The organism is Microbacterium sp. AC026 (assembly GCF_979258475.1).
Map to the genome: position 1 here is coordinate 3,109,516 of NZ_OZ409857.1, position 113,510 is coordinate 3,223,025.

Annotated in this window: 94 protein-coding genes, 4 tRNA genes, 1 other RNA gene and 13 pseudogenes (1 of these 112 running past the window's edge); 84 read left to right on the forward strand and 28 right to left on the reverse strand. The window is 68.8% G+C overall.

Going from position 1 to position 113,510, the window contains the following annotated elements; all coding sequences use genetic code 11:
- The 5 genes from rpmJ to rplQ all read left to right on the forward strand — a co-directional run.
- Positions 1-68, forward strand: partial view of a 50S ribosomal protein L36 gene (gene rpmJ / locus ACZZ93_RS15745; protein ID WP_033106073.1) — the 3' portion only. Its footprint begins 49 nt before the window's first position; the window shows 68 of its 117 coding nt (coding positions 50-117); the start codon falls outside the window, past its left edge; the stop codon is at positions 66-68.
- 154 nt (positions 69-222) lie between these two features.
- On the forward strand, positions 223-597 hold the full coding sequence (gene rpsM, locus ACZZ93_RS15750) for a 30S ribosomal protein S13 (RefSeq protein ID WP_047524098.1): 375 nt from the start codon (positions 223-225) through the stop codon (positions 595-597).
- 31 nt (positions 598-628) lie between these two features.
- Positions 629-1,027: a 30S ribosomal protein S11 gene (gene rpsK, locus ACZZ93_RS15755; protein ID WP_045253826.1), complete on the forward strand. Its 399-nt coding sequence runs from the start codon at positions 629-631 to the stop codon at positions 1,025-1,027.
- 135 nt (positions 1,028-1,162) lie between these two features.
- Positions 1,163-2,152 carry a DNA-directed RNA polymerase subunit alpha gene (locus tag ACZZ93_RS15760; protein WP_042538798.1) on the forward strand — a complete coding sequence of 330 codons (990 nt, stop codon included), beginning with the start codon at positions 1,163-1,165 and terminating at the stop codon, positions 2,150-2,152.
- 33 nt (positions 2,153-2,185) lie between these two features.
- Positions 2,186-2,743 (forward strand): 50S ribosomal protein L17, encoded by a 558-nt coding sequence (gene rplQ / locus ACZZ93_RS15765; RefSeq protein WP_053097470.1) that lies wholly within the window; start codon positions 2,186-2,188, stop codon positions 2,741-2,743.
- A gap of 74 nt (positions 2,744-2,817) precedes the next feature.
- Here rplQ and ACZZ93_RS15770 read toward each other — a convergent pair whose 3' ends face one another.
- Positions 2,818-4,389, reverse strand: coding sequence for an AMP-binding protein (locus ACZZ93_RS15770; RefSeq protein WP_463511539.1), 1,572 nt, complete (start codon positions 4,387-4,389; stop codon positions 2,818-2,820).
- A gap of 133 nt (positions 4,390-4,522) precedes the next feature.
- On the opposite strand from ACZZ93_RS15770, the gene ACZZ93_RS15775 reads away from it, so the two are divergent.
- From ACZZ93_RS15775 to ACZZ93_RS15795, 5 genes are all read left to right on the forward strand, one after another.
- On the forward strand, positions 4,523-5,323 hold the full coding sequence (locus ACZZ93_RS15775) for a sulfite exporter TauE/SafE family protein (protein ID WP_463511540.1): 801 nt from the start codon (positions 4,523-4,525) through the stop codon (positions 5,321-5,323).
- A 60-nt stretch (positions 5,324-5,383) separates the two neighbouring features.
- Positions 5,384-5,839 (forward strand): FAS1-like dehydratase domain-containing protein, encoded by a 456-nt coding sequence (locus ACZZ93_RS15780; RefSeq protein WP_056279753.1) that lies wholly within the window; start codon positions 5,384-5,386, stop codon positions 5,837-5,839.
- Positions 5,839-6,237, forward strand: a complete 399-nt coding sequence (locus ACZZ93_RS15785) for a MaoC/PaaZ C-terminal domain-containing protein (protein ID WP_056279756.1) — start codon at positions 5,839-5,841, stop codon at positions 6,235-6,237. The genes ACZZ93_RS15780 and ACZZ93_RS15785 overlap by 1 nt, the downstream gene beginning before the upstream one ends.
- Complete coding sequence (locus tag ACZZ93_RS15790) at positions 6,237-7,379, forward strand: UDP-N-acetylmuramate dehydrogenase (RefSeq protein WP_463511541.1); 1,143 nt, start codon at positions 6,237-6,239, stop codon at positions 7,377-7,379. The genes ACZZ93_RS15785 and ACZZ93_RS15790 overlap by 1 nt, the downstream gene beginning before the upstream one ends.
- Before the next feature lie 62 nt (positions 7,380-7,441).
- Positions 7,442-7,843 (forward strand): VOC family protein, encoded by a 402-nt coding sequence (locus ACZZ93_RS15795; protein WP_463511542.1) that lies wholly within the window; start codon positions 7,442-7,444, stop codon positions 7,841-7,843.
- A gap of 18 nt (positions 7,844-7,861) precedes the next feature.
- Here the strand turns inward: ACZZ93_RS15795 and ACZZ93_RS15800 are convergent, their stop codons facing one another.
- Complete coding sequence (locus tag ACZZ93_RS15800) at positions 7,862-9,061, reverse strand: pyridoxal phosphate-dependent aminotransferase (RefSeq protein WP_463511543.1); 1,200 nt, start codon at positions 9,059-9,061, stop codon at positions 7,862-7,864.
- Between the two features lie 86 nt (positions 9,062-9,147).
- A pseudogene (gene ald, locus ACZZ93_RS15805) lies at positions 9,148-10,241 on the reverse strand (alanine dehydrogenase).
- A gap of 115 nt (positions 10,242-10,356) precedes the next feature.
- On the opposite strand from ald, the gene ACZZ93_RS15810 reads away from it, so the two are divergent.
- Positions 10,357-10,866, forward strand: coding sequence for an Lrp/AsnC family transcriptional regulator (locus ACZZ93_RS15810; protein ID WP_053097462.1), 510 nt, complete (start codon positions 10,357-10,359; stop codon positions 10,864-10,866).
- 145 nt (positions 10,867-11,011) lie between these two features.
- Positions 11,012-12,082: a helix-turn-helix domain-containing protein gene (locus ACZZ93_RS15815; RefSeq protein WP_463499581.1), complete on the forward strand. Its 1,071-nt coding sequence runs from the start codon at positions 11,012-11,014 to the stop codon at positions 12,080-12,082.
- Between the two features lie 453 nt (positions 12,083-12,535).
- Here ACZZ93_RS15815 and ACZZ93_RS15820 read toward each other — a convergent pair whose 3' ends face one another.
- The 3 genes from ACZZ93_RS15820 to aceA all read right to left on the reverse strand — a co-directional run bounded on the left by ACZZ93_RS15820 (position 12,536) and on the right by aceA (position 16,099).
- Positions 12,536-12,970: a hypothetical protein gene (locus ACZZ93_RS15820; RefSeq protein ID WP_463511544.1), complete on the reverse strand. Its 435-nt coding sequence runs from the start codon at positions 12,968-12,970 to the stop codon at positions 12,536-12,538.
- A gap of 111 nt (positions 12,971-13,081) precedes the next feature.
- Positions 13,082-14,749 (reverse strand): malate synthase A, encoded by a 1,668-nt coding sequence (gene aceB, locus ACZZ93_RS15825; protein WP_463511545.1) that lies wholly within the window; start codon positions 14,747-14,749, stop codon positions 13,082-13,084.
- Positions 14,750-14,773: 24 nt separating this feature from the next.
- The gene (gene aceA, locus ACZZ93_RS15830; protein WP_056279769.1) at positions 14,774-16,099 is read right to left on the reverse strand and encodes an isocitrate lyase; all 1,326 of its coding nucleotides are present in this window, start codon (positions 16,097-16,099) and stop codon (positions 14,774-14,776) included.
- Positions 16,100-16,235: 136 nt separating this feature from the next.
- Here aceA and ACZZ93_RS15835 point away from each other — a divergent pair.
- From ACZZ93_RS15835 to ACZZ93_RS15845, 3 genes and pseudogenes are all read left to right on the forward strand, one after another.
- A pseudogene (locus tag ACZZ93_RS15835) lies at positions 16,236-17,686 on the forward strand (helix-turn-helix domain-containing protein).
- A gap of 155 nt (positions 17,687-17,841) precedes the next feature.
- Positions 17,842-19,395, forward strand: coding sequence for a glucoamylase family protein (locus tag ACZZ93_RS15840; RefSeq protein ID WP_056279770.1), 1,554 nt, complete (start codon positions 17,842-17,844; stop codon positions 19,393-19,395).
- 36 nt (positions 19,396-19,431) lie between these two features.
- Positions 19,432-20,058, forward strand: a complete 627-nt coding sequence (locus ACZZ93_RS15845; protein WP_056279772.1) for a TetR/AcrR family transcriptional regulator — start codon at positions 19,432-19,434, stop codon at positions 20,056-20,058.
- Positions 20,059-20,138: 80 nt separating this feature from the next.
- Here ACZZ93_RS15845 and ACZZ93_RS15850 read toward each other — a convergent pair whose 3' ends face one another.
- The 3 genes and pseudogenes from ACZZ93_RS15850 to ACZZ93_RS15860 all read right to left on the reverse strand — a co-directional run.
- Entirely contained in the window at positions 20,139-20,918 is a 780-nt protein-coding gene (locus ACZZ93_RS15850; RefSeq protein WP_463511546.1) for a PucR family transcriptional regulator, read from the reverse strand.
- A gap of 131 nt (positions 20,919-21,049) precedes the next feature.
- Positions 21,050-21,331 carry a hypothetical protein gene (locus ACZZ93_RS15855; protein WP_463511547.1) on the reverse strand — a complete coding sequence of 94 codons (282 nt, stop codon included), beginning with the start codon at positions 21,329-21,331 and terminating at the stop codon, positions 21,050-21,052.
- A 38-nt stretch (positions 21,332-21,369) separates the two neighbouring features.
- A pseudogene (locus ACZZ93_RS15860) lies at positions 21,370-21,666 on the reverse strand (PucR family transcriptional regulator ligand-binding domain-containing protein); the annotation flags it as partial.
- Between the two features lie 95 nt (positions 21,667-21,761).
- Between ACZZ93_RS15860 and gabT the strand changes: the two are divergent.
- The 7 genes and pseudogenes from gabT (at position 21,762) to poxB (ending at position 31,810) form a co-directional block, all read left to right on the forward strand.
- Positions 21,762-23,128 (forward strand): annotated as a pseudogene (gene gabT / locus ACZZ93_RS15865) (4-aminobutyrate--2-oxoglutarate transaminase).
- Between the two features lie 111 nt (positions 23,129-23,239).
- Positions 23,240-24,622, forward strand: coding sequence for a flavin monoamine oxidase family protein (locus ACZZ93_RS15870; RefSeq protein WP_463511548.1), 1,383 nt, complete (start codon positions 23,240-23,242; stop codon positions 24,620-24,622).
- Positions 24,622-25,506, forward strand: a complete 885-nt coding sequence (locus tag ACZZ93_RS15875; protein WP_053097452.1) for a universal stress protein — start codon at positions 24,622-24,624, stop codon at positions 25,504-25,506. The genes ACZZ93_RS15870 and ACZZ93_RS15875 overlap by 1 nt, the downstream gene beginning before the upstream one ends.
- On the forward strand, positions 25,506-27,050 hold the full coding sequence (locus ACZZ93_RS15880; RefSeq protein WP_056279777.1) for an APC family permease: 1,545 nt from the start codon (positions 25,506-25,508) through the stop codon (positions 27,048-27,050). Before ACZZ93_RS15875 ends, ACZZ93_RS15880 begins: the two co-directional genes overlap by 1 nt.
- Positions 27,051-27,099: 49 nt before the next feature.
- A pseudogene (locus tag ACZZ93_RS15885) lies at positions 27,100-28,565 on the forward strand (NAD-dependent succinate-semialdehyde dehydrogenase).
- A 25-nt stretch (positions 28,566-28,590) separates the two neighbouring features.
- A complete protein-coding gene (locus tag ACZZ93_RS15890; protein WP_463511549.1) occupies positions 28,591-29,955 on the forward strand; it encodes an NAD-dependent succinate-semialdehyde dehydrogenase in 1,365 nt (454 codons plus the stop codon).
- Between the two features lie 130 nt (positions 29,956-30,085).
- Positions 30,086-31,810, forward strand: coding sequence for a ubiquinone-dependent pyruvate dehydrogenase (gene poxB / locus ACZZ93_RS15895; protein WP_295100817.1), 1,725 nt, complete (start codon positions 30,086-30,088; stop codon positions 31,808-31,810).
- An 18-nt stretch (positions 31,811-31,828) separates the two neighbouring features.
- Here poxB and ACZZ93_RS15900 read toward each other — a convergent pair whose 3' ends face one another.
- Both ACZZ93_RS15900 and ACZZ93_RS15905 read right to left on the reverse strand, forming a co-directional pair.
- Complete coding sequence (locus tag ACZZ93_RS15900) at positions 31,829-34,627, reverse strand: hypothetical protein (RefSeq protein ID WP_463511550.1); 2,799 nt, start codon at positions 34,625-34,627, stop codon at positions 31,829-31,831.
- 51 nt (positions 34,628-34,678) lie between these two features.
- Positions 34,679-36,502 (reverse strand): HSP90 family protein, encoded by a 1,824-nt coding sequence (locus tag ACZZ93_RS15905; RefSeq protein ID WP_463511551.1) that lies wholly within the window; start codon positions 36,500-36,502, stop codon positions 34,679-34,681.
- 192 nt (positions 36,503-36,694) lie between these two features.
- On the opposite strand from ACZZ93_RS15905, the gene ACZZ93_RS15910 reads away from it, so the two are divergent.
- From ACZZ93_RS15910 to ACZZ93_RS15945, 8 genes are all read left to right on the forward strand, one after another.
- Positions 36,695-36,767 (forward strand) — tRNA-Trp (locus tag ACZZ93_RS15910).
- Between the two features lie 39 nt (positions 36,768-36,806).
- Positions 36,807-37,079, forward strand: coding sequence for a preprotein translocase subunit SecE (gene secE, locus ACZZ93_RS15915; protein WP_053097445.1), 273 nt, complete (start codon positions 36,807-36,809; stop codon positions 37,077-37,079).
- A gap of 41 nt (positions 37,080-37,120) precedes the next feature.
- Positions 37,121-38,176, forward strand: a complete 1,056-nt coding sequence (gene nusG / locus ACZZ93_RS15920) for a transcription termination/antitermination protein NusG (RefSeq protein WP_056279788.1) — start codon at positions 37,121-37,123, stop codon at positions 38,174-38,176.
- Positions 38,177-38,367: 191 nt separating this feature from the next.
- The gene (gene rplK, locus ACZZ93_RS15925) at positions 38,368-38,799 is read left to right on the forward strand and encodes a 50S ribosomal protein L11 (RefSeq protein WP_053097443.1); all 432 of its coding nucleotides are present in this window, start codon (positions 38,368-38,370) and stop codon (positions 38,797-38,799) included.
- A gap of 11 nt (positions 38,800-38,810) precedes the next feature.
- Complete coding sequence (gene rplA / locus ACZZ93_RS15930) at positions 38,811-39,500, forward strand: 50S ribosomal protein L1 (protein WP_053097442.1); 690 nt, start codon at positions 38,811-38,813, stop codon at positions 39,498-39,500.
- A gap of 158 nt (positions 39,501-39,658) precedes the next feature.
- Positions 39,659-40,471 (forward strand): amino acid ABC transporter substrate-binding protein, encoded by an 813-nt coding sequence (locus tag ACZZ93_RS15935; protein ID WP_463511552.1) that lies wholly within the window; start codon positions 39,659-39,661, stop codon positions 40,469-40,471.
- Between the two features lie 3 nt (positions 40,472-40,474).
- Positions 40,475-41,140 (forward strand): amino acid ABC transporter permease, encoded by a 666-nt coding sequence (locus tag ACZZ93_RS15940; RefSeq protein WP_053097440.1) that lies wholly within the window; start codon positions 40,475-40,477, stop codon positions 41,138-41,140.
- Complete coding sequence (locus ACZZ93_RS15945; RefSeq protein WP_285364042.1) at positions 41,127-41,948, forward strand: amino acid ABC transporter ATP-binding protein; 822 nt, start codon at positions 41,127-41,129, stop codon at positions 41,946-41,948. Before ACZZ93_RS15940 ends, ACZZ93_RS15945 begins: the two co-directional genes overlap by 14 nt.
- A gap of 30 nt (positions 41,949-41,978) precedes the next feature.
- On the opposite strand, the gene lysE is transcribed toward ACZZ93_RS15945, so the two are convergent.
- Positions 41,979-42,638 carry an L-lysine exporter gene (gene lysE, locus ACZZ93_RS15950; protein ID WP_187250349.1) on the reverse strand — a complete coding sequence of 220 codons (660 nt, stop codon included), beginning with the start codon at positions 42,636-42,638 and terminating at the stop codon, positions 41,979-41,981.
- Between the two features lie 71 nt (positions 42,639-42,709).
- Here lysE and ACZZ93_RS15955 point away from each other — a divergent pair, with 71 nt between their 5' ends.
- The 6 genes from ACZZ93_RS15955 to ACZZ93_RS15980 all read left to right on the forward strand — a co-directional run bounded on the left by ACZZ93_RS15955 (position 42,710) and on the right by ACZZ93_RS15980 (position 46,847).
- A complete protein-coding gene (locus ACZZ93_RS15955) occupies positions 42,710-43,585 on the forward strand; it encodes a LysR family transcriptional regulator ArgP (RefSeq protein WP_372983951.1) in 876 nt (291 codons plus the stop codon).
- A gap of 223 nt (positions 43,586-43,808) precedes the next feature.
- Positions 43,809-44,432 carry a SipW-dependent-type signal peptide-containing protein gene (locus ACZZ93_RS15960; RefSeq protein WP_463511553.1) on the forward strand — a complete coding sequence of 208 codons (624 nt, stop codon included), beginning with the start codon at positions 43,809-43,811 and terminating at the stop codon, positions 44,430-44,432.
- Between the two features lie 2 nt (positions 44,433-44,434).
- The gene (locus ACZZ93_RS15965) at positions 44,435-45,052 is read left to right on the forward strand and encodes a SipW-dependent-type signal peptide-containing protein (RefSeq protein WP_056279798.1); all 618 of its coding nucleotides are present in this window, start codon (positions 44,435-44,437) and stop codon (positions 45,050-45,052) included.
- A gap of 37 nt (positions 45,053-45,089) precedes the next feature.
- Positions 45,090-45,707, forward strand: coding sequence for a signal peptidase I (locus ACZZ93_RS15970; protein WP_463511554.1), 618 nt, complete (start codon positions 45,090-45,092; stop codon positions 45,705-45,707).
- A gap of 70 nt (positions 45,708-45,777) precedes the next feature.
- A complete protein-coding gene (locus ACZZ93_RS15975) occupies positions 45,778-46,344 on the forward strand; it encodes a hypothetical protein (protein WP_463511555.1) in 567 nt (188 codons plus the stop codon).
- Entirely contained in the window at positions 46,341-46,847 is a 507-nt protein-coding gene (locus ACZZ93_RS15980) for a hypothetical protein (RefSeq protein ID WP_056279802.1), read from the forward strand. The genes ACZZ93_RS15975 and ACZZ93_RS15980 overlap by 4 nt, the downstream gene beginning before the upstream one ends.
- Positions 46,848-46,868: 21 nt before the next feature.
- Here the strand turns inward: ACZZ93_RS15980 and ACZZ93_RS15985 are convergent.
- Positions 46,869-47,560, reverse strand: a pseudogene (locus tag ACZZ93_RS15985) (YqaJ viral recombinase family protein).
- Between the two features lie 85 nt (positions 47,561-47,645).
- Entirely contained in the window at positions 47,646-49,010 is a 1,365-nt protein-coding gene (locus ACZZ93_RS15990) for a glucose-6-phosphate dehydrogenase (protein WP_285364051.1), read from the reverse strand.
- A 51-nt stretch (positions 49,011-49,061) separates the two neighbouring features.
- Between ACZZ93_RS15990 and ACZZ93_RS15995 the strand changes: the two genes are divergently transcribed.
- The 3 genes from ACZZ93_RS15995 to rplL all read left to right on the forward strand — a co-directional run bounded on the left by ACZZ93_RS15995 (position 49,062) and on the right by rplL (position 52,000).
- On the forward strand, positions 49,062-50,855 hold the full coding sequence (locus tag ACZZ93_RS15995) for a glycoside hydrolase family 15 protein (RefSeq protein WP_463511556.1): 1,794 nt from the start codon (positions 49,062-49,064) through the stop codon (positions 50,853-50,855).
- 230 nt (positions 50,856-51,085) lie between these two features.
- Positions 51,086-51,574, forward strand: a complete 489-nt coding sequence (rplJ, locus tag ACZZ93_RS16000; protein WP_053097428.1) for a 50S ribosomal protein L10 — start codon at positions 51,086-51,088, stop codon at positions 51,572-51,574.
- Positions 51,575-51,622: 48 nt separating this feature from the next.
- The gene (rplL, locus tag ACZZ93_RS16005) at positions 51,623-52,000 is read left to right on the forward strand and encodes a 50S ribosomal protein L7/L12 (protein WP_042539579.1); all 378 of its coding nucleotides are present in this window, start codon (positions 51,623-51,625) and stop codon (positions 51,998-52,000) included.
- 115 nt (positions 52,001-52,115) lie between these two features.
- Here rplL and ACZZ93_RS16010 read toward each other — a convergent pair whose 3' ends face one another.
- The gene (locus ACZZ93_RS16010) at positions 52,116-53,120 is read right to left on the reverse strand and encodes a LacI family DNA-binding transcriptional regulator (protein ID WP_053097427.1); all 1,005 of its coding nucleotides are present in this window, start codon (positions 53,118-53,120) and stop codon (positions 52,116-52,118) included.
- A 282-nt stretch (positions 53,121-53,402) separates the two neighbouring features.
- Between ACZZ93_RS16010 and ACZZ93_RS16015 the strand changes: the two genes are divergently transcribed.
- The 8 genes from ACZZ93_RS16015 to ACZZ93_RS16050 all read left to right on the forward strand — a co-directional run bounded on the left by ACZZ93_RS16015 (position 53,403) and on the right by ACZZ93_RS16050 (position 62,432).
- A complete protein-coding gene (locus ACZZ93_RS16015; RefSeq protein WP_053097426.1) occupies positions 53,403-54,719 on the forward strand; it encodes an ABC transporter substrate-binding protein in 1,317 nt (438 codons plus the stop codon).
- A 103-nt stretch (positions 54,720-54,822) separates the two neighbouring features.
- Positions 54,823-55,962 (forward strand): carbohydrate ABC transporter permease, encoded by a 1,140-nt coding sequence (locus ACZZ93_RS16020; RefSeq protein WP_053097425.1) that lies wholly within the window; start codon positions 54,823-54,825, stop codon positions 55,960-55,962.
- The gene (locus ACZZ93_RS16025) at positions 55,959-56,918 is read left to right on the forward strand and encodes a carbohydrate ABC transporter permease (protein ID WP_053097424.1); all 960 of its coding nucleotides are present in this window, start codon (positions 55,959-55,961) and stop codon (positions 56,916-56,918) included. Before ACZZ93_RS16020 ends, ACZZ93_RS16025 begins: the two co-directional genes overlap by 4 nt.
- An 89-nt stretch (positions 56,919-57,007) precedes the next feature.
- Positions 57,008-58,384, forward strand: a complete 1,377-nt coding sequence (locus ACZZ93_RS16030) for a cystathionine beta-synthase (RefSeq protein ID WP_056279809.1) — start codon at positions 57,008-57,010, stop codon at positions 58,382-58,384.
- Between the two features lie 73 nt (positions 58,385-58,457).
- Positions 58,458-59,609 (forward strand): cystathionine gamma-synthase, encoded by a 1,152-nt coding sequence (locus ACZZ93_RS16035; RefSeq protein WP_053097421.1) that lies wholly within the window; start codon positions 58,458-58,460, stop codon positions 59,607-59,609.
- Between the two features lie 160 nt (positions 59,610-59,769).
- Positions 59,770-61,134 carry a multidrug effflux MFS transporter gene (locus tag ACZZ93_RS16040; protein WP_394194683.1) on the forward strand — a complete coding sequence of 455 codons (1,365 nt, stop codon included), beginning with the start codon at positions 59,770-59,772 and terminating at the stop codon, positions 61,132-61,134.
- A 30-nt stretch (positions 61,135-61,164) separates the two neighbouring features.
- Positions 61,165-61,803 carry a phosphatase PAP2 family protein gene (locus ACZZ93_RS16045; RefSeq protein ID WP_072591647.1) on the forward strand — a complete coding sequence of 213 codons (639 nt, stop codon included), beginning with the start codon at positions 61,165-61,167 and terminating at the stop codon, positions 61,801-61,803.
- Between the two features lie 29 nt (positions 61,804-61,832).
- Entirely contained in the window at positions 61,833-62,432 is a 600-nt protein-coding gene (locus ACZZ93_RS16050) for a GNAT family N-acetyltransferase (protein WP_053097419.1), read from the forward strand.
- Positions 62,433-62,547: 115 nt separating this feature from the next.
- Here ACZZ93_RS16050 and ACZZ93_RS16055 read toward each other — a convergent pair.
- A tRNA-Ser gene (locus ACZZ93_RS16055) sits at positions 62,548-62,635 on the reverse strand.
- Positions 62,636-62,879: 244 nt separating this feature from the next.
- On the opposite strand from ACZZ93_RS16055, the gene ACZZ93_RS16060 reads away from it, so the two are divergent.
- Together ACZZ93_RS16060 and trhO are read left to right on the forward strand one after the other, a co-directional pair.
- Positions 62,880-63,758 carry an aminoglycoside phosphotransferase gene (locus ACZZ93_RS16060; RefSeq protein ID WP_157538284.1) on the forward strand — a complete coding sequence of 293 codons (879 nt, stop codon included), beginning with the start codon at positions 62,880-62,882 and terminating at the stop codon, positions 63,756-63,758.
- A 9-nt stretch (positions 63,759-63,767) separates the two neighbouring features.
- A complete protein-coding gene (gene trhO, locus ACZZ93_RS16065; RefSeq protein WP_072591645.1) occupies positions 63,768-64,658 on the forward strand; it encodes an oxygen-dependent tRNA uridine(34) hydroxylase TrhO in 891 nt (296 codons plus the stop codon).
- Between the two features lie 36 nt (positions 64,659-64,694).
- Here the strand turns inward: trhO and ACZZ93_RS16070 are convergent, their stop codons facing one another.
- The 5 genes from ACZZ93_RS16070 to ACZZ93_RS16090 all read right to left on the reverse strand — a co-directional run bounded on the left by ACZZ93_RS16070 (position 64,695) and on the right by ACZZ93_RS16090 (position 72,147).
- Complete coding sequence (locus ACZZ93_RS16070; RefSeq protein ID WP_463511557.1) at positions 64,695-66,950, reverse strand: transglutaminase TgpA family protein; 2,256 nt, start codon at positions 66,948-66,950, stop codon at positions 64,695-64,697.
- Positions 66,937-68,148: a DUF58 domain-containing protein gene (locus ACZZ93_RS16075; RefSeq protein WP_463511558.1), complete on the reverse strand. Its 1,212-nt coding sequence runs from the start codon at positions 68,146-68,148 to the stop codon at positions 66,937-66,939. The genes ACZZ93_RS16070 and ACZZ93_RS16075 overlap by 14 nt, the downstream gene beginning before the upstream one ends.
- Before the next feature lie 13 nt (positions 68,149-68,161).
- Positions 68,162-69,151, reverse strand: a complete 990-nt coding sequence (locus ACZZ93_RS16080) for an AAA family ATPase (RefSeq protein WP_056279820.1) — start codon at positions 69,149-69,151, stop codon at positions 68,162-68,164.
- A gap of 87 nt (positions 69,152-69,238) precedes the next feature.
- Positions 69,239-69,424, reverse strand: coding sequence for a hypothetical protein (locus ACZZ93_RS16085; protein WP_463511559.1), 186 nt, complete (start codon positions 69,422-69,424; stop codon positions 69,239-69,241).
- The gene (locus ACZZ93_RS16090) at positions 69,412-72,147 is read right to left on the reverse strand and encodes a hypothetical protein (RefSeq protein WP_463511560.1); all 2,736 of its coding nucleotides are present in this window, start codon (positions 72,145-72,147) and stop codon (positions 69,412-69,414) included. The genes ACZZ93_RS16085 and ACZZ93_RS16090 overlap by 13 nt, the downstream gene beginning before the upstream one ends.
- Before the next feature lie 50 nt (positions 72,148-72,197).
- Here ACZZ93_RS16090 and ffs point away from each other — a divergent pair.
- The 19 genes and pseudogenes from ffs to ACZZ93_RS16185 all read left to right on the forward strand — a co-directional run bounded on the left by ffs (position 72,198) and on the right by ACZZ93_RS16185 (position 92,681).
- Positions 72,198-72,294: signal recognition particle sRNA small type (ffs, locus tag ACZZ93_RS16095), an RNA gene on the forward strand.
- A gap of 42 nt (positions 72,295-72,336) precedes the next feature.
- Complete coding sequence (locus ACZZ93_RS16100; RefSeq protein WP_232224462.1) at positions 72,337-72,954, forward strand: rhomboid family intramembrane serine protease; 618 nt, start codon at positions 72,337-72,339, stop codon at positions 72,952-72,954.
- Positions 72,951-73,685: a hypothetical protein gene (locus ACZZ93_RS16105; RefSeq protein WP_463511561.1), complete on the forward strand. Its 735-nt coding sequence runs from the start codon at positions 72,951-72,953 to the stop codon at positions 73,683-73,685. The genes ACZZ93_RS16100 and ACZZ93_RS16105 overlap by 4 nt, the downstream gene beginning before the upstream one ends.
- 60 nt (positions 73,686-73,745) lie before the next feature.
- A pseudogene (gene pta, locus ACZZ93_RS16110) lies at positions 73,746-75,868 on the forward strand (phosphate acetyltransferase).
- Positions 75,865-77,084: pseudogene (locus ACZZ93_RS16115) on the forward strand (acetate/propionate family kinase). Before pta ends, ACZZ93_RS16115 begins: the two co-directional pseudogenes overlap by 4 nt.
- Before the next feature lie 54 nt (positions 77,085-77,138).
- Entirely contained in the window at positions 77,139-77,987 is an 849-nt protein-coding gene (locus ACZZ93_RS16120) for an HAD-IA family hydrolase (RefSeq protein WP_400341846.1), read from the forward strand.
- A complete protein-coding gene (locus ACZZ93_RS16125) occupies positions 77,984-80,488 on the forward strand; it encodes a glycoside hydrolase family 65 protein (RefSeq protein WP_463511562.1) in 2,505 nt (834 codons plus the stop codon). Before ACZZ93_RS16120 ends, ACZZ93_RS16125 begins: the two co-directional genes overlap by 4 nt.
- Before the next feature lies 1 nt (position 80,489).
- A complete protein-coding gene (locus tag ACZZ93_RS16130; RefSeq protein WP_463511563.1) occupies positions 80,490-80,648 on the forward strand; it encodes a hypothetical protein in 159 nt (52 codons plus the stop codon).
- Entirely contained in the window at positions 80,624-81,568 is a 945-nt protein-coding gene (locus ACZZ93_RS16135; protein WP_463511564.1) for a DUF2207 family protein, read from the forward strand. Before ACZZ93_RS16130 ends, ACZZ93_RS16135 begins: the two co-directional genes overlap by 25 nt.
- 152 nt (positions 81,569-81,720) lie before the next feature.
- Positions 81,721-84,027 (forward strand): annotated as a pseudogene (gene dnaX, locus ACZZ93_RS16140) (DNA polymerase III subunit gamma/tau).
- 67 nt (positions 84,028-84,094) lie between these two features.
- Positions 84,095-84,688: a recombination mediator RecR gene (gene recR / locus ACZZ93_RS16145; RefSeq protein ID WP_053097391.1), complete on the forward strand. Its 594-nt coding sequence runs from the start codon at positions 84,095-84,097 to the stop codon at positions 84,686-84,688.
- Positions 84,685-85,149, forward strand: a complete 465-nt coding sequence (locus ACZZ93_RS16150; RefSeq protein ID WP_463511565.1) for an EamA family transporter — start codon at positions 84,685-84,687, stop codon at positions 85,147-85,149. The genes recR and ACZZ93_RS16150 overlap by 4 nt, the downstream gene beginning before the upstream one ends.
- Complete coding sequence (locus ACZZ93_RS16155) at positions 85,083-85,622, forward strand: DMT family transporter (protein ID WP_463511566.1); 540 nt, start codon at positions 85,083-85,085, stop codon at positions 85,620-85,622. Before ACZZ93_RS16150 ends, ACZZ93_RS16155 begins: the two co-directional genes overlap by 67 nt.
- Before the next feature lie 95 nt (positions 85,623-85,717).
- Positions 85,718-87,000, forward strand: a pseudogene (locus ACZZ93_RS16160) (aspartate kinase).
- Between the two features lie 262 nt (positions 87,001-87,262).
- Positions 87,263-88,333 (forward strand): aspartate-semialdehyde dehydrogenase, encoded by a 1,071-nt coding sequence (locus ACZZ93_RS16165; protein ID WP_463511567.1) that lies wholly within the window; start codon positions 87,263-87,265, stop codon positions 88,331-88,333.
- A gap of 83 nt (positions 88,334-88,416) precedes the next feature.
- A complete protein-coding gene (locus ACZZ93_RS16170; protein WP_463511568.1) occupies positions 88,417-89,889 on the forward strand; it encodes a malate:quinone oxidoreductase in 1,473 nt (490 codons plus the stop codon).
- A gap of 7 nt (positions 89,890-89,896) precedes the next feature.
- Complete coding sequence (locus ACZZ93_RS16175; protein WP_056279839.1) at positions 89,897-90,550, forward strand: thymidine kinase; 654 nt, start codon at positions 89,897-89,899, stop codon at positions 90,548-90,550.
- Positions 90,551-90,688: 138 nt separating this feature from the next.
- Positions 90,689-91,411 (forward strand): FadR/GntR family transcriptional regulator, encoded by a 723-nt coding sequence (locus tag ACZZ93_RS16180; protein ID WP_056279841.1) that lies wholly within the window; start codon positions 90,689-90,691, stop codon positions 91,409-91,411.
- A 10-nt stretch (positions 91,412-91,421) separates the two neighbouring features.
- On the forward strand, positions 91,422-92,681 hold the full coding sequence (locus ACZZ93_RS16185; protein WP_463511569.1) for an alpha-hydroxy acid oxidase: 1,260 nt from the start codon (positions 91,422-91,424) through the stop codon (positions 92,679-92,681).
- 34 nt (positions 92,682-92,715) lie between these two features.
- On the opposite strand, the gene ACZZ93_RS16190 is transcribed toward ACZZ93_RS16185, so the two are convergent.
- From ACZZ93_RS16190 to ACZZ93_RS16210, 5 genes are all read right to left on the reverse strand, one after another.
- On the reverse strand, positions 92,716-93,471 hold the full coding sequence (locus ACZZ93_RS16190) for an HAD-IIB family hydrolase (protein ID WP_072591630.1): 756 nt from the start codon (positions 93,469-93,471) through the stop codon (positions 92,716-92,718).
- The gene (locus ACZZ93_RS16195; RefSeq protein ID WP_463511570.1) at positions 93,468-93,824 is read right to left on the reverse strand and encodes a VanZ family protein; all 357 of its coding nucleotides are present in this window, start codon (positions 93,822-93,824) and stop codon (positions 93,468-93,470) included. The genes ACZZ93_RS16190 and ACZZ93_RS16195 overlap by 4 nt, the downstream gene beginning before the upstream one ends.
- Before the next feature lie 188 nt (positions 93,825-94,012).
- Positions 94,013-94,086 (reverse strand) — tRNA-Pro (locus ACZZ93_RS16200).
- 53 nt (positions 94,087-94,139) lie between these two features.
- Positions 94,140-95,075 (reverse strand): metallophosphoesterase, encoded by a 936-nt coding sequence (locus ACZZ93_RS16205; RefSeq protein ID WP_463511571.1) that lies wholly within the window; start codon positions 95,073-95,075, stop codon positions 94,140-94,142.
- Positions 95,072-97,639, reverse strand: a complete 2,568-nt coding sequence (locus tag ACZZ93_RS16210) for a transglycosylase domain-containing protein (RefSeq protein WP_463511572.1) — start codon at positions 97,637-97,639, stop codon at positions 95,072-95,074. Before ACZZ93_RS16210 ends, ACZZ93_RS16205 begins: the two co-directional genes overlap by 4 nt.
- A 99-nt stretch (positions 97,640-97,738) precedes the next feature.
- On the opposite strand from ACZZ93_RS16210, the gene ACZZ93_RS16215 reads away from it, so the two are divergent.
- Both ACZZ93_RS16215 and ACZZ93_RS16220 read left to right on the forward strand, forming a co-directional pair.
- Positions 97,739-97,972, forward strand: coding sequence for a DUF4177 domain-containing protein (locus ACZZ93_RS16215; RefSeq protein ID WP_463507701.1), 234 nt, complete (start codon positions 97,739-97,741; stop codon positions 97,970-97,972).
- Positions 97,959-98,416: pseudogene (locus ACZZ93_RS16220) on the forward strand (RidA family protein). Before ACZZ93_RS16215 ends, ACZZ93_RS16220 begins: the two are co-directional and overlap by 14 nt.
- Before the next feature lie 79 nt (positions 98,417-98,495).
- Here the strand turns inward: ACZZ93_RS16220 and acs are convergent.
- Positions 98,496-100,463 (reverse strand): acetate--CoA ligase, encoded by a 1,968-nt coding sequence (gene acs / locus ACZZ93_RS16225; RefSeq protein ID WP_372983931.1) that lies wholly within the window; start codon positions 100,461-100,463, stop codon positions 98,496-98,498.
- A 413-nt stretch (positions 100,464-100,876) separates the two neighbouring features.
- Here acs and ACZZ93_RS16230 point away from each other — a divergent pair, with 413 nt between their 5' ends.
- The 14 genes and pseudogenes from ACZZ93_RS16230 (at position 100,877) to ACZZ93_RS16295 (ending at position 112,847) form a co-directional block, all read left to right on the forward strand.
- On the forward strand, positions 100,877-101,890 hold the full coding sequence (locus tag ACZZ93_RS16230; protein WP_463511573.1) for a TadA family conjugal transfer-associated ATPase: 1,014 nt from the start codon (positions 100,877-100,879) through the stop codon (positions 101,888-101,890).
- Complete coding sequence (locus tag ACZZ93_RS16235; protein ID WP_463511574.1) at positions 101,884-102,780, forward strand: type II secretion system F family protein; 897 nt, start codon at positions 101,884-101,886, stop codon at positions 102,778-102,780. The genes ACZZ93_RS16230 and ACZZ93_RS16235 overlap by 7 nt, the downstream gene beginning before the upstream one ends.
- A gap of 54 nt (positions 102,781-102,834) precedes the next feature.
- Positions 102,835-103,032 carry a DUF4244 domain-containing protein gene (locus ACZZ93_RS16240; protein WP_053097366.1) on the forward strand — a complete coding sequence of 66 codons (198 nt, stop codon included), beginning with the start codon at positions 102,835-102,837 and terminating at the stop codon, positions 103,030-103,032.
- The gene (locus ACZZ93_RS16245) at positions 103,032-103,376 is read left to right on the forward strand and encodes a TadE family type IV pilus minor pilin (RefSeq protein WP_053097363.1); all 345 of its coding nucleotides are present in this window, start codon (positions 103,032-103,034) and stop codon (positions 103,374-103,376) included. Before ACZZ93_RS16240 ends, ACZZ93_RS16245 begins: the two co-directional genes overlap by 1 nt.
- Positions 103,377-103,404: 28 nt before the next feature.
- The gene (locus ACZZ93_RS16250; RefSeq protein ID WP_056279855.1) at positions 103,405-103,734 is read left to right on the forward strand and encodes an Rv3654c family TadE-like protein; all 330 of its coding nucleotides are present in this window, start codon (positions 103,405-103,407) and stop codon (positions 103,732-103,734) included.
- Positions 103,735-103,832: 98 nt separating this feature from the next.
- Entirely contained in the window at positions 103,833-106,691 is a 2,859-nt protein-coding gene (gene topA, locus ACZZ93_RS16255; protein ID WP_463511575.1) for a type I DNA topoisomerase, read from the forward strand.
- A complete protein-coding gene (tmk, locus tag ACZZ93_RS16260) occupies positions 106,688-107,317 on the forward strand; it encodes a dTMP kinase (protein WP_463511576.1) in 630 nt (209 codons plus the stop codon). The genes topA and tmk overlap by 4 nt, the downstream gene beginning before the upstream one ends.
- A gap of 111 nt (positions 107,318-107,428) precedes the next feature.
- Positions 107,429-108,586: a DNA polymerase III subunit delta' gene (locus tag ACZZ93_RS16265; RefSeq protein ID WP_053097355.1), complete on the forward strand. Its 1,158-nt coding sequence runs from the start codon at positions 107,429-107,431 to the stop codon at positions 108,584-108,586.
- A pseudogene (locus tag ACZZ93_RS16270) lies at positions 108,583-110,137 on the forward strand (alpha/beta hydrolase). Before ACZZ93_RS16265 ends, ACZZ93_RS16270 begins: the two are co-directional and overlap by 4 nt.
- Positions 110,138-110,188: 51 nt before the next feature.
- Positions 110,189-110,264: transfer RNA gene (locus ACZZ93_RS16275), tRNA-Thr, on the forward strand.
- A gap of 86 nt (positions 110,265-110,350) precedes the next feature.
- A pseudogene (locus ACZZ93_RS16280) lies at positions 110,351-110,931 on the forward strand (isochorismatase family protein).
- A complete protein-coding gene (locus ACZZ93_RS16285; protein WP_463511577.1) occupies positions 110,928-111,455 on the forward strand; it encodes a DUF1697 domain-containing protein in 528 nt (175 codons plus the stop codon). The pseudogene ACZZ93_RS16280 and the gene ACZZ93_RS16285 overlap by 4 nt, the downstream one beginning before the upstream one ends.
- Positions 111,452-112,084: a M23 family metallopeptidase gene (locus ACZZ93_RS16290; protein WP_463511578.1), complete on the forward strand. Its 633-nt coding sequence runs from the start codon at positions 111,452-111,454 to the stop codon at positions 112,082-112,084. Before ACZZ93_RS16285 ends, ACZZ93_RS16290 begins: the two co-directional genes overlap by 4 nt.
- Positions 112,085-112,325: 241 nt before the next feature.
- On the forward strand, positions 112,326-112,847 hold the full coding sequence (locus ACZZ93_RS16295; protein WP_463507711.1) for a CGNR zinc finger domain-containing protein: 522 nt from the start codon (positions 112,326-112,328) through the stop codon (positions 112,845-112,847).
- Between the two features lie 23 nt (positions 112,848-112,870).
- On the opposite strand, the gene ACZZ93_RS16300 is transcribed toward ACZZ93_RS16295, so the two are convergent.
- Positions 112,871-113,419, reverse strand: coding sequence for a type 1 glutamine amidotransferase domain-containing protein (locus ACZZ93_RS16300; RefSeq protein WP_463511579.1), 549 nt, complete (start codon positions 113,417-113,419; stop codon positions 112,871-112,873).
- Positions 113,420-113,510: the final 91 nt, after the last annotated feature.

Below are 113,510 nucleotides of genomic sequence, written 5' to 3' on the forward strand. Positions count from 1 at the left end.
TCCGCCGTCACGGCCGCGTCATGGTCATCTGCAAGAGCAACCCGCGCCACAAGCAGCGCCAGGGCTGAGCGCCCGTCGGCGATGCCGACGGACTCTTCGGATCTGACTCACAACTCAATACACACAACGGCAGGATCAGATCCCACGCGAGTGGGGACACCTCGGGGCGGAGGCCCGAGCACCGATCCTGCTCCACACCTCCACAACACTCAGGAGAACCGCATGGCACGTCTTGCCGGCGTTGACATCCCGCGCGATAAGCGCGTGGTGATCGCCCTTACCTACATCTACGGCGTCGGCCGTACCCGCTCGGTCGAGATCCTCAAGGCTACGGAGATCGACGAGAGCATCCGCGTGAAGGACCTCAGCGATGACCAGCTGATCGCCCTCCGCGACTACATCGAAGGCAACTACAAGGTGGAGGGTGACCTGCGCCGCGAGGTCGCCGCAGACATCCGCCGCAAGGTCGAGATCGGCTCCTACGAGGGCATCCGCCACCGTCGTGGCCTCCCGGTCCGTGGTCAGCGCACCAAGACCAACGCCCGTACCCGCAAGGGCCCGAAGCGCACCGTCGCAGGCAAGAAGAAGGCCCGCTAAGCGCGGCCCCAGGGACTAGGAGAACACTTTCATGGCTGCACCCAAGGCCGCCGCGCGCAAGCCGCGCCGCAAGGAAAAGAAGAACATCGCGCTGGGCCACGCCCACATCAAGTCGACGTTCAACAACACGATCGTCTCGATCACCGACCCGTCCGGCGCTGTCATCAGCTGGGCATCGTCGGGTGGCGTGGGCTTCAAGGGCTCGCGCAAGTCGACGCCCTACGCCGCTGGAATGGCTGCCGAGTCGGCCGCCCGCCAGGCGCAGGAGCACGGCGTCAAGAAGGTCGACGTCTTCGTCAAGGGACCGGGCTCGGGTCGCGAGACCGCGATCCGCTCGCTGACGGCCGCCGGCCTCGAGGTCGGCTCGATCCAGGACGTCACGCCGCAGGCGCACAACGGCTGCCGCCCGCCGAAGCGCCGCCGCGTCTGATCCGGCTTGTTGAGCCGCTCGGTCCTTCGGGTCCGAGCGGCTCGACGCCCGCCAGCGCGGGCATCGACTCCCAAAACTCAAGACCTCACCCCACCACATGTCATATAGCGGGCATGTGATCGAAAGGAACACAGAGTGCTTATTGCACAGCGTCCCACACTGACCGAGGAAAAGATCGTCGAGAACCGTAGCCGGTTCATCATCGAGCCTCTGGAGCCCGGCTTCGGATACACGATCGGCAACGCGCTTCGTCGCAGCCTGCTGTCGTCGATCCCCGGCGCCGCGGTCACCAGCGTTCGCATCGACGGCGTGCTGCACGAGTTCAGCACCATCCCCGGCGTGAAGGAGGATGTCACCGAGATCATCCTCAACATCAAGCAGCTCGTGGTCTCGTCGGAGCGCGACGAGCCCATCACCGCTTACCTGCGCAAGACCGGTTCGGGCGAAGTGACCGCCGCTGACATCTCGGCTCCGGCCGGTGTCGAGGTCCAGAACCCCGAGCTCGTCATCGCGACGCTCAACGAGACGGCGAAGTTCGAGCTCGAGCTCACGATCGAGCGTGGCCGCGGCTACGTCTCGGCGACGCAGAACCGCAACGAGTACGCCGAGGCCGGTCAGATCCCGATCGACTCGATCTACTCGCCGGTGCTCAAGGTCAGCTACCGCGTCGACGCCACCCGTGCGGGTGAGCGCACCGACTTCGACAAGCTCGTCCTCGACGTCGAGACCAAGTCCGCCATCAGCCCCCGCGACGCCGTCGCTTCGGCTGCGAAGACGCTCACCGAGCTGTTCGGTCTCGCCCGCGAGCTGAACGTCGAGGCTGAGGGCATCGAGATCGGCCCGGCACCGGTGGAGGCAGTGAACTCCAGCGAGCTGTCGATGCCGATCGAGGACCTCGACCTCTCCGTCCGCTCGTACAACTGCCTGAAGCGTGAGGGCATCAACACTGTTTCCGAGCTCGTCGCCCTGTCGGAGACGCAGCTCATGAACATCCGCAATTTCGGCCAGAAGTCGGTCGACGAGGTGCGCGACAAGCTCATCTCGCTCGGTCTGTCGCTCAAGGATTCGGTGCCCGGTTTCGACGGCGCCCACTTCTACGGCGGCAGCGAAGACGAGTCCTTCTGATACCCGACCTTTCTGACCAGGAGTTAGACGATTATGCCCAAGCCCACTAAGGGTCCCCGCCTCGGAGGCGGCCCCGCACACGAGCGCCTGCTGCTTGCCAACCTCGCGGCGGCTCTGTACACCCACAAGTCGATCAAGACGACCGAGACCAAGGCCAAGCGCCTGCGTCCGCTCGCCGAGCGCCTGATCACCTTCGCCAAGCGCGGAGACCTGCACGCTCGTCGTCGCGTTCTCTCGGTCATCGGCGACAAGAGCGTCGTGCACACGCTCTTCGCCGAGATCGCCCCGCTGGTCGCAGACCGTGAGGGTGGCTACACCCGCATCACGAAGGTCGGCAACCGCAAGGGTGACAACGCCCCCATGGCAGTGATCGAGCTCGTTCTCGAGCCCGTCACCCCCAAGGCGAAGTCCACCAAGAAGGCTGCCAAGGCTGAGAAGCCGGCCGAGGTCGTCGAGGAGGCTCCCGCTGAGGAGGCTCCCGTCGAGGAGGCTCCGGCAGACGAGACCGTCGAGGCCGGCGCCGAGTCGCAGGCCGAGGGCGAAGCAGCCGAGGCTGCCGCCGAGGACGCTGTCGAGAAGAAGTCCGAGTAAGCACCTCGCTCACTCGAAGAAGCCCGCCGCCCCGTGAGGGACGGCGGGCTTCTTCGTGTATCCGGCGCCTGGACTCAGCGTGCGCGCAGATCCTTGCGCAGGATCTTGCCGGATGCCGACTTGGGAATGGCGTCGATGAACTCGACCTGCCTCACCTTCTCATGAGGCGCGACATGGGCGGCGACGTGCGCCATCACCGCATCCGCGTCGAGGTCTGTTCCCTGCTGCGCGACCACGAACGCCTTGGGCACCTCCTGCCCATCCGCGTCGGGCACGCCGATCACGGCCGCATCGGCGATGGCCGGATGCTCGAGCAGGACCGCCTCGAGCACGGCCGGCGCGACCTGGTAGCCCTTGTACTTGATGAGCTCCTTGAGACGGTCGACGATCCGGAAGATGCCGTCGTGCGTCACCGTCGCCACGTCGCCGGTGTGAAGCCAGCCGTCGCTGTCGAGCATCTCGGCCGTCGCATCCGGCCGGTTGAGGTATCCGGCCATCACCTGGGGACCGCGGATCAGGAGCTCGCCGGGGTCGCTTGCGCCCTCGGCCGGCGCAGTGACATCGGAGCCGTCCTCCGCGACGAGACGCGCCTCCGTGTTCGCGAGCAGCATCCCCACGGACGAGCGGTCGATGTCAGGGCGGTCGTACGGGATCGCGTGCGTGACAGGGCTCGTCTCCGTCATTCCGTAACCCTGACAGACCGTGCACCCCAGCCGATCGGCCACCGCGGATGCGAGAGCGCCGTCGAGCGGAGCAGCCCCCGAGAAGATGACCTTGATCGCGGAGGTGTCGTACTGATCGATGAGCGGATGCTTCGCGAGCGCGACGGCGATCGGCGGCGCGATGAAGACCCAGCTCGTCCGGTGCTCCTGCACGACCCGGAGGAACTCCGTCAGATCGAACTTCGGCATCGTGACCAGAGCCGCGCGCTGGCGCAGCGCGAAGTTCAGCAGCACCGTCATCCCGTAGATGTGGAAGAACGGCAGGACGGCGAGTACTCGGTCGTCGTGACGGAGAGAGATCGTCGATCGGCACTGGCTGACGTTCGCGATCAGGTTGCGGTGGGTCAGCATGACGCCCTTGGGCCGCCCGGTCGTGCCCGAGGAGTAGGGGAGTACGGCGAGATGCGTCGCCGGGTCGAAGCTCACTTCGGGAGCGGGGCGACCCTCGCCGAGCAGGGCAGGCAGCGACGGATGCCCCTCGGCGCCGTCGAGGACGATCACATGGTCGTCGGCGAGTCCGACGGCGTCCGCGGCGGCCTTCGCGCCCGGCAGCAGCGGCGAGACGGTGATCAGCCACGTCGCCTCGGCATCGGTCAGCTGGTTCGCGATCTCCTCGGCCGTGTACAGGGAGTTGATCGTGGTCGCCGTCGCTCCTGCCCGCAGGATGCCGTGAAAGACCGTCGCGAAGGCGGGGATGTTGGGACAGAGGACCCCGACCTTCGTCCCGACGTCCACCCCTCGCGCTGCGAGCGCGCCCGCGAAGAGGTCGATCTGGGCGATCAGCTGACGGTAGGTCGTGGTGGCGCCGCTGACTCCGTCGACGAGGGCGACCGCGTCGAGACGGTCTTCCTCGACGTCTCCGAAGAGGAACTGGTGGATCGAGACCGCGGGGATCTCGACATCGGGATAGGAACTGCGCACCATGAGATCTCCTTCGATCCGGGTCATCGACAACGCCGTCTGATGCGATCCAGTGTCGCACAGGAGGAGACCGGGTCCCAGGGGCATGGAGGACACATGACCGAGGTGCCGGTGCGGCGGAGAGTAGGCTGATCCGGTGAGCGATGCAGAGACCCTGACCAGAGGGCCTCGCGCCTATACGGCATTCATCGGAATCGGCCTGATCGCAGGCCTCCTCTCCGGCCTCTTCGGTGTCGGCGGCGGCACGGTGATCGTTCCGCTGCTCGTGCTTTTCCTGCATTTCAATCAGCGTCTCGGCGCCGGCACGTCGCTCGCCGCGATCGTCCCGACGGCGACGGTGGGCGTGATCTCCTACGCGATCAACGGATCGGTGGCGTGGATCCCCGCTCTCATCCTGGCGGCAGGCGCCGTGGTGGGTGCGCAGATCGGCACGCGGCTGCTGCCGAAGATCTCGCAGACGGTGCTGCGCTGGTTCTTCGTCGGCTTCCTGGTGATCGTGATCGTGAGCCTGTTCCTGGTGGTCCCTTCGCGCGACGCCGAGTTCGAGCTGGAGCTGCTCAACGGGCTCGCGCTGCTCGCGGTCGGAGTCGGCACCGGAGTCCTCGCCGGTCTGATCGGTGTGGGCGGGGGCGTGATCGTGGTGCCCGTGCTGATGCTCGCATTCGGTACGAGCGACCTCGTGGCCAAGGGCACGTCGCTGCTCATGATGATCCCGACCGCGATCTCGGGCACCATCGGCAACCTGCGCAATCACAACGTCGATCTCGTTGCCGCGGCGATCGTCGGGGTCTCCGCCTGCACGACCACCGCGCTCGGAGCCTGGCTGGCGACCCTGATCGACCCCACGGTGGGCAACATGCTGTTCGCGGCATACCTCGTGGTGATCGCGGTGCAGATGGCGATGAAGGCGATCCAGGGGCGCAAGAAGAAGGACTGAACGCCCTTAGTTCCGGCTTACGGGCACCGTGCCCCATGACCGAGAAAGTAGGATCGAGGGGTGGCAGTCAACCAAGATCTGGTCGGCCGGGAGTTCCCGCCGACGTCCCCCTACCTCGTCGGCCGTGAGAAGGTGCGTGAGTTCGCGCGTGCCGTCTTCGCCGATGCACCGCAGCACACCGACGTCGAGGCGGCTCGCGCAGCCGGTTTCGCCGACGTCGTCGCGCCCCCGACGTTCGCGATGGTCATCCAGGACCACACTCTCCAGCAGCTCCTCGCTGAACCGGACTCCGGCATCGTCCTGGCGCGCACGATCCACGCCGAGCAGAAGTTCGCGTACTCGCGCCCCATCGTCGCAGGTGACGAGCTCACAGGTCGACTGCGCGTGACCGGCATCCGCATGATGGGCGGCAACGCCATGATCACCAGCGCGGCCGAGATCACGGATGCCGACGGCGAGCACGTCGTCACCGCCACCAGCGTGCTGCTGGTCGGCGCGGAAGAAGGAGCCGAGTGATGCCGTTCGCTGTCGGAGACGTCGTCGCGGAGCGCACCGTCCATCTCACCCGCGAATCGCTCGTGCGGTACGCAGGAGCATCGGGTGACTTCAATCCGATCCACTACCGGGACGACATCGCCGCCGAGGTGGGTCTGCCGGGAGTGCTCGCGCACGGCATGCTCACGATGGGCATCGCGTCGTCGGTGGTCGTCGCGGCTCTCGAACCGGGAACGCGGATTCTCGACTACGGCGTGCGCTTCACCAAGCCGGTCGTGGTGCACCCGACCGAGGGAGCGGACCTCCACGTCATCGCGACCGTCGGTGCCGTCGACGACGAGTCGACTCGGATCGATCTCAAGGTCACGTTCGCTGAGACGACGGTCCTCGTCAAGGCGCAGCTGCGCGTCGCCTCCTGATGGGTGGCGCTGTGCACGAGGTCGAGCCGCTGAGGCTCGCGACTCTCACGACCCTGCGCACGGGAGGCGCCCCGGAGCGCATGCTCGAGGCATCGACCACGGCGGAGCTGATCGACGCGCTCACCGATGTCTGGTCACGCGGCGACGAGTGGTTCGTGCTGGGCGGAGGATCCAACCTGTTCATCGGCGACGAGTCGTTCGAGGGGACGGTCATCCGCGTCCTCACCCGCGGCATCGAGGAGCTGCCCTCGCCGCACGCGGGACGCATCAGGCTGCGTGTGCAGGCGGGGCATGGCTGGGACGATCTCGTCGCCTATGCGGTCGAGCACGGTTACGCCGGTCTCGAGGCGATGAGCGGCATCCCGGGCACCGTCGGCGCCTCACCCGTGCAGAACATCGGGGCGTACGGGCAGGAGATCCAGGAGACCCTGGTCGAGGTCGAGCTGATCGACGAGGCCACCGGCGAGGTGTCGGTGGTGCCGGCATCCGAACTGGGGCTCGGTTTCCGCACCTCCGTGCTCAAGCATCACTACGGCAGCGTGCCGCAGCGTCGGGCCGTCATCCTGTCGGTCACGGTCGACCTTCTCGTCGCTGACGAGCGCGTGGTGCGCGGCGAGCAGCTCAGGAGGGCGCTGGGTCTGGACTCCGACGCCCCGGTGCCGCTGACCTGGGTGCGCGAGCGGATCCTCGCCACCCGCGCCTCGAAGGGGATGCTGCTCGACGAGAACGATCCGGACACCCATGGCGTCGGCTCGTTCTTCCAGAATGCGATCGTGCCGGAGGTCGTGGCCCGTGCTCTGCCGCCCGAGTGCCCGCGGTGGCCGGTGACCCCGGATCTGGATGCCGTCACGGTGATCCCGCTCGCCTCGTACGACGGGTATGTCCCTCCCGCCAAGCCGGAGGCCCCCGACGTCAAGGTGAGCGCAGCGTGGCTGATCGAGCAGGCCGGAATCCGCAAGGGGTTCAAGCTGCCGCGCTCGCGCGCCTCGGTCTCGACGAAGCACGCGCTCGCCCTCACCAACCGGGGCGGGGCGACAGCGGCCGAGGTCTCCGAGCTCGCACGATTCATCCAGAGCCGCGTCCATTCGGAGTTCGGTCTCGTGCTGCAGCCGGAGCCCGTGCTGCTCGGCGTCGAGCTCTGAGTCGCGACGCAGCGAGCCCGCGCCCGCCTGACAACGTCGCCCGTTCGCCGTACACTCGCGGCATGAGCGGACTGATCCCGTACCTGCTGTTTCCCGGAAACGCGGCCGAAGCGCTGGAGCACTACCGTGACGTCTTCGGAGGAGAGCTTCAGCTCGTCGACTATGCCAGTGCGGGTCGTGCAGACGGTCCGGCCGATGCGGTCGCCCACGGGCAGCTCTCAGGACCGGTCGAACTGGCGGGAGCGGATGCCGGCGCGGACGACGATGCCGTGCAGATGAGCGGGATGTTCCTCTCTCTGCTCGGCACCGCCGAGGCGTCGACGCTGACGAGCTGGTTCGACCGGCTGTCAGAGCACGGCCGAGTGACCGACGCCCTGCAGAAGCGCGTGTGGGGCGACTACGACGGCACCGTCACCGACCGCTACGGCATCCGCTGGCTGATCGGCTTCCACGACGAGGAGTGATCTCGTCGCAGACCGGCCTCAGGCGAACAGACGCTGCAGTCGCTGCACACCCTCGAGGAGCTGGTCGTCGCCGAGCGCGTACGACATGCGGATGTACCCGGAGGGACCGAATGCCTCGCCCGGGACGACGGCCACCTCGGCCTGCTCGAGGATGAGGTCGGCGAGCTCGAGCGAGGTCGTCGGCGTCTTGCCGCCCCACGTGCGTCCGAGCAGACCCTGCACGTCGGGGTAGACGTAGAAGGCGCCCAGCGGGTTCGGCACCACGAGTCCGTCGATCTTCGACAGTTCGGACACGATGAGGCGGCGGCGGCGGTCGAACGCCTCGCGGAACTGCTCGGCTTCGGTCTGGGGCCCGTTGAGGGCAGCGATCGCCGCCTTCTGTGCGACGTTGTTGACGTTGCTCGACAGGTGGGACTGCAGGTTCGCGGCGACCTTGATGGCATCCGCCGGTCCGACCATCCAGCCCACGCGCCAGCCGGTCATGGCGTAGGTCTTCGCGACGCCGTTGACGAGGATCGTCTGCCCCGCCACCGCGGGCACGGCCTCGACGATGGAGGTCGCCTTGACGCCCTCATAGGTGAGGTTCTGGTAGATCTCGTCGGAGATGACCCAGATGCCGTGCTCGAGTGCCCACTCGCCGATCGCCGCCGTCTCCTCGGCCGTGTACACGGACCCGGTGGGGTTGGAGGGCGACACGAACACGAGCGCGGTCGTGCGCTCGGTGCGAACAGCCTCGAGCTGGTCGACGGTGACCTTGTAGTCCTGATCGGCGCCCGCGAAGACCTCGACCGGCGTGCCGTCCGCAAGACGGATCGCCTCGGGGTAGGTCGTCCAGTACGGCGCAGGCAGAAGCACTTCGTCTCCCGGGTTCACCACGGCCTGGAACGCCTGGTAGACCGACTGCTTGCCGCCGTTGGTCACGATGACCTGGCTCGGCGAGACCTCGAGGCCGGAGTCACGCAGCGTCTTCGCGGCGATCGCCTCGCGCAGCGCGGGCAGGCCCGGAGCCGGGGTGTACCGGTAGCTGGCGGGATCGGCGAGCGCCTCGGCGGCCGCGTCGACGATGAACTGCGGGGTCGCGAAATCGGGCTCGCCGGCGGCGTACGAGATGATCGGCTTGCCTTCGGCCTTGAGCGCCTTGGCCTTGGCGTCGACCTTGAGGGTCGCGGATTCGGCGATGGCGGAGAGCTTGCGGGAGAGAGGAGCGCGTTCGGTCACGACTACGAGCGTACCCGGGTCGACCTCGCCGATGACGAGTGAATGGTCGTCAAGAATCACGGTTCTTTCGTGCTGATGCTCTCCGCTCAGGCGGTGTGCATGCCGTGCGCGCGCGCAACGGCATCCAGGGTGATGCGGCCGCCCTGGACGTTGAGGCCCCGGGCCAGTGCGGCGTCGTCGGCTGCTGCACGCTCCCACCCCTTGCCGGCGATCGCCGAGACATAGGGGAGCGTGGCGTTGGTCAGTGCGCGCGTGGCCGTCTCGGGCACTGCGCCCGGCATGTTCGCGACGCAGTAGTAGATGGAGTCGTGCACTGCGAACGTCGGGTCGTCGTGCGTCGTGGGGCGCGAGCCTTCGAAGCATCCGCCCTGGTCGATGGCGATGTCGACCAGCACGGATCCGGGCTTCATGGTCGCGACCATGTCGTCGGTCACGAGCTTCGGCGCCGCAGCCCCGGGGATGAGCACGGATCCGATGACCAGGTCGGCCGTCGCGAGCTCTTCGGCGATGTCGTACCGGCTCGACGCGCGAGTCTGCAGAGCACCGCCGTAGCGGTGCTCGAGCTCGCGGAGTCGCGGCAGCGAGATGTCGATGACGGTCACCTGTGATCCGAGCCCGAGCGCGTTCGCGGCCGCGTGCTCACCGGCGACACCGCCGCCGATCACGACGGTCTTGGCGCGCGGTGCGCCCGCGATGCCTCCCATGAGCACGCCCCGTCCTCCTGCGGATCGCATGAGGGAGTATGACCCCATCGTCACGGACAGGCGCCCCGCGATCTCGCTCATCGGCACGAGCAGAGGGAGGCTGCGGTCGGGCAGCTGCACCGTCTCGTAGGCGACGGCGGTGGTGCCCGCGTCGACGAGCGCCGTGGTCAGCGCCCGGTCGGCGGCGAGATGCAGGTAGGTGAAGAGGGTGAGATCCGAGCGCAGGAACCCGTACTCCTGGGCGATCGGCTCCTTGACCTTGATGAGCAGCTCCGCCTCGCCCCAGGTCTCCTCGGCGGTGTCGACGATCTCGGCACCGGCTATCCGGTAGGCCTCATCGGAGATGCCTGAACCGACGCCCGCTCCGGACTGTACGAGCACGCGGTGGCCCTCGTGCACCAGACGGTCTGCGCCTGCGGGGTGAGCGCGGTGCGGTTCTCGTTGTTCTTGACCTCGGTCGGCACGCCGATCTTCATTGATCCTCCAAGTGACGGTTGCGTGAGTGCATTTCAGAATCGCAGAAACTTCGATCATTCGACAGAATGCCTGAAGAAGATTCGCGCTTCGGCTGATTCCTGCATAATCGTTCGTATGGAGACGTCACCCGAAACCCCTCAGCCGAATACCCTTCGGGCGCCGGCGCTCGACGCGATCGATGCGAGGATCGTACAGCTGCTGAGCGCGGACGGTCGGATGACGAACGCCGAGCTCGCGGGTCACCTCGGAGTCGCGCCGTCGACCGCGCACGCGCGTCTGCGCGCACTCGTCGAACGCGGAGTCATCAGCGGCTTCCATGCCAGCGTCGACGAGCGGAAGCTGGGCGCCGGCCTGCAGGCCATCATCGGAGTGAGCCTTCGACCGAGCGCTCGGCGCGAGAGCATCGTCGAGTTCGCCGACCGTGTGCGCGCCCTGCCGCAGGTGATCCAGGTCTTCTTCCTCGGCGGGGACGACGACTTCCTCCTGCACATCGCGGTGGCCGACTCATCGGAGATGCGCGAGTTCGTGCTCGAGCATCTCTCGGCCCAGAGCAGCGTCGCCTCGACCAGGACCAGCATCGTGTTCGACTACCACCGCAACTCGGTGGCTGCGTCGTTCCGCTGACCCGCAAAACGGCTGGCGGCGCGCCGCTGTCGCGGGCGCACGCAACGTATATTGCATGGCTCCTGGCGCGAACCTAGGGTGAGGGCGGGGACGGAGCAGCCGATGCGCACGCGGCGGGCTTCCGCTGGGGGTTGCGATGGGGCGAATGATCGACGACGCGGAGTTGGCCGGCTGGCTCGCCCGGCTTTCGGGCGGACTGTGGTCGTCATCGATCGGAGGCGCCGAGACGCTCGCGTTTCCCTCGTGGTTCTCCGAGCAGGTCATTCGCCTCGACGGTCGAATCGGCATGCTGCAGCTGTCGAACTTCGGCGCGATGAAGGCCGACGACCCGGATGCGTTCGAGGCGGCGCTGCTTCGCAGGTCCATCGGCTCGACCATGCTCTACAGCACCCTCGAGACGGCGCACACCGTGAGCTACGAGCGAGCGATCGCCGAGGACGAGGACATCATCATCGTCGGGATGGTGCAGCAGGGCGGGCAGCGCCTGAACACCGCGGCGGGGGTGCAGGCGATGGGCGTCGGCCGCGTCGGCTTCATGTCGAGCCTGGGCCCATCGGCCGTCGAGCAGTTCGGGGTCACCAACTCGACCGGGGTCGTCGTTCCCGTGGCGGCCCTCCCCGGCTATCGGCACGTCCTCGCTCGAGGGGCCGACATGTTCCCGGACACCCCACTCACCCGGGCAGCGGGAGCCTCGCTCGCGCGGATGCTGTTCGAGTGGGCGCAGGATCCGGATCAGGGTCAGGGGGCGCTCGCCGGCACCGAGGCGGCGCTGATCGCGCTCGTGCGAGGGCTCTTCCGACAGTTCCCCGGCGACGGCGAGACCAGCCGGACGAGTGAGTTCCGCGCGGAGGCGGGGCGCATCATCGAGCGGCGGCATCGTGATCCGGCATTCGGCATCGCAGAGCTCGCCGCCGACCTGCACGTCAGCCGTCGCCAGCTGTTCCGCCTGTATGAAGGTGCCGACGAGAGCCCCGCGAACCGCTTGCTGCGTCGGCGTCTCGTGACGGCGCGCGAAGAGCTGCTGTCGACGCCCCCGCAGGACCTTGCGGCGGTCGCAGCCCGCTCCGGTTTCGCCGACGCGTCCGCGCTTCGGGCCCAGTTCTCCCGGCACGTGGGGCACAGTCCCAGTGCCTTCCGCCTCGCGGCCCGCACGCAGCCGCCGCGTCTCGCCGAGGCGATGCTGCTCAGCGACGAGCAGTCCGCCCCGACCGCCTGACCGAGGCCGGCCCATCGGGCCGACCCGGTCGGGGCTGTCCGTCGCGGACCGACGCGCGCGCCCGCGCGGGCCTGCCGTGTGCTGTCCGGCTGCTTCGCCGACCCCGACAGAGAGTGACACATGATCGCGAATCTGGTGCCAACGCGGGTTCTGCGTGCCGGGCCGAGCGCACCGGGTGACGCAACGTCCTGCGGCGCTTCCGGATCGTCGGAGCCGCTCCTAACCTGAACCTGCCCGTGTCCCCAGGCGGGCCATGACGGCAGATCGCGACGGAGCTCCGCTCCTGGCGCATCGGCCGTCACGGCTTCCGGACGCGGCGGGATCGCCCGTCCGGAAGTTCGGGGGACAGGCGCGAAAGCGTCGGGCATGACGGACCACCTGCGCGAGGGCGCGGGTGGACGTGCGGGTGCTTCGGTCAGGGGAGACCGGGGCACCCGCGAATCCCCCTCGGTGTCACGCGCCGAACGAGGAAGGCAGCGCGCAGTAGTCGGCGAAACGCCGCGTCGGAGCCGCCGGGTCCGTCACGTCGACGATCGCGCCGGCGATCGAGTGCGGGGACTCATCACCGGCGAGCTGCCACACGATGAAGTTCCAGAGGCCCCTCGCCGTCGGGCTGAGCAGCGCTGCCGGGCCCGAGACGATCAGGACCGTCGCCGGATCGGAGCCGGCGCGGAATGGAGCGATCACGTCGCCGCGCAACGCCGCTTCATCGGCATCCGCGCTGTGCGCACGCTCGACGTGCTGCCCGGCGGCGGTCAGCGCCGTCGCGAGGTCGTCCGCCGCTCGACGCGAGCGCTCGGCATCCGCTCCGGCGACCGCGATCAGTCGGCGCCCTCGCGGGTAGAGGTGAAGGAACTCGGACGAGATGTCGGACCACACGTCGCTCATGTTCTCAGGCTACGCCCGCCGGCGACGGCGGGCTCCGGCGGTCCTCCGCATCACGCACGAGGAGCCCCTCGGCTGCCGATGGCGGCATCCGAGGGGCTCCTCGTCAGAGTCTCAGGCCTCCTCGACGAGGAACCTGCTGTAGGCGCCGAGCGTGAGGAACGCCGGGAACTCCTCCTGCAGGGCGACGTCGCGGAACACCGAGGCGGCATCGTCGAACCTGTCGCCGTCGTGCCGGTCGACCTCGCCGAGGATCTCCGCGATCAGGCTCTCGACGTAGTCGGCGGTGATCGCGGTGCCGTCCTCGGTGGAGCGGTCCTGGTGGATCCACTGCCACACCTGCGAACGGCTGATCTCCGCCGTCGCGGCATCCTCCATCAGGTTGTCGATCGCCACGGCGCCGAGCCCTCGCAGCCATGCCTCGAGGTAGCGGATCGCCACCGACACGTTGTCGCGCACGCCCTGCGCGGTGATCGGCCGCCCGATGTGCAGGTCGAGCAGCTGCGACGCGGTCACCATGACCTCGGGGCGCTGGCGGCCGACCTGGTTCGGGTGGTCGCCGAGCACGGCGTCGAACTCCGCCAGCGCTGTGGGGATCAGATCGGGGTGCGCGACCCACGTGCCGTCGAAGCCGTCGCCGGCCTCGCGCTTCTTGTCGGCGGAGACCTTCTCGATCGCCCGCTCGGTCACCTCGGGGTCGCGGCGGTTCGGGATGAAGGCGCTCATGCCGCCGATCGCGTAGGCGCCCCGCTTGTGGCAGGTCTGCACGAGCAGCTCGGTGTACGCCCGCATGAACGGCACCGTCATCGTGACCTCACTGCGGTCGGGGAGCACGAAACGCGCGCCGCGGCCGCGGTAGTTCTTGATGATCGAGAAGATGTAGTCCCAGCGCCCGGCGTTGAGACCCGCGCAGTGGTCGCGCAGCTCGTAGAGGATCTCGTCCATCTCGAAGGCCGCGGGCAGGGTCTCGATCAGCACGGTCGCGCGGACGGTGCCGTGCGGGATGCCGATGTACTCCTCGCTGAAGGAGAACACGTCGTCCCACAGCTTCGCCTCCTCGCTCGACTCGATCTTCGCGATGTAGAAGTAGGGGCCCCGACCGTTCGCGATGAGCTCCTGCGCGTTGTGGAAGAAGTACAGGCCGAAGTCGACGAGCGAGCCGGATGCCGCCGTGCGGCGCCCCGCGCGGTCGGTGAACTGCAGGTGCTTCTCCGGCAGATGCCAGCCACGCGGACGCATCACGATCGTCGGTGTGCGCTCGGCGGTGACGTGGTACTCCTTGCCTTCGGGGGAGCGGAAGGACAGCTCGCCGCGGATCGCGTCGCGCAGCGACAGCTGCCCCTCGACGACGTTCTTCCAGGTCGGACTCGTGGCATCCTCCTGGTCGGCGAGCCACACGCGAGCACCCGAGTTCAGTGCGTTGATCGTCATCTTCGGGTCGGTCGGACCCGTGATCTCGACGCGGCGGTCCTCGAGACCCGGCCCCGCGCCTGCGACCCGCCAGTCGGCATCCGCGCGGATGTGCGCGGTGTCGTCGCGGAAGCGCGGGTCGTGGCCGTTGCCGATCTCGAACCGACGGCGCATCCGATCGGCGAGCCGATCGTGGCGGCGCGAGGCGAACCGGTGGTGCAGCTCGGTGAGGAACGCGATCGCCTCGGGGGTGAGGATCTCGTCGTAGCGGTCGCGGAGCGGACCGGTGACCGCGATCGCCGGACCCTGCTGCGTGGTCTGGATCGGAGCCGTGTTCGGGCTGGTGGTCGGGGGAGCGGTGGGAGTGGTCATGATCGTGTGTCCTTCACAAGTGGCTCAGTGGAACTGCGCGGCTTCGGTGGAGCCGGCGAGTGCGAGGGTCGCGCTGTCGGGGTTGAGCGCGGTCGAGATGACGTCGAAGTAGCCGGTGCCCGCCTCGCGCTGGTGCTTGGTGGCGGTGTAGCCGTTCGCCTCCGCGGCGAACTCGGCCTCCTGCAGCTCGACGTACGCGCTCATGGCGCGTTCGGCGTAGCCACGGGCGAGGTCGAACATCGAGTGGTTCAGGGCGTGGAAGCCGGCGAGTGTGATGAACTGGAACTTGTAGCCCAGGTCAGCCAGCTCCTGCTGGAACGTCGCGATCTCGGCGTCCGACAGGTGGCGCTTCCAGTTGAAGCTCGGTGAGCAGTTGTAGGCGAGCAGCTTGCCCGGGAACTCGGCATGGATCGCGGCGGCGAACTCACGTGCCAGCTCGATGTCGGGTTCTCCCGTCTCGACCCACAGCAGATCGGCGTACGGCGCGAAGGCGAGGCCTCGGCTGATGACCGACTCGATGCCGGGGCGGATGCGGTAGAAGCCCTCGGTCGTGCGCTCGCCGGTGGTGAACTGCTGGTCGCGCTCGTCGACATCGCTGGTGAGCAGGTCGGCCGCGAGAGCATCCGTCCTGGCGATGATCACCGTCGGGACTCCGGCCACGTCGGCGGCGAGACGCGCGGCGTTCAGGGTGCGGATGTGCTGCTGCGTCGGCACGAGCACCTTTCCGCCGAGGTGGCCGCACTTCTTCTCGCTCGCGAGCTGGTCCTCCCAGTGGATGGCTGCGGCACCGGCCTGGATCAGCGACTGCGCGAGCTCGTAGGCGTTGAGCGGTCCTCCGAAGCCCGCCTCGGCGTCGGCGACGATCGGCGCGAGCCAGTCCTGCGTGACGTCGCCCTCGGCGTGCTCGAGCTGGTCCTGACGGATCAGCGCGTTGTTGATGCGACGCACGACCGCGGGCACCGAGTTGGCGGGGTACAGCGACTGGTCGGGGTAGGTCTGACCGGCGAGGTTGCCGTCGGCCGCGACCTGCCAGCCCGAGAGGTAGATGGCCTTGAGGCCCGCCCGCACCTGCTGCACCGCCTGCCCGCCTGTGTAGGCGCCCAGTGCCCGGACGTAGTCCTCGGTGTGCAGCAGGTTCCACAGGTTCTCGGCTCCGCGGTGCGCGAGCGTCGCGTCCTCGCGGACCGAGCCGCGGACGCGGATGACGTCCTCTGCCGTGTACGTGCGCTCGACGCCGTCCCAGCGGGGATCCGTCTCCCAGATCTCCCGGAGCTCGGCGGCCGTCTGAACCTGGTCCCCGGCGCGCAGCCCTGCGGGGCGAGGGGTGTGGTTCTGGGCGGTGTTCGTCATGGTGTCTCCTCCGTTGGATGCCCGGATCGTGAAGCCGGGTGGCGTGTTTCCACTGTGTGTGAAGTTCGCACCCTTCGATGGCCGATTGGGGAGTGAAGATCAGCCGAAATTCTGTTTCTGTGACAGAATCGGCCGCATGAGCACTCCAGCGGTCGAAGAAGACGCCGACGCCCTCACGATCGGACGCCGCATCCGTCAGCTGCGCACGGCGCGCGGGATGACCCTCGACGACCTCGCGGCGGCGGTCGATCGAGCGCCCAGCCAGATGTCGATGATCGAGACGGGCAAGCGCGAGCCCAAGCTCACGCAGCTGCAGTCGATCGCGCGCGCTCTCGGCGTCACGATCGACGCGCTGCTCGAGGGCGAGCCGCTCGATGAACGCAGTGCGATCGAGATCGCCCTCGAACGGGCCATGAAGGGGCAGACCTTCCAGGCTCTCGGCATCGAGCCCTTCCGGATCGCGAAGAGCATGCCGACGGACGCGCTCAAGGCCCTGCTCGCACTGCACGGCGAGATCGACCGGCTCAAGGATGAGCGCGCGGCCACTCCCGAGGAGGCCAGGCGCGCGAACGTCGAGCTCCGCCACCTCATGCGGCGGCAGGACAACCACTTCGCCGATCTCGAGACGAAGGCGGCGGAGATCCTCGCGGCGGTCGGGCACCCTGGCGGACCCTCACCCAGCGGACTGCCTCCGAGATCGCCGCGTACCTCGGATTCACCCTGCACTACGCCCCGGACCTGCCGCAGACCACCCGCAGCGTCGCCGACCTCGCGAACGGACGTCTGTACCTCTCGAGCAGCGTCCCGGCCAAGGGCGACGCACGGACCGCGGTGCTGCAGGCGCTGTCCAGCCGCATCCTCGGTCACTCCGAGCCGCGCAGCTATGCCGAGTTCCTGCGCCAGCGCGTCGAGACGAACTACCTCACCGGGGCGCTGCTGGTGCCGGAGGCCCACGTCGTGCCGGCGCTGAAGGATGCGAAGACGCGCAGGGCGATCTCGATCGAGGATCTGCGCGACGCGTACTCGGTGTCGTACGAGACCGCTGCGCACCGATTCACGAACCTCGCGACGCGCCACCTCGACATCCCCGTGCACTTCCTCAAGGTGCACGAGTCGGGCACGATCACGAAGGCGTACGAGAACGATGACGTGAACTTCCCGACCGATCGCCTCGGATCGATCGAGGGGCAGATGTGCTGCCGCCGATGGACCAGCCGCGTGGTGTTCGACGAGGACGACCGCTTCAACCCGTACTACCAGTACACGGACACGGGCAACGGCACCTACTGGTGCACGGCCCGCGTCGAGGCGTCGAGTGAGGGACTGCACTCGGTCAGCGTCGGCGTGCGATTCGACGACACGAAGTGGTTCGTCGGGCGCGACACCCCGCATCGCGGAGTCTCGAAGCACTCGGTCGAGGTGTGCTGCCGGCGGGCGCCCGCCGACCTCGAAGGGCGGTGGCGTGAGAACTCCTGGCCGAACGTCAGGACCCCGCGCACTCTGCTCGCCACACTGCCGACCGGGGCCTTCCCGGGCGTCGACACGACGGATGTGTACGAATTCCTCGAGGCGCACGCGCCGCGCTGAGCGCCCGTACGCGCCGCGCTGAGCGCCCGCACGCGCCGTCGATTCCGGTCGCCTTCCTGTCACGAGGAGGGGGTTGAGCGAACAACGAACACGTGTTAGGTTTTCGCAGGTCGGAGCGCCGCGCTCGGCGGCGCCGTTCTCGATGAGGAGACACGATGAAGCGATGGATGAGCACGCTGGCGACGATCGGACTCGTGACTGCGGGCCTGACGGTCGCCGGGCCCGCGACGGCCGGCGGTGGACGCCCCGGCACCGGTGACCTGAACCGCTGGGCGGTGGACACCTGGCACTCCCTCGACGCGATGACCGATGAGGAGACCGGCCTTCCCGCCGACAACGTGAGCGGCGACCTCGAGACGCCGAGCGCCTACACCTCGCCGACGAACATCGGCGGATACCTGTGGTCGACGGTCACGGCTCGCGACCTCGGAGTCATCAGCGACGAGGAGGCGCGCGATCGCATGTCGACGACGCTGGAGACGCTCGGAACCCTCGAGCGCAACGACGCCAGCGGCATGTTCTACAACTGGTACTCGCCGACGACCGGCGAGAAGCTCACGACATGGCCCGACTCGGGAGACCCGGTGCACCCGTTCCTCAGCACGGTCGACAACGGGTGGCTCGCCGCCGCACTGCGCATCGTCCGCGAAGCGGAGCCCGACCTCGCGCAGCAGGCGGACGCGCTGTACGACTCCATGGACTTCGCGGCGTTCTTCGACCCCGAAGGCGCGGCAGGACTCCCTGCAGGCACGAACCGCGGGGGCTTCTGGGATGCGGCTCCGCCGGACTGCAGCGTCGAGGCGCCGATGTACAACGGCTCGGGGGACACCGCGTTCTACACGTGCCACCACTACGACACGACCGTGAGCGAGAGCCGCATCGCGACCTACCTCGGCATCGCGAACGGTCAGATCCCGGCCACGGCCCTGTACGGCACGCATCGCACGATGCCTCCCGGGTGCGACTGGGCGTGGCAGGAGCAGCTCCCTCAGGGCGAGTACCGCACCTATGACGGCGTCGAGGTGTGGGAGGGCGCCTACGCATATGACGGGATGTCGTTCGTGCCGAGCTGGGGCGGCAGCATGTTCGAGTCGCTGATGCCCGACCTGCTCGTGCCGGAGACCACGTGGGGTCCGCGTTCGTGGAAGCTCAACCACCCGATCACCGTCGCCGTGCAGAAGCAGCACGGGCTGGACGAGGCCGGATACGGCTATTGGGGCTTCTCGCCCGCGAGCGACCCGTTCGGCGGGTACGCGGAGTACGGGGTCGACGTAGCCGGGATGCGGGCGGACGGGTACACCTCGGACGCGGAGAAGACCGACGTCGACATCGACAGGCCCGGATGCACCACGGGGACCGATCCCGCTCCGGAGTTCGGTGACGGGGTCGTGACGCCGCACGCCGCGTTCCTGGCGCTTCCGTACGATCGCACGGGCGCGCTCGACAACCTGCGCGGCATCGAGACGGACCTCGGCGCCTACGGCCCCGGCGGGTTCTTCGACGCGGTGGCGGTGAAGAGCGGCACGATCGCCGAGCGCTACCTGTCGCTCGACCAGTCGATGATCATGGCCGCGATCGGCAACGAGCTCACGAAAGATACACTCAAGGACTACTTCGTGGATCGCGACATGGAGCAGCGCCTGCGGCCCGCCATGCGGCAGCAGGTGTTCGGCTCGTCGTGGGGAACGGGGAACGGCCACCACGGCTGAGGTCCGCGCTTTCGCGCCGAGAGACAGGACGGGCGCATGAGCACGGATGAGCAGCCGATGGCGGCGCGACGGCCCCGCGGTCCCTACGCCACCGGCCAGGCGCGCAGGCAGGCGATCGTCGACGAAGCGCTCGCGGTGTTCTCCCGCACGGGATTCCACGGTGGATCCCTGCGGGAGATCGCGAAGCGCGTCGGCGTGACGCCGACCGGCCTGCTGCACCATTTCGCGGGCAAGGAGGAGCTCTTCGCCGAGGTGCTCCACCAACGTGACGAGAAGGTGCGAGAGGCGGCGGGCGACCCTGCCGAGCACACCCTGATCGAACAGGCCACGCGCGTCGTCGCGCACAACCAGACCTCGCGGGGTCTCACCGCCCTCTACGCGATCGTCTCGGCGGAGGCCACAGACCCCGGCCACCCGTCGCACGCCGACTTCGCCGCCCGATACCGCGAGCGCGCCGTGGCCGCAGAAGAGATCCTGCGGCGAGGTCAGGCCGACGGAGAGGTGCGCGAGGACATCGACCCCGCTCGGGCGGCCCGGCTGATCAGCGCGGTCATGGACGGCATCCAGCTCCAGTGGCTCCTCGACGATTCCGTCGACATGGTCCCGCTCTTCGAGGAGTTCGTCGGCCGCTACCTTCACCCCGCTGAACGACGGCCCGACTGAAGGGCGCGCGGATGGCGGAGGCCCGGCATCCGCCACCCCGCCGGGCGGGGACCGCCGGCCGTTCGGTCGAGGACCCCGGTTCAGTCCCGTGCGGTCTGCAGCAGCGTCCACAGCTCGGCGCGGGCGGGGAACGACGAGAGGTCGCTTCCCAGGAGCGCTCCGGCCTGGGCGATCCGCGACCGCAGCGTGTGGCGGTGCACACCGAGTGCCGCCGCCGCAGGATCCGCCTTCGCATCGTGCTCGAGCCAGGTGCGCAGCGACCGTTCGAGGTCGCCGCCGGATCGCGCGTCGTGGTCGCGGATCGGCGCGAGCCGCGATTCGGCGACCAGCCGGGCCTCATCCGTGGCCAGTGCGCTGAGGATGCTGGATCCGGCGGCATCGGCGAAGTGGAACACCCCGGCGCCGGACTGCTGGCGCAGCGCCGCGAGCGCCTGTGCGTGGGCTCGGGAGAACGCGTCGTACGACTCGGAACCGGACGCGCCGATGCGGATGCCGAACCGGGTGGCGACCTCGTCGAGCAGTGCGTCATCGGCCATGGACAGGCAGAGCACCACGCCCTCGGATGATTCGGCGAGGAAGCTGGCGGTGCCGTGCTCGGCCCTGCGCCGATCCCACCAGTCGGCGAACGGGCCGGTCGGAGCATCCGCGGCGATCGCGACCACCACGGGTGCAGAGGGCATCGAGCCGAGGACCTTCCGCGCGAGGGACGGATCGTCGTCGAGCAGCGAGCTCAGCAGCTGCGAGTTCAGCCGACGCTTGCTGCGGGCGAGCTGGTCGCTCTGCTCGAGCGCGAGTCCGGCCATCGCGATCACCGACGTCACGACCGTGCGCGCCTCGGCGTCGAGCGCATCGACAGCCAACGCGATCACCCCCCGCAGGTGTCCGCCGCGCCCCACCGTGAAGAGCGTGAACGTCTGATCGTCGATCGTGAGCGACTGCCCGGCCTCGAGCCCACGGGTGAGGATCTCGGTGACCCGTTCGCCGAGCTCGGTCAGTCGTCCTGCAGTGACGGCCGATCGGGGTGCGACAGCTGCAGGGCGCCGGACGCGTCGTACATTCCGGCCCAGACATCCAGACGGCGGCCGAGCTCTGCGACGGTCGCGTCGAGTCCGCGGGGGCGCAGCGCGGCCAGTGCGAGTGCGCGCTGGGTGTCGAGCGCCCACGACCTGCGGGCGTAGGCCTGCGCCGCGATCGCTTCGGAGTGCGCGCGGGCGACGGCGATGAAGGGCGTGCGATAGGGGACTTCGAAGAGGGGATCCCGCGGCGTGCGCACTCGAGGATCAGCTCGTCGGGGATCGCGGCACGGTGCACGTCCGTGCCGAATCCGAGGCCGAGCACCCCGCGATCCGCCAGCCGCCCGACGTAGACGTCGAAATCGGTGCCGACGTCGAACTGGGTGCCCGTCGTCAGCAGTGCGAGGTCCTCGGCGAGGAACGGCGTCGGGTCGGCGAGGTCGGAGCTGTGCACCCACCGCAGGGGGCGATCGAGGGCGCCGTCCGGAAGGCCGTGCGCGTCCGAGATCAGCACGAGCCCGAGATCGCGGCGCCGGAAGAGAGCGCGCAGCGTGGGCTGTTCGGCGTCGTCCATGCGCTGCGGTCCTCTCGGCATCCGGATCAGCGCTTATACGGTCGGGCGATGATCTCTCCCAGATTGTACAGCCGGGCGAATGCGCCGACGTCGGATGCGGTCGTACGCTCACGGACATGGCTCTCCTCGACACCGCAGCTGTTGCAGTCCCGCTCGGCGGACCCGACCTCCCCCAGGAGCGTCGTCTCGTCACCGACCTTCCCGGCCCCCGCTCGGCCGAGATCCTCGCCCGCAAGGCCGATGCCGTCGCCGCCGGCGTCGGGCACACAGTTCCCGTCGCGGCCGTCGCCGCCGGCGGGGAGTGGTCGTGGATGCCGACGGCAACTCGCTGATCGACCTCGGCTCCGGCATCGCCGTGACGACCGTCGGCAACGCGCACCCCAAGATCGCCGCAGCCGTGGCCGCGCAGGCCGCGCAGTTCACGCACACCTGCTTCATGATCTCGCCGTACGAGTCGTACATCGGTGTCGCCGAAGCGCTCAACCGCCTCACTCCCGGCGACTTCGCCAAGAAGAGCGCCCTGTTCAACTCCGGCGCCGAGGCCGTCGAGAACGCGATCAAGATCGCCCGCAAGCACACCGGTCGCCAGGCCGTCGTCGCCTTCGACCACGGCTACCACGGCCGCACCAACCTCACCATGGCGCTGACCGCGAAGTCGATGCCGTACAAGAGCGGCTTCGGCCCGTTCGCCCCCGAGGTGTACCGTGCGCCGATGTCGTACCCGTTCCGCGACGGTCTCGACGGCGCAGAGGCCGCCGCCCGCGTGATCCTGCAGCTCGAGAAGCAGATCGGCGCCGACAACCTCGCCGCCGTCATCATCGAGCCGATCCAGGGAGAGGGCGGCTTCATCGTCCCGGCGGAGGGCTTCCTCCCGGCGATCGCCTCGTGGTGCCGCGCGAACGGCGTCGTGTTCATCGCCGACGAGGTGCAGACCGGCTTCGCCCGCACCGGCCACATGTTCGCGAGCGAGATCTTCGGCATCGAGCCCGACCTCATCACGACCGCCAAGGGCATCGCGGGCGGTCTGCCGCTCGCCGCCGTCACGGGGCGCTCCGAGATCATGGACGCCTCGCACGCAGGCGGCCTCGGCGGCACCTACGGCGGAAACCCCATCGCCTGCGCCGCGGCGCTCGCCGCGATCGATGTGTTCGAGAACGACGGCGTGATCGAGCGCGCTCGCGAGATCGGCGAGATCCTCACGGCACGCCTCGGAGCCATGCAGGAGAAGGACGCCCGCATCGGAGACATTCGCGGCCACGGCGCCATGATCGCCGCCGAGTTCGTCGACCCCGAGACCAACGCGCCCGACGCCGCCCTCACCTCCGCGGTCGCCAAGGCCTGCGTCGCGCAGGGCGTCATCGTCCTGACGTGCGGCACCTACGGCAACGTCATCCGGTTCCTCCCGCCGCTCTCGATCGGCGACGACCTCCTGAACGAGGGCCTCGACGTCGTCGCGGCCGCGCTCGCCGCCACCGCGGGCTGACAGACCAGCAGTCGCGGTTCGTCCGCGACTGCCACCACACGTCCGGCCGCGACGAGGATCGGGGGATTTCGAGTCGCGGCCGGCACAACCTTTCCAATGAAGGAGAAGCAGATGGCTGAGATCACTCGCGACGTGCTGATCGTCGGAGCCGGAGCCGCAGGGCTCACGGCGGCGAACGACCTGCGCAAGGCCGGCCTGTCGGTCGCCGTACTCGAGGCGCGTGACCGCGTCGGCGGACGACTGTGGACCGACGTCATCGACGGCGCCATGCTCGAGATCGGCGGCCAGTGGGTCTCGCCCGACCAGGACGCCCTGAAGGACACGATCGAGGAGCTGGGGCTCGAGACCTACAGCCGCTACCGCAAGGGCGACAGCGTCTACGTCGGTCCGGACGGGCAGACGCATCGCTTCACCGGCGAGATGTTCCCGGTGTCCGCTGAGACCGAGGCCGTCATCGCCGAGATCACCGAGCGCCTCGACGCCATGGTCGCCGAGATCGACCCCGACCGTCCGTGGGAGCACCCGCTCGCGAAGGAATGGGACTCGATCACCTGGGACGCCTGGCTGCGTGTGCAGACCGACGACGACGAGGCCGTGCGCAATCTCGCCTTCGCCACCGGCTCCGCGATGCTCACCAAGCCGACGCACTCGTTCTCGCTGCTGCAGTCGCTGCTCATGGCGGCATCCGCCGGGTCGTACTCCAACCTCGTCGACGCCGACTTCATCCTCGACAAGCGGGTGGTGGGCGGTCTGCAGAAGGTGCCGCTGCTGCTCGCCGAGCGCCTGGGCGACGACGTCATCCTCAACCAGCCGGTGCGCTCGCTCGAATGGGGCGTCGACGGTGTGACCGCCACGACCGACGACACCACCGTGCGCGCCCGCTTCGCGATCCTCGCGCATGCTCCGGTGCTCTACAGCCGTATCGCCTTCGTCCCGCCGCTTCCCCGGCGCCAGCACCAGATGCACCAGCACATCTCGATGGGCTTCGTCATCAAGGTGCACGCCGTCTACGACCGCCCGTTCTGGCGCGAGCAGGGCCTCAGCGGCACCGCGTTCAGCCCGTACGAGCTCGCGCACGAGGCGTACGACAACACGAACCACGGCGACGAGCGCGGCACCCTGGTCGGCTTCGTCAGCGACCAGAACGCCGACGACCTGTTCACGCTGTCGGCCGAGGAGCGCAAGGAGCGCATCCTCGAGTCCCTCTCGCACTACTACGGCGACGAGGCGAAGAACCCGGTCGTCTACTACGAGAGCGACTGGGGCACCGAGGAGTGGACCCGCGGAGCGTACGCGGCCAGCTTCGACATGGGCGGACTCCATCGCTACGGCGCCGACCTCCGCTCGGCCGTCGGCCCCATCCACTTCGCGTGCAGCGACATGGCGGGCGCCGGATATCAGCACGTCGACGGCGCGATCCGCATGGGGCACCTCGTCGCCTCGAACATCGTCGAAGCGACGCGCGCCGCCGGCGACACCGCCGAGGTCGGCTGATGACCGGGGCGGTCGTCGTCGGCTACACCGCGACGGATGCGGGAGCGGATGCCGCAGCGCTCGGCGCGCGGCTCGCCCGCAGCCTCGGCGCGGTGCTGCACCTCGTGATCGTGCTGCCGTCGGAGGGCACCCGCAGCGCGGCCGTTCCCCCCGAGCGGGCGTATGAGGACCACATCCGCCGCCAGGCGAAGGAATGGCTCGAGGATGCGGTCGTCCGACTGCCGCAGGAGCTCACCCGCACGGGCCACGTGCGGTTCGGCGAGTCCTTCGCCGAAGGGCTGATCGCCGCCGGCGAGGAGTTCGGCGCCAGGCTGATCGTCATCGGCACGGCCGGCGGCAGCATCTTCGGCCGCCACCGCCTCGGCAGCGTCGCGTCGGAGCTGCTGCACTCGTCGACCATCCCCGTCGCGCTCGCCCCCGCGGGCACCGCGGACCAGGACGATCACGTGCTTCCTCGCGTGACGGCCGCGGTCGGCAACCGGGCGGGTGCCGACAACCTCCTCGACGAGGCCGCCGCGATCGCGACCGAGTCCCGTGTCGGCCTGCGCCTCGTCTCGCTCGTGCCGTTCGACGTGCCGCCCGGCCTCGACACCGGCGCGATCCGCGTGGTCGGCGACGCGCACGCGAACGACGTGCTCGAGGTCGCCAAGAGCCTGCTGCCCGACGAGTTGAAGGCCGAGGTCGAAGAGGCCCCCGGCGACACCGTCGAAGATGCCGTCGCGAACCTCTCGTGGCTCCCCGGCGAGGTCGTCCTCGTCGGCTCCAGCCGCCTGGCGCAGCCGCGCCGCCTGTTCCTGGGCTCGACCGCAGCGAAGATGCTGCACGAACTGCCCGTTCCCATGATCGTCGTCCCGCGCACCCGCGCCGAAGCAGGAGTCCGCTGATGAGCAGCACGAACCGGGCGACGGAGCCCGCATCCGGTGTGACGACCGGTATCTCGCAGAAGGGGCTGAGCGCGGGTGCCGTCGGAGTGCTCGGAGCGGTCGTCATCGGCGTCTCGACCATCGCGCCGGCCTACACGCTCACCGCATCGCTCGGCCCGACGGTCGCCGTCGTCGGCACCCAGGTGCCCGCGATCATGCTCGTCGGCTTCATCCCGATGCTCCTGACCGCCTTCGGCTACCGCGAGCTCAACCGCATGATGCCGGACTCCGGCACCTCGTTCACGTGGGGAGTGCGGGCGTTCGGGCCGTGGATCGGCTGGATGACGGGCTGGGGCCTGATCGCCGCCACCGTCATCGTGCTGTCGAACCTCGCCGGCATCGCGGTCGAGTTCCTCTTCCTGCTGATCGCCCAGCTCAGCGGCAACCCCGAGATCGCCGACCTGGCGTTCAACCCGATCATCAACGTCGTCGTGTGCCTGCTCTTCATGCTCGGCGCGACGCTCGTGTCGTACCGCGACATGCAGACGACGCAGAAGTTCCAGTACATCCTCGTCGGCTTCCAGGTGCTCGTGCTCGTGGTCTTCGCCACCGTCGCGATCGTCAAGGCCGTCTCCGGAGACGCTCCCGAGCCGACCCCCTTCTCGTGGTCGTGGTTCAACCCGTTCGAGGTTCCGTCCTTCAGCGCCTTCGCCGCAGGGCTCTCGCTGTCGATCTTCATCTTCTGGGGCTGGGACGTCGTCCTCACCATGAACGAGGAGACGAAGGACCCGGCCAAGACGCCGGGGCGCGCCGCGATGGTCACGGTCGTCGTCGTCGTCGCCCTCTACCTGCTGCTGGCCATCGGCCTCATCATGTTCGCCGGCGTCGGCACGGGCGACTACGGGCTCGCGAACGAGGACATCTCGGCGAACGTGTTCTTCGCGCTCTCGGATCCGATCCTCGGACCGCTGGCGTTCCTGGTCTCGCTCGCGGTGCTGTCGAGTTCGGCGGCCTCGCTGCAGTCGACCGCAGTCGGACCCGCTCGCACGCTGCTGGCGATGGGGCACTACGGCGCCCTGCCCAAGAAGTTCGCACGGGTCAGCCCGCGGTTCTTCACGCCGGGCTACTCGACGATCGTGTCGGCCGTCGTCGCATCCGTCTTCTACGCCGTGATGCGCCTCGTCAGCGAGAACGTCCTCACCGACACCATCCTGTCGCTCGGCATGATGATCTGCTTCTACTACGGCCTCACCGCGTTCGCGTGCGTCTGGTACTTCCGCAAGCAGTGGTTCGACTCCGCCAGGAGCTTCTTCTTCACGTTCCTGTTCCCGCTCGTCGGCGGTGCGATCCTCGCCGTCCTGTTCGTCACGACGCTCATCGACTCGATGGACCCCGCGTACGGCAGCGGATCGAACATCGGGGGCCTCGGACTCGTGTTCGTCCTCGGCGTCGGCATCATCGTGATCGGCATCGTCATCATGATCTGGCAGTCCATCAAGCGCCCGGCGTTCTTCCGCGGCGAGACCCTCAGCATGGATGCTCCCGCGAGCAACCGCCGGCGCTGACGGAATCCCGCGGCACCGGCATCCCATCCTCCCCACAGAAAGAGATTCCATGAGCACTCAGACTGAGCAGGCGCTGCTCGACAGCATCCCCACCGGCCTCTTCATCGGGGGAGAGTGGATCGACGGCGAGACCGGGGGCACGTTCGACGTGAAGGACCCCGCGACCGGTGCGGTCATCCGCACGATCGCCGACGCGACCCCGGGTGACGGCATCCGCGCGCTGGATGCGGCAGTCGCCGCGCAGGACGCATGGGCCGCGACCGCTCCTCGCACCCGCAGCGACATCCTGCGCCGGGCATTCGACCTCGTGCAGGAGCACAAGGAGGATCTCGCGCTGCTGATGACCCTCGAGATGGGCAAGCCGCTCGCCGAGGCGCGCGGCGAGGTCGGCTACGGCGGCGAGTTCCTCCGCTGGTTCAGCGAGGAGGCCGTGCGCATCAGCGGTCGCTACGGCATCAACCCGGAGGGCACCGGCCACATGGTCGTCTCGCAGCGGCCCGTCGGCCCCTCGTTCTTCGTGACGCCGTGGAACTTCCCGTTCGCGATGGCCACCCGCAAGATCGCGCCGGCGCTCGCCGCCGGCTGCACCGTGGTGATCAAGCCCCCGGCACTCACGCCGCTGACGACGATGTTCTTCACGTCGCTGCTCGAGAAGGCCGGCCTCCCCGCCGGTGTCGTGAACGTGGTGCAGACATCCAAGTCGTCGGCGCTCTCGGCCCCGATCATCGCCGACCCGCGCCTGCGCAAGCTGTCGTTCACCGGTTCGACGGAGGTGGGCCGCAAGCTCATCGCCCAGGCCGCTGAGGGCGTGCTGCGCGTGTCGATGGAGCTCGGCGGCAACGCGCCGTTCGTCGTCTTCGACGACGCCGACCTCGACAAGGCCGTCGACGGCGCACTGGCCGCGAAGTTCCGCAACATCGGCCAGGCGTGCACCGCTGCCAACCGCTTCATCGTGCACAAGGACGTCGCCGAGGAATTCGGCCGCAAGGTCACCGAGCGCGTCAACGCGATGAAGATCGGCCGCGGCACCGAAGAGGGCGTGGCCATCGGCCCGCTGATCGACGAGGATGCCGTCGCGAAGGCCGGCGAGCTCGTCGACGACGCCGTCGAGCGCGGCGCGACCCTGCTCGCGGGTGGCAAGGCCGTCGAGGGCACGGGCACCTTCTACGAGCCGACCGTGCTCACCGACGTGGTGGCGGGCTCGGCGATCCTCCGCGAGGAGATCTTCGGCCCGGTGCTCGCGATCGCGACCTTCGAGGACGAGGACGAGGCCGTCCGTCTCGCCAACGACACCGAGTACGGACTGGTCTCGTACGTGTTCACCGAGAACCTGCAGCGCGGGCAGCGGATGATCGACAGGCTCGAGACCGGCATGATGGGTCTCAACGTGGGCGTGGTGTCGAACGCCGCAGCCCCTTCGGCGGCGTCAAGCAGTCCGGCGTCGGCCGCGAGGGCGGTCTCGAGGGCATTCACGAGTACCTGTCCACCAAGTACACGCTGATCCCGGTCTCCTGACCGGTCGGCCAGAGGAGGAGAGAACATGACCGAGTACGCCGTCATCAACCCCGCCACCGGAGAGACGCTGGCGTCCTTCGACACGTTCACGGATGCGCAGATCGAGGCGGCTGTCGCGGCCGCCGACGAGGCGCACCGCGAATGGTCCCGGTCCTCGACCGTGGCTGAGCGCGCAGCGCTCCTCCGTCGCGCGGCCGAGCTGCACCGCGAGCGCCGCGAGGAGCTCGCCGACGTCTTCGTGCGCGAGATGGGCAAGCCCCGCGAGGCCGCCCTCGGAGAGGTCGACTTCGCCGCCGACATCGCCGAGTACTACGCCGACCAGGCCGAGGCCATCATGGCCGACCAGCCGATCGCGATCCTCGGCGAGGGCTCGGCGATCGTGCGCCGGTCGTCGCTCGGACCGCTCGTCGGCATCATGCCGTGGAACTTCCCGGCCTATCAGATCGTCCGTTTCGCTGCGCCGAACCTGATCGTCGGCAACACGATCCTGCTGAAGCCTGCTCCGCAGTGCCCGGAGTCGTCGACCGCGATCGAGGCGATCTACCACGACGCCGGATTCCCGACGGGCGCGTACCAGAACGTCCTCGCGACCAACGAGCAGATCGCCGACATGATCGCCGACCCGCGCGTGCAGGGCGTCTCGCTCACCGGCTCGGAGCGCGCAGGCGCAGCGGTCGCCGAGATCGCCGGACGCAACCTCAAGAAGGTCGCGCTCGAGCTCGGCGGGTCCGACCCGTTCATCGTGCTCTCGACCGACGACCTCGACGCCACCGTGCAGGCGGGCGTCGACGCGCGTCTCGACAACAACGGCCAGGCGTGCAACGGCGCGAAGCGTTTCATCATCGTCGACGACCTGTACGACTCGTTCGTCGAGAAGTTCACGGCCGCGATGGCATCGGTGCAGGCGACCGACCCGACGCTCGACGACACCGTGCTCGGCCCGGTCTCGTCGGAGACGGCGGCGGAGACCCTGCAGAAGCAGATCGACCAGGCCGTCGAGCAGGGAGCGACACTGCTGACCGGCGGCACCCGCGACGGGGCGTTCTTCGCCCCGACTGTGCTCGCCGACGTGACGCCCGACATGAACGTCTACCGCGAGGAGCTCTTCGGCCCCGCGGCCGTCGTCTACCGGGTCGCCGATGAGGATGCCGCTGTCGCCCTCGCGAACGACACGACCTTCGGGCTCGGCTCGTACGTCTTCACGACCGATGCCGAGCAGGCCGAGCGTGTCGCCGACAACATCGAGGCGGGCATGGTCTACGTCAACCTGGTGCTGGCCGACAGCCCCGAGCTGCCGTTCGGCGGCATCAAGCGCAGCGGCACGTCGCGTGAACTGGGTCACCTCGCCGCCGACGAGTTCGTCAACAAGAAGCTGATCCGCATCGGCTGAGCGACTCTCCCTGATGGGGGCGGATGCCACGGCATCCGCCCCCATCATCGTCTCCGCAGTGCGGCATCCGGAGAGCGGATGTTCGACGGATGCCGGATCCCTCCGCGGCACCCGGGCGTAGGTTGGAAGCATGGCAACCGTCGCAGCGAACATCGTCAAGACCCTCCGCGCCAACGGGATCGACCGTGTCTACGGCCTCCCGGGCGACTCCCTCAACGGGTTCACCGACGCCCTCCGGAAGGACGGCGGCATCCGCTGGGTGCACGTGCGGCACGAGGAGTCCGCGGCATTCGCGGCGGCGGCCGATGCGTCGCTCACGGGTGAGCTCGCGGTGGTCGCCGGTTCGTGCGGTCCGGGCAACCTGCACCTGATCAACGGACTCTTCGACGCGAACCGCTCGCGGGTGCCGGTGCTGGCGATCGCCGCGCACATCCCCACCACCGAGATCGGCACCGGGTACTTCCAGGAGACCCACCCGCAGGAGCTCTTCCGCGAGTGCAGCGTCTACGTCGAGTACGTCGCCGACCCCAAGCAGATGCCGCGCCTGCTGGAGATCGCGATGCGCGCCGCCATCGAGCAGCGCGGGGTCGCGGTGCTCGTGATCCCGGGCGACGTCGCGCTCTCGGAGATCGCCGATGACCGAGCCGTGGTCATCGAACGCTCCCACCCCGTGATCGTGCCGAGCGGAGACGAGCTCGCGCGCGCCGCGACGCTGCTCAACGCCTCGAAGAAGACAACGATCCTCGCAGGCGCGGGTGTCGAGGGGGCTCACGACGAGGTCATCGCACTCGCCGACCGACTCGGTGCGCCGATCGTGCACGCGCTCCGGGGCAAGGAGTTCATCGAGTACGACAACCCGTTCGACGTCGGCATGACGGGGCTGCTCGGCTTCGCCTCCGGCTACCGGGCGATGGAAGCCGCCGACACGCTGCTGGTGCTGGGCAGCGACTTCCCCTACGAGCAGTTCTATCCCGAGCACGCCACGACGATCCAGGTCGACATCCGCGGCTCGCAGCTCGGCAAACGGCATCCGCTCGATCTGGGCCTGGTCGGCGACGTCGGCGCGACCGTCACGGCGCTGCTGCCGCGACTCGCCGAGACGAACGACCGCGGTCACCTCGACGACTCCACCGCGCACTATCGCAAGACCAGGGCCAAGCTCGACGACCTCGCGACGCCGACCAAGGCAGGCCGCCCCATCCATCCGCAGTACCTCGCCCGGCTGCTCGATGAGCAGGCCGCCGATGACGCGATCTTCACCGCCGACGTCGGCTCGCCCACCGTGTGGGCCGCCCGCTATCTGTCGATGACCGAGAACCGACGCCTGATCGGCTCGTTCACACACGGGTCGATGGCGAATGCGCTGCTGCACGGCATCGGCGCGCAGGTCTCGCATCCGGATCGTCAGGTCGTCGCGCTCGCCGGCGACGGAGGGCTCGCGATGATGCTGGGCGAACTGCTCACGCTCACGCAGAACAAGCTGCCCGTGAAGACCGTCGTCGTGAACAACTCGTCGCTGAACTTCGTCGAACTCGAGATGAAGGCCGCGGGCTTCGTCAACTACGGCACCGCGCTCGACAACCCGAGCTTCGCGGCCATCGCCGAGGCCATGGGGATCTTCGCCCGTCGGGTCGAGAACAGCGAGGACCTGCCGGATGCCGTCCGCGAGGTGCTCGCGCATGACGGCCCTGCGCTGCTCGACGTCGTGACCGAGCGTCAGGAGCTGTCGATGCCCCCGGCGATCGAGGCCGAGCAGGTCAAGGGCTTCGCTCTGTACGCGATCCGCACGGTGATGTCGGGCAAGGGAGACGAGCTGCTCGACCTCGCGCGGGCCAACTGGCGTCAGTTCCTCTGAGTCAGCAGTTCCTCTGAGTCAGCTGTCGAGGAGTGCCCGCACCTCGGTCGCCTCGCCGTGGCGTCCGAGCGCCTCGAGCACGTTGCCGAGTTCGAGCGCCGAGACCTGCTGCAGCGGCGGGTAGCCGTCGGAGTGCTCGAGGGCACTGCGGTAGATCGGCACGGAGTCCGCGGCCCGGTCGTCGCCGACCAGCAGACGGGCGGCGAACAGCTCGGAGCCGCCGGCCGAGCCCGCATCCCCGATCGCCGCGAATCCGTCGGCCGCGGTGAGCGCAGCGGCGACGGCCTCGTCGGTGCGGCCGAACTGGGCGAGCGCCCGGCCCCGCGAGTCGGTGACGTCGGCGAGCAGCCACGCCGCCTCGTGCTCGTGAGCGAGCGCGGCGACCTCGTCGAAGAGGGCGAAGGCGCGGTCGTCCTGCGTGGCCGCATAAGCCTGTCCGAGGTTGTGCAGCACGTCAGCGAGGGCGCCGACCGCCTCGGGGGCCCGGCGCACGACCTCGGATGCCGATTCGAGTGTCGCGATCGCCTCCGCGTGCTCGTCGAACCGGGCGAGGATCTTGGCGCGCTCGGTCAGCGCCATCGCCTGGTCGGCATGCTCCTCCGCCTCTCCGAACAACTCGCCCGCATACCCGAATGCGCCGACAGCCTGTCCGAACTCGCCGGCCGATCCGAGGGCGCGCGCGAGAAGAGACGCCGTCATCGCTCGGGAGGCGGCGGGCACCTCGGCCTGCTCTTCGCGCTCGAGCACCTGTCCGAACAGCTCGGCCGCCACCTCGGCGTCCCCGGCCGCGAGCATCGCGCGCGCGAGCCGGAAGTCCGCGCCCGCCTGGTCGCCGCCCTCCTGCGCGACGAGTCGCGAGGTGACCCGATAGCGGGTGACGGCCTTCTCGGGGTCGCCCGCGTCCTCCCAGAGCGCCCCCGCGAGCAGATGCGCGGCGGCCAGGGCCGTGGTCGCACCGAGCCCGGCGAGAAGACGGGTCGCCTCGTCGGCATCCGCAGCGCCCTCCACGAACGACTCGCTTCCGCCGCGCACCTTCGCGCGCGTCTGCAGCGCCTGCGCGCGATGACCGATGCTGAGATCGTCCTGGGCCAAGAAGCGATCGAGCAGAGCGGATGCCGCTTCGATGTCGCCCTTCTGCAGCACGGCCGAGATGGCGACGAGCGTCGTCGTGTTCGAGAGCCGCGTGTCCTCGGCCTCGGCGAAGGCGCGAGCCGCGATCTCCGCCATGTCGAGGGCGGCGCCGGGTTCATCCGCGTGCAGGTGCAGCGACGCGCGGCTGATCGCCAGGTCTCCGCGCGACCATGCGGGCAGAGCGTCCGTGTTCGCGAGCTCGTCCTCGAGCGCCGCCGCAGCCTCGGGGGTGTTCAGGCCGAAGGTCGCGAGACCGAGGCGCAGTTCGAGATCGGCCTGTGCGTCGAGGCCTGCGGCGCGCAGGGCATCGATCCGCGCGGGCAGCAGGTCGGCGGCCTCTTCTGCTCGGTCGAGGGCGATCAGGATGCCGAGGCGCATCGACAGGAGCTCGGCGAGCTTCGAAGGGTCCTCGACGCTCAGCGCGTGCGGCAGGGCGCGCAACGTCTCGTGCTCCGCGCCGAACTGGGCGAGGTTCATGACCCGTTCGAACCACGCGTCGGGATCGTCGGGTGTCGCCGCGTCCGGAGCCGTGACGAAGGCATCCGACCGGATGGGCACGTCGTAGTGCTCGTCGGCGAGAGCGCGCAGGCGGGTGAGGCTGCGGGCGTGGCCCTCGGTGCCGTCCCGCAGATCGAAGTCCGAGCCGATGCGCTCGGCGGCAGCCCACGCGGTGGCGGCGAGTTCGGCGGCGCCCCAGGCTCCGTCGTGCTCGCCGAAGAACTCCTCGAGCGCGGGGGAGTCGGCACCGCGCACCGTGGCATCGCCGTGACCCGCCGCGGTCACACGATCGAGGGCGAAGGCGAACGCCGCCAGCGCGGCGAAGTGGGCATCGACGTTGAGTCCGTCGTGAGCGAGCCAGCCGATGTGACGCTCGACCTGCGCGAGCGCGCGTGCCTCGTTGCCGGTGAGGGCGGCGAACACGATGTTGTGGGCGACGATCCGCAGGTTGTCCGGGTTGTCCTTCGCGAGCCGGTAGCTGCGCAGGTGCGCGCTCCTCGCCTCGTCGAAGCGCCCGGCACGAAGGTAGGGCACGAGCACGCGTGACAGTGCGTGCTCGGGCTCCTCGCCGCACGAGAAGCCGCCTTCGAGCATCTCCTCGACGAGTCGGATGGCCTCGGCATCTCGATCGGTCTCGGCGAAGAAGCCGGCGAACTGGCTGCGTCCGCAGGCGTCGCAGTGGCTGTGGTCGTCTCGGGGTGTGGCCTCGAGCTGCGCGCGCAGAGCCTCGGCGTCGTCGAGTCGACCGGCGTCCCAGGCGTCCTCGAATCGGGCCGTGAGCACTCCGCTCATGCCGAGCCCCGCCTTGCGATAGTGCGTCTCCATGTCGTCGAGGACCGCGGTGATCTGCTCGGTCGAGAACGCGGGCGACGAACGCAGAGAAGACGCCATCCATTTGAACTGCCACATCAGATCGGCGCCGCCGTAGTCGAGGTCGGCGGGGAAGCGCTGCGGGTCGGAGTCGTGTCGGGCGAGGCACCACGCGAATGAGTTCAGCATCACATCGGTCGCGCCGTTCATGTTCGCGGAGGCGGTCTGCCTCATCCGCGCCTCGTACTCGAGCCGCTCGTCGCCGAGCTCGACGGCGAGCGAGACGGCATCCGCCACCAGCGCCTGCTCCGCCGGACCCCAGGGCGTGCGGTCGATCTCCTCGATGAGCTGAGAGAAGCGCTTCTTCGGACTGGTCATGGGGGATCCTTCGAACGGAGCGAGCGGTCGGAGCGAGCGGTCGGAGCGAGATCAGGGGGCGTCGTCGAAGGGGATCGAATCCGCTTCGATGCCGGCGGACAGCGAGACGAGGTCCGAGAGCGCGGTCGACATGAGTGCGCGATCGGCGTCGGAGAGCGGATGGTGTCCCGCCAGCAGCGCCTGGATGTAGAGCAGCTGCACGGTGCGGGCGAACACCGCGTCGTCCTGCACGCGGACGAGCGCGCGCACGACGCGGTTCGACCAGTTCAGGCACAGGCGCGCGCTGAGATCGTCGTCGCGGGAGGCCGAGAGGGTCGAGTCGATGCGGTCGAGCACCCCGCCCCACAGCGATCCGGTGATGCCCTTGGTGCGGCCGCGGTCGATCCTGCGCAGCACCTCGGGGTCGGCGACGTACAGCGCTGCGAGTTCGGGCTGGTCGATCGACCGCACGGTGACGGAGCAGCCGGATGCGGTCAGCACGCCGCCGGCGCGGGCCTCGAGGGCCAGCGCGGCGTCGCGGTCGTCCAGCGGCGGAGGGTCGAGACGATCGAGCTCCCCGGCCACGTCGACGAGTTCGATCGTCACGTGCGGGTAGAGCTCCGGCAGCATCCGCACGAGGTCCGCGTCGTACAGGTAGCCGCCGTTGACCAGCACCTCGGACCCGGGGGAGATCCCTGCGACCTGGCGGAACTCGTCGACCGACTGCGCGAATCGCACGTGCGGGTATCGTTCGACGAGGTCGCCGATGCGCATCGTTCCGTGGGTGGTCTCGAGGGTCAGCCAGCGCGTGATGAACTGCGCGAGCTCGTCGTCGTGCCGCACCAGCGATTTCAGACCGACCTCGTGGATCGCCACGAACTGGGCGAGTCTGTGCGGTTCGCGCAGGCCCAGCTCGAGCACCCAGCGGCGGATGCCGGCACCGAGCTGCTCGCGCACACGCTCGAGGGCCGCGTCGTCGACGAGCGATTCGCGGCTCGCCGTCGGGGCGAGGCCGGTCGAATCGACCACGGCGCGCACGAAGAACGCCCATTCGGGCAGCACGTCGTCGACCCGCTCGCCCAGGAGCATCCTGCCGAGATACATGCGCGTCGCCTGGCGGGCGCCCGGCGGGGGAGCGTAGGGCAGGACGTAGGCGAGTCCCCGTGTGCCGGTGGCCGGCTCGCTGAGCTCGATCACGTCGAGCGGGCTCGCACCGAGCAGGTCGCGCCCGTACTGCACGGCGCCGTCGATGTCGTCGGCGGGGTCGAGGAACGGCGCGCGCCGGGTGATGTCGATGTCGCCGCTCGGAGAGTCGAGGATCACCCGCACGGGGAGGAACTCGGCGAAGGCGGTGGCCAGCTCTCGCACGGCCGCGGGGCGCAGCAGCTCGTCGGCGTCGAAACGAGGGCGGAGATGCACACTCGTGCCGATCGGCAGATCGTCGTCGATCTCCACGACGCGGAAGGTCCCGTCCGCGCTGCCCGTCCACTCGACGGCCGGGCCGCCCCGGACGCTGCGCGAGCGGATGACGATCGAATCGGCGACCATGAAGCAGCTCAGCAGGCCGATGCCGAACTGACCGAGGTAGTCGCTGCGCGGGAGGTCGAAGATGTCGCGCTTCGAGCTGCGGCCGACCGTGGCGAGCAGGTCGCCCACCTCGGCGGCGGTCAGGCCGATCCCGTCGTCGCGCAGGACGAACTCGCCCGTGGTGTCCGTCAGCGCGGTGATGCGGACGCTCCCGCCCTGCCCGTCGACCTCGCGCCGTGCGGTGATCGCATCGCGGGCGTTCTGCAGCAGTTCGCGCAGATACACGCGAGGACTCGAGTAGATGTGGCGGCTCAGGAGGTCGACGACACCGCGCAGGTCCACCTGGAACTGCTGCACGTCAGCGCTCACTGCGCCCCCTCCCGTTTCGTCCGCCCGCCGAGCCTAACAACAACGACGAGAGCGGGCCCGGTTCGGCGCTGACCGACGGATGCCGTATGCTTGACGAGCAGTTGTTGTCTGCATTCTTTCGCCGTGCCCCGGTCCTTGCGGTCGGGTAACGATGGCAGGATGGAGATGACACCCCGAGACCTCCCGGTCTCTAGGGCGGTAGCTCAATTGGCAGAGCAGCGGTCTCCAAAACCGCAGGTTGCAGGTTCGATTCCTGTCCGCCCTGCGCGTCAGCACACGCTGACACACGAAAGGTACATTCAGGATGGATCAGGACGAACCGCGCGGCGAGGTCGTCGCGGCCGGCGCCACCCGCGAGAAGAAGCGTGGCATCGTGGGCTTCTTCGGGGGCATCGCTCTGTTCTTCCGTCAGGTCATCGCCGAGCTGCGCAAGGTCGTCACGCCGACCCGCAAGGAACTGGTCAAGTTCACCGCAGTGGTGCTCGTCTTCGTTCTCATCGTCATGGGCATCGTCTACGGACTCGACACCCTGTTCGCCTGGGTCACGCACATCGTCTTCGGGGTCCCGGGCGCCTGACGCCCTCGCGGCCCTGGCCGCAGTGATTGGAAAGAAACAACGTGTCTGAACGATATTCCGACGACGCCGACTGGGCGACTGCTGCTGAGCAGTCCAGCGAAGAGGACGAGGCCCAGGAGGGCAACGTGCTCGCTGCGGAAGAGCAGTCGGTCACCTCGGCCGAACATGTCGCCCTCCACATCGAGGACGTCGACGGAGACGCCGACGCCGATGTGCAGGACGACGACAACGACATCGAAATCGACGACCCGGAGGCGGACGCGATCGTGAACGACGCTCTCAACCTGGACGAAGCGGCCGAGTCTGAGGCTGCCGCTGAGGTCCTGAACGATTCTGTGGCGGAAGAGACCGCCGAGCTCGAGGCCGCTGAGGCCGACGAGGTCACCCCCTACGACGGACCCGACATCAACGGCGACGATGACGCCGTGGCCGAGTCCGACGACGATGAGTCCGAAGAGGGGGACGACGCCGAGGAAGACCCGTATGAGGCGTTCCGCCTCGACCTGCGGATGCTTCCGGGCAAGTGGTACGTCATCCACTCCTACGCCGGATTCGAGCGCAAGGTCAAGGCCAACATCGAGCAGCGCAAGTCGACGCTCGAGGTCGAGGACGAGATCTATCAGATCGAGGTCCCGATGGAAGACGTGGTCGAGATCAAGAACGGCCAGCGCAAGATGGTCACCCGCGTGCGCATCCCCGGCTACGTGCTCGTGCGCATGGAGCTCACCGAGGACACCTGGTCGGTCGTGCGTCACACGCCTGGCGTCACCGGCTTCGTGGGCAACGCCCACAACCCGACGCCGCTGCGCTTCGAAGAGGCCTTCAACATGCTGAAGTCGCTCGTCGAGGTCAAGGACGTCCCGACCGCCAAGAACATCGCGTCGAAGGGCGGCCTCGCCGTCGCTCGTCCGCTTCCGGCCGAGGTCGACTTCGAGGTCGGCGAGACCATCACGATCAAGGAGGGCTCGTTCGCGGGTCTTCCCGGTTCGATCAGCGAGATCAAGCCCGAGAGCGGCAAGCTCACGGTGCTCGTGTCGCTCTTCGAGCGCGAGACCCCGGTCGAGCTGTCGTTCGACCAGGTCACGAAGATGGTCTGACCTACGCTTCTCCGAGAACGGCCGTCCCATTCGGGGCGGCCGTTCTCGCGTTCCCGGGCACGCCCCACATCAGGTAGACTTGTCTGGTTTGTGTGCCGCTTCGGCGTGCGCGCAGACGACCGCAGTCCGGAGATGCCGGGTTCGCGGGAGAGCGGATGCAACCGGCATCCGTTCGATGAAAGGAAGAGGATATGGCACCGAAGAAGAAGGTGACCGGCCTGATCAAGCTTCAGATCAACGCCGGTGCAGCCAACCCGGCGCCGCCGATCGGCCCCGCGCTCGGTCAGCATGGCGTCAACATCATGGAGTTCTGCAAGGCGTACAACGCCGCGACCGAGTCGCAGCGCGGCAACGTCATCCCCGTCGAGATCACTGTCTACGAGGACCGCAGCTTCACGTTCATCCTGAAGACCCCGCCGGCCGCGGAGCTCATCAAGAAGGCCGCCGGCGTGCCCAAGGGCTCGTCGACGCCGCACACGGTCAAGGTGGCGAAGATCACCAAGGACCAGGTCCGTCAGATCGCCGAGACCAAGCAGGCCGACCTGAACGCGAACGACATCGAGGCTGCCTCGAAGATCATCGCCGGCACCGCCCGTTCCATGGGCATCACGGTCGAGGGCTGAGGAGAATAATCATGGCTACGAAGTCCAAGGCTTACAAGGCTGCCGCCGAGAAGATCGAGGCAGACCGTTTCTACACTCCCACCGAGGCAGTCGCCCTCGCCAAGGAGACCGGCTCGTCGAAGTTCGACTCGACCGTCGAGGTCGCGCTGAAGCTCGCCGTCGACCCCCGCAAGGCAGACCAGATGGTGCGCGGCACCGTCATCCTGCCCCACGGCACCGGTAAGACCGCCCGCGTCATCGTCTTCGCCACCGGCCCCGCGGCCGAGGCAGCGATCGCCGCAGGTGCAGATGAGGTCGGCGGCGCCGAGCTCATCGAGAAGGTCGCCGCAGGCTGGACCGCGTTCGACGCGGCCGTCTCGACCCCGGAGCTCATGGGCCAGGTCGGTCGTCTCGGAAAGGTTCTGGGTCCGCGTGGACTCATGCCGAACCCGAAGACCGGCACCGTGACCCCCAACACGGCCAAGGCCGTCGAGGAGATCAAGGGCGGAAAGATCGAGTTCCGCGTCGACAAGCACGCCAACGTGCACTTCGTCGTGGGCAAGTCGTCGTTCTCGGCCGAGCAGCTCGACGAGAACATCGGCGCAGCGCTCGAGGAGATCGTCCGCCTCAAGCCGTCGAGCTCCAAGGGCCGTTACATCCAGAAGGGCGCCGTGTCGACCACGTTCGGCCCCGGCATCCCGCTGGACGTCAACGCCATCTGAGTGTGATTCCGGAAAGGCCCCCGCATTCTGCGGGGGCCTTTCTGCGTGCAGTACGACATCGGACGTCATCGGATGTTGGGATGCCGGTCCGATGCCGCGTACTGTGAATGAGTTCCGCGCCACAGCACTCGCGCCTCACCGCACCCCAGGAGGGTCACATGTCCCGTCGCATCATCGCCGTCACCGCACTGGTCGTCGCCGCAGCAGCACTCACCGCGTGCAGCGGAAGCACCACGCCTGCCGACAGCAGCTCGAGTGAGAGCGGATCCGGCTTCGGCCTCGTCACGGACGGCACGCTGACGGTCGCCACCGAGGGCACGTACCGTCCGTTCAGCTTCCACGATGACGGCGGAACCGGCGACCTGACCGGATTCGACGTCGAGATCATCCAGGCGGTCGCCGACAAGCTCGACCTCGAGGTCGAGTTCCAGGAGACCCAGTGGGATGCGATCTTCGCCGGTCTCGACGCGGGCCGTTTCGACGTGATCGCCAACCAGGTGAGCATCAACGAGGAGCGCCGGGAGAAGTACCTGTTCAGCACCCCGTACACCGTCTCGCCGGGAGTCATCGTCGTCGCCGAGGATGACGACTCGATCTCGTCGTTCGACGACCTCGAGGGCAAGACGACGGCGCAGTCTCTCACCAGCAACTGGTACGAGCTGGCCACCGAGTCCGGTGCCACCGTCGAAGGCGTCGAGGGGTGGGCGCAGGCCGTCGAGCTGCTGCGTCAGGGCCGCGTCGATGCGACCGTCAACGACAAGCTGACCTTCCTCGACTATGAGACCACCAACAGCCCGTCCGGCCTGAAGATCGCCGCCGAGACCGACGAGGCCGGTGAGCAGGCATTCGTCTTCACCAAGGACAAGACGGACCTCGTCGAGGCGATCGACGGCGCTCTGGAAGAGCTGCGTGCCGACGGCACCCTGGCCGAGATCAGCGACAAGTACTTCGGCGAAGACGTGACCCAGTAACCCATGGAGAATCCCTGGCAGCTGTTCTTCGACTCGCTCGGACCGATCGCCCTCGCGGGGGTGACGGTGACGGTTCCGCTCGCGCTGATCTCTTTCGCGCTGGGTCTCGTGCTCGCCATCGGCGCAGCGCTGATGCGGATCTCGGTCAATCCCGTGCTGTCGGGCATCGCCAGGTTCTACATCTCGGTCATCCGCGGCACGCCGATGATCGTGCAGCTGTTCGTGATCTTCTACGGGCTCGGATCGATCGGACTCAAGCTGGATCCCTGGACCAGCGCGATCATCGCACTGTCGCTGAACGTCGGCGGGTACGGAGCCGAAGTGGTGCGCGCCGCCATCCTCTCCGTCCCGAAGGGGCAGTGGGAGGCGGCGTACACGGTCGGCATGAATCGCACGCGCACACTCACGCGGGTGATCCTTCCCCAGGCAGCGCGGGTCTCGGTGCCTCCGCTGTCCAACACGTTCATCTCGCTGGTGAAGGACACGTCGCTGGCCTCGCTGATCCTCGTGACCGAGCTCTTCAAGGTGGCGCAGCAGATCGCGGCGGCGACCCTGGAGTTCATGGTCGTCTACCTGGCTGCCGCGCTCGTGTACTGGGTGATCTGCCTGGTGCTGTCGTTCGGCCAGAGCGCACTCGAGAGGAGACTCGATCGCAATGTCGCTCACTGATCCGGCGCACTCGCCCAGGTCCACAGCCGACGCCCTGCTCACCGCCCGCGGCCTTCACAAGCGCTTCGGCGACAACGAGGTGCTCCGCGGCATCGACCTCACGCTGCACCGCGGAGAGGTCGTCGTGCTCATCGGTCCGAGCGGATCGGGCAAGACGACGGTGCTGCGTGCGCTCAACGGGCTCGAAACGCCGGATGCCGGGACCATCGTCGTGGCCGGGGGCCCCGACATCGACTTCGCCCCGTCGGATCCGGTGTCGAAGCGCACGCGCGCGCAGAAGCGTCTCGCGCTGCGTGATCGGTCGGCGATGGTCTTCCAGCATCACAACCTCTTCCCGCACTTCTCGGTGCTCGAGAACGTGATCGAGGGACCATGGCGGGTGCAGGGCAGACCCAAGGCCGAGGTGGTCGCCGAGGCCCGCGTCCTGCTCGCCCGCGTGGGGCTCGCCGACAAGGCCGATGCTCGACCTCACGAGCTCTCCGGCGGTCAGCAGCAGCGGGTCGGCATCGTCCGCGCTCTCGCGCTGCGTCCCGACCTCCTGCTGTTCGACGAGCCGACGAGCGCACTCGACCCCGAGCTCGTGGGGGAGGTCCTGCTCGTGATCAAAGAGCTCGCCGACGAGGGGTGGAGCATGGTCGTGGTGACGCATGAGCTGAGCTTCGCGCGCGAGGCGGCGGATCATGTGCTCTTCATGGACGCGGGTGTGGTCGTCGAGCAGGGCGCGCCGGCCGATATCTTCGGCGCGCCGCAGCACGAGCGCACCCAGAGGTTCCTCACTCGCATCCTTCGGCCCCTCGACGGCGACTGACGGGCGTCCGCTCACGTCTGCGACGCAGGGTCAGCCGCCGAGCACCGGCAGCACCAGGCTGACAGCCAGGGTGATCATGACGACGGCGATCAGCGCGTCGAGGATGCGCCACGCTCGTTCCGTGCGCAGCCAGCGGCCGAGATAGCGGGCGCCGAACCCCAGCGCGGTGAACCACAGGATGCTGGCGGCGATCGCTCCGGCGGCGAACAGCCAGCGCTCGTCTCCGTGCGTCGCGGCGATCGACCCGAGCATCAGGACGGTGTCGAGGTAGACGTGCGGGTTCAACCAGGTCAGGGCGAGAGCCGTCGCGATCACGGGAGCGAGCGCGGTGCGGGTCGCCGTCGTGGTTCCGCCGCCCGACCCGGGCGCCGAGCCCTCCGCACCGGTCCGGTCGACTCGCAGCTCCTCCCCGCCCCTCCAGGCGCGGCGGGCGGCGAGGATGCCGTAGGCCAGGAGGAACAGGGCCCCCGCCCAGCGCGCGACGACCACGAGCCACGGGGCTGCGGAGATGACGAAGCCGAGTCCCGCGACGCCGGCGGCGATGAGCAGGGCGTCGGACACGGCGCAGATGATGACGACCGGCAGGACGTGCTCTCTGCGGATGCCCTGACGGAGGACGAACACGTTCTGCGCGCCGATGGCGACGATCAGGGAGAGGCCGAGTCCGAGACCCGAGAAGACGGAGAGCATGAGTCCACGGTACGGATGCCACGGACATGAGCACCAGCGATGATTCCTTGTGCGCCATTAGCATGGCTAATGTGAAGATCGATCCGGAGCTTGCCGCCACTGTCGCCGCCGTGGCCGACGAGGGAACCCTCGACGCGGCGTCGCGGGTGCTGCGTGTAACTCCTTCCGCCGTGAGCCAGCGGCTCAAGACGCTCGAGGAGCAGCTCGGACGGGTCCTCGTCGTGCGCACCAAGCCTGCCCGTCTCACCGAGGCGGGCGAGGCTGTCGTGCGGCTCGCACGACAGCTGGCACTCCTCGAGCACGATGCCCTCGCAGAACTCGGCCTCGAGGGCGACGAGGCACCCCGCACCCGCATACCGCTCGCCGTGAACGCGGACTCGATGGCGACGTGGTTCCTGCCTCCGCTCGCACGGCTCTCGGCAGCCCACGACCTCGACTTCGACCTGCACCGCGACGACCAGAACTTCACGGCTCGGCTGCTCGAGTCCGGCACGGTGATGGCGGCGGTCACGAGTGAGGCGGCGCCGGTCGCCGGGTGCTCCGTCGCACCGCTCGGCGTGCTGGAGTATCACGCGATGGCAGAACCGGCGTTCGCTGATCGCTGGTTCTCGTCCGGCGTCACCAGAGAGGCGTTGAGCGTCGCGCCCTTCGTCGACTTCGACAGACGAGACACGCTTCAGCACGAATGGCTCGAGCGGATGGGGGTCGCGCACCACGGGGCTCCTCGGCACTACGTGCCCGCGTCGCACGACTACGCGCTCGCCGTGCGGCTCGGCCTCGGATGGGGGATGCTGCCGCTCCTGCAGAAGGAGCGCGAGCTCGTGCCGCTCGGCGGGCCGCCGCTGCGAGTCAGGCTGTACTGGCAGCAATGGAACCTGCGCTCCGCGCTGCTCGACACCATCGCGGCCGAAGTCTCCGTCGAGGCGCAGCGTGTTCTCGCGAGCTGAGCTGCAGCTCTGGACGAACTGCAACCATCCGATCGGTCGCGGAAACCGATAGACGTTTCTGCGCAATTCGTGAGCCGGAATGCGCAATCGTGACGCGGAAGGCCTTGAACAGGCGCAGGAAGTGGACAAAGCTGTCGGGAACGACACGAGTACCGGATGCAGGCCGCGAAGGGCGACCATCCCCAGCCATCTGCGTCTCGTGAGATTCCTGAGGGGGAATGTCATGGCTGAGAAGGACACGCAACGCAAGGTTCTGGCAGTGCTCGCCGGTGGGCTGGTGCTCGGAGTCGGAATCGGGGTGACGCTCGCGGCATGGAACGACTCCGAGTTCGCGACCGGCACGTTCACCGCAGGCTCGTTCAATCTGGAGGGATCCACGACGAGCGCGACCGACGGGTACGACGATCACAACGTCGATCTGGGGGACACTGCAGCGGCGCTCGTCTTCCAGCTGCCCGCCGTGGCGTCGTCGATGTCTCCGGGCGATGTCGTCTACGCACCGTTCTGGGTGCGTCTCGACAGCACGACCACCAACGGCGCCACGCTGGTGCCGTCGGGGATCACCGCGGGCACGGGGGGCAACGAGGCCAACCTGTCGTACACCGTGACGGCCATCGACGCGGGCGACGTGTGCGACGCCACGGCGGCAGGAACCGTCGTCGCGACGGGCACCACATTGAGCGCTCAGACCGGAGCCACGTCGGTTCCTCTCGCCGAGGGCGCACCGGCAGGGACGGCGGGAACGCCTGTGCAGCTGTGCTTCTCGGTGACCGCGGGCGCCGGTCTCACGCAGGGCGCCGCCGCGACCGCGACCTGGGAGTTCACGGCCACCTCGACTGCGGACTGATCATGGCCGACACCCGCAGAGGCATGCGGGAGGGGAAGCGACTGCTCTCCCGTCGGATACGCGCTGTGCTCGCGGGCGGGCTGGTGTTCGGCGTCGGCGCGACGATGACCCTGGCCGCCTGGAACGATTCCGAATACGGCAATGCGACCTTCACCGCCGGGCGGTTCGACATCGTCGGGGCGACCGACGGTGCCACGTTCTCGAGCCATCCGGTGGGCACGCCGGCGGCGCTGTCGTTCAGCGCACCGTTCTCGGCCATGGCTCCCGGCAACACCACGTACGCGCTGTTCAGCGTGCGGACCGCGAATCCGTCAGTGGCCGGCACGCTGCAGCTCAGCGTGACGTCGACGGCGGGAACAGGGCTCGGCACCTACCTGCGATACGGGGTGAGGGCCATCGCGGGGACGGCCTGCAACAGCACGACCTACACGGCCGGGACGGCTGTCGTTCCCGACAACTCGCTGCTGTCGGTCGGCGGCACCGGCACCCAGGCGGTCGCGGCCAACGGCGGCACGACCGTCAACTACTGCTTCGCAGTGACGTTGCCGGCAGCGACCGACAACGGCGCGCAAGGGCTGACGGCGATCCAGACATGGCAGATCGCCGGAGTGTCGAGCTGACGTGCGGGCAGAGCATCGGATGACGTGAGGAGGAGACATGAGTGCACCGACGAGGCGCAGCCTACGTGAACAGGCGACGGTCGATGATGCGTCCGCGTCGCCGGCATCCGCCGCGGCGTCCTCGCGAGGCACTCTCGGGAGGGCGCTCGCCGATGTCCTCCTCTGGCTCGCCGCCGCCGCAGGGGTCATCTGCATCGTGCTCGTGATCGTCGCCTTCACGGCGAACATCACCCTCATCATGTTCCGCACGGGATCGATGGCGCCGACGATTCCCGCCGGTTCCGTGGCGGTGGTCCAGAGCGTCCCGGCATCCGAGGTGCAGGTCGGCGACGTCGTCACCGTCGATCGAGCAGGCGATCTGCCGGTCACGCACCGCATCACCTCGATCGCTCCCGGTGCGAGTGCGGACGAACGGGTGATCACGATGCGCGGAGACGCGAACGCGGCCGACGATCCGTATCCGTACACCGTGCAGACCGTTCGGATCGTGCTGTTTTCGATCCCCGGCATCGCGACCGTGATCGTCGCGATGGGCGATCCGTACGTGCTGGGCGGACTCACGATCGGCGCGACGGTCCTCGTCGTCTGGGCGTTCTGGCCGCGCTCCCGGAAGGAGAGTCGCGAGCAGGTCGATCCGGCGGGAGTCGACCGATGAACCGGCGGGTGGCGTGCGTCGCGGGTGCCTGTGCGGTCGTCTGCGCAGCGCTCGTCGCGGTGAGTCCCGCGTGGGCGGCCCCTCGACCGAGGTCGTGCAGGGACAGGTGCTGCGGCTGGTCTCCGTCGCCGACTGGGATGCCGCGTCGAGCCTCCTGCCTGGCCAGCCCGTGCAGTGGGATGTGACGGTGAGCGCGGAGGCACCGGACCCCGGGACCGTGGCGGTCGGAGTCAGTGCGAGCGGCGGTGCGGCGCTGGTGATGGACGTGCTCCGCTGTGCGCAGGAGTGGGATGAGAGCGGATGCCGGGGAGGCGCGACCACACTCGAGTCCGGCTGGTCGATACCTCGTGACGGCCTCGAGGTGCCGCTCGTCGAGATGGCCGACACAGAGGTGGCCCACCTCAGGCTCGTCATCGCGTTGGACGGCGCGGATGAGGGCAGCACCCAGGTGCGCGTGCATGCGCGCGGCGCCGGAGAGTCCGCGACGATCGGACCCGACGGCGGGCTGGCGACGACGGGCGGTGCGCCTTTCGCTCCCTGGGCGATCGGCGGGGCGCTGGCCCTGGTGGCCGGTGGTGCCGCGCTGAGTGCGACCCGGCGCCGCCGCAGCACCGGAGCTCACCGAGGCGAGTCATGATCGTGCGGCGGCAGCGCGTCCTGGCTGGAGTCGCCGGTGCGGCGCTGCTCTGCGGAGTGGCGCTCGCGCCGCCGGCGCAGATCACCGACGCGGCATTCACCGACCCGGAGTACGGTCGAGCCACGATCACGGCGTTCCGCGTTCCCCCCGCCACGATCATCGCCTGCACGGTGGCGAACAACGGTCTGGGCGTCTTCCAGAACGTCCGGCTCGTGTGGACGTCGGTGTATCCCGCCAGCGGGGTCAGGCTCACACTCACCCAGGGAGCGACGACAGCAGTGGTCCCGGCGGCGAACATCACCACGACAGGTCCTGCCGGCGGCCTCTACACCCACACCGCCGTCCTCACCCAGAGTCTGCTCGCCAGCCTCATCTCCAACCTCCTCGGCAGCACCACGACATTGACGGTGACCAACCTCCTGGCCGGTACGTCCTGGGTGTCGGCCGGGACGTCGCGCCAGCTGTCGATCGCGCTGCTCGGGCTCAACGCGTCCTGCACGTGAGTTCGTGCGGTGCGGACCGGCTCAGTCGGCGAGTGCGAGAGCGCGGAACGCATCGCGCTCGCGCAGGTGCTCGCGCCGGCTGGCGGCGGCGGCCGCCGCGGCATCCGCGATGCGGGTCGGTACCTGCTGACCGGTGGTGCGCCGGTAGAGCTCGTCGATGAGATCTGTGGCGAGGCCGACGAGCTTCGCGATCTCGCGGTCGTCGCGGTCGATCCAGACGCAGCGGGGTTCGTCATGGATGGGGGAGAAGTCTACGTGCTCCTCCCAGACGAAGAGCGTGCGCTCGGCGCCCAGCACGTGCTGCTGCCACCACACCTGGCGCAGGTAGGTGCGGGGGATGCCGCGGAACGCCTTGTTCGTGGTCTTGATCTCCGCGAGCTTCACGCGACCGTCGGCGTCGACGGCGATACCGTCGGGAGTCGCGAGATGGCGGTGCTCGACCTCGGCGCGGAACAGGGCGGAGGAGGGAGGATGCCGTGCGTCGCCGCCACCCAGGCGGCGATCTCGGGCTCGCGGCGGCGTCCGTGATCGGTGTAGGCGTTGCCTCCGAACCGGGGCCCGCCGCCGAGCTTGGAGTCGGCGGCGCGGGCGATGGACCGCTCGCTCGTGAGTCCGGCGACATCCGTGGCGGTGATCCCACGGGACCGTGCCCGCATCCAGGCGACGCGGTCGCGGGAGTCCGCGACGATGCGAGCTTGGAGTTCGGGGGTCACCTATCGAGGGTAACCCCGGTCGCCGACTCTCCTTCCCGCACACGCCGCCGGGGCGTTCCCTCGGGCGTTCGACCCCGGCAGAGACTCAGCTGTGCGTCGGCCACGCCTCCGGGCCGGCGGATCCGGCGACGTAGTCGTCGAGCGGCACATCGCCCCGCTGCCACGCCTCGAGGATGGGGGCGACGATCCGCCACGACTGCTCGGCGGCGTCTCCCCGCACGGCGAGCATCGGATCCCCGTCGAGGACGCCGGACAGCACCTCGGCGTACGCCTTGAGCGCGCCCTCGCCGAGCTCCGCAGACAGGATCGCGCGTTCCAGCTCGAGCGGGTCCTCGGATGCGTTCAGGTTCAGCTCGAGCGACATCCGGTCGGGACCGAGCGAGAAGCGCAGCACCGCTCCGTCGGACGTGCCGGTGAGCCCGCGGGGCAGATGGCGGACAGGACGGAAGCGCACGACGATCTCTCTGGCGGGCGTTCCGAGGGCCTTGCCGGAGCGGAGCCGGAACGGGATTCCCGCCCAGCGCGCGTTGCGGACCTCGAAGGTCGCCTCGGCGAGCGTCTCGGTCTCCCGACCCGGGTCGACGCCGGGTTCGTCGACGTACGAGGGCTTCGCGATGCCGTCGATCTCTCCCGCGGTGTAGCGGGCGCGGCGAGACGACCCGGCAGCGTCGTCGCCCCACACGGCGGTCGCGCGGAGCACCGCGCCGGTCGCGGCGCGGAAGTCGACCTCATCGAGGGTGGCGGGCTCTTCCATCGCGAGCACGGCGAGCACCTGGAGCAGATGACTCTGGATCATGTCGACCAGTGCGCCGGCCTTGTCGTAGTAACCCGCACGCCCCTCGAGCGCCAGCGCTTCGTCGTAGACGATGTCGATGGACTCGATGCTCTCCGCAGACCAGAGCGGTTCGAGGATGCGGTTCGCGAACCGTGCGCCGAGGAGGTTCAGCGTGGTCGAGCGACCCAGAAAGTGGTCGACGCGGAACACCTGGGTCTCGGGCACGAGGGCGGTGAGGATGCGATTCAGCTCGCGGGCGCTCGACTCGTCGGTGCCGAACGGCTTCTCCATCACGAGCATCGCGCCCGCGGGCAGCATGTCGGGCGTGAGTGCGGCGATGCACGCCGCCGCCACGGCCGGAGGCACTGCGAAGTAGAGGGCCACGCGGCCGGTGAGGCCGCCCAACAGCGCACGCAGATCGTCGGCGCGCGTGATGTCGGTGCGGGCGTAGGTGACGTCGACACGGGCTGCCGCGTCCTCGGCGTCCATCGAGGCGAAGGCCGTGTCGACGACGGCCCGCAGCTCGGCATCCGTCCACTCCTCGCGATCGGCGCCGACGATCCGCACCGAACGCGCGGGTTCTCTCTTTAGCAGCTGGCCCAGAGCGGGCAGGAGGAGCCGAGAGGTGAGGTCGCCACCTGCACCGAGGATCACCAGCGTCGTCGCATCGGTCATGTTCTCACCGTAATCGCTCCGACCCTCGGGTGAACATGCCAGACTCGGTCGATGCCCGCTCCGATCGAGGACTACGCCCTGCTCAGCGACTGCCGCACCGGCGCGCTCGTCTCGCGAGACGGCAGCATCGACTGGCTGTGCCTTCCGCGTTTCGATTCGTCCTCGGTGTTCGGCGCTCTCCTGGGCGACCCCGGTCACGGATGCTGGACGCTGCGCCCGAGTGATGCCGGGGCGACATCGACGCGGTTCTACCTCTCGGACACCTTCATCCTGGTCACCCGGTGGGAGACGGCGGAGGGCGTCGCGGAGGTGCACGAGTTCATGCCGATCCAGCCGACGCGCACCGAGGTCATCCGACGGATCGTCGGCGTCTCGGGCAGCGTCGAGTTCGACACCGAGCTGCGCCTGCACTTCGACTACTCCCGTCGGCTGCCGTGGGTGCGGCAGGTCGGCACTCCGGATCACCCGGCGCTGCATGCGACGGCCGGGCCCGAGTCGGTGATCGTGCGCGGCGTGCGATTCCACGCCGAGGACCATCGGCACCGGGCGACGGTGACGGTCGGCCCCGACGAGATCCGAGACCTCACGCTCAGCTGGTTCCTCTCATATGAGCACGCGCCGAAGCCGCTCGACGTCGAAGAGGCGATCGCCGGGACGCGGGCCTGGTGGCAGGGATGGGCGAGCGGGATCCGCCACGACGGCCCGCATCGCGACGCCGTCGTCCGCTCTCTGCTGGTGCTGCGTGCGCTCACCAACAAGGACACCGGAGGCATCGTCGCCGCGGCCACGACCTCGCTGCCCGAGGACTTCGGCGGCTCGCGCAACTGGGACTACCGCTTCGTCTGGCTGCGGGATGCCGCGCTGACGCTCGAGGCGCTGATCGCTCATGGCTTCCTCGCCGAAGCGCATCAGTGGCGTCGCTGGCTGCTCCGGGCCGTCGCGGGGGAACCGCGGGAGGTGCAGATCATGTACGGGATCGCCGGGGAGCGCGATCTCCTCGAGCGCGAGCTGACCACTCTCCCCGGTTATGACGGTTCAGCGCCGGTGCGCATCGGCAACGGGGCCGTCGACCAATACCAGGGTGATGTGATCGGCGAGGTCCTGGTCGCTCTCGAGGCGGCCAGGATCGCGGGTCTGGAAGAGGGGGACTTCTCCTGGCCCTTGCAGCGCGCGCTCGTCGAGCAGGTGATCGCGTCGATCGATCGCCCCGACAACGGCATCTGGGAGATCCGGGGCGAGCCGCAGTGGTTCACGCACTCGCGGGTCATGATGTGGGCCGCGCTCGACCGGGGAGTCCGTGCCGTGCGGGAGCATGGTCTCGCCGGCGATGCCGAGCGGTGGGAGGGCGTGCGCGATCGCCTGCGTCGCGAGATCGACGACCGCGGTGTCGATGCGGAGGGCGGCCATTTCGTCCAGCACTACGGATTCGGCGACGTCGATGCCTCGCTGCTGCTGCTGCCGCAGGTCGGGTACTGCGCCGCCGACGACCCGCGCATGCTGCGCACCGTCGCCGAGATCGAGAGTCGCCTGCTCGTGAACGGATTCGTGCGGCGCTACCGCACCGAGTCCGGCGTCGACGGACTCGGTGGAGGGGAGCATCCCTTCATCGCCTGCAGCTTCTGGCTCGTCGAGCAGTATGCGGCGAGCGGGCGCACGGGCGACGCGCAGAACCTCATGGCCGGAGTGATGGCGATGGCGAACGATCTCGGCCTGCTCTCGGAGGAGTACGACGTCGGACACCAGCGGCAGGCCGGCAACACTCCGCAGGCGCTCTCGCACCTGAGTCTCATCCGGGCCGCCGACGCACTCGCCGGGCACCGGGGACGCGCGGCGCACCGGGACTGACGTCCGATTTGAGGGTCGGCGGTCGATGAGGTAGCCTGGGAACAACCGAAGACCGCTGGTCATCGTCGTGCGTGAGAACGCGAGGCGATCGAAGCTCTGCTCAGCAGGGGCCCGCGCAGGACACGAACTTTCAGAGCTCCGTGCGCTTGCGCCGGAGCTTTTCTGTTGCATGCGGTCAGGGGTCGGCGCCTCACCTCCGTGAGGCGCCTCGTACACACCAAGGAGTGACCATGGCGCAGAAGGACGCATCGGTTGCCGAGCTCACGAAGTCATTCGAGAACTCGACTGCCGTTCTGCTGACCGAGTACCGCGGTCTGACGGTTGCCCAGCTCAAGGAGCTGCGCAACAGCATCCGTCAGGACGCTGAGTACGCCGTGGTGAAGAACACGCTGACCAAGATCGCCGCCAACAAGGCTGGCATCACCGCGCTGGACGACGACCTCAAGGGTCCGTCGGCTGTCGCGTTCGTGCATGGCGACTTCGTCGCCACTGCCAAGGCTCTTCGTGACTTCGCCAAGGCCAACCCGCTTCTCGTGATCAAGTCCGGCATCTTCGAGGGCAACGCCCTCTCTGCCGACGAGGTCAACAAGTACGCCGCGCTCGAGAGCCGTGAGGTTCTGCTGGCGAAGGCTGCGGGCATGATGAAGGCGACGATGGGCAAGGCTGCTGCCACCATCGATGCTCTTCGCGAAAAGCTGGAGACCGCTGAGGCCGCGTGAGCGACCCACGATCTCGTTCAACAAACCCACCTATCTAGGAGATACATCATGGCTAAGCTCACCACTGAGGAGCTGCTCGAGCAGTTCGCAGGCCTGACCCTCGTCGAGCTCAACGACTTCGTCAAGGCGTTCGAGGAGAAGTTCGAGGTCACCGCTGCTGCCCCCGTCGCCGTTGCAGGCGCAGGCGGCGGCGCTGCTGAAGAGGTTGAGGAGAAGGACTCCTTCGACGTCATCCTCGAGGCTGCCGGCGACAAGAAGATCCAGGTCATCAAGACCGTCCGCGAGCTCACCTCGCTCGGTCTCGGCGAGGCCAAGGCCGTCGTCGACGGTGCTCCCAAGGCCGTGCTCGAGGGCGCGAACAAGGAAGCAGCCGAGAAGGCCAAGGCTGCCCTCGAAGAGGCAGGCGCCACGGTTACCCTCAAGTAATCCGTTCCAGGTCGCGGCGTGATGCCTCGCCCTGGAAGCGTCTGAACGCTTCACGAAAGCCCCGGGTCCGCCCGGGGCTTTCGTGCGTCCGGGGCGCAGATCCGCAGAGGAGCGGTCAGCGTCGTCCGGCGGTGGAGCTCCGGACGACCAGCGAGGATGTCGTCACGGTGCGCTCGCGCGGAGAATCCGGGTGGTCGATCTGCTGCCGCAGCAGGCGCACTGCCTCGTGGCCCTGTTCGCGCGGTGACTGCCTGATGGTCGTGAGCGCGAACATCTCGGCGTGCTGGTGGTCGTCGACTCCGACGATGCTGAGCTCGGTCGGCACGGCGATGCCCAGGCGACGTGCCGCGATCATCGCGCCGATCGCCGCCTCGTCGCAGACGCCGACGATCGCGGTGGGGCGTCCTCTGCGGTCACCGAGGAGCTCGACGGCGGCGGCGTAGCCGCCGGGCATGGTCGGGCGGCTGTCCGCGATCCTCGCGACCGCCTCGAGTCCCGCCGCGGCGAGAGCCTCGAGATATCCCTCCACGCGCTGGGCGTCGCCGAAGCTGAGATGGTCCGGATCCGTGGATCCGCCGACGAACGCGATATCGGTATGGCCGAGTTCGATCAGGTGCTCGGTGGCGATCCGGGCGGCGGCGATGTCGTCGATCGACACGGCGCTGGATCCCTCACTGTACGGACCGACGCTGACGAGCGGTCGCTCGGAGCGGTGCAGACGTTCGAGCTCCTGTGCGCTGGGCTGGATGCCGACGGCGATGATCCCGTCGAACCGGCGCCCTGGCAGCACGACGTCGAACAGGCGCTCGCGGGTCTCGCTGCCTTCGCGGATGCCGTAGAGGGCGAGCTCGTAGTCGAGGGCGAACAGCGATTCCTGGATGCCGGCGAGCAGCTCCGAGAAGAACCAGCGGTCGACCGGCGGCATGATGACTCCGACGGTCTGCGTGCGGCCCGTGGCGAGGCTCGTCGCGGAGGAGTGTGCGACATAGGCGAGTTCTCCGGCAGCATCGGCGACCCGCTTGCGGGTGTCTTCCGAGACGTAACCGCGGCCGCTGAGTGCTCGGCTCGCCGTCGCCTTCGACACGCCAGCGCGCGCCGCGACGTCGGCGATCGTGCTCATCCGGTCCTCCTCGACCATGACTGCGACGCGAGCCCCCACCCCTGCGCCGATGACAGCGTAACGGGTCGCAGGGACGAAAAGGAACCGGTTCCACAGGAATTGTGAGGGAGCGCTCCCATGGTTCGTGCCAGGGCGCTGCGAATGGTTGTCAGTCTGTGATCCTGGCTTATTGTGCCGCGGCGTCGGACCCCGATAGGTTGTCCTGGAATCGGTTCCCGATTCTGTGCCGAGGGGCGGCGCGGAATGTCGTGGGAGCCGGGAAACTCGAAGAGGAGAATTCACATGGGTCTGTCACAGCGTTCCCGGCGTTACGCGCCAATCGCACTGCTGGGAGTCGCGGGCATCGCGCTCGCCGGTTGTGGTGCTCCCGGCGGCACGGACGGCGGGGGAGAAGGCGGCGGCGGAGACAACACCGTCACGATCTACGGCACGATCGTCGAAGGAGAGGCAGAACTTCTCGCAGAGTCCTGGGCGGACTTCGAGAAGGAGAACGACATCACGATCAAGTACGAGGGCAGCCAGGACTTCGAGACTCAGCTCGGCACCCGTGCACAGGGCGGCAACCCGCCCGACATCGCGATCTTCCCGCAGCCGGGTCTGTTCGCGGACTATGCGGCTCGCGACTTCCTGAAGCCGGCCCCTGACGCCGTCGAGGCGAACGCCAAGGAGTACTGGACGCAGGGATGGGTCGACTTCGGCACCTACGAGGACGAGTTCTACGGCGCGCCGCTCATGGCGAGCGTCAAGGGCTGGGTCTGGTACTCGCCGACGAAGTTCGCCGAGTGGGGAGTCCAGGAGCCCACGAGCTGGGACGAGCTGCTCACGCTGACCCAGACCATCCAGGAGAAGAGCGGCAAGGCACCCTGGTGCGCCGGCTTCGAGTCGGGTGTGGCGACCGGCTGGCCCGGCACCGACTGGATCGAGGACCTCGTGCTCCGCAACGCGGGCGCCGACGTCTACGACCAGTGGGTCAAGAACGAGATCCCCTTCACCGACCCGCAGATCAAGGAGGCGTTCGACGCCACCGGTGAGATCCTGCTCAACCCGGCCTACGTCAACGGCGGCTTCGGCGACGTGCGTTCGGTCAACTCCACGGCATTCGGCGACGTGGCCCCTGCGGTCGCGAGCGGCGAGTGCGCACTGACGCACCAGGCGTCGTTCCTGTCGGGCTTCTTCCCCGAGGGCACGAACATCGCCGAGGACGGCGACGTGTGGGCGTTCCTGCTTCCGAGCCAGAGCGAGGACGAGACGTTCATCACCGGTGGTGGCGAGATCGTCGGCGCGTTCAGCGACGACGAGGCGACGCAGAAGGTGCTCGAGTACCTCTCGAGCCCCGAGTGGGCCGACAGCCGTCTGGCGCTCGGTGGCGTGACGTCTGCGAACAAGGGCGTCGACATCGAGGCCGTCGAGAACCCGATCCTGCAGGAGTCGATCAAGCTGCTCCAGGACGACTCGGTCACGTTCCGCTTCGACGGATCCGACCAGATGCCCGGCGCCGTCGGCTCGGGAACCTTCTGGAAGGGCATGGTCGCCTGGATCAACGGCACCTCGACCGACGAGGTCCTGACCCAGATCGAGACCGGCTGGCCCTCCAGCTGATCGGATGAGGTGGGCCGCCCCGTCGGGCGGCCCACCTTCTCCCTCTCGGTCCGCGCATCGCCGCGCGGACCGCTGATCAGCTCCGTCTCATGAAGGGGAATCCATGAACGCGACTGTGTTCTTCCAATGGATCGGGTCTCTGCCCCCGATCGCCCAGGCTCTCGCCGTGGTCATCGCGTTCGCGGTGGTCGTCGTCGTCATCCTGCTTCTCGTCGACATCGCGCCCCGTAAGGGCGCGCTCTACACCGGCATCCGGCTGGCGATGTGCCTGCTCATCCCGTTCGCGGTGATGTGGTTCTTCAACTCCTATTACTGGGCGATGGGAGTAGCGGTCGCCGTCGGCGCCCTGTTCTTCTTCCTCGACTACCGTTCCCGCGACGGAGCCGGGTACCTGATCCAGCTCGTGGCATTCATGGCCCCGGCCATGCTGCTGCTGCTCGCGGGCCTGATCCTGCCGTCCATCCAGACGGTCTACGCGTCGTTCTGGAACTCCACCGGCAGCGACTTCGTCGGCTTCTCGAACTACCTCTGGATCTTCACGCAGTCCGACGGCGTCACCTCGGTCGTGAACACGATCGTCTGGGTGCTCCTGGTCCCGACGCTCTCGACCATCGTCGGTCTGGCCTACGCGGTGTTCATCGACAAGACCCGCGGCGAGAAGATCTACAAGCTCCTCGTCTTCATGCCGATGGCGATCTCGTTCGTCGGCGCGAGCATCATCTGGCGCTTCGTCTACGCCTACCGCGGTCCGGAGTTCGAGCAGATCGGTCTGCTCAACCAGATCCTGGTCTGGTTCGGCGGAGAACCGCAGCAGTTCCTGCTCAACGGACCGTGGAACAACCTCGCCCTCATCGTCGTGCTGATCTGGGTGCAGACCGGTTTCGCGATGGTCGTTTTGTCGGCGTCGATCAAGGGAGTTCCCACAGAGCTCCTCGAAGCGGCCGAGCTCGACGGCGCGAACGCGTGGGAGCGATTCCGTTCGGTGACGATCCCGTCGATCCGCCCCGCGCTGATCGTCGTCCTCACCACCATCTCGATCGCCTCGCTGAAGGTCTTCGACATCGTCCGCACGATGACCGGTGGCAACTACGGCACCTCGGTGCTCGCGAACGAGATGTACACGCAGTTCTCCAAGTTCGAGGCGGGACGCAGCGCTGCGCTCTCCGTCATCCTGTTCATCCTGGTGCTCCCGATCGTGATCTACAACGCGCGCCAGATTAAGAAGCAGCGGGAGATCCGATGACCGACACCGTGAACTCAGACACCGGACAGAGCACGAGGGCGATCACCACCGCCGGACGCTTCGAAGCCTCGGCCGGCCGCGCGCGCAAGCGCCTGAGCCGTCCGTGGGCCACTGTCGCGTCGATCGTGATCGCCGTGGTGTGGACGATTCCGACGCTCGGCCTGTTCATCTCGTCGTTCCGTGAGAGGGACGCGATCGAGACGAGCGGCTGGTGGACGGTCTTCACCAACCCGCAGCTGACGCTCGACAACTATGTCGCCGTGCTGCAGTCCGGAACGACGCAGCTGACGATCCTGGAGTCGTTCTTCAACTCCATCGTGATCACGATCCCCGCCACGCTCATCCCGCTGATGATCGCGGCGATGGCGGCCTACGCGTTCTCCTGGATCGACTTCAAGGGACGCAACGCGCTGTTCATCTTCGTGTTCGCGCTGCAGATCGTGCCGATCCAGATGGCTCTCGTGCCGCTGCTGTCGTCGTTCTCGCGGGGCATCAACCTGTTCGGCGTCCAGGTGACGCAGGGACTGGACGCCTCGGGCGGCTACGCACAGGTGTGGATCGCGCACACGATGTTCGCGCTGCCGCTGGCGATCTACCTGCTGCACAACTTCATGTCGGAGATCCCGGGGGAGATCATCGAGGCGGCTCGCGTCGACGGCGCATCCCGCGGACAGATCTTCTTCCGGATCGTGCTTCCGCTGACGATGCCGGCGATCGCGTCGGTGGCGATCTTCCAGTTCCTGTGGGTGTGGAACGACCTGCTCGTCGCCCTCGTGTTCGCCGACGGCGCCGCCTCGCCGATCACGAAGGTGCTCGCCGAGATCACCGGTCGCGGCGAGGGATGGTACCTGCTCACCGCAGGAGCCTTCGTGTCGATCATCGTCCCGCTGATCGTCTTCTTCTCGCTCCAGCGGTACTTCGTGCGAGGACTCCTGGCGGGGTCCACCAAGGGCTGATCGGCTCTCGGAGACAGGTCGAGCACACGATGCCGCGATCGGGCGCAACACAGCCCCGGTCGCGGCATCGTCGCACGTACGCTGTGAACATGAAGTACGCAGACTCCATCGTCGACCTCGTCGGCGACACGCCCCTCGTGAAGCTCCAGCACGTCACCGAGGGCGTGGAGTGCACGGTTCTCGTGAAGCTCGAGTACCTCAACCCCGGCGGCTCCGCGAAGGACCGCATCGCCTCGCGCATCATCGACGCGGCCGAGGCCTCGGGCGACCTGCGGCCGGGCGGCACGATCGTCGAGCCGACCAGCGGCAACACCGGCGTCGGACTCGCGCTGGTCGCCCAGCAGCGCGGGTACAAGTGCGTCTTCGTGCTGCCGGACAAGGTCGGCGAGGACAAGATCGACGTGCTGCGCGCCTATGGTGCCGAGGTGGTCGTCACGCCGACCTCGGTGGCGGCCGACAGCCCCGAGTCGTACTACAGCGTGAGCGACCGGCTCGCCCGCGAGATCCCCGGGGCGTTCAAGCCCAACCAGTACGAGAATCCCAACGGGCCGCGCAGCCACTACGAGACCACCGGCCCCGAGATCTGGCGAGACACCGACGGCCGCGTCACGCACTTCGTCGCCGGGGTCGGCACCGGGGGCACGATCACCGGAACCGGCCGATATCTGCGGGAGGTGTCGGACGATCGGGTCCGCATCGTCGGAATCGACCCCGAGGGCAGCGTCTACAGCGGCGGCACCGGGCGCCCGTACCTGGTCGAGGGAGTCGGCGAGGACATCTGGCCCGGAGCCTACGACCCGAGCGTGCCGCACGAGATCGTCGCCGTCGACGACGCCGAGTCGTTCGCGATGACCCGGCGGCTCGCGCGAGAAGAGGGCATCCTCGTCGGAGGCTCCAGCGGCATGGCCGTGGTCGGCGCGCTGCGGGTGGCGCGTGACCTTCCGGCGGACGCCGTGATGGTGGTGCTGCTGCCGGATGGCGGGCGCGGGTATCTCGGCAAGATCTTCAACGACGGCTGGATGCGCTCGTACGGGTTCAGCGAGGTGGAGGAGGGCGAGACCGTCGGCGACGTGCTCGCCGCGCGCACGGCCCGCCTGGGGGAGGGCATCCCCGATCTGGTGCACGCGCATCCGACCGACACCGTGCTCGAGGCCATCGGCATGATGACCGAGTACGACGTCTCTCAGCTGGTGGTGCTGAGCGCCGAGCCGCCGGTCATGATGGGCGAGGTGGTCGGCACGGTCGACGAGAAGGGGCTGCTGGACCTGCTGTTCCGAGGCGATGCGAAGCCCGCGGACGCCGTGGGCGATCATGTGGGGGACAGGCTGCCCCTCATCGGCATCCACGCGCCGATCGCGCAGGCACGTGCGGCGCTCGCCGACGTCGACGCGCTGCTCGTCACCCTCGACGGCAAGCCGCACACGGTGCTCACGCGACAGGACCTGCTGTCGTACATCTCCCGCTGATCCCGCACGGACGCCGGACGCCGGACGTAACAGGAGCGGATGCGGTCGCCGGAGCGGACGTAGGCTGAGAGACATGTCCGAGCATGCCTTCGCCACCAGAGCCATCCACGCAGGTCAGGCGCCTGACCCGACCACCGGGTCGATCATCCCGCCGATCTATCAGGCCTCGACGCATGTGCAGGACGGCATCGGCGGGTTCCGAGACGGGTACGAGTACAACCGAGCCGGCAACCCGACACGGTCATCGCTCGAGACGCAGCTCGCCGCACTCGAAGGCGGCGCGAACGCGCTGTCGTTCGCGTCGGGGCTCGCTGCGGAGGATGCGCTGCTGCGCGGCATCCTCCGACCCGGCGATCACATCGTGCTCGGAAACGACGTCTACGGCGGCACCTACCGCCTGCTCACCAAGGTGCTCGCGCCCTGGGGCATCGAGACCACGACGGTCGAGCTGTCGGACGTCGACGAGCTGCGCGCGGCGATCCGGCCCGAGACGAAGATCGTCTGGGTCGAGACGCCCAGCAACCCGCTGCTGAAGATCGTCGACATCGAGCTCATCGCCGAGATCGCCCACGCGGCCGGGGCGATCGCCGTCGTCGACAACACCTTCGCCTCACCGGCACTGCAGCAGCCGCTCTCGCTCGGCGCCGATCTCGTCGTGCACTCCACCACGAAGTACCTCGGCGGGCACTCCGACGTGCTGGGCGGTGCGGTCGTGTTCCGCGACGACCGTTTCTTCGAGCAGGTCAAGTTCCAGCAGTTCGCGGTGGGCGCGGTCTCCGCGCCTCTCGACGCCTGGCTCACGACTCGCGGCATCAAGACGCTCGCGGTGCGGGTGCGCCAGCACTCCGAGAACGCGCAGGCCATCGCCGAATGGGCAGCCGGCCGCCCGGAGTTCGCGACCGTGTACTACCCGGGGCTCGCCTCTCACCCGGGGCACGACGTCGCCACGCGGCAGATGAGCGGGTTCGGCGGGATGCTGTCACTCGGTCTCTCCGCTGGTGCCGATGCAGCCAAGTCGTTCGCGGAATCGACCGAGCTGTTCCAGCTCGCGGAGTCCCTCGGCGGTGTCGAGTCGCTGATCGGATACCCGCCGGACATGACCCACGCCTCGGTGCGGGGCACCGCGCTCGCCGTGCCCGAGAACGTCGTTCGGCTGTCCGTCGGCATCGAGGGCGTCGACGACCTGATCGCCGACCTCGAGCAGGGGCTCGCTCGCCTCGGCTGACCCTTCAGCGCGGATGGCGCATGCAGGTGGGGGCGAGCGGGCTGTAGCATGGAGACTTCGCCCGGATCGAATCGATTCGACTTCCGTCGCGGATTCGGCCGCTCTCGCGACGTGATCCCTCGCGACTCACCTGATCCCCTCCAACTCCGGAAGGACCGTCGTGCCCGACGCTCCACGCACTGACTCCATCCCGACCGCCCCCGCTCCTGAGCGGACCGCCACGGGCAGCATCCGCATCCCGTCGTCGACGGGCGCGATCCGCACGCTCGGCTCGAACCCGGCCACCGCGCCGATCATGCTGCACCCCGGCGACTCGATCTCGAACGGCCGCCGAGCCCTGTACATCGTGCTGCTCGGCGCGCTCACCGCGCTCGGCCCGTTCACGATCGACCTGTATCTGCCTGCCTTCCCGGTGCTGGAGCAGGACTTCGAGACCACGGCGGCAGCGATCCAGCTGACCCTGACGGGCACGATGATCGGCTTCGCGCTCGGCCAGCTCGTCGTGGGGCCGCTCAGTGACAAAGTGGGCCGCCGTATCCCGCTGATCGTCGTGACAGCGCTGCACGTGCTCGCCAGTGCGGCGGCGGCGTACGCGCCCACCCTTCCGCTGCTCAGCGGCGCCCGCGTGTTGATGGGCGTGGGAGCGGCCGCGGGCGGCGTCGTCGCCATGGCCATCGTCCGCGATCTGTTCGGCGGCCGCAGGCTCGTGGTGATGCTGTCGCGGCTCGCCCTCGTGTCGGGCGTCGCCCCGGTGATCGCCCCGCTGATCGGCTCATGGCTGCTCACGCTGATGCCGTGGCGCGGCATCTTCGTCGTGCTGGCCCTGTACGGCGTCGTGATGCTCGTGTCGGCCATCGTCTTCATCCCCGAGACGCTGCCGATCGCACGCCGCCAGGAGAAGGGCGGCGCGACAGTTATGCAGCGCTACCGATCGGTGTTCTCCGATCGCGTCTTCATCGGCGTGCTGATCATCGGGGGCATGACCTTCTCGGGTCTGTTCTCGTACCTGTCGGCCTCGCCGTTCCTGTTCCAGCAGACGCACGGGCTCGACGCGCAGCAGTACGGTCTCCTGTTCGCGGTCAACTCGCTCGGTGTCGTCGCCGGCGTGCAGACGGCCTCGCGACTCGCCGCGCGCTTCGGACCGCAGTGGGTCATGGCCTACTCGACGGCGGTCCTGCTTCTCGCGGGTATCGCCATCATCGTGACCGATCAGCTCGGCCTCGGGCTGTGGGGCACGGTCATCCCGCTGTTCGTCTTCATGACGGCCTGCGGCTTCACCTTCCCGAACGTGCAGGTGCTCGCTCTCGACAGGCACGGCAAGGCGGCGGGCACTGCGGCGTCCGTGATCGGAGCCACGAACTTCGGCGTCGCAGGGCTGATCTCGCCGGTCGTCGGCTGGGTCTCTCAGGGTGCGGGGATCACCGCCACGACCATGGCCTCCGTGATGGTCGGATGCGCGGCCATCGGGGTCCTGTCACTGTGGCTGATCGTGCGTCCACGGACTGTCGGCATGCTGGCTCCCTGACTTTCAGCTTCCGACCGGCAGAATGGTTCGATGAGATCACGAACGCTGCTGTGGTGGGGAATAGGGATGCTCGTCGCGGCGACGCTCCTCGGAGCGGCGATCGTGTTCGGGTACACCGAGCCTCCCGGCTTCGACACCTGGTGGAACGAGACGATCAGCACGTACCGCACCGACGCGATGCTGTCGTTCGCGTTGGTGCTGAACAGCATCGGCGGCGGGTGGATAGCGATCCTGCTCGTTCCGCTGCTGCTGATCACCGCTCTTCTCGTGGCTCGGCGATGGCAGGCCGCCGTGTTCGCCGCTGTGGCGTTCCTCGCGAGCGCCGGCGCCGTGCAGCTGCTGAAGCACCTGTTCGGACGAGCGCGCCCGGAGGACATGATCGTCGTGAGCGACTACGGATCGTTCCCCTCGGGGCACGCCGCCAACGCGGCGACGATCGCGATGGTCCTGTGGCTGGTCTTCCCTCGCGTGTGGACCGCGATCCTCGGCATCCTCTGGGTGGTCGCGATGGCGCTCTCGCGTACTCTCCTGTCGGTGCACTGGGCCACCGACACGCTGGGCGGTGCGCTGGTCGGCGCCGGCGTCGTTCTCGTGCTGGGGGCCTGGCTGCTGCCGTGGGTGCAGTCGACGTCGCAGCGGGACGACCCCGCAGTCGCGCCGGTAGGCTGACACCGTCCACATCGCATCGAGGAGCAGCATTGTCGCGCATCCGTCCGTATCGTCCGTCCGACCGCGCCGCCCTCTACGACGTCTGCGTCAGGACTGCGGATGCCGGAGCCGACGCGACCGGGATCTTCTCGGACGACTCGCTCTGGGGCGATCTCTTCGCCGTGCCGTACGTCGAACGCCACCCCGACCTCGCCTGGGTCGTCGAGACCGACGACGAGCGCGTGATCGGCTACATCGTGGCGACGGACGACACGGATGCCTTCGCGACCTGGTTCCGCGACGAGTGGTGGCCTAGGCGACAGGAGCGGTACCCGAGGGTCGACGAGCCGAGCACCCGTGAGGATCGCATGATCGAATACGGCTATGCGCAGGCCCCGGGCCGGGACGCGAACGCGGAGGAGTACCCCGCGCACCTGCACATCGACCTCCTGCCCGAGACCCAGGGTCAGGGACTCGGGCGCCAGCTGATCGAGACGCTCTTCAGCGAACTGCGCCGCCGCGGAGTGCGGGGGCTGCATCTGGGCATGGACCCGAACAACACGGGCGCCGCCGCCTTCTACAAGCGGCTGGGCATGACACCGCTCCCTGCGGAGCCCGGCGGACAGAGCTTCGGCGTGACGTTCGACTGAGCTCTCTGTCGGGCGCCGCGACTCCGGTGCTCGCTGCGCTCGCGCCTCCCCGAATCCCACGGTGCTCGATAAAAGCATGAAGGGCCCCGCTGGCGCGGAGACCCTTCATGCTTTTTGGCGGTGACGGCGGGATTCGAACCCGCGGTTGCTTGCACAACACACGCTTTCCAAGCGTGCTCCTTCGGCCGCTCGGACACGTCACCAAGGAACAACCTGAACAGTCTATCCGATCGGGTGGGCAGCCCATGACCAGCTCGTGTGAGGAGCATCATCCGGCGGGATGCTGCTCCACCGGTATGCGATCCGTCCGAGCCTTGCGCCCGCAAAGCGATGCTCTCTAGCCTCGAACGTAGACACTTTGCGGTCATATAAGAGCGCACGGCCAGGGTGTGTGAGCCCGGCCGCGCAGCCGACACCGATCGGCGAACTCGTCTCGGAAGGACGTTCATGGCGACAGACCCTCTGCCCACCGTGGCCAGCACTCCTGTGCGCACCGCGTTGCGCCTGGCACACTCCCGCGCTCTCGCAGACCTCGGCCTCGATGCGATCGGCCGTTCCCGCTTCGGATGGCGCGACCGGTCGATCGGCTCAGCCGTCGAACGGGCCGGCTCCTCATACTGGTTGCGAGTCGTCTGGGCTCGAAGCGAGTGGGCGAGGAGCTCGTGGTGGGTCGGCAACCAGGACGCGATGACCATCACCGGGGTCGAGAAGCCCCGACTGATCGACGCGCGGGCGTGGGAGGAAGGACCGCTGGTGTATCGGGCCGACCTCATGAGCCTGCTTCCCGGTCGGGTGTGCGCTCCGACATCCGTGCTCGAGCGGACGCCCGGGCTGGACGAGACGTGGTGGACCGCGCTCGAACGCAACCTCGACGCCGTCGCGGCGACGCCGACGGAGCGCACCGTGCTCGATTCCGAGATCATGCGCCGCAGGATCGGCGTGTTCTTCGGCATCGACCTCGACGTCGACCAGGACGACTGGGTGGCGAGCCACGGCGACCTGCACTGGAACAACCTTCACCGGGAGCCGTTCGCGATCGCCGACTGGGAGTCCTGGGGTCTGGCGCCGCGCGGCTATGACCCGGCGTTCCTGCTCGGACACTCCCTGGCCGTTCCGCACGTGGCAGATCAGATCGCGCGGCGATTCCGTCGGGACCTCGAGACCGAGAGCGGCATCGTCTCTCAGCTGTACGTGATGACGAAGCTGCTCACGCGTGCGGACGCCGGAGAGCACGTCGGACTCGTGCCCGCGGTGCATCGTCACGTCGGGCGGCTTCTCGGCACTCGGGTGCCGCTGCGGCGTCGGGCTCCCGCTCGTGCGACGTAGGATCTCTGGGTGGCAACCCCCAAGATCGTCCTCTTCTACGTCTTCACCCCGCTCGCCGATCCGGATGCGATCCGGGTGTGGCAGCGCGACCTCGGCGAAGCGCTCGGGCTGCGCGGACGGCTCCTCATCTCGAAGGACGGAGTCAACGGCACGTTGGGCGGTGACCTTCTGGCGCTGAAGAAATGGGCGCGGTCATTCCGGTCTTATGCGCCGTTCAAGAACGCCGACATCAAGTGGAGCGAAGGCACCGGCGTCGACGCCGATGGTCGTAGCGTCGACTTTCCGAAGCTCAGCGTCAAGGTGCGCGACGAGATCGTGTCGTTCGGAGCACCGGGCGAATTGCGGGTCGATGAGAACGGCGTCATCGGCGGCGGCACTCGGCTCACACCGGAAGAGCTGCACGAGCTGATGGGGGAGCGAGGCGACGAGGTCGTGTTCTTCGACGGACGCAACGCGCTCGAGGCGCAGATCGGCCGCTTCCGGGGAGCGGTCGTTCCCGACACCGAGACGACTCGCGACTTCGTGCAGCTGCTCGACTCGGGTGCCTACGACGACCTCAAAGGCAAGCCGGTCGTCACCTACTGCACGGGCGGCATCCGCTGCGAGGTGCTCTCGAGCCTGATGACAGCCCGCGGGTTCGGCGAGGTGTACCAACTCGAGGGCGGCATCGTCCGCTATGGCGAGCAGTACGGTGACGACGGCCTCTGGGAGGGGTCGCTCTACGTGTTCGACAAGCGCGGCTCCGTCGACTTCTCCGACCACGCGGCCGTCATCGGCGAGTGCGTCGGCTGCGGTGTGCCGACCAAGCGCACCGCGAACTGCCCGGACCCCGCCTGCCGCACCCAGTTCGTCGTCTGCGAATCCTGCGACTCGGTGCGCTGCGAGCTGCACGCCGCCTGATCCCCTCGCCACCACCTTCGGCAGTCGCGGTACTACTCAGACGAGCAGCGGCACGTCGGTGCGGCGGCTGACGAAGAGCGATCGCGGCAGCAGGAACGCGTGGACCCTCGTCCAGCGATCGACGCTGCGGCGCAGTTGAGCCGTCACATCGATCAGAGCGGCGTCGAGATCTCGGGCCGCGCTCGCCGAGGGGCGCGCATAGCTCGCCTGCTCGACTGCGGCGACGAGCACTCTGATGGCGTCGGCATTCACGCCGCTGTCTCTCACGAGGTCATCGCCGCGCATGCGAGGGGTCTCGGCGTCCGACAGGGGTACGCGCAGATCCTGCATGGTCGCCCGCAGCTCGGCCCACGCGGCTCCGGCGTCACCGTCCCGCGCGCGCCCGCGTCGCGCGAACCGCAGCGCGAGACGAGCGAATGCGGGCATCAGCAGCACCACCAGCACCCCGAGAGTCGTCAGCACGACGGGAGTGGGGTCGAGCTGACGACGCTCCCCGGTCGCGCCGGCGTTGTCGCCGGCATCCTCACGCTCGAGCTCCGGTCCCGAGGTCTGCTCGGTGCTGGGAGCCGCCGTCGGAGCGGGCGTCGCGGCGCCGCCCGTGCCCCCGCCCGTCGTCGCCGCGGCGCTGAAGGCCGTCGGAACCCCGAGAGACGCCGTCGGTTCGAACGGGACCCAGCCGACGCCGGGGAAGAGGACCTCGGGCCATGAGTGCAGCTGGTCGCTCGAGACCGAGTACACCGCCTCATCGCCGCGCGTCGTCTCGGTCAGCGCACCGGGAAGGTAACCGACGACGATGCGCACCTCCATGTCGAGGCTCTCCGCCATGAGCGCGAACGCCCCGGCGAAGTGGATGCAGTATCCCGACCGCACCTCGAGGAACTCGGCGACCGCATCGGCTCCGGTGCCGTCGAAGCCCTCATCGACAGGGGTCTCGAGAGAGTAGGCGAACTGGCTCCGGAACCACGACTGGAGCGCGACCAAGCGGTCGTAGTCGTTCGTGGCGTCCGCCGTGACCTCGGCCGCCGTCTCGCCGATCACGTCCGGCAGGTCGACCGGCTCGGCATCGGGGTCGACGATCGGCGAAGCGGCGGGAAGCGCGCGGATCTGCTCGAGAGTCGGTGAGACCTCGAGCGACCGCACCGTGTAGTCGTTGCCGACGGCATCCCCGTTGCGAGACGCGAGAGTGCGGTTCTCGGGGCTCACCCGCCAGGCGGCGGAAAGTCCCTGCACGCCGGTCGCGGGGTACGGCACGGGGAGCCATGAACTCGACATCCGGATCACGCGGATGGAGGTGTTCTGGTCGGTCGTCTCGATGTCGTCCGCCCACTCGTCGGGGCCGAATCCCTCGCTCTGCGCCTGCAGGTCGCCGCGATCGGGCTCCCACACGCGCCCGTCGAACGACGACAGCGTCGTGAGTCGCAGGTAGGGCGCGGTGTCCGCCGTCGTCGCCAACGTGAGCACCTCGACAGGGTTCGGCTGTCGCAGGTCATCGCCGAGGCGCAGCGACGCATCGACGGTGACCCCCGTACCTGTACCCGTGAGAGTGGCCGAGACCGGCAGCACCGGTGCGACGATCACCGTCGCCGCGAGCGCAGCGACGCCGACGCCGGCGGCGACCGCCACGGATGTCCGCCGCGGCGAATCGGGATTCTGCGCCGCCGTGTACCGCAGCAGCACGAGGATCAGGATGCCGAGCAGCACGAACCAGACGACGTTCACACCCCCGAGAGTGGCGATCATCGGCATGGATCCGACGACGGCGGTGAGGAGGCTGGCGAGGATCGCGCCGCGCTGGGCGACGAGCTGGTCGAGCAGGATGGCGACGACGCCGAACCCCAGGCCCATCACCGCCTGGAGCCCCGGTGATGCGGCGAGCGGGGCCGAACCGAACGCGATCTCCTCCCAGGCAGCGGCTGCGAGAGCCTGGAAGGTGTAGAACGTCGCTTCGGTGGGCACGACGCCGAACACCGCGGTGTCGCCCGCGACGAGCAGGACGACGGTGCCCATCACCACCAGGATCTGGACGGCGATCGTGACGAGGTCGCGTGCCCAGGCCGGACGGCCGCGCATCAGCGTGCGACACGTCATGCCCGTGAGCGCCGTGACGACGATCACGGCGAGGACCGCGAACGACCAGCTGCCGGGTTCGATGACCGAGGTGAACGGCCACATCGCGACGAGCCCGGCCGCCGCAGCCAGCACCGACGGCAGGACGGTGCCGACGGGCAGCTCATGCTCGCGGTGCCACGCCAGGCGGGATCCGCGTTCGGCCTGTCGTTCAGCTCGGGACATCGGTCGCTCCCCGGTGGTCCGCGGTGCCGCCGATGCGGTCGGGCAGCACGTCCTCCCACGCCTCTGCGATGTCGTCGCCGAGTCTCGCGAAGCGCCAGCCGTTCCGCTCGGCCGCCGCGACGACGCCGGTGCCCGGTGCGGTCGCGAACAGCATCGGCGCTGCCGCTCCGGACGGGCGCAGCAGGGCGACATCCTCGTCGTCGATCTCGCCTGTGATGTAGACGAGCGGACCCGGAGGTGTGCCACCGACCAGAGTCGGGAGGTCGCGGGGCTCGCCGCGCGGGCCGACCAGCGCGAGGGCGACGAGAAGGCCGTCCCGATCGTCTTCGTGGCCGCGCAGCGTGCCCAGCAGAGTCCCGCCGCTGTCGATCACATCGACGCCGTATCCCTCCTGCACGAGGTGCACGGCGACGGAGGCGCACATCGACACCGCGGTCTCGAAAGCGGGGTCCTCGGCATCACCCGGGCGCGCCCAGCGTGCGGCGCTGCGGTCGAGGATCACGAGAGCGTCGGGGCTGGACTCCTCCTCTTCCTGCCGCACCATCAGCTGTCCGCGATGCGCGGTCGCCCGCCAATGGATGCGGCGCATCGAGTCGCCCGGGATGTAGCGGCGCGGCGAGAGATTGTCGCTGCCCTGCCCGAGCCGGCTCGAGGACGTGTGCGCGGTCCCGCCGGCGGCCCCGACCTTGACGGTCAGCGGCGCGAGCGTGAACACCTCAGGGACGACGGTGACCGTGCGCGTCTCGCCGAACGCCTGCTCGCGCTGCGCGAGACCGAACGGGTCGACGGTGCGCACCACCAGTGGGCCGATCGGCCACACGCCGCGACGGACGCCGGTGATCAGATAGGTCAGCTGGCCGGTCTCGGACGGGTACTCGCCCGCCGAGTCGCCGCTCACCGCGGGCGGTAGCACGTCGCGCCAGAGGCCGCGGGGAACGCGCAGGGCCCGCAGGGTGAAGCGCAGGGTCACTCGCGAGGTCTCCGACACGGTCAGCAGGTCGGTCGAGACCTGCCGCGTGACGGTGCCCGTGCGCCGCGGCAGTCGCACGACGAGAACCGAGAAGACGGTGAGCACGAGAAGGAGGATGCCGATGTAGAGGAGGATCGGCGCGCCCAGCATGTTCGCCGCGATCAGGCAGCCGAGACCGGAGAGGAGCGCACCCGTTCCCCGCAGGGTGAGGGTTCGACGGCGAGGCATGGCGAGCGGCGGGTCAGGAGCGCGCGGTCACGGGCACCCGCACGCGCTCGACGATCTGCCGCAGAGCCGCCTCGACCGGCTGGGCTCCGGCGCGGTGCGCGCCGCGGGCGGGAAGGAGTCGGTGGGCGAAGACCGGGACGATCAGCGCGGTCACGTCGTCCGGGATCACGAAGTCGCGTCCGTCGAGCGCCGCCCACACCTTCGCGGCGCGGATCAGCTGAAGAGTCGCCCTCGGGCTCGCACCCAGGTGCAGATTGGGGTCGGCTCGGGTGGCCTGCGCCAGAGCGACCGTGTACTCCTCGAGCGCCGGAGCGACATGCACGGAGCGCGCCCAGGCGATCAGTCCCGAGATCGACGCCGCGTCGGCGACCGCTCGCACCGCGGCGAGCGGGTTCACGGTGTCTCGCTGTCGCAGCATGAGCGCCTCGGCCGCCGCATCCGGGTAGCCCATCGAGATGCGCATCATGAAGCGGTCGCGCTGTGCTTCGGGCAGCGCATAGGTCCCCTCCATCTCGAGCGGATTCTGGGTCGCGACGACCAGGAACGGATCGGGCAGCATGTGGGTCGACCCGTCGACCGTCACCTGCCCCTCCTCCATGGCCTCGAGCAGCGCCGACTGCGTCTTGGGCGACGAGCGGTTGATCTCGTCGGCGATCACGATGTGCGCGAACACGGCGCCGCGTTTGAACTCGAACTCGCGATCGACGGGGTTGTAGACGCTCACGCCCGTCACATCGCCGGGGAGGAGGTCGGGAGTGAACTGGATGCGGCGGACGGTCGCGTCCACGCTTGCGGCGAGCGCGCGTGCCAGCATCGTCTTGCCGACGCCTGGCACGTCCTCGATCAGCAGGTGTCCCTCGGCGAGCAGGCACACGAGCGCGCTCCGCACGGCATCCGGCTTGCCGTCGATCACCCGTCCGACGGACTCGACGATGGCAGACGTCTGCGCGGCGAACTGCTCGGCGTCGACGACGGCCGGGATCAGGGGCGGGTTCTCTGGCATGCGTTCCCTCTCGCGTGGGCGCTGCGGTGCGCGTGAACCGATCGTAACCCGGCTGCCTACGGTTGGGGTGAGAACCGGCGTCGGGCATCAGCCCCAGACACGAGCCCGGGGTTCTGCGGGGTCCACCCGGCGGTCGGCGCTGCGCGCGACACGCAGCAGGGCGAGTCCCTGCACCCCGCTCAGCTCGTGCAGTGAGCACGTGCCGATCAGGGCCCGCCAATGGTCGCAGAAGCGCTCGGCGTCTCCGCGCCGCCGGGCGATCAGGCGAGGCACAGCGAGAAGCGTGCGTCCGGGGAGAGGCGGTCGGCGAGGCGTTCGAGCACCCGGACCCGCGGCAGCCCGGCCGCGTCGATGCGCAGCAGGAACCGGGGTGTGCGCACCGGTGCGAAGAGCTCCTCGACGGCATCGGCGATCACGCGTGCGTCCGAGACGGAGCCGCCGAGCTCGATGCGGATGCGGGTGGGGTCGGCGTCGTCCGGCCGCGCAGTGATCGCTGACTCGTCGATCCGCCCGACGCGTCCTGCCTCCTCCAGCGTGCGGGCGACGGCGACCGCCGCGGCTCGGTAGATCTCGGCCGGCCTCGAGCGATCGCGCAGAGAGCGGACGAGCATGCGCACAGCGGATGCCGTCGCAGCGACAGCGCCCCCGATCAGCGCGAGCGCGACCCCGAAGGCAGGGGCGAAGGAGACCCCGAAGAGCGCGAGCACGGTGACGAGCATGCCTATCGTCGCGGCGCCGGCGAGGAAGCCGCCGACCGCTCCCGCCCTCGCCGTCTGCGCGGCGCGAAGCAGTGGGGCGCGGGTCGTCCGACGGATCGACACCGTCTCCCGTTCGTGGGCACGGTACGGCTCGCCGATCCGCCACTCCTCCCTCGTCCGACTCCGAGAGGGCCACTGCGCGCGCACGAGGGCGCCGAGATCCGCGATCGTCGTCGACGGGTCCTTGTCGAGCACACGAGTCCACGCCTCGACGGCGGGTGCGGTGAGTGCATGACCCAGTCCGCTGACGATCCGGCCGTCGCCCTCGGCGCTCAGCCCCCACAGATGCGAATGCCGACGACGGAGTCGCAGGGACTCGGACGCATCGTCGAGGTCGACGTGCGACGGGATCAGGCAGACGACCGACCAGTTGTGCGCGACCTTCTCGGGCCATGCCGGATCGAGCCTCAGGGTGCGCCCCCGCAGCTGCTGGGTGCCGGATGAGGTGGCCACGGTCGTGAGATCGACGAGGGTGTTCACCGACGGGCAGTCCCAGCCTTCGCCGAGCAGCCCCCGGGTGCCGACGAGCAGGCGCACATCGCCTCGGCGGATCAGCTCGGACACGGCCGCGACGACTCGTCCGCTTCCGGCGGCGCGCACCTGCAGGTCGCGCACGGGACCGATGCCCTCCGCGATGCCGACCGGCTCGCCGAGCAGTTCGCCGAGCGCGACCGCGATGTCGGCGGCGTCGTCGGCGCGGACACGCAGGTGCTGCGAGGTCAGCAGCACGGGGCGCAGTCGGGAGGTGACAGCGTCGACGGCGAGGAGGCCGAACGTGCGGAGCGCCCCGGCGGGTGCGTCACCGGCCAGACCGCGGCTGTTGCCGTGCTCGACGAAATCGGTCACGACGACCGCGCGGATCCGATCGCCGTCGGCGCCGGCGAGTTCTCGCTGGAGGATCTCGACGGCCGCGTGGTCCTTGGCGGCGGAGAACGCCAGAGTGGTCTCGATCGGGTTGCGGCCGCGTCGGATACCCCGGTCGGTCAGCGCGTACCCGAAGTCCGCGAGCGAGCGCCGCACGTACTCCCACTGGCGCACGGCAGAGGGATCCGAGAGCAGCCGTGCCTGGGCGAACCGTGACAGGACCGTCAGCAGGTCGTCGGTCGTGCATCGGTCGAGCAGGGCCGGCGGGATGGAGGCGATGAGCGGATGCTGCGGAGAGACCTCGCGCAGCACGAGAGCGCATGACCGGGTGAGGGCGAAGTCCGTCGCGAAGGCCCGGTCGAGGCGGGCGAGCGGAGTCTCGGCGAGAGAGGCGTCCTGCGGCTCTGCGGGTTGGAGGTGATGCTCGAGGTACGACAGCGCGTCGGAGGTCGACAGCACCTGCGTGATCAGGTCGTGCAGTAGCGATTCGTGCCGTCGGATGAACGCGGCCTCTGCGGGCAGGGGCTCGGTGAACATCACGTGATCGCGATACGGAGCCAGGTGGCCCTCCTTGACCACCGCCGGTGTCGGCACCTCGTAGTCGACCTCGCCGAGCAGGTGGCTGTAGTTCTCGTACTCGGTCTCGTCGTCGGGCGACGGCAGGGTCGCGGTGAGGCCGATCAGCGTCGGCTCCGCGCCGCTCTCTCGGATGCGGGCGACCAGATAGGCCACCACGATCGCCCAGTGGTCGAGCAGATGATGGCACTCGTCGAGCACGACCGTGCGCACCCCCGCCTCGACGAGTCGGTCGATGAGCGCGACGGCGTTCGGGTGCAGCACGCGAGCGAGCTCCGAAGGGCGCTGGCGGGTGAAACGCGAACGCAGTCGGCGCGCACGACTGCGGATGCCGGAGCGGTGGCGGGCGGGGTTGTCGACCGCCAGCTCGGCGAGCCACGTCGCGGCATCCGCCTCGCTGCGGCCGCTCGCGACGAGTTCCTCCGTCCAGATCGCCCTGGCGAGGTCGTCGAAGGGTGAGCCGTCTCCCGTCACGCTGAGCAGCTGATAGGTGAGCACCGTCAGGTCGCCGAGACGCTCGGGATCATCCGAGACGCCCGCCGCGTCCGGCGCCAGCTCCGACGCGGTGCGCACCCACTGATGGCGGATGGTCACCGTCGGCGACAGCACGAGAGTGCGGTGACCTTCGCGTGCGGCGAGCAGCAGGCCCAGCAGCGTCTTCCCGGAGCCTGGCGGGGCGACGATGTGCAGCGGGGCTGGGCCTCCCGGAGGGATCCGGTCGAGGACCTCGGCCTGGTAGGTGCGCAGCGTGCCCGGAAAATGCCACGTCGACAGGGGAGGGGCGGCGACGGGATCCATGACCTGCCCAGTCTGTCAAAGAGCAGGGGCAGACATCGGCTAGACTTGTCGACGGCTCTCCGCGTGGCGGCATCCAGGCCAATTCCCCCAGGGCGGAAACGCAGCAAGGGTAACCGGGCTCTGCTGGGTGCGCGGAGGGTCACTTTCTTTTGTCAGGGTCCTCCGGGGCAGTCCTGACAGGATCGTGACGTGACAAGGCCAGATGTGACCCGCACCGCCGACTCCCCGCGCTCCAGCGCTCTCGGCCGTTTCGCGGCGCCTCTGCTGCTCGTCGCCCTGATGTGGCTCGTGCAGCTCGTCGACGCGATCCTCCCCGGGTCCTTCACGGGCTTCGGTCTTCGGTCCTGGGACCTCTCGGGTCTCGGGGGCATCGTGGTCGGGCCTCTCCTGCACGCGGATTGGGCGCACCTGATCGGCAACACCGTGCCGCTTCTCGTGCTCGGCAGCCTCGTCGCTGTCGAAGGCGCCCGCAGGTTCTGGACCGTCACCGCATTCGCCGCCGTGGTCGGCGGCCTCGGCACATGGCTCGTGAACGCGCCAGGAGCATTGACCGTCGGGGCATCAGGACTCGTCTTCGGATACTTCGGATACACCGTGATGCGGGTCTTCGCGCCGGGACGAGTCGCTCATCGCGTGCTCTATGCGATCGTCGCGCTCATCGTGATCGGACTCTACGGCGGCTCGATGCTCGCCGGCGTCGTCGGCGTTCGCGAGGGCATCTCGTGGCAGGCGCATCTGTTCGGTGCGATCGGGGGCGGCCTCGCCGCGTTCGTCGGCAGAGGCGGACGCGAGACCCGCAGCGTATGAGCTCTCGGGGCGCGACCACGAGGAAGACGCCGTCGACGAGGAAGACGGCGGCTCGCAGGAAGGCAGGCGCCCGCAAGGCGACTGACGGCAAGACGGCGAGTCGGCAGCGCGCACGCACGCACCGCGCGTCGCCGCGACGTCGAGCGCAGCGGCGGATGCGGCGGGCGAAGGTGCTGCGACGCGTCGCACTCTCTGCGGCGGCGGTGATCGTGGTCGCGCTCGCCGCGGTGCTGATCCCGCTGGGACTCGCCCACGAGAAGCCGCTGGCGATCTGCATCTCCGATCCGACCACGTTCCCGGAGGCGGGTGTCGCGGGCTGGCAGGGGGAGCAGCTCGAGAACGCCGCGACCATCATGCAGACGGCGACCGCGCTCGGCTTCGGTCGAGACGGGCAGATCCTGGGCGTCATGACGGCGATGGGCGAGAGCAGCCTGAACAACATCGACTACGGCGACTGGGAGACGAGCGGGTTCACGAACCCCGATGGCAGCCGGACGACGAGCATCGGACTCTTCCAACAGCAGCACTGGTGGGGTTCGGCCGAGCAGCGCATGGACCCGGCGACCGCCGCGACGCTGTTCTACGAGCGCCTCGCGAGAGTCCCCGACTGGCAGTCGATGGATCCGTCGCTCGCGATCCACCGGGTGCAGATCAACCTCGACCCCACCTATTACACGCGCTACGCCTCTGACGCCGCAGCCGTGGTCGATGCGCTCTCGCCGCCCTGCTGAGCTGTTTCGCACGGCTGTCAACCCAGCGAGATCATGAGGTCGTGCACCTAGGGTGGGACTGTGGCGCAGAGCATCTACATCACCTCGGCCGAAGGCCATACCGGTAAGTCGACCATCGCCCTCGGCGTGCTCGACGCGCTCATGCGCGTCACCCCGCGGGTCGGCGTCTTCCGCCCGATCGCCCGGTCGGTGACCGAGCGCGACGACGTGCTCGAGCTGCTGCTCGCACACGACGGGGTGCACCTCGACTACGAGGACTGCATCGGCGTGACCTACGACGATGTGCGAGACGACCCCGACCGGGCGCTGTCGACCATCGTCGCCCGGTTCAAGGCGGTCGAAGCCCAGTGCGACGCGGTCGTCATCATCGGCAGCGACTACACCGATGTCGCCAGCCCCGCAGAGCTGGGGTACAACGCCCGGATCGCCGCGAACCTGGCGGCGCCCGTGCTGCTCGTGCTCAGCGGTCGCGATCAGCAGCGGCAGGCCGAGCAGCTGGGCACGACCACCGCCCGCACTCCCGCCGCGGTCGGACAGATCGGGGCGCTCGCGCTCGCCGAACTCGAGGTCGAGCGTGCGGAGCTGTTCGCGATCATCGTGAACCGGGCCGACCCCGATCGGCTCGACGACATCGAACAGGCCGTCGCGGCGGTGCGCCCGCAGAAGACCACGCCGGTGTGGGCGATCCCCGAGGACCGCACCCTGGTGGCACCGTCGATCGACGGCATCCTCGCCGCGGTCGACGGCCGGCTCATCAAGGGTGACCGCGACCGTCTCGCACGCGAGGCGCTGACGATCGTCGTCGCGGGCATGTCGATGGTGAACGTGCTTCCCCGGCTCACGGAGGAGTCGGTCGTGGTGATCCCCGCCGACCGCACCGAGGTGCTGCTCGCGACGCTGCTCGCGGATGCGTCCGGCACGTTCCCCCGAGTCGCCGGCATCATCCTGAACGGCCCCTTCCCGCTTCCCGAGCCGATCGTCCAGCTGCTCGACGGCTTCACCTCGACCGTGCCGATCATCGCGACCGACCTCGGCACCTACGACACCGCGGTGCGCGTGATGGGGGCCCGTGGCCGCATCTCGCCCGAGTCGCGGGGCCGCTACGACCGGGCGCTGGGGCTCTTCCAGACCCACGTCGACATCGCCGAGCTCACCACTCAGCTGGGTCTCGCGGAGTCGCGCGTCGTCACTCCGCTGATGTTCGAGTACGGCCTCATCGAACGAGCACGCTCCGACCGTCGACGCATCGTGCTGCCGGAGGGCGATGACGACCGCATCCTCCGAGCGGCGGCGACCCTGTTGGCCCGGGAGGTCGCGGATCTCACGATCCTCGGCGACGAGTCGGCGGTCAGGGCTCGGGCGGTCGAGCTGGGCGTCGACATATCGGCGGCCCAGGTGATCAGCCCGAACGATCCCGAGATGGTCGAGCGCTTCGCGGCCGAGTACGCGCGGCTGCGGGCGCACAAGGGCATCACGCTGGCCCAGGCCGCCGACACGGTCACCGACGTGTCGTACTTCGGCACGATGATGGTCCACCTGGGCCTCGCGGACGGCATGGTCTCGGGTGCCGCGCACACGACGGCGCACACGATCCGCCCGTCGTTCGAGATCATCAAGACCAAGCCGGGCGTCACCGTCGTGTCGAGCGTCTTCCTCATGGCGCTCGCCGACCGGGTGCTCGTCTACGGCGACTGCGCGGTGATCCCGGATCCGACGAGCGAGCAGCTGGCCGACATCGCGATCTCGTCGGCAGCGACCGCACAGCAGTTCGGCATCGAGCCGCGCATCGCGATGCTGTCGTACTCGACGGGGAGTCCGGCTCGGGTGCCGACGTCGACAAGGTCAGAGCCGCGACCGCACTCGTGCACGAGCGTGCACCCGAGCTGCTCGTCGAAGGCCCGATCCAGTACGACGCCGCGGCCGACGCAGCGGTGGCGAAGGCGAAGCTCCCCGACTCGGCGGTGGCAGGGCGAGCGACCGTCTTCGTCTTCCCCGACCTGAACACCGGTAACAACACGTACAAGGCGGTGCAGCGATCGGCGGGTGCCGTCGCGATCGGCCCCGTGCTGCAGGGTCTCAACAAGCCGATCAACGACCTCTCGCGCGGTGCCCTGGTCGACGACATCGTCAACACCGTCGCGATCACGGCGATCCAGGCGCAGTCCGAAGGAGCGACCGCATGAGCGCGATCCTCGTCATCAACAGCGGTTCCTCGTCACTCAAGTACAGCCTGATCGACATCGAGAACGAGAACGAGCTCGCGACGGGACTCATCGACCGGATCGGACAGGACCTCAGTGCCGTCCGCCACACGGTGCGTCCGGATGCCGGAGGGGATGCCGTCGTCACGATGCTCGACGCCTCGTACGACTCCGAGCAGCCCGTTGCCGATCACGATGCCGCGTTCACGGTGATGCTCGACCAGTTCGCCGAGCACGGTCCGCTGCTCGACGAGCATCCGCCCGTCGCAGTCGGCCACCGGGTGGTGCACGGCGGGGCACGGTTCTACGCACCCACCCTCGTCACACCGAACGTCGAGGAGCAGATCGAGGAGCTCTCGGTGCTCGCCCCCTGCACAACCCCGCGAACCTCGCCGGGATCGTCGCGGCGAGGGCGGTGTTCTCCGGCGTCCCGCACGTCGCCGTGTTCGACACGGCGTTCCATCAGACACTGCCTCCGGCCGCCTACACCTATGCGATCGACGCAGAGCTCGCCGCGAAGCACCGGGTGCGCCGATACGGATTCCACGGCACCAGCCACCAGTTCGTGAGCGAGTCGGCCGCCGCGTTCCTCGGGCGCGACCTGGGCACACTCCGCCAGCTCGTCTTCCATCTCGGCAACGGCGCCTCGGTGACCGCGATCGAGGGTGGCCGATCGGTGGAGACCTCGATGGGGCTCACTCCGCTCGAGGGGCTCGTCATGGGGACCCGGTCCGGCGATCTCGATCCTGCGGCCCTCGTGCACCTCTCGCGTCGAGCCGGGTACTCGATCGACGATCTCGATGCGCTCCTCAACACGCGCAGTGGGCTCAAAGGCCTCGCAGGGCGCAGCGACATGCGCGACATCCTCGCGGGCAGGGAAGCGGGAGATGCGGCGGCGACGCTCGCGTTCGACGTCTACATCCACCGGCTCAGGGCGTATGCGGGGTCGTACATCGCGCAGCTCGGCGGAGTCGACGTGATCTCCTTCACCGCGGGGGTCGGCGAGAACGCAGCGGCCGTGCGCGCGGAAGCGATGGCGACGCTCGGATTCGCCGGCGTGGAGATCGATCACGGGCGCAATGCCGCACGCCAGCGCGGAGTCCGGCGGATCTCGACGGACGCGTCCAGAGTCGCTGTGCTCGTGGTGCCCACGAACGAAGAGCTCGAGATCGCCCGGCAGACGTTCCGTCTGCTCTGACCGATACGCCCTCGGGGGTTACCGCTCGGTGCCGAGCCGCACTACGCTTGCACAGTGGCACGGAGAGGTGCCGGAACCCTCGTCCTTCTCCTGGAGGCTGCTGTGCCCGAAGCCCTGCCCGATCCGCTCCGCGCCGAAGGCGTCCTGTTCGATCTCGACGGCGTGCTGACGCCGACCGCCGAAGTGCACATGCGCGCGTGGAAGGTCGTCTTCGACGACGTGTTCGAGCGCTGGGGCATCACTCCTCCGTATTCGGATGCCGACTACTTCGACTACGTCGACGGCAAGAAGCGCTATGACGGCGTGGCCAGTCTGCTGCGCAGCCGCAACGTCGAGATCCCCTGGGGTGCGGTCGACGACCCGCCCGAGGCCGAGACGATCTGCGGCATCGGCAACCGCAAGAACGCCGCGTTCGCCGAGTCCCTGCGTGGCGAGGGCATCGCCCCGTTCCCCGGATCGCTCGCACTCGTCGAGAAGCTCTCCGCCGCCGGTATCCCGCTCGGTGTCGTCTCGAGCTCCAAGAACGCCGAAGAGGTGCTGGCTGCCGCCGGCATCCGCTCGTTCTTCCGCATCGTGGTCGACGGTGTCGTCGCAGAGCGCGAGAACCTCGCCTCCAAGCCCGCCGCCGACATGTTCAGCGCCGGCGCCGTGGCGCTGGGCGTCGACCCGGCCCGCAGCATCGCCGTCGAGGACGCGACCTCGGGCGCGGCCTCTGCCGCCGCAGCCGGATTCGCGACCGTAGTCGGCGTCGACCGCGGCACCGGGGCCGACGCGCTGCGCGCCGCCGGCGCGACGGTCGTCGTCGACGATCTCGACGTGTTCCTCGACCCCGCGGCCGACGAGTCCGCGCCGTCCGACTCCGCCGCTCAGGCACCCCGCTCCGACAACGAGGAGACCGCATGATCGACCGCGACCGCTTCCCCGTAGACCCCTGGCGCCTCATCGAGACGCGTTACTCCGAAGACGGGGTCGCCGAGACCCTGTTCGCCGTCGGCAACGGCTACCTCGGACTCCGGGGCAACCACATCGAGGGGCGCGGCGCCCACGAGCACGGCACCTTCATCAACGGACTGCACGAGACGTGGCCGATCCGGCACGCCGAGCAGGCCTACGGCTTCGCCGAGGTGGGGCAGACGATCGTCAACGCCCCCGACGCCAAGGTCATGCGCGTCTATGTCGATGACGAGCCGATCTCGTTCGACGAGGCGGACGTGCGCGAGTACCGCCGCACGCTCGACATGCGCACCGGCGTGCTCGAGCGCACCGTGGTGTGGGAGACCCCGTCGGGCAAGCGCGTGCGGATGCGCGACGAGCGCATCGTCAGTTTCGAGGAGCGCCACCTCGCCGTGCTGCGACTCGAGGTCGTCGTCGAGAACGCCGACGCCCCGGTCACCGTCAGCTGCCAGATGATCAACCGCCAGGACGGTGCCGGCGTGTACGCGGGCACCCCGAACCAGGCCAAGGGCGGATTCGATCCGCGCAAGGCCGAGAAGATCGCCGAGCGCGTGCTCGAGCCCGGCGAGTACTGGCAGGACGGACTGCGCTCCGCGCTGTCCTACAGCGTCGCGGCATCAGGCATGACGGTCGCAGTGGTCGCCGACCACATCATCGAGACCGAGAACGACTACACCTCGCGCACTCTCATCGAGGCGGACATCTCGAAGAACGTGTTCCGGGTGCAGGCGAAGGCCGGGGTGCCCATCACGGTCACCAAGCTCGTCAGCTACCACACCTCCCGCGGTGTGCCGGCCCGTGAGCTCGTCGACCGCTGCCGTCGATCCCTCGACCGCGTCGCGGTCGAGGGCGTCCAGGCGCAGTTCGATCGACAGGCCGAGTGGCTCGCTGCCTTCTGGGCTCGCAGCGACGTGCAGATCGGCGGACAGGACGACATCCAGCAGGCGACCCGCTGGTGCCTCCTGCAGCTCGCACAGGCCTCGGCCCGCGCCGACGGAACCGGCGTGCCCGCGAAGGGCGTCTCGGGGTCGGGATACAGCGGACACTACTTCTGGGACACCGAGATCTACGTGCTCCCGTTCCTCACCTACACGTCGCCGCAGTGGGCGCGCAACGCGCTCCGGGCGCGAGTGCTCATGCTTCCGGCGGCTCGCCGACGGGCCGCGCAGCTCAACGAGGCGGGCGCGCTGTTCCCGTGGCGCACGATCAACGGCGAAGAGGCCTCCGCCTATTACGCGGCCGGCACGGCGCAGTACCACATCAACGCCGACGTCAGCTTCGCGCTCGGCAAGTACGTGCGCGCGACGGGCGACGACGACTTCCTGCGGCGTGAGGGCATCGACATCGCGATCGAGACGGCGCGACTGTGGGCGACACTCGGGTTCTGGCGCACCTCGCGCCTCGTCGCCGACACGAAGGACGACGACGGCATCGAGACCTTCCACATCCACGGTGTGACAGGTCCTGACGAGTACACCACCGTCGTCAACGACAACCTCTACACGAACGTCATGGCGCGCTACAACCTGCGCTACGCGGCGAAGGTCGTGCGTGAGGCGCAGGAGGCCAACGGCGAGGAGTTCGCCAGGGTCGTCGAGCGCACCGGACTCGCCGAGGGCGAGGCGGAAGGCTGGGAGCGCGCCGCCGACGCGATGTTCATCCCGTTCAGCGAACGGCTCGGCATCCACCCGCAGGACTCGCTGTTCCTCGAGCGCGAGGTCTGGGATCTGGCGCACACGCCGAAGGAGCAGCGACCGCTGCTGCTGCACTTCCACCCGCTCGTCATCTACCGGTTCCAGGTGCTCAAGCAGGCGGATGTCGTGCTCGCGCTGTTCCTGCAGGGCAACCACTTCACGCCGGAGGAGAAGAAGGCCGACTTCGACTACTACGACCCGCTGACCACGGGCGATTCGACGCTGTCGGCCGTCGTGCAGTCGATCCTCGCCGCCGAGGTGGGCTACCAGGATCTCGCTCTGCAGTACTTCCGGCAGTCGCTGTTCGTCGACCTGCACGACCTGCACCACAACGCGGCGGACGGTGTGCACGTCGCGTCGGCCGGAGGCGTGTGGACCGCTCTCGTCTGCGGTTTCGGCGGTATGCGCGACTATGCCGGCGAGCTCAGCTTCGACCCGCGGCTGCCCGCCGACTGGCCGTCGCTGTCGTACCCGCTGCAGTGGCAGGGGGCCTCTCTGCAGGTCACGCTCACGACGGGTGAGCTGCGCGTGCGAGTGCTCTCCGGAGACCCGGTGCCGTTCACGCTGCGCGATGTGGCATACATCGCCACGACCGAGCAGGAGGTCGTCGTCCCACTCGCGGATCAGGGACCGCTCATCCCCGGTCGCCCGTCGCTGCGGCAGTTCGCCGACGCGCTGCGCGAGGACGGCACGCGGCTGTCCGCATCCGTCCCGGTGATCACGACCGCCATCCCCATCATCGAGCCGATCGACTGAGGTGCTGACCACCGCAGCGCTGTTCGGACTCGCGCCCGCGCTGCTGCTGCTCGTGCTCGCGGTGGTCGAGCGGGCGCGCTCGGTGCAGCGCGTCGCGTCCCCGGTGCGCGGTTCAGCCCGGCCGAGGGTGCGACCGTGCTGCACGACGCGCTACTGCTGAACGCGGATCGGAAGGCCGTAGCCGCCGCGCTGATCGATCTGGCCGTGCAGCGCAAGGTACGGCTGCTGGTCGACGCCGACGCGGCGACGACCGGCAGGTCGCACCGGCGTGCACCCGTCGGCATGGAGGTCGTCGACGGTGCGACGTTCACGTCCGAGGAGCTCAGCGTGCTCGAGGCGCTGTTCGGGCCGGATCACACCCCGGGGCGGGTGCGACGGTTCAGTGCGGATGCCCGGGCTCTGCACCGCCGGGTGCGCGGTGTCCTCGACGAGGCGGAGAAGCGGCTCGCGGCCGCGGGGCTCATCGACCGGAGTCGACGCGGGTGGGCCACGTTCCTGATCCGCGTCGCCGCGGTGCTGGTGGGCGGCATCTGCCTTCTGCTGCTCATCGCCGCCTGGTCGGTGAGCGAGCCGGGTGCGGCTCTCTACGCCGTGCTGGTCGTCGGCCTGATCGCGGCGGTCGCGGCGATCGTGGTCGCTCCGCGGGCGTGGCGCCGGTTCCGCCCTGCGGCGCAGCCGCTGCGCGCGCACCTCGCCGGGATGCGCGAGTACATCGCCCTCGCCGAGGCGGAGCCGCTGCGGTTCTCGCAGTCGACAGACGGGGCGGATCTGCGGGCGGACGTCTCGTCGGCGGCGTCGGCGGAACGACTGCAGAGGTTCCTGCTGAACGAGCGACTGCTGCCCTACGCGGTGCTCTTCGGTCTGGAACGGTCATGGACGGCTGTGCTGCAGACCGAGTCGCAGGCCCTGCGGGTCGCCGAGGGGATCGAGGGCGCGATGGAGGTCGCGGGAGCCGTGGTCGAGGTGATCGAAGCGGTGGGTGGCGTCGTGCATCTGGTGAGCGCGGTCGGCGAGCTGGTCGACGCGACGGGCGGGGTCGTCGAGGTGGTCGGCGGCGTCTTCGAGGCCGCGTCGTCGTGAGCCTTCGCCGAACCTCGGCCGTCTCAGCGGCGCGTCGGGGATCCCGGGCGCGATCGTCGGCGCTCGTCTGCCTGAACGTCCGTGGCACGCCGTAGGCTGTTCTGGTGACCACAGCCCTCTACCGCCGCTACCGCCCCGAGTCGTTCGGCGAGATGATCGGGCAGTCCCAGGTGACCGAACCGCTGATGACTGCGCTCCGCGGCGACCGTGTCGGCCACGCCTACCTCTTTTCCGGACCCCGTGGATGCGGAAAGACGACGTCTGCGCGCATCCTCGCCCGCTGCCTGAACTGCGCGGAGGGCCCGACCGACGTGCCCTGCGGAAAGTGCCCGAGCTGCGTCGAGCTGTCGCGGGCGGGCGGTGGCTCGCTCGACGTCGTCGAGATCGACGCGGCCAGCCACAACGGCGTCGACGACGCACGCGATCTGCGCGAGCGGGCGACGTTCGCCCCCAGCCGCGATCGCTACAAGATCTTCATCCTCGACGAGGCGCACATGGTGACGCCGCAGGGGTTCAATGCGCTCCTCAAGCTCGTCGAAGAGCCGCCCGAGCACGTCAAGTTCATCTTCGCGACGACCGAGCCCGAGAAGGTGCTCGGCACGATCCGCTCGCGCACGCACCACTACCCGTTCCGACTGGTGCCCCCGGCGGCGATGCTCGAGTACGTCGAGAAGCTGTGCGGCGAAGAGGGCGTGGTCGCCGAGCGCGGTGTCCTTCCTCTGGTGGTCCGCGCCGGGGAGGCTCGCCGCGAGACACCCTGTCTCTTCTCGACCAGCTGATCGCCGGTTCCGACTCGCCCGCAGGTTCCGAGACCGTGACCGTCGCCTACGAGCGCGCCGTGGCGCTCCTCGGCTACACGCACGCCGCGCTGCTCGACGAGATCGTCGATGCGCTCGCCGGCGCCGACGCCGCAGCGGCGTTCCCGGCGATCGACCGCGTGGTGCAGACCGGCCAGGACCCGCGTCGCTTCGTCGACGATCTGCTCGAGCGTCTGCGCGACCTCATCGTGATCGCGGCTGTGGGTGCGGGAGCGTCGTCGGTGCTCCGTGGAATCGCCGACGACGAGCTCGCGCGCATGCGCACGCAGGCCGATTCCTTCGGGTCGGCCCGACTCTCGCGCACGGCCGACATCGTCAGCGCCGCCCTCGACGACATGTCGGGCGCCACCTCGCCCCGTCTGCACCTCGAGCTGATGGTCGCTCGCGTGCTCGCTGCGGGAGCGGATGCCGTCGCCGCCGTCCCATCCGCACCGGCCGCTGCCACCTCCGCCCCGCCGCGGGCGTCCGCGCCTGCGCAGGCTGCTCCCGCCGCTCCCGTTGCTTCGTCGGCTGCTCCCGCAGCTGCTGCTCCCGCCGCTCCCGCCGCTGCTCCTCAGGCTGCGGCCGATCGACCGGCGACCACGACCGAGCCGGCCGGCGGGGAGACCGGGGAGTCCGACACGGCCGAAGCGACCCCTGCCGATGCGACGTCGAGCGCTGCACCGGCTGTCGACGCCGCACCGGCCGCCGATGTCGCAGCGCCCTCCGGGCCGGTCGCCTTCGAGCAGATCACCGCCGCCTGGCCGGCCGTCCTCAAGCGGCTCGAGAGCGTCAGCCGCACGTCGTGGCTGCTGGCCACCGCCGTCCAGCCGCTCGCATACGTCACGGACACCGAGGTGCTGACTCTGGGCTTCACCAGCCAGCACGATGTCGCCAAGTTCAAGGGCACGACGCCGGGTTCGGGTCCCTCCGACCATCTGCGCGGCGCCATCGAGCAGCAGCTCGGCGTGCGCGTCAAGTACCTCCCTGCTCCGATGCCAGCGGGGAGCGCCTCGCCAGCCCGCGACGCCTTCATCGGGACGCCCGACCGACGACGCGCCCGCATCGGAGCCTGCGTCAGCGGAGTCACCGCGAGCTCAGTCACCGCGATCGCAGACCCCGCACGCCGAGAAGCCGCGTGGTGAGTCGCCGAAGACGGAGACCGTGGCCGCTCGGTCGTCGGCTCCTCAGACAGGGAGTTCCTCGGCCCCCGTCACCGAGTGGGCGGTGGCGTCGATCCCGGCATCCGAGCTCGCTGAGCCCGCTCCGGTGACCGCTCCGCCGGCGGCGTCTGTGCCTGCTGCCACCTCTGCCGCAGCGGCGCCTCAGACGGCGGCGCCTCAGACGGCGGCGCCTCAGACGGCGGCGCCTCCGAGCCGCGCGACGAGTGACGTCTCACCGGAGATCCGAGACGACGCACCTCCGCCCATCGACGATGAGCCGCCGTACTTCGACGACGAGCCGCCCTACGACCCGTCGTACGAGCCGGCGCCGATGTCGCAGGCGGCGCCGCCCGCCGGAGGCTCGCCGTCGACCGCTCCCTCCGCGCGGTCGACGACCGCACAGGCATCCCCTGCGCGCAGAGTGGCTTCGGCCGCCGCAGCCCCGGCGATCACCGAGCGCGCCCCCGCCGGGGAGTCCAGCGCTACGGCGAGGCCGTGATCCGCCAGGTGCTCGGCGCGACGTTCGTTCGCGAAGAGCCCTACGAGCCCCCGACGAGGTTCTCCTGATGTATGACGGCATCGTCCAGGAGCTGATCGACGAGTTCGGTCGACTCCCCGGAATCGGCCCCAAGTCCGCGCAGCGCATCGCTTTCCACATCTTGCAGACGCCGACATTCGACGTCGCGCGTCTCTCCGAGCTGCTCGTGGAAGTGCGGCTGCGGGTGCGCTTCTGCGAGATCTGCGGCAACGTGGCAGAGCAGGAACGCTGTGCGATCTGCCGCGACCCCCGACGCAATCCGGCCGTCATCTGCGTGGTCGAAGACGCGAAGGACGTCGCCGCGATCGAACGCACCCGCGAGTTCCGTGGCCTGTACCACGTGCTCGGGGGCGCGATCAGCCCGATCGCCGGCATCGGCCCCGACGACCTGCGCATCGCCCAGCTGATGTCGCGTCTCGGCGACGCCACGGTGCAGGAGGTCATCCTCGCGACGAACCCCAACCTCGAGGGCGAGGCGACTGCGAGCTACCTCAGCCGCCTGCTCACCACGATGCAGATCACCGTGTCCCGCCTCGCCTCCGGCCTTCCGGTCGGTGGCGACCTCGAATACGCCGACGAGGTCACCCTCGGGCGCGCATTCGAGGGTCGGCGCGTGCTGTGAACGCACAGGGCGGCTTCTCGCGACGCGGGTGGCTGCTCTTCGGGGCCATGGCGCTGCTGTGGGGCGTGCCGTACCTGTTCATCAGCATCGCGGTCGAGTCCCTGTCGCCCCCCGCGATCGTCGCCGGGCGCACCCTCATCGCGGCGCTGCTCCTCCTCCCGTTCGCGCTTCGCGGCGGTGCGCTGAGAGCGGCGTGGAAGCACTGGCCCTGGGTGCTCGCGTTCGGCCTCGTCGAGATGGCGGGTCCGTTCGTGCTGCTCGGCCACGCCGAGATGACCCTGCCCTCGGGCATGACGGGTCTGCTCGTCGCGACCGTGCCGCTGTTCGCGGCGCTCATCGCACTGGGCGGGGAGACCGGGGAGTCCTGCGCCCGGCGCGGGGGATCGGTCTTCTCGTGGGATTCATCGGCGTCGCGATCGTCGTCGCCGGACCCGGACTGTTCGGCGGTGAGGTCAGTCTGATCGCGGCCGGCGAGGTGCTGCTGGTCGCGATCCTCTATGCCATCGCCCCCTTCATCGTCGCTCGACAGCTGAACGACGTCCCCTCGCTCGGCACCATCACGCTGTCGCTGCTCATGATCGGCGTGATCTACCTGCCCATCGGGCTGCTCACGCAGCACCAGATGCCGACGCTTCCCTCGATCTTCGCGCTCCTCGCGCTGGCCGTCATCTGCACCGCCGTCGCCTTCCTGGCATTCTTCGCTCTCATCCGCGAGGTCGGCCCCGTCCGCGCGCCGTTGTTCACCTACGTGAACCCGGTCGTGGCGATCATCCTCGGTGCGATCGTGCTCGCCGAGCCGCTGACGCCCGGGCTGCTCATCGGATTCCCGCTGATCATCGCGGGCTGCTGGTTCGCGGCCACCGGCGGACGCCTCCGTCCCCAGGCCGCTGCCCGAGCCGACCTGCCTGCAGTGCCCCTGCCGCCCGCGCCCTGACCCACCCGGGCGCGACCGTCACATGCGAAGAAGCGCATATGCGCCAAACGTAGAATGGGGGTGGGCGGATCCGCCCGACATCCCAGGGAGTGAACGTGGCCCTCATCGTGCAGAAGTACGGCGGCTCCTCAGTCGCCGACGCAGAGAGCATCAAGCGCGTCGCCAAGCGCATCGTCGACACGCGTCGCGCCGGCCACGACGTCGTCGTCGCCGTGAGCGCGATGGGCGACACGACCGACGAGCTGCTCGACCTCGCCAACGAGGTCGCGCCGATTCCCGCTCCGCGTGAGCTCGACATGCTGCTCTCGAGCGGTGAGCGCATCTCGATGGCGCTCCTGGCCATGGCCATCCACTCGATGGGCTTCGAGGCGCGGTCGTTCACCGGCAGCCAGGCGGGCATGATCACCGACTCGCAGCATGGCGCCGCCCGCATCGTGGATGTCACCCCCATCCGTCTGCGCGAAGCGCTCGACGAGGGGGCCATCGTCATCGTCGCCGGCTTTCAGGGCTTCAACCGCGACACCCGCGACATCACCACGCTCGGACGCGGAGGCTCGGACACGACGGCCGTCGCTCTCGCCGCGGCCCTCGACGCCGACGTCTGCGAGATCTACAGCGACGTCGACGGCATCTTCACGGCCGACCCCCGCGTCATCCCGAAGGCGCAGAAGCTCGACCACATCGGCAGTGAGGAGATGCTCGAGCTCGCCGCCAACGGCGCGAAGGTGCTCTACATCCGCGCTGTCGAGTACGCGCGCCGTCACGGCGTCCTGATCCACGCCCGTTCGACGTTCTCGTCGTCCGAGGGCACATACGTTCTGGGCGAGGGTATGAAGAACCCTCGCGAAGCCGAGGAGCAGCAGCCATGGAAGAACCGATCGTCGCCGGTGTCGCCACCGATTTCGGCCAGGCCAAGATCACCGTCGCCGGCGTTCCGGACGTGCCGGGCAAGGCGGCGGAGATCTTCAAGATCGTCGCGAAGTCCGGCGCCAACGTCGACATGATCGTGCAGAACGTGTCGGCTACGGGCCGCACCGACATCTCGTTCACGGTTCCCAAGGCCGATTCCTCGGCTGCGCTCAAGGCGCTCGCGGGGGAGCAGACCGAAGTGGGCTTCCAGAACCTGGTGCACGACGACCAGATCGGCAAGCTGTCCGTCGTCGGAGCGGGTATGCGGACGCACTCGGGCGTCTCCGCGACGCTGTTCGAGGCGCTGTCGGCCGGTGGCATCAACATCGAGATGATCTCGACGTCCGAGATCCGCATCTCGGTCGTGCTCCGCGACACCGACCTGGCCGAGGCCGCCCGCACTGTGCACACCGCGTACGGACTCGACGGCGACGCCGAGGCCACGGTCCACGCCGGCACCGGTCGCTGACCCTCGCCGATCGCGCACGATCTGCGGATGACCGCACGATCTGCGGAAGTGTCAGCTGATCCCGTCCGCGAATCGTGACTCGATCCGCAAAACTGACTCGGGATGCTGACCCGGCCTGCACCCCGCCCGACGGTCGGTCCTCGATCACCGGACGGCACGGTAGACTCACCGAAACCCTGACATCGGCGCCAGGCGCGGCATCCGCATCCCGACGTCGCGCCTGAAGCCTCGCATGCAGCACTGCACGACGCCAAGGAACATCATGACCCGCATCTCCGACTCAGGACTCTCCGTCGCCATCGTCGGCGCCACCGGCCAGGTGGGCACCGTGATGCGCGAGATTCTCGCCGAACGGTCCTTCCCGATCAGTGAGCTGCGCCTGTTCTCCTCGTCGCGTTCCGCAGGCACCGCCATCGAGTTCGGCGGCGCGACCGTCATCGTCGAGGATGTCGAGACGGCGGATGCCGCGGGCATCGACATCGCCCTCTTCTCGGCCGGCGCGACCGCGAGCCGCGCATACGCTCCCCGCTTCGCCGAGGCCGGAGCCGTCGTCGTCGACAACTCCAGCGCCTGGCGCAACGATCCCGAGGTCCCGCTGGTCGTCAGCGAGGTCAACCCGCACGCGATCGACGACCGCCCTCGTGGCATCATCGCCAACCCGAACTGCACGACCATGGCCGCCATGCCGGTTCTGAAGGCGCTGCACGCCGAAGCGGGTCTCGAGCGCCTGATCGTCTCGACCTACCAGGCCGTCTCCGGTTCGGGTCTCGCCGGTGCGCAGGAGCTCCTCGGGCAGGTCGAGGGCGTCCTCGCCCAGGGCGACACGCTGCGCCTCGTGCACGACGGCTCGTCGATCGACTTCCCGGAGCCCGAGAAGTACGTCGCTCCGATCGCGTTCGACGTCATCCCGTTCGCGGGCAACCTGGTCGACGACGGTCAGAACGAGACGGACGAGGAGAAGAAGCTCCGCAACGAGAGCCGCAAGATCCTCGAGCTGCCCGACCTCCGTGTCGCCGGCACGTGCGTGCGGGTTCCCGTCTTCACGGGCCACTCGCTCTCGATCAACGTCGAGTTCGCCCGCGACATCACGCCGCAGCGCGCCGCCGAGGTGCTCGCCGCAGCCCCCGGTGTCGTCCTCGACGAGGTGCCCACGCCGCTCCAGGCCGCGGGCAAGGACCCGAGCTTCGTCGGACGAATCCGCGCCGACCAGTCCGCTCCCGAGAACAAGGGCCTCGTGCTGTTCATCAGCAACGACAACCTGCGCAAGGGTGCGGCGCTGAACGCGGTGCAGATCGCCGAGATCCTCGCCGAGCGCCTGGTCGCCATAGCATGACCGCATCGCGGTCATGCGGATCCGGTCTCGCCGGACGGCCCCGCGTGGTCTGTCGTGCCGTGACCGCGAACTAGACTGTCGTGGTGACCGAAACCGTCGATGTCGTCTTGATCGGTGGTGGCATCATGAGCGCCACCCTGGGTACCCTTCTGCACGAGCTGCAGCCGGATTGGAAGATCGTCGCGTTCGAGCGACTCTCCGATGTGGCTCAGGAATCGTCGAACCCGTGGAACAACGCGGGCACCGGCCACGCGGCGCTCTGCGAGCTGAACTACATGCCGCAGCAGAAGGGCGCTCCGCTCGACCCCGCCAAGGCCGTCTCGATCAACGAGCAGTTCCAGCAGAGTCGTCAGTTCTGGTCGTCTCTGGTCGATCGCGGCGTGCTCGATGCGCCGTCGACCTTCATCAACGCGACGCCGCACATGACGTTCGTGCGCGGTGAGAAGGACGTCAAGTACCTCAAGGACCGCTACGAGGTCCTGAAGAAGCAGCCGCTGTTCGAGGGCATCGAGTACAGCGAGGATTCCCGCGTCATCAACAAGTGGGCGCCGCTGCTCATGCAGCAGCGCCGTAAGGGCGAGCCGTTCGCGGCCACCCGCGTGCCCGCCGGAACCGACGTCGACTTCGGTGCGCTGACGCACCAGCTCTTCGACCACCTCACCGAGTCGGGCGTCGCGCTGCGCACCAACCACGAGGTCAAGAGCCTGAAGAAGCAGAAGGACGGCACCTGGCTCATCAACTACCGCACGACGATCGGTCGCACGCCGAACCAGATCAAGGCGCGTTTCGTGTTCGTCGGCGCCGGCGGCTGGGCGCTCAAGCTGCTGCAGCGCTCGGGCATCCCCGAGATCAAGGGCTACGGTGTCTTCCCGATCGGCGGGCAGTTCCTCAAGACCTCGAACCCAAAGATCGTCGCGCAGCACAAGGCGAAGGTGTATTCGCAGGCCTCGGTGGGCGCCCCGCCCATGTCGGTCCCGCACCTCGACACGCGCGTGGTCGACGGCGAGGCCTCCCTGATGTTCGGCCCGTTCGCGACCTTCAGCCCGAAGTTCCTCAAGAACGGCTCGATGCTCGACATCGTGTCGCAGGTGCGCACGCACAATCTGTGGCCGATGCTGCGCGTCGCGTTCGCGAATCCCGACCTCATCACCTACCTGGTGGGGGAGCTGCTGAAGAACCACGCCAAGAAGGTCGACAGCCTGCGCACGTTCATGCCGACGGCGAAGGACGAGGACTGGACGCTCATCGACGCGGGGCAGCGCGCCCAGGTCATGAAGAAGGACCCCAAGAAGGGCGGCATCCTGCAGTTCGGCACCGAAGTGGTGTCCGCGGCCGACGGTTCGATCGCCGGTCTGCTCGGCGCCTCGCCCGGCGCCTCCACCGCCGTGCCGATCATGCTCGATCTGCTGAAGAAGTGCTTCCCCGACGAGTACCCCGGCTGGGAGTCGGAACTGCGCGAGCTCATCCCGACATTCGGCGAGCAGCTGAACAAGGACCCCGAGCTGGCGGCGAAGTTCACCGCGGCGACGGCGGCCACGCTCGGCATCAACGAGTAGCGCGCCGGTGGCGAAGCTCTACTTCCGCTACGGGGCGATGAACTCGGGCAAGTCCACCTCGCTGCTCCAGGCCGCGTACAACTACGAGGAGCGCGGCCAGCACGTGCTGCTCGCGAAGCCGGCGATCGACACCAAGGGTGCATCCGAGATCGCGAGTCGACTCGGTGTCACGCGGCACGTCGACTATCTCATCGCTCCCGATGCGGACGTCCGCGAGCTCTTCGACGAGCACCGGGATCGCGTGCGCCGTGCGGTCGCCGATGAACCGGTCCGCGGGGGGTCGATCGATGTCGCCTGCCTCCTGATCGACGAGGCGCAGTTCCTCACGGCGGAGCAGGTCGACGACCTCTTCCGCATCGCGATCGAAGACGGCATCCCGGTGATTGCCTACGGCATCCGCAATGACTTCCTCACCCACGCCTTCCCGGGGTCGGCTCGTCTGCTCGCGATCGCGCACTCCCTCGAGGAGCTGAAGACCATCTGCCGCTGCGGGCGCAAGGCCGTCTTCAACGGTCGTGTGATCGGCGGTCGGTTCGTCTTCGACGGCGACCAGGTCGCCATCGACGAGGGCGCTGACGGATCGCTGGCGCCGGAGATCACGACCTACGAGTCGCTGTGCGGCGCGTGCTACCTCGAAGAGTCGGGTGGGCGGCTGGGCTGAACGCCCTCGCGTCATCCTCCGCCCTCGGGCGGTGTGTCGGCGTACCCCGATTGCGTGGTCTGACCACACACGCTACTGTGGTCAGACCACAGGTGCGTCGAGGATCGATGCCGCCGACGCACACGATGAGGAGAGCGGATGCCGGAGCAGCCAGCGCGCGCCTGGAGGCTCGTGCTCGAACACGTCGAGCGCGACCTGCTCGACGGCCGCCTCGGCCCCGGTGATCGTCTCGCCTCGGAGCGCGAGCTCGCCGCAGACCTGGGTGTCGGGCGCTCGAGCGTCCGAGAGGCGCTGCGCGTGCTCGAGGTCATGGGGCTGATCCGCACCTCGACCGGCTCGGGGCCGCAGTCGGGCGCGATCGTGATCGCGACCCCCTCCGGTGGTATGTCGACGCTTCTGCGCCTCCAGGTCGCCGCACAGGGCTTTCCGCTGGCGGACGTGGTGCAGACGCGACTGCTGCTCGAAGACGCGGTCGTCGCCGCTCTCGCGAGCCAGCACGCGCCCGATCTCACCGCGGCGCACAGCGTGCTCGATGCGATGGACGTCGGCGCCCTGACGCCTGACGAGTTCCTCGCCCTCGATGCCCAGCTCCACCTCGCCCTCGCGGAATCGAGCGGCAACACCGTCGTCGCCGCGATCATGGCGGGCCTGCGCACCTCCATCGAGTCGTACGTGCAGCAGGGCGCCTCATCCATCGCCGACTGGGATGCCATGGCAGACCTGCTGCGCGCCGAGCACCGAGCCATCATCGAGGCCATCGCCGCGGGTGACGCGGCGACCGCCCAGACCCTCGTCCGAGCGCACATCACCGGCTACTACACCGCGGCGGGGCTCACCCGCAGCGTCCGACCCACCGACTGAGAGGACAGCCATGGTCCAGCGCCAGGTTCCCAACCCCGCAGAGCTTCTCGACCTGATGAAGTTCAAGAAGCCCGAGTTCAACGGCAAGAAGCGCCGTCTCGACTCGGCGCTCACGATCGACGACCTGCGCACGATCGCCAAGAGGCGCACGCCGAAGGCCGCGTTCGACTACACCGATGGCGCCGCCGAGGGCGAGCTGTCGCTCACGCGGGCACGCCAGGCATTCCAGGATGTGGAGTTCCACCCCGGCATCCTCCGGCCGGCTCCGGACGTCGACACCGCGGTCGAGATCCTCGGCGGCCCGTCGGCGCTCCCGTTCGGCATCGCGCCGACAGGCTTCACGCGTCTCATGCAGACAGAGGGCGAGGTCGCCGGCGCGGGAGCGGCGGCGGCGGCCGGCATCCCGTTCACCCTCTCGACCCTGGGCACGACGTCGATCGAGGGCGTGAAGGCGGCCAACCCGCACGGACGCAACTGGTTCCAGCTCTATGTCATGCGCGACCGCGAGATCTCCTACGAACTCACTCGCCGTGCTGCCGCCGCGGGCTTCGACACGCTGCAGTTCACGGTGGACACCCCGGTCGCCGGAGCGCGGCTGCGTGACAAGCGCAACGGCTTCAGCATCCCGCCGCAGCTCACGCTCGGCACCATCATCAACGCCATCCCGCGTCCGTGGTGGTGGTACGACTTCCTGACGACCCCGAAGCTGGAGTTCGCGTCGCTGAGCACCACCGGCGGCACCGTCGGCGAGCTGCTCGACGCGGCTATGGACCCCACGATCAGCTACGACGACCTTGCGGTGATCCGTGACATCTGGCCGGGCAAGATCGTGATCAAGGGCGTGCAGAACGTCGAGGATTCGGTGCGCCTGCGTGACGCGGGCGTCGACGGCATCGTGCTCTCCAACCACGGCGGGCGGCAGCTCGACCGCGCGCCAATTCCGTTCCACCTTCTGCCGGAGGTCCGGACCGCCGTGGGTGACGACTTCACGGTCATGGTCGACACGGGGATCATGAACGGCGCGGACATCGTCGCGGCGGTCGCGCTCGGAGCGGACTTCACCCTCATCGGACGCGCCTACCTCTACGGCCTCATGGCTGGCGGCCGTGCGGGCGTCGACCGCATGATCGAGATCCTGCGGACGGAGATCGAACGCACCATGCGTCTTCTGGGCGTCGCCTCACTCGCGGAGCTCGAGCCGTCGCACGTCACTCAGCTCACGCGCCTCGTGCCGGTCGCACGGGCAGCGTCGGAGGCCGTCGTCCGCTGACCTCGTCCCCGGATTCGAGGGGAGGGGTGGGCGGTCAGAGGGTCGCGAGAAGCTCGTCGAGCTTGTCTGCGGTGTCCTCCCACCCCTCGACCGCGACCGAGGGCACTCCGATCGCCAGGACGGGGTAGTCGTTGCCGCCTTCATCGAGTCGGTCACCGTAGAACAGCATCGAGGTGAGGGGGATGCTGGTGTGCTCGGCGAGCTGCTTCATGCCGAAGGCCTTGTCGATGCCGGCCAGAGTGATGTCGATGGAGGTCGAACCGCCGGATCGCACTTCGAGCTCGGGGAGTCTCGCCGCCACGGCGTCCCGAAGAGCTTCTCGTTTCGCACCGGACGGGTCCCACTCGTGCTTGGCATCGCGGGGAGCCTTCTGCCCGAGCGCAGAGAAGGTGATCTGGGATCCGCGGTCCTCGAGGATCTCACCCCAGGGCTGAGACTCCCACAGCCCCAGACGCTCCGCCTCCTCGCGCAGGGCGGCGAGAGCGCCGGCCTTCTGCTCCGCGGTGAGGTCATGGGCGTAGAGCGGCGAGAAATCCGTGCCGTCGTGGCGCAGGTACCGTGTGCCGCAGGTGGGGAGCAGGTGCAGTCGCGCCGCGGCCGCCTCGTCGATGGTTCCGAGCCGCGCGATCACCTGAGCGCGGAACTGCGCCTCGTTGCCGCCCGAGATGATCGCGACCTCGACCCGCTGCAGCAGCGCGTGCAGCAACGAGGCGATGCGAGCATCGATGGGCTCTTTCGACGGGGCGAGGGTGTCGTCGAGATCGAAGGCGACGAGTGCAGGCGAGGTCATGATGCTTCCAGAGTAGACGGGCGGTGCTGAGAGACACGCGGAGCGAAGAGGAGGGTGCACAGGATCGCGAGCGCTATGCCGATCAGCGCGCCGCCGGAGTTCGCGATCACATCGGACACGGTGGCCGTGCGATTCGGCAGGGCGAGGCGCTGGGCGGCCTCGATGGAGAGGGACACTGCCGGGCCCAGGGCGAGCGCCAGCGGCCAGAGGCGGCGGGGGACGAGGATGAACGCCAGGATGCCGATGGGCACGAAGACCAGAACGTTGGCGATGACCTCGAGGCGGGTGAAATCAAGAGACTCCCACCCCAGTCGGTGCGAAACGGACAGCACGAGATCGAGCAGGTTCGGCATGGACTGCTCGATGCGCGTCGGCGTGAGCGTCAGCAGCGCGATGCCGCCGAAGAACGGCAGGGCGAGAGCGAGGGCGATGCCTCGGGTCAGTCGTCGAGGCGGGGGAGCAAGCGACTCATGCGGTGCCTTTCTCCTCGTTCCGGATACAGAGAAGGCCGCCCGTGAGGACGGCCTTCCGGTGTTACTTGTCGGGGTGACAGGATTTGAACCTGCGACCTCTTCGTCCCGAACGAAGCGCGCTACCAAGCTGCGCCACACCCCGTTTTGCAACCCTCCGAGTCTACAGCGAAATGCTCCCAGCGCCGAATCGAGGCATCAACCGCGCGCCGTCAGGGTCAGCAGCGTCGCCTCGGGGCGGCACGCGAAGCGTATCGGCGCGTAGATCGAGTGTCCGCAGCCCGCGCTGACATTGAGGGGCACGGCGCGATCGCCCTGAGCCCACGTGCTGAGACCCTTCGCCTGCTTCAGCGGGATGTCGCAGTTCGCTACGAGAGCACCGAAACCGGGCAGGCACACCTGACCGCCGTGCGTGTGGCCTCCGAGGATGGCGTCGGCGCCCATCTCCACGAACCCGTTCAGGACGCGCTGATAGGGCGCGTGCGTGACGCCGAGAACGGATGTGCCGGCAGTCCGCGGGCCGAGAGCATCGATGGCGTCCGGCAGGTCCTCGAGCCGGTCCCAGTCGCAGTGCGCATCACTCACGCCGAACAGGTCCAGGGGACTGCCGGCCACCGTGAGTCGCGCTGCGGCGTTGTTCAGGCTCGTCCATCCGAGCTCGTCGGTGAAGTACGCGTCCATCGCATCGGTGTCGAGGAAGTTCAGCTCTCGCGGGCGCTGCGACGGGCCGGCGAAGTAGCGGATCGGGTTCCGCGGCGAGGGGCCGATGACGTCGTTGGAACCGTGCACGAAGACACCGGGGATTCCGGCGAACGGCTCGAAGGCACGTCTGATCCCGGCGAGACCGTCGCGGTGTCCGAGATTGTCGCCGGTGTTGACGATGAGATCGGGCTTCAGCTGCGCGAGTGACGCTAGCCAGTCCTGCTTGCGGTGCTGCCACGGAGCCATGTGCGCGTCCGAGATGTGCAGCACGCGCAACGGTGCGGAACCCGGGGCGAGAGCGGATGCGGTCGCCTCACGCACCGTGAAGAGGTAGCGCTCGATGCCGATGCCCCAGACGGCGGCTGCGGCACCAGTGGCCCCCACCGCGCCGAGCGCGATGAGGGCCGGGTGCGCCGGGTGGCGAGACGTCACTTGCAGCGGACCTTGATGGACGTGCTCTTCGTCGTCGGTGTGTTCGCGGCCGGGTCGGTGGACGTGACCGCGGCGTTCTGACCGTTGCATGACCCGTCGAAGTCGATCGACGAGAACCCTGCCCCGAACAGCGCGCTCTGCGCTTCGGCCTTCGATTGTCCGGTGATGTCGGGCACCGTCGCGCCCTGGCCGTTGCTCGGCGAGATCGTGATCGTCGCACCGCTCGGGGCCTGTCCGGACGGGTCCTGCGCCATGACGACATCGCCGGCGGGACCGTCCACGGCGGGTCCGACGGCTGCGGTGAAGCCCGCAGCCTCGATGAGAGAGGTCGCTTCGCCGACGGACTTGCCCACCACGTCGGGAACGTTCGTCAGAACCTGACGAACCAGCTTGTCGTCGGGGCGAGGGAAGTCCTCCGCGGGGTACACGGCATCCGCGGCACCCTGGATCGCCTTGGCGAGGCCGTAGCGGATGTCGCCGAGTCGCGTCCCGTTGCCGTTGCGGAAGTCGTTCAGCGGCACGCGGCCGTCGACGTTTCCGACCCACACCGCTGTCGTGACCTTGGTGCTCGACTCGACGAGCATGGTGTGCTCCTTCTCGGCGGTACCGGTCTTGCCGATCAGCTGGGTTCCGTCGTACGGGTTGGCCCTCGTTCCGGTGCCGTTGCCCTCCATGACGCCTCGCAGTGCGTACGCGGCGGTCGCGGCGACCTCGGGGGTGAGCTGCTGGGAGCACTTCTGCGCGGGAGGAGTGATCTCCGCGCCGTCCTCGCCGACGACCCGGTCGATCACGCGAGGCTCGCAGTAGACGCCGTTGTTGGCGACGGTGGCGTAGGCGCCGGCCATCTGCAGAGGAGCCACGCTCTTCGAGCCCAGAACCGTCGGGAACGGATCGTTCGGAGCGGTGTTGGCATTCGTTCCGCCGACCGTGATGTCGTCGCCGTTGCCGTAGTGGACGCCGAGTCGCTTCGCCACCTCGTTGATGTCGCAGAGATCGAGCTGCTGCGCCATCGCGAGGAAACCGGTGTTCAGGGACTGCGCGGTGAACTGTCGCACGCTGCCCACCGAGCCGCCGGAGTTGCCGAAGTTGTTGATCTTGGAGCTGTTCGTCACCTTGTCCCCGCACCTGGTGAAGGGGCTGAAGGTCTTGAGGCGACCGTCGAGGACCTGGTTCACGGAGTGGCCGGACTCCAGCCAGCTCAGAAGCGTGAACAGCTTGTAGGTCGATCCCGTCTCGAACCCGTAGGTCGAGCCGCCATGCGCCTTGTCGGCCGCGAAGACCTGAGAGGTCTCGCCGGCAGCCAGGTTGGCCTCGGTCGTCTCGTTGAAGACGGTGTTCTGTGCCATGGCGAGTACCCGACCCGTGGACGCCTCGATCGACACTCCGGTGCCACCGACGAGGATCCCGGGCATCGCCTGCGGGACCTGCGCCCTGACCGCGTCGATCGCGGGCTGCTGGACCCGCAGATCGAGGGAGGTGTAGATCTCCATTCCGCCGCGGCGGAGGTTCGAGCGACGCTCCTCTTCCGTGGCGCCGAACGCCTCGTCGTTCTCGATGACGGCCTTCACGTACTGGCAGAAGTACGCGTTGTCGCCCGCGGCCGCACAGCCCTGCTGGGGCTCGCTCAGCAGCGGCGTGACCGGCGAGGCGACGGCCTCGTCGTGCGCGGCCTGCGTGATCTTCGCGTCCGCGAGCATCCGATTGAGGACGTAGTCTCTGCGATCCTTCGTGTCCTTGTAGCCGTCGGCGTCCCCGTTGTGCGCCACGCCGGCGTCATCCGTCCAGATTCCCTCGGGGCGGTCGATGCGGAATCGGTTGGGCTCCTGCACCATGCCGGCAATCGTCGCCGCCTGCGCGAGACTGAGATTCGCCGCGCTGGTGGAGAAGTACCGGTTCGCTGCGGCCTCGATGCCGTAGATGGTGCCGCCGAAGTTGGCGATGTTGAGGTAGCCGAGGAGGATCTCGTTCTTCGAGTAGTCCTTCTCGATCTTCAGCGCATAACGCATCTCCTGCAGCTTGCGCTCGACGCCCTTGCCGCCGTCCGCGACCGCCGCATCGAGGAAGCACTGCTCGATCTGCTTGGAGTAGTCCTCGGCCGCGGGGTCGACGTCCTGCTCGCACTCCTGCACCTGGACGTTCTTCACGTACTGCTGCGTGATCGTGGAGGCTCCTCGATCGGTCGTGCCTGCGACGTTGCCGACCGCGGCCTTCAGTGTCGCGCCGAGGTTGATGCCGCCGTGGGTGTAGAAGTTCTTGTCCTCGCTCGACAGGATCGCGTCGTACATCACCGGCGCGACCTGGTCGTACGCCACGGGGATGCGCTTCTGCTCGTAGAACGACGCCAGGGCGACGGGGTTGCCGTCGAGACCGGTCGCATAGATGGTCGACTGCTGCATCGGCGCGCCGACCTGAAGGTTCTCCGGCAGGTCTTCGAAGATGGTGAGGGCCTGCGACCCGGCGATACCGGTCATGGCGAGGACCGGGGTGACGCTGGCCGCGACGAGGAGGCCGGCGACGGCGCTCAGCCCGACGAGTCCGAGGACTCCGCCGAGCGCACCTTTCACCGTGCGATTCTTTTGAGGCATACGCTTGATCGTAGGGGAGTTCCCTGAATACCGCCTTTGACGCAGCCGCCAGCGCGGATGCCGCCAGACAGGAGTGCCATGACCACCTGGGAGTACCTGACCACCCCGTTGCTGATCCACAACACCGCAGCGATCCTCAACAACTGGGGCAAGCAGGGCTGGGAGCTCGTGCAGGTCATCCAGGGCCCCGAGGGTGGGCTCGTCGCCTACTTCAAGCGCCCGGTGACGGCGGATGCCTCGGGCAACGCCGGTCTCGCTGCCGCAGCCGAGGCGTCCCGCCAGTTCGAAGGGGAGCGGCATGAGCGTCTCTGAGCGCCTGACCGAGCTGGGCATCGAGCTCCCCGTCGTCGCGGCGCCGGTCGCAGCCTACGTCCCGGCGGTCGTGCACGACGGACTCGTCTACACCTCCGGCCAGCTGCCTTTCGTCGAGGAGCGCTTCCCGCGACGGGCAAGGTCGGGGCAGAGGTCACCGCCGAGGACGCCAACGCCTATGCGCGCACCTGCGCCCTGAACGCTCTCGCGGCGGCTGCGGCTGCGGCCGGGGGCGTGGACAGGATCGCCGGAGTGCTGCGGCTCGGCGGCTTCGTGGCATCCACCCCCGATTTCACCGGCCAGCCCGGCGTGATCAACGGGGCGAGCCTGGTGCTCGGCGAGATCTTCGGCGACGCCGGGCAGCATGTCCGCGCGGCCGTCGGTGTGCCGGTGCTCCCGCTCGACAGCCCGGTCGAAGTCGAGGCCACGTTCATCCTGGCCTGAGGTCGCCACCCCTCACCACGCGCACACGGCAACGCCCCCTTCCGGATCGATTCGGAAGGGGGCGTTTGCTGTATCCGTGCTACTTGACCTGCGCCGAGATGATGCTCATCACCGCGGTGTCGGCCAACGTGGTGGTGTCTCCGACCTCGCGCCCCTCAGCCACATCGCGCAGCAGACGCCGCATGATCTTGCCCGAGCGCGTCTTCGGAAGCTCGCCCACGATGTACACGTCGCGGGGCCGTGCGATCGCGCCGATCTGCTCACCCACCCAGAGGCGCAGCTGCTGCGCGAGTCCGGCGGGGTCGTGCGCCGAGAGGTAGCTCTCCTTGATGATCACGAATGCGACGACGGCCTGACCGGTCGTCTCATCTGCCGCGCCGACGACCGCGGCCTCGGCCGTCGCCTCGTGTGCGACGAGCGACGACTCGATCTCGGCCGTCGAGAGGCGGTGTCCGGAGACGTTCATGACGTCGTCTACCCGGCCGAGCAACCAGAGGTCGCCGTCCTGGTCGAGGCGCGCACCGTCACCGGCGAAGTAGTAGCCCTGCTTCTCGAACTTCTCCCAGTACGTCTCCGTGAACCGCTCAGGGTCGCCCCAGATGCCGCGGAGCATGCTCGGCCACGGTTCGGTGACGACGAGGAGGCCGCCGTTGCCGTTGCCCACCTCGGCGCCCGACTCGTCGACGACGTCGATCGAGATTCCGGGCAGCGGCACCTGGGCGGATCCCGGCTTGGTGGCGGTGACACCGGGCAGTGCAGAGACCATGATCGCGCCTGTCTCGGTCTGCCACCAGGTGTCGACGATGGGCGTCTTGCCCGCGCCGATCACGTCGCGGTACCAGATCCACGCCTCGGGGTTGATGGGCTCGCCCACCGAGCCGAGCAGGCGCAGCGACGACAGATCGAACTTCGCGGGCACGCTGCGGCCGATCTTCATGAACGAGCGGATCGCGGTGGGCGCCGTGTAGAAGATCGAGACCTTGTACTTCTCGATGATCTCCCACCAGCGCCCGGGGTGCGGCGCGTCAGGCGTGCCCTCATAGATGACCTGGGTCGCGCCGTTCGCCAGCGGACCGTAGGTGACATAGCTGTGTCCGGTGATCCACCCGATGTCGGCGGTGCACCAGTACACGTCGGTCTCGGGATGCAGGTCGAACACGTACTTGTGCGAGTAGGCGGCCTGAGTGAGGTACCCGCCGGAGGTGTGCAGGATTCCCTTGGGCTTTCCCGTAGTCCCGGAGGTGTAGAGGATGAACAGCGGGTTCTCGGCGGGGAAGGCCACGGCAGTGTGCTCGGGGGAGGCCGCGGGGACGACCTCGTGCCACCAGAGGTCGCGACCGTCCTCCCAGTCGACCTCGTTCTCGCCGCGCTTGACGACGAGCACGTGCTCGACCGTCTGCTGCTCGCCGTCGCCGCGGTCGGCGAGCGCCTGGTCGACGGCCGGCTTGAGCGCGGACACGCGGCCCTTGCGGTAGCCGCCGTCGGCGGTGATGACGAGCTTCGCCCCTGCGTCATCGATGCGCGAGCGGAGGCTGTCGGCGCTGAACCCGCCGAACACGACGGAGTGGATGGCGCCGACGCGGGCGACGGCGAGCATCGATGCGACCGCTTCGGGGATCATCGGCAGGTAGATCGCGACGCGGTCGCCATGGCCGATGCCGAGCCCCTCCAGCACGTTCGCGACGCGCTTGACCTCCTCGGTCAGCTCGGCGTAGGTGATCGACCGGGAGTCGCCCGGTTCGCCCTCCCAGTGGAGAGCGACACGGTCGCCGTTGCCCGCCTCGACGTGGCGGTCGAGGCAGTTGTACGCGACGTTGAGCTCGCCGTCGTCGAACCACTTCGCGAACGGCGGGGTCGACCAGTCGAGCACGCGCGTGAACGGCTTGTGCCACTCCAGCAGTTCGCGTGACTGGTCGGCCCAGAAGGCTTCGCGGTCGGTCGACGCATTCTCATACAGCCGGGGAGACGAGACCGACTGGGCGACGAACTCCTCGGACGGCGGGAACTGGCGGGTCTCATCGAGAAGGTGATCGATCTGGCTGCTCATCGGCAGGCGCTCCTTTGCGGCGTGGCAGGTCGTGCGGGCATGAACGCATCTCTGACGCGATCAGGTCAGGGCGAATCTAGTCCCGGGCACGGACATCGCATTACTGCCGAAAGTCGGTAGTCCGACGGGTTTTGTCAGGACGGTCGCCTTGCGTACACTCGACGACAGCCGAATTCTCATTCTGGCCTTGGCGTGCCCGATTCCCCCATGAGGGACGCCGTGGGCGGCATCTCATTCCCCCCGTGAGGTGCCGCCCATCTCTATGCCGGGAGCGCTCCCATCCTGTGGCTCGCGATCTGACGCCGTCCACACCCGCTCTGCACGGATGCCATCGTCCAGACGTTGCTCACAGTGGTCGTCGCGGGAGCGCCGCGGCGACCCCGCGGATCCGCCGTGAGCCCTAGCTTCGGGGCATGCCTGATCCCTTCGTCATTCAGCCGCGCGGCTCGGCGGCGCTCGTCGACGGAACCGTCCGGGGTGCTCCTGCGCCGCTGCAGGTCGATCCCGCCTTCGGCCTCCTCGCCGAGCACTGCGCAGACGAGGAGGTCACCGACATCTTCGTCAACGGCGCATCCGGGCTGTTCATCGACCGAGGGCATGGTGCGGAACCCGTGCTCGGGTGGAGTGCGTCCGAACGGGAGGTCCGCGACCTCGCGGTCGGGCTCGTCGGACTCGGCGGTCGACATCTCGACGACCAGGCTCCGTGCGTCGATGTCAGGCTCGACTCCGGCATCCGCGTCCATGCCGTGCTCGCGCCGATCTCGACGTCGGGGACGGCGCTCTCGATCCGTGTGCCCAGAGTGCGCGCCGCCGATCTCGACGCGCTGGCGGCGCTCGGCTCATTCGACGCCGCGCAGCACAGCTGGCTTCTCGAGCTCGTCGCCGAGCGCGCCAACATCCTCATCACCGGCGGGACAGGAACGGGCAAGACCACGCTGCTGTCGGCATTGCTGTCAGCCGTCCCGGCCTCTGAGCGCATCGTCACGATCGAGGACGTCGCCGAACTGCGCCCGCAGCATCCCCACCACGTCGCTCTGGAGGCACGGCAGTCGAATCTCGAGGGCGCCGGCGGAATCAGCCTCGCCCGGTTGGTCCGCGAGTCGCTGCGCATGCGCCCCGACCGTCTCGTGGTCGGAGAATGCCGCGGCGAGGAGGTGAGAGAACTCCTGACTGCTCTGAACACCGGACACGACGGGGGAGCGGGAACTCTCCATGCGAGCGGTCTCAGCGACGTGCCGGCCCGGCTCGAAGCGCTCGGCGCCCTCGCGGCGATGGATGCCACGGCGCTGGCGCGCCAGGCCGAAAGTGCGTTCACGATCGTCCTCCATCTCGACAGGGCGCCCGGCGGGCGGAGACGCATCGCGCACGCCGGCGAGCTCGCGGTGAGCGGGGATCGGCTGAGCATCGAGGAGGTGCGGCCGTGGTGAGGGGATGGCGTCGTCCGGTCGTCGAGACCGGGGGCGATGCCGCGACATCGGTGCAGACGCTCGCGGTGCTTCTCCAAGCCGGCGCGGTGCCGATGGTCGCATGGCGCCATCTCGCCTCGATCGGCGACCGTCGCGCTGCGTCCGTGGTCGAGCGGGTGGATGGCGGCGTCCCACTCATCGCGGCCATCGAAGCGGAGGGTGGCGCGTGGCGTGACCTCGCGGCCGCCTGGGAGATCGCGACGACCGTCGGCGCACCGCTCGCCGAGGTGCTGAGGATGCTCGCCGAGACGCTGCGCGACGCGTCATCCGCCGCGGACGACGTGCGCATCGCGCTCGCCGAGCCCGCGGGAACCGCCAAGCTCCTGCTCTGGATGCCGTTCGCCGGCCTCTTCCTCGGCTTCGCCCTCGGCTTCGACACTGTCGGCGTCATCGTCGGGACGCCCGCCGGCGCCGCGTGCGTGGTCGCCGGGCTCCTGCTCGTCGCCGCGGCGCGCGCGTGGACCGGGCGACTCCTCACGCGGGCGCGTCCCGAACCGGGAACACCGGGCATGCGAGCCGAGCTCATGGCGGTCGCCCTCTCAGGAGGCGCGTCGATCCCACGAGCCCTGCGCCTCGTCGCCGAGAGCCCGGCATCGTCTACCGGTGACGACGCTCGCATCGGCGCGGTGCTCGAGCTGTCGCATGCTGCCGGGGTCCCGGCGGGTGAACTGCTTCGGGCTTCCGCCGGCCAGGAGAGACACGCGTCACGGGTGGACGGACGCCTTCGCGCGGCCAAGCTCTCGACGACGCTGCTCATCCCGCTCGGAGTCTGCACTCTCCCGGCCTTCCTGCTGCTCGGCGTCGCACCGCTTCTGCTGAGCGTGCTCGCCTCCACTCCACTGCCGCTGTGACGGCCGAGTTCCACCGGATGCACCGCGTATCCGTCCCATAGAAAGAAGGAACACATGAACACCATCCCCTCGCTCACCCGGCGCAGCGCGGCAACCCTCTTCGGCGACGACAGTGGCGCGGCCACCGCCGAGTACGCCATCACCACGATGGCGGCCGTCGCCTTCGCCGGCCTCCTGGTCGTGATCATGAGGTCAGACGAGGTGCGTGGCATCCTCACGGACCTGGTGCGTCGGGCACTGACGGTGTCGTGATGACTTCCGTCCATGCCGGCGAGCGCGGCTCCGTGACTGCGGAGCTCGCGCTCGCGGTTCCCGCCGTCGTGCTCGTCCTCCTACTCGGAGCCGGCGCTCTGGGCGCAGCCTCCCGTCAGGTGGCACTGCAGGATGCGACCGCTGACGCGGCCCGGCTCCTCGGCAGAGGAGAAGACGAGGGGGCCGCCGCACATGCGGTGTCGGCTGCAGTGCCCGGTGCGTCGATGTCGAGCAGCACGTCGGGCGATCTCGTGTGCGTGTCCGCAGAGACCGACTTCACCGTCGGTGGCTTCGTGAGGGTGGGCGTGCGCGCGTCGAGTTGCGCGCTCGCCGGAGGACTCTGATGTTCTCGACGGTGGAGGTGGAGCACTGATGGCGGGGTCGGTGCTCGCGGCCGGCGTGCTGGTGGTCGGCGCGACTCTGTCATTCGGACTCGCCGCCGTCGGCGGCGCGGCAGTCACTGCGCAGCGCGCAGCGGGAGCTGCCGACGCCGCGGCCCTGGCAGCGGCCGACGCTGCCAGCGGCGCAGTCGTCGTCACGGTCGACCCGTGCACCCTCGCCGCGCGGGTCGCCGCGGCCTCCGGTGCAGCACTCACCGAATGCGCCGTCGACGGCTTCGTGGCGACCGTGCAGGTCAAGGCGAAGTACGCTGGACTCGCTGCCGTCTCCCGAGCCCGTGCTGGGCCACCCGAGGGGATCTGACTGCGGCGCGAGGCACTTTCCGGCGAAAATGCAGGCGACCTCTGTGACCAACCCATCACGGCGGTGTGTATGGTGTGCTTCGAAGAAAGGATGCTCCCTTGGCTGAAGGCAAGAAGCTCGTCATCGTCGAGTCTCCGACGAAGATGCGGTCGATCCAGGGGTACCTCGGCGATGGCTACGAGGTGCTCAGCTCGGTCGGCCATATTCGCGACCTCGCAGACAAGAAGGACATCCCCGCCGCGGACAAGCAGGCGTACGGAAAGTACTCGATCGACGTCGACAACGACTTCGACCCCTATTACGTGGTCTCCGATCGCAAGACGAAGACCGTCGCCGAACTCAAGCGGGCGCTCAAGACTGCCGACGAGCTTCTGCTCGCCACTGATGAGGACCGCGAGGGCGAGGCCATCGCGTGGCACCTGCTCGAGACGCTGAAGCCCAAGGTCCCCGTCAAGCGGATGGTGTTCCACGAGATCACCAAGGACGCGATCCAAGCGGCCATCGGCAACACGCGTGAGCTCGACACCGACCTGGTCGACGCGCAGGAGACCCGCCGTATCCTTGACCGACTGTACGGGTGGGATGTCTCGCCCGTGCTCTGGTACAAGGTCAAGACCGGTCTGTCTGCCGGCCGAGTGCAGTCCGCCGCCACCCGCATGATCGTCGAGCGTGAGCGCGAGCGCATGGCGTTCGTGTCCGCCGAGTACTGGGACGTCGAGGCGCTCGCGTCCTCGTCGTCCGGATTCAAGGTCCGTCTGGTCCGCGTGGACGGCGGTCAGCTCGCCCGAGGCACCGACTTCGACGACGACGGCAAGCTCAAGAAGGCCGTCATCATCCTCGACGAGGCGAAGGCGGCGGCCCTCGCGCTGGCGATCGACGCCGCAGGCAAGGGCACGGTCACCAAGGTCGAGGCGAAGCCCGGCACCCGCAGCCCATACGCGCCGTTCACCACCTCCACCATGCAGCAGGAGGCCGGACGAAAGCTCTCCATGAGTGCCAAGCAGGCGATGAGCGTCGCCCAGCGGCTCTACGAAAAGGGCTACATCACCTATATGCGAACCGACTCGGTGGCGCTGAGCACCCAGGCGGTGCAGGCCGCTCGCAGCCAGGCCGTCGCGTTGTACGGCGACAGCGCCGTGCCGCTCAAGCCGCGCGTCTACAAGTCGAAGAGCAAGAACGCCCAGGAGGCGCACGAGGCCATCCGCCCGTCGGGTGAGAACTTCCGCACCCCGAAGTCGGTCGCCGCCGAACTCGACCGCGAGGAGCACCGCCTCTACGACCTCATCTGGAAGCGCACCGTCGCCAGCCAGATGGCCGACGCGAAGTACGAGACCACGACCGTCACGATCGCGGTCGACGCCGACGGGCAGAAGGCCGAGTTCACCGCATCGGGCACGGTCTACACCTTCAAGGGCTTCCTCGAGGCATACGAAGAGGGACGCGACGAGAAGCGCAACGACAAGGACGCCGACGAGAACCAGTCGCTCCCTGCGGTCGCCGTCGGCGATGACCTCCGGATGTCCGATGCCGAGGCGAAGGGGCACCGCACGACCCCGAAGCCGCGCTTCACCGAGGCATCGCTCGTCAAAGCGCTCGAGGAGCACGGCATCGGCCGCCCTTCGACGTTCGCGAGCATCATCGGCACCGTGATCGATCGCGGCTACGCCACCAAGCGCGGCCAGGCTCTCGTGCCGACGTGGCTCGCCTTCAGTGTCGTGCGCCTGCTCGAGGAGCACTTCGCCGACCTGATCGACTACGACTTCACCGCAGCTCTCGAAGACGACCTCGACGCGATCGCCCGTGGCGAGCAGAAGCGCGTCGAATGGTTGCGTTCCTTCTACTACGGCTCGGATTCGCACGTCGGACTGCGCCAGACCGTCGACAACCTCGGCGAGATCGACGCACGTGCGCTCAACTCCACGCCGATCACCGAGACCGCCACCCTGCGATTCGGCAAGTACGGACCCTACCTCGAGGTCGCGAACCCCGACGCTCCGGACGAGAAGCCGCGCATCGTCAACGTTCCCGAAGACCTCGCTCCTGACGAGCTGACCGAGGCCAAGGCGCAGGAGCTCATCGATGCGCCGGTCGCCGGCGACCGCGTGCTCGGCACGAACCCGGACAACGGCAAGATCGTCGTCGTCAAGGACGGCCGATTCGGGCCCTACGTTCAGGAGAACGACCCCGTCTCTGAAGATGCGGCGGTCGACGAGGCCACCGGCGAGGTCGTCGAGGCGCCCAAGCCCAAGCGTGGGGCGAAGAAGGATGCCGCGCCGAAGCCGCGCACCGCTTCGCTGTTCCGTTCGATGTCGGTCGACACGATCGATCTCGACACGGCGCTGCAGCTTCTCAGCCTGCCGCGCGTCGTGGGAGCCGACCCGGAGAGCGGCGAGGAGATCACCGCGCAGAACGGCCGGTTCGGGCCCTACCTGAAGAAGGGCACCGACTCGCGCTCGCTCGAGAGCGAATCGCAGATCTTCGATGTGACCCTCGAGAAGGCCCTCGAGATCTATTCGCAGCCGAAGTACGGCGCCGGATCCCGCCGAGCATCCAGCGCGCTCGCCGAGTTCGAGTCAGATCCCGTGAGCGGCAAGCCGATCCGCATCCGCGACGGACGCTTCGGCGCCTACGTCACCGATGGCGAGACCAACGTCACGATTCCCCGGGGCCAGAAGGTCGAGGACATCACCTTCGAGACCGCGGTACAGATGCTGGCAGACAAGCGAGCCAAGGGGCCGGCGCCCAAACGCGGTGCGGCCAAGAAGCCCGCGGCGAAGAAGCCCGCCGCGAAGAAGCCCGCGGCGAAGAAGCCCGCGGCCAAGAAGGCGCCCGCGAAGAAGGCGCCCGCGAAGAAGGCGACCGCGACCGATGCGGAGAAGGCGGCCGCGCGGTCCGCAGCCGCCAAGAAGGCCGCTGCCACCCGTGCCGCGAACGCCGCGAAGAAGGCCGGTTCGTGACGTCTGACTCCGGAGTCTGGATCACGCTCGAAGGCGGAGACGGATCGGGGAAGACCACGCAGTCGAACCTGCTCGGGCAGTGGCTGACGGATGCGGGTCGGACGGTCGTGCGCACCCGTGAGCCGGGTGGGTCGGAGGTCGGCCAGCTGATCCGCGACATCGTGCTCCACCATCGCGGCGACATCGCCCCGCGGGCAGAGGCTCTGCTCTACGCGGCCGATCGCGCGCACCACGTCGCGACCGTCGTTCGACCGGCGCTCGCCCGCGGCGATGTCGTGCTGCAGGACCGCTACCTCGACTCGTCCGTCGCCTATCAGGGCGCGGGGCGTGTGTTGGACGGCGACGAGATCCGCGACCTGTCGCTCTGGGCAGCCGAGGGAGCGCTTCCCGATCTCACCGTGCTGCTCGACCTCGATCCCGAGTCGGCGCGCGTGCGACTCGACTCCGCCGACAAGCCGTTCGACCGGCTCGAAGCCGAGAAGACCGAGTTCCATGCCCGCGTCCGCGACGCGTACCTCGCCCTGGCCCAGGCCGAACCGGAGCGGTTCCTGGTTCTCGATGCCGCCGCGACTCCGGAGAACATCGCCGAGCAGATCCGCGATCGGGTCTCGACGCTCATCGGCTGATCCGCCCGGCGGTGCGCCCGACCACGTCATGGCCAGGGCATCACCCGGTCGGTGCCGCGTACATCGCCCGGCGGTGCCGCGTACGTCGGTGCTCCCGATTAGGCTGAGGGCATGCCCCAGACTGTCGCCGCCCCTTTCCCGTGGGCCGACGTGTGGGGGCAGGATGCCGCGGTCGACACGCTGCGCAATGCCGCATCCGATCCGTCCGCGCTCTCGCACGCCTGGCTGATCACGGGTCCTCCCGGGTCGGGACGATCCACCCTCGCGCATGCCTTCGCCGCGGCGCTCGTCGCGGATCACCCGGACGACGAGGCGGCCATGCGTCAGGTCCTCGCGGGAACACATCCCGATGTGACGGCCCTGCGCACCGACAAGGTCATCATCACGATCGCGGAGGCCCGTGCGCTCGTCGAGCGCTCGTACTTCGCGCCCTCTGCGGGCCGCTACCGCGTGATCGTGGTCGAAGATGCCGACCGCATGGTCGAGCGAACCTCCAACGTGCTCCTGAAGGCGCTCGAGGAGCCGCCTGAGCAGACCGTCTGGATCCTCTGCGCGCCGAGCGAAGCCGACCTGCTGCCGACGATCCGCTCCCGCGTCCGCTCGCTGCGACTGCGTGAGCCCGATGTCGCAGACGTGGCACGTCTGATCACCCTCCGCACGGGGGTCGATGAAGCCATCGCCGAGCAGGCCGCCCGCCACGCACAGCGTCACATCGGCATGGCCCAGCGTCTGGCCACCGACGAATCCGCCCGTCGCCGCCGCGACGAGACCCTGAGGTCGGTGCTGGGAGTTCGCGGTGTCAACGACGCCGTCGAGGTCGCCGGGCGCATCATCCAGGCGGCCACGGACGACGCCAAGGCGCTCACTGCCGAGCGCGATGCGGCCGAGCGCGCATCCCTGCTCCGCACCGTCGGGATCGCCGAGGGGCAGGCTGTCCCGCCCGCCCTGCGAGCGCAGATCTCAGCCCTGGAAGACGATCAGAAGAAACGCGCGACCCGAAGTCTGCGCGACGGGATCGACAGGGTGCTCACCGATCTCCAGTCGCTGTTCCGTGACGTCGTGATGCTGCAGTTCGGCAGGGACGACGAGCTGATCAACCGTGAGCTTCGTGAGGATCTGGCTGCTCTCGCGGCGGCCTGGCCCGAGACCCGTACTCTTGTCGTACTCGACCACCTTGCCGACACACGCCAGTCGCTGGAGCGCAATGTCGCACCGCTGCTCGCCCTCGAGAGCTTGCTCGTGACTGTCACGAGCGGGAGGACACCGTGAACAATCGACCGACTTCCCGCATCCGACGTGCCGTCGCTGTGATCGCGGGCCTCGCCGCGGCATCGGTCGCACTCTCCGGGTGTCTGTATTCGATGATCCCCGAGCAGGCCGAGCCGAAGCCGTCGACCACCAACGCTCCTGACACGGAGGGCGTCGCCGACGACCTGCTGCCGTTCTACGGGCAGACGCTCACCTGGAGCGAATGCGGCACGGGCTTCGACTGCACCGACGTGACCGCGCCGCTCGACTGGGAGAACCCGGGGGAGGAGAGATCACCCTCTCCGTCGTGCGCCACCAGGCGACGGGAACGGCTCAGGGCTCGCTGCTGACCAACCCGGGCGGTCCCGGCGCCAGTGGAGTCGAACTCATCCGCGACAGCCTCGACTTCGCCGTCGGAGCCGCCCTCATCGAGAACTACGACGTGATCGGCTTCGATCCCCGCGGCGTCGGCGAATCGACGGCCGTGACGTGCTTCGATGCTGCGGGCATGGACGACTACCTCTACTCGATCCCCGCGGGCAAGCGCGGGAGCGCCGAGTGGGAGGCGGAGCTCCTCGATGCGCACAAGGAGTTCGCCGACGCGTGCGAGGCGAACAGCGGCGGCATCCTGCCGTACGTGACGACGATCAACGCGGCGCGTGACATGGATCTGATCCGTGCGGTGCTGGGCGACAAGCAGCTCAACTACCTGGGCTACTCGTACGGCACCTTCCTCGGTGCGACGTACGCCGACCTCTACCCCGACAAGGCGGGGCGCCTCGTGCTCGACGGCGCGATCGACCCTGCCGTCTCGGGCCTCGATGTCGGCGCGACCCAGGCGCTCGGATTCGAGTCGGCACTTCGCGCCTACATGCAGGACTGCCTCGACTCGGGGAGTGCCCGTTCACCGGCACGGTCGACGAGGCGATGGCCGACCTCGGTGCGCTGCTGGCGAGTGTCGACGCCGCTCCGCTCGAGAACGGCGACGGACGCATGCTCGGCGCGGACTCGCTGATGACCGGCATCATCGCGGCGCTGTACTCGGCGGACAGCTGGCAGTACCTCACCCAGGCCCTCGACGAGGCGCTGCAGGGCGACCCGACGACGGCGTTCTTCCTCGCGGACTTCTACAACGGTCGCGAGAACGGCACGTACCTCGACAACTCGAGCGAGGCGTTCCGCGCGTACAACTGCATGGACTACCCGGTCGAGGACGATCCTGCCGCCGAGGCGGCGACCGAGAAGAAGATCGCGGACGGAGCTCCGACCATCGCTCCGTATTGGAACGGACCCGACTCCTGCTCGGTGTGGCCTTATCCGCCGACCGGCACCCGGGGCGAGATCAACGCCGAGGGCGCGGGCCCCATCCTCGTGGTCGGCACGACCAATGACCCGGCGACCCCGTACGAGTGGTCCGAGTCGCTCGCACAGCAGCTCGAAGAGGGCGTGCTGATCACCCGCGTGGGCGAAGGGCACACCGGATACAACAAGGGCAACAGCTGCGTCGACAGCGCTGTGGAGGCCTTCCTGCTCGACGATGTGGTGCCCGAGAGCGACGTCCGCTGCGAGTGATGTCGGCTCGATTCGCGGTGCGGCTCCGGAACGGGTAATATCGATGATCGCGCCGCTTTAGCTCAGTCGGCAGAGCATTTCACTCGTAATGAAAAGGTCGTCAGTTCGATTCTGACAAGCGGCTCCAGCAGGCCCCGTGATGTGAACAACATCCCGGGGCCTTTTGGTTTCCCGGGGTTGGGCGGGCGCGCGCGGGCGGCGTACCCTCGGATCATGAGCAGAGCGCTTCTGATCGTCGATGTCCAGAACGACTTCACCGAGGGCGGGGCGCTGGCCGTGACCGGCGGCGACGACGTGGCATCCGCGGTCTCGGACTTCCTCGCGGTGCATGCATCGGAGTACGACGTCATCGTCGCCTCACGCGATTGGCACGACGCCGAAGGGGACAACGGCGGCCACTTCGGGGAGGTTCCGGATTTCGTCGACACCTGGCCCGTGCACTGCGTCGCGGGCACGCCGGGTGCGGATTACGATCCCCTGCTGGTGACGGATGCCGTCACGCACCATGTGCACAAGGGCAGGGTCGCCCGGCATACTCGATGTTCGAGGGCGCGACCGAGTCGGGGGAGACGGTCGGAGCGATCCTCACCGCCGCCGGGGTCATCACGGCCGACGTCGTCGGCATCGCCACAGACCACTGCGTGCGCGCCTCTGCTCTCGATGCGATCGCACACGGAGTCCGCGTCCGGATCCTCACCGACCTGATCGCGGGTGTCGCTCCGGAGCCGAGCACGGTAGCCCTCGCAGAGCTCGCACACGCAGGCGCCGAGCTCATCGCGAGCGACGCTGCGTGAGCCGCAGTGTCCTGCTCCTGCGAGCGGTCAACGTCTCGGGCCGCAACAGGGTGCCGATGGCGCGGCTGCGCGAACTGATCGCGCCCGAGCTGGGGGAGGTCTCGACCTACATCGCGAGCGGCAACATCATCTGCGAGCAGCCGAGTGACCCGCGATCGGTCTGCGCCGACGTGCGCGCGATGATCGCGACCGAGTTCGGCGTCGATACGCCCGTCGTCCATCGCACGCACGACCAGCTCGTGCGGTCGCACGCGAACCAGCCGTTCCACGGGGCATCCGAGAATCTGCTGCACGCCATGTTCCTCGAGGGCCCCGCGTCGGCAGGTGCGGTCGACGCGCTGCGGGAGCGGCTCGTGCCGGGGGAGCGGATAGCGCTCGTCGACGACGATCTGTGGATCGACTACGCCGAGGGCGGCGTGCACACCACGAAGCTCACCAAGGCGGTGCTCGATAGGCTGCTCGGCGTCGCCGGGACGGCACGCAATGCGCGCACCGTGCGCATGCTCATCGAGCTGACGGAATGACTCCCTCGGAGCCGGCGGTGCTGTCCCTGCCCTTCACGGGGCGATGGCTGGTGCAGAACAGCCCGGCGTCCCGCGTTCCGAGCCACGGCACCACGCTGTTCGGCAGCTCGTGTGCGATCGACTTCGTCCCGGTGGGCGCGGACGGGCGCAGCGCGCCGCGCACGGTCCGGAGCCTGCTCGGCACCGAGAGCCCGGAGGGTTTCGTCGGTTTCGGGCGCTCGATCCTCTCGCCGGTGTCGGGAGAGGTCGTCGGCGTCCATGACGGCGAGGTCGACCACGTCGCGCGTCGTTCGATGGGTGCCCTTCTCGGATACGCCCTCACGCAGCCCTCGCGTGTGCGTCGGGGCGCGGGGGCTGTCGCCGGCAATCACGTCGCCATCAGATGCGACAGGGGACTGGTACTGCTGGCGCACCTGCGTGCGGGCAGCGTGACCGTGCGGGTCGGCGATCTCGTCGTTCGGGGTGATCGGATCGGCGACTGCGGAAACTCCGGCAACAGCACCGAGCCCCACCTGCATCTGCAGGTGTCGGACACGCTGGAGCGGGATGCGCGCGGCATCCCGATGGCCTTCCAGCGGTCAGGGCAGCAGCCGTGGATGCCGCGCAACGGAGACATCGTCACGGCCTGATGTCTCGTCTCGGCGGGTCCGGGCGAACTCGGCGCTGAGGGCCGTCGCCGGCCGCTGCGGGTGCGTCTCGAGATCGACGCGATGCGTGCCGCACTCAGCGCAGCGGACGTACACGACGACGCCCTCGCTGGTCGGATGCCGGGAGTCCGCGGTCCAGGCGTGCTCGTGGATTCTCGCTGTCTGGTGAGGGATCGGCAGAGTGTGCAGGGAGGTCATGACTCCAGCGTGATGTAATGGCCTTATGCATCTCAACCCTTACGGAGAATACGCGGTGCTTCTGGCGGCATCCCTCGCCGACGACTTCCCCGCCGACCGTCCGGGCATCGAGGAGCGCACACTCGAGATGGGGATGACGATGACGTTCCCACCCGCGGCGGACGACCGCGCACGCGTGAGAGAAGTGGTCGACGACTGGTTGACGATCGTCGACGCACGGGATCCGGACGCCCGCGCGGAGATCCTCAACGCGCAGATGGCCCGGGCGGCGGCCTACCCTCGCCTCACGAACCACGACGGCGAAGGCTGGCACCTGCACTACCGCGACGACGTCCAGTCTCTGCCCTACGTCCTCCGTGCGATCTTCGCCGTCGGAACCTCGCTGCACCTGGTCACCCGCGGCATGGATCGACTCGGGCGCTGCGAGGCCTCGCCCTGCACGAACGTGGTCGTCGATGTGACTCGCAACGGCCGCCAGCGGTTCTGCTCGGTGCGCTGTGCGAACAGAGCGGCGGTCCGGCGTCACCGGGCGCGCGCGGGCGCCTGACACCGGACCGCCCGGTGCTCAGATCACGCGGTCTGCTCGGCGTGCTTGCCTTCAGCGACCTCTTCGAGCAGCTTCGCGTTGAACGCGGGAAGGTCGTCGGGCGTGCGGCTCGAGACGAGCCCCGCATCGACCACGACCTCCTCGTCGACCCAGGTGGCTCCGGCGTTGCGGAGGTCGGTCGCGAGGCTCGGGTAGCTGGTCAGCGTCCGTCCGTCGACCACGCCGGCCTCGATCAGGATCCAGGCGCCGTGGCAGATGACGGCGACGGGCTTGTGCTGCTCGAAGAACGAGCGCGCGAGGTCGATGGATGCCTTGTCGAGCCGCAGGTGGTCGGCGTTCACGACACCGCCCGGAAGCACGAGAGCGTCGAACTCGTCGGCCGTGGCCTTCTCGGAGGTGAGGTCGACGTGCTGCACGTGACCGTTCTTGCCGGTGATCTGCTGTCCGTCCGGTGCGATGAGCGTGGCGCTCGCGCCCTCGCCCTGCACCGCTTCCCACGGACTGGTCAGCTCGCTGTCCTCGAATCCGTCTGTCGCGAGGAATGCCACTCGGCTGTCGGTGAGAGTCGCCATGATGCGTCCTTTCGTGGGGTGGATGTCCCGGATGGGGACGCCACGACTCTCCCGCAGAAAGCGGATGCGGTGAAGGGGGTGGCCGGATCCG

What these genes read in the sequence shown, in the direction of transcription:
- ACZZ93_RS15965 (WP_056279798.1), top strand. Translation starts at nt 44,435, where the DNA reads ATGGCCGACACCCGCAGAGGCATGCGGGAGGGGAAGCGACTGCTCTCC.
- ACZZ93_RS16180 (WP_056279841.1), top strand. Translation starts at nt 90,689, where the DNA reads ATGCCGGAGCAGCCAGCGCGCGCCTGGAGGCTCGTGCTCGAACACGTC.
- ACZZ93_RS16230 (WP_463511573.1), top strand. Translation starts at nt 100,877, where the DNA reads ATGCCTGATCCCTTCGTCATTCAGCCGCGCGGCTCGGCGGCGCTCGTC.
- ACZZ93_RS16265 (WP_053097355.1), top strand. Translation starts at nt 107,429, where the DNA reads ATGCCCCAGACTGTCGCCGCCCCTTTCCCGTGGGCCGACGTGTGGGGG.
- ACZZ93_RS16195 (WP_463511570.1), bottom strand. Translation starts at nt 93,824, where the DNA reads ATGCCGAACCTGCTCGATCTCGTGCTGTCCGTTTCGCACCGACTGGGG.
- ACZZ93_RS15875 (WP_053097452.1), top strand. Translation starts at nt 24,622, where the DNA reads ATGACCGGGGCGGTCGTCGTCGGCTACACCGCGACGGATGCGGGAGCG.
- recR (WP_053097391.1), top strand. Translation starts at nt 84,095, where the DNA reads ATGTATGACGGCATCGTCCAGGAGCTGATCGACGAGTTCGGTCGACTC.
- ACZZ93_RS16295 (WP_463507711.1), top strand. Translation starts at nt 112,326, where the DNA reads ATGCATCTCAACCCTTACGGAGAATACGCGGTGCTTCTGGCGGCATCC.
- ACZZ93_RS16030 (WP_056279809.1), top strand. Translation starts at nt 57,008, where the DNA reads ATGAAGTACGCAGACTCCATCGTCGACCTCGTCGGCGACACGCCCCTC.
- ACZZ93_RS16245 (WP_053097363.1), top strand. Translation starts at nt 103,032, where the DNA reads ATGACTTCCGTCCATGCCGGCGAGCGCGGCTCCGTGACTGCGGAGCTC.
- ACZZ93_RS15945 (WP_285364042.1), top strand. Translation starts at nt 41,127, where the DNA reads ATGTCGCTCACTGATCCGGCGCACTCGCCCAGGTCCACAGCCGACGCC.
- ACZZ93_RS16190 (WP_072591630.1), bottom strand. Translation starts at nt 93,471, where the DNA reads ATGACCTCGCCTGCACTCGTCGCCTTCGATCTCGACGACACCCTCGCC.
- ACZZ93_RS15940 (WP_053097440.1), top strand. Translation starts at nt 40,475, where the DNA reads ATGGAGAATCCCTGGCAGCTGTTCTTCGACTCGCTCGGACCGATCGCC.
- ACZZ93_RS15900 (WP_463511550.1), bottom strand. Translation starts at nt 34,627, where the DNA reads ATGACCAGTCCGAAGAAGCGCTTCTCTCAGCTCATCGAGGAGATCGAC.
- rplK (WP_053097443.1), top strand. Translation starts at nt 38,368, where the DNA reads ATGGCACCGAAGAAGAAGGTGACCGGCCTGATCAAGCTTCAGATCAAC.
- secE (WP_053097445.1), top strand. Translation starts at nt 36,807, where the DNA reads ATGGATCAGGACGAACCGCGCGGCGAGGTCGTCGCGGCCGGCGCCACC.
- ACZZ93_RS16185 (WP_463511569.1), top strand. Translation starts at nt 91,422, where the DNA reads ATGGTCCAGCGCCAGGTTCCCAACCCCGCAGAGCTTCTCGACCTGATG.
- ACZZ93_RS16070 (WP_463511557.1), bottom strand. Translation starts at nt 66,950, where the DNA reads ATGTCCCGAGCTGAACGACAGGCCGAACGCGGATCCCGCCTGGCGTGG.
- ACZZ93_RS15890 (WP_463511549.1), top strand. Translation starts at nt 28,591, where the DNA reads ATGACCGAGTACGCCGTCATCAACCCCGCCACCGGAGAGACGCTGGCG.
- ACZZ93_RS15970 (WP_463511554.1), top strand. Translation starts at nt 45,090, where the DNA reads ATGAGTGCACCGACGAGGCGCAGCCTACGTGAACAGGCGACGGTCGAT.
- ACZZ93_RS16105 (WP_463511561.1), top strand. Translation starts at nt 72,951, where the DNA reads ATGAGCTCTCGGGGCGCGACCACGAGGAAGACGCCGTCGACGAGGAAG.
- ACZZ93_RS15770 (WP_463511539.1), bottom strand. Translation starts at nt 4,389, where the DNA reads ATGGTGCGCAGTTCCTATCCCGATGTCGAGATCCCCGCGGTCTCGATC.
- ACZZ93_RS15990 (WP_285364051.1), bottom strand. Translation starts at nt 49,010, where the DNA reads ATGACCGATGCGACGACGCTGGTGATCCTCGGTGCAGGTGGCGACCTC.
- aceA (WP_056279769.1), bottom strand. Translation starts at nt 16,099, where the DNA reads ATGACGAACACCGCCCAGAACCACACCCCTCGCCCCGCAGGGCTGCGC.
- ACZZ93_RS16035 (WP_053097421.1), top strand. Translation starts at nt 58,458, where the DNA reads ATGTCCGAGCATGCCTTCGCCACCAGAGCCATCCACGCAGGTCAGGCG.
- ACZZ93_RS15880 (WP_056279777.1), top strand. Translation starts at nt 25,506, where the DNA reads ATGAGCAGCACGAACCGGGCGACGGAGCCCGCATCCGGTGTGACGACC.
- rplA (WP_053097442.1), top strand. Translation starts at nt 38,811, where the DNA reads ATGGCTACGAAGTCCAAGGCTTACAAGGCTGCCGCCGAGAAGATCGAG.
- acs (WP_372983931.1), bottom strand. Translation starts at nt 100,463, where the DNA reads ATGAGCAGCCAGATCGATCACCTTCTCGATGAGACCCGCCAGTTCCCG.
- ACZZ93_RS15795 (WP_463511542.1), top strand. Translation starts at nt 7,442, where the DNA reads ATGAGCGGACTGATCCCGTACCTGCTGTTTCCCGGAAACGCGGCCGAA.
- ACZZ93_RS15960 (WP_463511553.1), top strand. Translation starts at nt 43,809, where the DNA reads ATGGCTGAGAAGGACACGCAACGCAAGGTTCTGGCAGTGCTCGCCGGT.
- ACZZ93_RS16075 (WP_463511558.1), bottom strand. Translation starts at nt 68,148, where the DNA reads ATGCCTCGCCGTCGAACCCTCACCCTGCGGGGAACGGGTGCGCTCCTC.
- aceB (WP_463511545.1), bottom strand. Translation starts at nt 14,749, where the DNA reads ATGACCACTCCCACCGCTCCCCCGACCACCAGCCCGAACACGGCTCCG.
- ACZZ93_RS15935 (WP_463511552.1), top strand. Translation starts at nt 39,659, where the DNA reads ATGTCCCGTCGCATCATCGCCGTCACCGCACTGGTCGTCGCCGCAGCA.
- ACZZ93_RS15820 (WP_463511544.1), bottom strand. Translation starts at nt 12,970, where the DNA reads ATGAGCGACGTGTGGTCCGACATCTCGTCCGAGTTCCTTCACCTCTAC.
- ACZZ93_RS15785 (WP_056279756.1), top strand. Translation starts at nt 5,839, where the DNA reads ATGCCGTTCGCTGTCGGAGACGTCGTCGCGGAGCGCACCGTCCATCTC.
- ACZZ93_RS15790 (WP_463511541.1), top strand. Translation starts at nt 6,237, where the DNA reads ATGGGTGGCGCTGTGCACGAGGTCGAGCCGCTGAGGCTCGCGACTCTC.
- rplJ (WP_053097428.1), top strand. Translation starts at nt 51,086, where the DNA reads ATGGCGCAGAAGGACGCATCGGTTGCCGAGCTCACGAAGTCATTCGAG.
- ACZZ93_RS16060 (WP_157538284.1), top strand. Translation starts at nt 62,880, where the DNA reads ATGGCGACAGACCCTCTGCCCACCGTGGCCAGCACTCCTGTGCGCACC.
- rplQ (WP_053097470.1), top strand. Translation starts at nt 2,186, where the DNA reads ATGCCCAAGCCCACTAAGGGTCCCCGCCTCGGAGGCGGCCCCGCACAC.
- rplL (WP_042539579.1), top strand. Translation starts at nt 51,623, where the DNA reads ATGGCTAAGCTCACCACTGAGGAGCTGCTCGAGCAGTTCGCAGGCCTG.
- lysE (WP_187250349.1), bottom strand. Translation starts at nt 42,638, where the DNA reads ATGCTCTCCGTCTTCTCGGGTCTCGGACTCGGCCTCTCCCTGATCGTC.
- ACZZ93_RS15840 (WP_056279770.1), top strand. Translation starts at nt 17,842, where the DNA reads ATGAAGCGATGGATGAGCACGCTGGCGACGATCGGACTCGTGACTGCG.
- rpsK (WP_045253826.1), top strand. Translation starts at nt 629, where the DNA reads ATGGCTGCACCCAAGGCCGCCGCGCGCAAGCCGCGCCGCAAGGAAAAG.
- poxB (WP_295100817.1), top strand. Translation starts at nt 30,086, where the DNA reads ATGGCAACCGTCGCAGCGAACATCGTCAAGACCCTCCGCGCCAACGGG.
- ACZZ93_RS15810 (WP_053097462.1), top strand. Translation starts at nt 10,357, where the DNA reads ATGGAGACGTCACCCGAAACCCCTCAGCCGAATACCCTTCGGGCGCCG.
- ACZZ93_RS15845 (WP_056279772.1), top strand. Translation starts at nt 19,432, where the DNA reads ATGAGCACGGATGAGCAGCCGATGGCGGCGCGACGGCCCCGCGGTCCC.
- ACZZ93_RS15815 (WP_463499581.1), top strand. Translation starts at nt 11,012, where the DNA reads ATGATCGACGACGCGGAGTTGGCCGGCTGGCTCGCCCGGCTTTCGGGC.
- ACZZ93_RS16290 (WP_463511578.1), top strand. Translation starts at nt 111,452, where the DNA reads ATGACTCCCTCGGAGCCGGCGGTGCTGTCCCTGCCCTTCACGGGGCGA.
- ACZZ93_RS16125 (WP_463511562.1), top strand. Translation starts at nt 77,984, where the DNA reads ATGATCGACCGCGACCGCTTCCCCGTAGACCCCTGGCGCCTCATCGAG.
- ACZZ93_RS15995 (WP_463511556.1), top strand. Translation starts at nt 49,062, where the DNA reads ATGCCCGCTCCGATCGAGGACTACGCCCTGCTCAGCGACTGCCGCACC.
- ACZZ93_RS16300 (WP_463511579.1), bottom strand. Translation starts at nt 113,419, where the DNA reads ATGGCGACTCTCACCGACAGCCGAGTGGCATTCCTCGCGACAGACGGA.
- ACZZ93_RS16025 (WP_053097424.1), top strand. Translation starts at nt 55,959, where the DNA reads ATGACCGACACCGTGAACTCAGACACCGGACAGAGCACGAGGGCGATC.
- ACZZ93_RS15870 (WP_463511548.1), top strand. Translation starts at nt 23,240, where the DNA reads ATGGCTGAGATCACTCGCGACGTGCTGATCGTCGGAGCCGGAGCCGCA.
- ACZZ93_RS16020 (WP_053097425.1), top strand. Translation starts at nt 54,823, where the DNA reads ATGAACGCGACTGTGTTCTTCCAATGGATCGGGTCTCTGCCCCCGATC.
- ACZZ93_RS16045 (WP_072591647.1), top strand. Translation starts at nt 61,165, where the DNA reads ATGAGATCACGAACGCTGCTGTGGTGGGGAATAGGGATGCTCGTCGCG.
- ACZZ93_RS16250 (WP_056279855.1), top strand. Translation starts at nt 103,405, where the DNA reads ATGGCGGGGTCGGTGCTCGCGGCCGGCGTGCTGGTGGTCGGCGCGACT.
- ACZZ93_RS16090 (WP_463511560.1), bottom strand. Translation starts at nt 72,147, where the DNA reads ATGGATCCCGTCGCCGCCCCTCCCCTGTCGACGTGGCATTTTCCGGGC.
- ACZZ93_RS16015 (WP_053097426.1), top strand. Translation starts at nt 53,403, where the DNA reads ATGGGTCTGTCACAGCGTTCCCGGCGTTACGCGCCAATCGCACTGCTG.
- ACZZ93_RS15980 (WP_056279802.1), top strand. Translation starts at nt 46,341, where the DNA reads ATGATCGTGCGGCGGCAGCGCGTCCTGGCTGGAGTCGCCGGTGCGGCG.
- ACZZ93_RS16010 (WP_053097427.1), bottom strand. Translation starts at nt 53,120, where the DNA reads ATGAGCACGATCGCCGACGTCGCGGCGCGCGCTGGCGTGTCGAAGGCG.
- ACZZ93_RS16215 (WP_463507701.1), top strand. Translation starts at nt 97,739, where the DNA reads ATGACCACCTGGGAGTACCTGACCACCCCGTTGCTGATCCACAACACC.
- rpsM (WP_047524098.1), top strand. Translation starts at nt 223, where the DNA reads ATGGCACGTCTTGCCGGCGTTGACATCCCGCGCGATAAGCGCGTGGTG.
- ACZZ93_RS16080 (WP_056279820.1), bottom strand. Translation starts at nt 69,151, where the DNA reads ATGCCAGAGAACCCGCCCCTGATCCCGGCCGTCGTCGACGCCGAGCAG.
- ACZZ93_RS16240 (WP_053097366.1), top strand. Translation starts at nt 102,835, where the DNA reads ATGAACACCATCCCCTCGCTCACCCGGCGCAGCGCGGCAACCCTCTTC.
- ACZZ93_RS16165 (WP_463511567.1), top strand. Translation starts at nt 87,263, where the DNA reads ATGACCCGCATCTCCGACTCAGGACTCTCCGTCGCCATCGTCGGCGCC.